The sequence below is a fragment of the Candidatus Aeolococcus gillhamiae genome (assembly GCF_016464765.1).
GTDB classification, from domain to species: Bacteria; Chloroflexota; Dormibacteria; order Aeolococcales; family Aeolococcaceae; genus Aeolococcus; species Aeolococcus gillhamiae.
In genome coordinates this window covers 1-84,527 of the sequence record NZ_JAEKNS010000074.1, presented here as the reverse complement: position 1 = coordinate 84,527, position 84,527 = coordinate 1, and the positions used below count along the sequence as shown (strand labels likewise).

At 70.1% G+C, this 84,527-nt stretch carries 92 protein-coding genes, 1 tRNA gene and 1 pseudogene; 57 read left to right on the top strand and 37 right to left on the bottom strand.

Annotated elements, in window-relative coordinates; all coding sequences use genetic code 11:
- The 12 genes from JF886_RS07110 to JF886_RS07055 form a co-directional block, all read left to right on the top strand.
- A partial coding sequence (locus JF886_RS07110) for a pyridoxal-phosphate dependent enzyme (protein ID WP_337310968.1) occupies positions 1 to 348 on the top strand: 348 nt, incomplete at its 5' end.
- Positions 348 to 1,256 (top strand): homoserine kinase, encoded by a 909-nt coding sequence (gene thrB / locus JF886_RS07105; RefSeq protein WP_337310966.1) that lies wholly within the window; start codon positions 348 to 350, stop codon positions 1,254 to 1,256. The genes JF886_RS07110 and thrB, both read left to right, overlap by 1 nt.
- A complete protein-coding gene (locus tag JF886_RS07100; protein WP_337310964.1) occupies positions 1,253 to 2,467 on the top strand; it encodes an aspartate kinase in 1,215 nt (404 codons plus the stop codon). Before thrB ends, JF886_RS07100 begins: the two co-directional genes overlap by 4 nt.
- 10 nt (positions 2,468 to 2,477) lie before the next feature.
- A complete protein-coding gene (gene ychF, locus JF886_RS07095; RefSeq protein ID WP_337310963.1) occupies positions 2,478 to 3,572 on the top strand; it encodes a redox-regulated ATPase YchF in 1,095 nt (364 codons plus the stop codon).
- Positions 3,573 to 4,017: 445 nt separating this feature from the next.
- On the top strand, positions 4,018 to 4,413 hold the full coding sequence (locus JF886_RS07090; RefSeq protein ID WP_337310961.1) for a hypothetical protein: 396 nt from the start codon (positions 4,018 to 4,020) through the stop codon (positions 4,411 to 4,413).
- A 5-nt stretch (positions 4,414 to 4,418) separates the two neighbouring features.
- Positions 4,419 to 5,591 (top strand): ArsA family ATPase, encoded by a 1,173-nt coding sequence (locus tag JF886_RS07085; protein WP_337310959.1) that lies wholly within the window; start codon positions 4,419 to 4,421, stop codon positions 5,589 to 5,591.
- On the top strand, positions 5,588 to 5,833 hold the full coding sequence (locus JF886_RS07080) for a hypothetical protein (protein WP_337310957.1): 246 nt from the start codon (positions 5,588 to 5,590) through the stop codon (positions 5,831 to 5,833). The genes JF886_RS07085 and JF886_RS07080 overlap by 4 nt, the downstream gene beginning before the upstream one ends.
- Before the next feature lie 41 nt (positions 5,834 to 5,874).
- On the top strand, positions 5,875 to 6,369 hold the full coding sequence (locus JF886_RS07075) for an NUDIX hydrolase (protein ID WP_337310955.1): 495 nt from the start codon (positions 5,875 to 5,877) through the stop codon (positions 6,367 to 6,369).
- Positions 6,366 to 7,355: a sodium:calcium antiporter gene (locus JF886_RS07070; RefSeq protein WP_337310953.1), complete on the top strand. Its 990-nt coding sequence runs from the start codon at positions 6,366 to 6,368 to the stop codon at positions 7,353 to 7,355. Before JF886_RS07075 ends, JF886_RS07070 begins: the two co-directional genes overlap by 4 nt.
- A gap of 67 nt (positions 7,356 to 7,422) precedes the next feature.
- Complete coding sequence (locus JF886_RS07065) at positions 7,423 to 8,325, top strand: SDR family NAD(P)-dependent oxidoreductase (RefSeq protein WP_337310951.1); 903 nt, start codon at positions 7,423 to 7,425, stop codon at positions 8,323 to 8,325.
- 19 nt (positions 8,326 to 8,344) lie between these two features.
- Positions 8,345 to 9,091, top strand: a complete 747-nt coding sequence (locus JF886_RS07060) for a sulfite exporter TauE/SafE family protein (protein ID WP_337310949.1) — start codon at positions 8,345 to 8,347, stop codon at positions 9,089 to 9,091.
- On the top strand, positions 8,982 to 9,914 hold the full coding sequence (locus tag JF886_RS07055) for a deoxyribonuclease IV (protein WP_337310947.1): 933 nt from the start codon (positions 8,982 to 8,984) through the stop codon (positions 9,912 to 9,914). Before JF886_RS07060 ends, JF886_RS07055 begins: the two co-directional genes overlap by 110 nt.
- 3 nt (positions 9,915 to 9,917) lie before the next feature.
- Here JF886_RS07055 and JF886_RS07050 read toward each other — a convergent pair whose 3' ends face one another.
- Together JF886_RS07050 and JF886_RS07045 are read right to left on the bottom strand one after the other, a co-directional pair.
- Positions 9,918 to 10,451 carry a hypothetical protein gene (locus JF886_RS07050; RefSeq protein ID WP_337310945.1) on the bottom strand — a complete coding sequence of 178 codons (534 nt, stop codon included), beginning with the start codon at positions 10,449 to 10,451 and terminating at the stop codon, positions 9,918 to 9,920.
- Positions 10,452 to 10,611: 160 nt separating this feature from the next.
- Entirely contained in the window at positions 10,612 to 10,968 is a 357-nt protein-coding gene (locus JF886_RS07045) for a tRNA-binding protein (protein WP_337310943.1), read from the bottom strand.
- A 41-nt stretch (positions 10,969 to 11,009) separates the two neighbouring features.
- Here JF886_RS07045 and JF886_RS07040 point away from each other — a divergent pair, with 41 nt between their 5' ends.
- The 6 genes from JF886_RS07040 to dnaB are packed head-to-tail and all read left to right on the top strand — an operon-like array spanning position 11,010 to position 17,162.
- Positions 11,010 to 11,702, top strand: coding sequence for an LppX_LprAFG lipoprotein (locus JF886_RS07040; protein ID WP_337310941.1), 693 nt, complete (start codon positions 11,010 to 11,012; stop codon positions 11,700 to 11,702).
- Between the two features lies 1 nt (position 11,703).
- Positions 11,704 to 13,491 (top strand): MFS transporter, encoded by a 1,788-nt coding sequence (locus JF886_RS07035; protein ID WP_337310939.1) that lies wholly within the window; start codon positions 11,704 to 11,706, stop codon positions 13,489 to 13,491.
- Complete coding sequence (locus tag JF886_RS07030) at positions 13,488 to 14,879, top strand: CCA tRNA nucleotidyltransferase (protein WP_337310937.1); 1,392 nt, start codon at positions 13,488 to 13,490, stop codon at positions 14,877 to 14,879. The genes JF886_RS07035 and JF886_RS07030 overlap by 4 nt, the downstream gene beginning before the upstream one ends.
- Before the next feature lie 44 nt (positions 14,880 to 14,923).
- Entirely contained in the window at positions 14,924 to 15,352 is a 429-nt protein-coding gene (locus JF886_RS07025) for a hypothetical protein (protein ID WP_337310935.1), read from the top strand.
- On the top strand, positions 15,349 to 15,795 hold the full coding sequence (rplI, locus tag JF886_RS07020; RefSeq protein WP_337310934.1) for a 50S ribosomal protein L9: 447 nt from the start codon (positions 15,349 to 15,351) through the stop codon (positions 15,793 to 15,795). The genes JF886_RS07025 and rplI overlap by 4 nt, the downstream gene beginning before the upstream one ends.
- A complete protein-coding gene (gene dnaB / locus JF886_RS07015) occupies positions 15,792 to 17,162 on the top strand; it encodes a replicative DNA helicase (RefSeq protein ID WP_337310933.1) in 1,371 nt (456 codons plus the stop codon). Before rplI ends, dnaB begins: the two co-directional genes overlap by 4 nt.
- 39 nt (positions 17,163 to 17,201) lie before the next feature.
- On the opposite strand, the gene JF886_RS07010 is transcribed toward dnaB, so the two are convergent.
- Positions 17,202 to 17,672 carry a GNAT family N-acetyltransferase gene (locus tag JF886_RS07010; protein WP_337310932.1) on the bottom strand — a complete coding sequence of 157 codons (471 nt, stop codon included), beginning with the start codon at positions 17,670 to 17,672 and terminating at the stop codon, positions 17,202 to 17,204.
- Positions 17,673 to 17,766: 94 nt separating this feature from the next.
- Between JF886_RS07010 and JF886_RS07005 the strand changes: the two genes are divergently transcribed.
- The 5 genes from JF886_RS07005 to JF886_RS06985 all read left to right on the top strand — a co-directional run bounded on the left by JF886_RS07005 (position 17,767) and on the right by JF886_RS06985 (position 23,295).
- The gene (locus JF886_RS07005; protein WP_337310931.1) at positions 17,767 to 18,348 is read left to right on the top strand and encodes a DinB family protein; all 582 of its coding nucleotides are present in this window, start codon (positions 17,767 to 17,769) and stop codon (positions 18,346 to 18,348) included.
- A 256-nt stretch (positions 18,349 to 18,604) separates the two neighbouring features.
- Entirely contained in the window at positions 18,605 to 19,678 is a 1,074-nt protein-coding gene (locus JF886_RS07000) for a lysylphosphatidylglycerol synthase transmembrane domain-containing protein (protein WP_337310930.1), read from the top strand.
- Between the two features lie 92 nt (positions 19,679 to 19,770).
- Positions 19,771 to 20,874, top strand: coding sequence for a sensor histidine kinase (locus JF886_RS06995; RefSeq protein ID WP_337310929.1), 1,104 nt, complete (start codon positions 19,771 to 19,773; stop codon positions 20,872 to 20,874).
- 44 nt (positions 20,875 to 20,918) lie between these two features.
- Positions 20,919 to 22,343 carry a class II fumarate hydratase gene (locus tag JF886_RS06990; RefSeq protein ID WP_337310928.1) on the top strand — a complete coding sequence of 475 codons (1,425 nt, stop codon included), beginning with the start codon at positions 20,919 to 20,921 and terminating at the stop codon, positions 22,341 to 22,343.
- A gap of 82 nt (positions 22,344 to 22,425) precedes the next feature.
- Positions 22,426 to 23,295 (top strand): 3-hydroxyacyl-CoA dehydrogenase family protein, encoded by an 870-nt coding sequence (locus JF886_RS06985; protein WP_337310927.1) that lies wholly within the window; start codon positions 22,426 to 22,428, stop codon positions 23,293 to 23,295.
- Here JF886_RS06985 and JF886_RS06980 read toward each other — a convergent pair.
- Genes JF886_RS06980 through JF886_RS06970 form a run of 3 tightly spaced genes read right to left on the bottom strand, consistent with a single transcriptional unit; the run spans position 23,279 to position 25,601 of the window.
- A complete protein-coding gene (locus tag JF886_RS06980; RefSeq protein ID WP_337310925.1) occupies positions 23,279 to 23,722 on the bottom strand; it encodes a Fur family transcriptional regulator in 444 nt (147 codons plus the stop codon). The genes JF886_RS06985 and JF886_RS06980 overlap by 17 nt on opposite strands.
- An 11-nt stretch (positions 23,723 to 23,733) precedes the next feature.
- Positions 23,734 to 24,606: an HAD hydrolase family protein gene (locus JF886_RS06975; protein WP_337310923.1), complete on the bottom strand. Its 873-nt coding sequence runs from the start codon at positions 24,604 to 24,606 to the stop codon at positions 23,734 to 23,736.
- Complete coding sequence (locus JF886_RS06970) at positions 24,603 to 25,601, bottom strand: 2-hydroxyacid dehydrogenase (RefSeq protein WP_337310921.1); 999 nt, start codon at positions 25,599 to 25,601, stop codon at positions 24,603 to 24,605. Before JF886_RS06970 ends, JF886_RS06975 begins: the two co-directional genes overlap by 4 nt.
- A gap of 254 nt (positions 25,602 to 25,855) precedes the next feature.
- Between JF886_RS06970 and JF886_RS06965 the strand changes: the two genes are divergently transcribed.
- The 3 genes from JF886_RS06965 to JF886_RS06955 are packed head-to-tail and all read left to right on the top strand — an operon-like array spanning position 25,856 to position 29,096.
- Positions 25,856 to 26,962 carry a DEAD/DEAH box helicase gene (locus JF886_RS06965; RefSeq protein ID WP_337310920.1) on the top strand — a complete coding sequence of 369 codons (1,107 nt, stop codon included), beginning with the start codon at positions 25,856 to 25,858 and terminating at the stop codon, positions 26,960 to 26,962.
- 33 nt (positions 26,963 to 26,995) lie between these two features.
- A complete protein-coding gene (locus tag JF886_RS06960; protein WP_337310918.1) occupies positions 26,996 to 27,775 on the top strand; it encodes an alpha/beta fold hydrolase in 780 nt (259 codons plus the stop codon).
- The gene (locus tag JF886_RS06955; RefSeq protein ID WP_337310916.1) at positions 27,753 to 29,096 is read left to right on the top strand and encodes an MFS transporter; all 1,344 of its coding nucleotides are present in this window, start codon (positions 27,753 to 27,755) and stop codon (positions 29,094 to 29,096) included. Before JF886_RS06960 ends, JF886_RS06955 begins: the two co-directional genes overlap by 23 nt.
- Here the strand turns inward: JF886_RS06955 and JF886_RS06950 are convergent.
- Entirely contained in the window at positions 29,064 to 30,281 is a 1,218-nt protein-coding gene (locus JF886_RS06950; RefSeq protein WP_337310914.1) for a GNAT family N-acetyltransferase, read from the bottom strand. The genes JF886_RS06955 and JF886_RS06950 overlap by 33 nt on opposite strands.
- Before the next feature lie 41 nt (positions 30,282 to 30,322).
- Positions 30,323 to 31,510, bottom strand: a complete 1,188-nt coding sequence (moeB, locus tag JF886_RS06945; RefSeq protein ID WP_337310913.1) for a molybdopterin-synthase adenylyltransferase MoeB — start codon at positions 31,508 to 31,510, stop codon at positions 30,323 to 30,325.
- 81 nt (positions 31,511 to 31,591) lie between these two features.
- Here moeB and JF886_RS06940 point away from each other — a divergent pair, with 81 nt between their 5' ends.
- Entirely contained in the window at positions 31,592 to 33,097 is a 1,506-nt protein-coding gene (locus JF886_RS06940; protein WP_337310912.1) for a UDP-N-acetylmuramoyl-L-alanyl-D-glutamate--2,6-diaminopimelate ligase, read from the top strand.
- A 101-nt stretch (positions 33,098 to 33,198) separates the two neighbouring features.
- Here the strand turns inward: JF886_RS06940 and JF886_RS06935 are convergent, their stop codons facing one another.
- The 3 genes from JF886_RS06935 to JF886_RS06925 all read right to left on the bottom strand — a co-directional run bounded on the left by JF886_RS06935 (position 33,199) and on the right by JF886_RS06925 (position 37,353).
- On the bottom strand, positions 33,199 to 34,185 hold the full coding sequence (locus tag JF886_RS06935) for a S1C family serine protease (RefSeq protein ID WP_337310910.1): 987 nt from the start codon (positions 34,183 to 34,185) through the stop codon (positions 33,199 to 33,201).
- Between the two features lie 41 nt (positions 34,186 to 34,226).
- Positions 34,227 to 36,572, bottom strand: a complete 2,346-nt coding sequence (locus JF886_RS06930) for a YncE family protein (RefSeq protein ID WP_337310908.1) — start codon at positions 36,570 to 36,572, stop codon at positions 34,227 to 34,229.
- Positions 36,573 to 36,663: 91 nt separating this feature from the next.
- Positions 36,664 to 37,353: an O-methyltransferase gene (locus tag JF886_RS06925; RefSeq protein ID WP_337310906.1), complete on the bottom strand. Its 690-nt coding sequence runs from the start codon at positions 37,351 to 37,353 to the stop codon at positions 36,664 to 36,666.
- Between the two features lie 269 nt (positions 37,354 to 37,622).
- Between JF886_RS06925 and JF886_RS06920 the strand changes: the two are divergent.
- Together JF886_RS06920 and JF886_RS06915 are read left to right on the top strand one after the other, a co-directional pair.
- Positions 37,623 to 38,061, top strand: a pseudogene (locus JF886_RS06920) (GNAT family N-acetyltransferase).
- Positions 38,062 to 38,124: 63 nt separating this feature from the next.
- Positions 38,125 to 38,505 carry a VOC family protein gene (locus JF886_RS06915; protein ID WP_337310905.1) on the top strand — a complete coding sequence of 127 codons (381 nt, stop codon included), beginning with the start codon at positions 38,125 to 38,127 and terminating at the stop codon, positions 38,503 to 38,505.
- A 17-nt stretch (positions 38,506 to 38,522) separates the two neighbouring features.
- Here the strand turns inward: JF886_RS06915 and rsmG are convergent, their stop codons facing one another.
- Positions 38,523 to 39,134, bottom strand: coding sequence for a 16S rRNA (guanine(527)-N(7))-methyltransferase RsmG (gene rsmG / locus JF886_RS06910; protein WP_337310904.1), 612 nt, complete (start codon positions 39,132 to 39,134; stop codon positions 38,523 to 38,525).
- 62 nt (positions 39,135 to 39,196) lie between these two features.
- On the opposite strand from rsmG, the gene JF886_RS06905 reads away from it, so the two are divergent.
- The 3 genes from JF886_RS06905 (at position 39,197) to JF886_RS06895 (ending at position 42,415) form a co-directional block, all read left to right on the top strand.
- Complete coding sequence (locus JF886_RS06905; RefSeq protein ID WP_337310903.1) at positions 39,197 to 39,379, top strand: hypothetical protein; 183 nt, start codon at positions 39,197 to 39,199, stop codon at positions 39,377 to 39,379.
- An 86-nt stretch (positions 39,380 to 39,465) separates the two neighbouring features.
- Positions 39,466 to 40,659, top strand: coding sequence for a glucosaminidase domain-containing protein (locus JF886_RS06900; RefSeq protein WP_337310901.1), 1,194 nt, complete (start codon positions 39,466 to 39,468; stop codon positions 40,657 to 40,659).
- 37 nt (positions 40,660 to 40,696) lie between these two features.
- Positions 40,697 to 42,415: a glycoside hydrolase family 15 protein gene (locus JF886_RS06895; RefSeq protein WP_337310900.1), complete on the top strand. Its 1,719-nt coding sequence runs from the start codon at positions 40,697 to 40,699 to the stop codon at positions 42,413 to 42,415.
- Between the two features lie 8 nt (positions 42,416 to 42,423).
- Here the strand turns inward: JF886_RS06895 and JF886_RS06890 are convergent, their stop codons facing one another.
- The 3 genes from JF886_RS06890 to JF886_RS06880 are packed head-to-tail and all read right to left on the bottom strand — an operon-like array spanning position 42,424 to position 46,406.
- On the bottom strand, positions 42,424 to 43,287 hold the full coding sequence (locus JF886_RS06890) for a Nif3-like dinuclear metal center hexameric protein (RefSeq protein WP_337310898.1): 864 nt from the start codon (positions 43,285 to 43,287) through the stop codon (positions 42,424 to 42,426).
- Between the two features lie 9 nt (positions 43,288 to 43,296).
- Positions 43,297 to 43,992 (bottom strand): hypothetical protein, encoded by a 696-nt coding sequence (locus tag JF886_RS06885; protein WP_337310896.1) that lies wholly within the window; start codon positions 43,990 to 43,992, stop codon positions 43,297 to 43,299.
- Positions 43,989 to 46,406 carry a penicillin acylase family protein gene (locus JF886_RS06880; protein WP_337310894.1) on the bottom strand — a complete coding sequence of 806 codons (2,418 nt, stop codon included), beginning with the start codon at positions 46,404 to 46,406 and terminating at the stop codon, positions 43,989 to 43,991. The genes JF886_RS06885 and JF886_RS06880 overlap by 4 nt, the downstream gene beginning before the upstream one ends.
- A gap of 88 nt (positions 46,407 to 46,494) precedes the next feature.
- On the opposite strand from JF886_RS06880, the gene gcvT reads away from it, so the two are divergent.
- Positions 46,495 to 47,613 carry a glycine cleavage system aminomethyltransferase GcvT gene (gene gcvT / locus JF886_RS06875; protein WP_337310892.1) on the top strand — a complete coding sequence of 373 codons (1,119 nt, stop codon included), beginning with the start codon at positions 46,495 to 46,497 and terminating at the stop codon, positions 47,611 to 47,613.
- Positions 47,614 to 47,988 (top strand): glycine cleavage system protein GcvH, encoded by a 375-nt coding sequence (gcvH, locus tag JF886_RS06870; protein ID WP_337310890.1) that lies wholly within the window; start codon positions 47,614 to 47,616, stop codon positions 47,986 to 47,988.
- Between the two features lie 107 nt (positions 47,989 to 48,095).
- Here gcvH and JF886_RS06865 read toward each other — a convergent pair.
- Positions 48,096 to 48,172 (bottom strand) — tRNA-Val (locus JF886_RS06865).
- Complete coding sequence (gene nicT / locus JF886_RS06860) at positions 48,150 to 49,334, bottom strand: Nickel transporter NicT (protein ID WP_337310888.1); 1,185 nt, start codon at positions 49,332 to 49,334, stop codon at positions 48,150 to 48,152. The genes JF886_RS06865 and nicT overlap by 23 nt, the downstream gene beginning before the upstream one ends.
- Positions 49,335 to 49,553: 219 nt before the next feature.
- Here nicT and rpsF point away from each other — a divergent pair, with 219 nt between their 5' ends.
- The 6 genes from rpsF (at position 49,554) to serA (ending at position 54,780) form a co-directional block, all read left to right on the top strand.
- Positions 49,554 to 50,012 (top strand): 30S ribosomal protein S6, encoded by a 459-nt coding sequence (rpsF, locus tag JF886_RS06855; RefSeq protein ID WP_337310886.1) that lies wholly within the window; start codon positions 49,554 to 49,556, stop codon positions 50,010 to 50,012.
- Entirely contained in the window at positions 50,012 to 50,488 is a 477-nt protein-coding gene (locus tag JF886_RS06850; RefSeq protein ID WP_337310884.1) for a single-stranded DNA-binding protein, read from the top strand. The genes rpsF and JF886_RS06850 overlap by 1 nt, the downstream gene beginning before the upstream one ends.
- Positions 50,489 to 50,719 carry a 30S ribosomal protein S18 gene (gene rpsR, locus JF886_RS06845; RefSeq protein ID WP_337310882.1) on the top strand — a complete coding sequence of 77 codons (231 nt, stop codon included), beginning with the start codon at positions 50,489 to 50,491 and terminating at the stop codon, positions 50,717 to 50,719.
- Between the two features lie 120 nt (positions 50,720 to 50,839).
- Complete coding sequence (locus JF886_RS06840; RefSeq protein ID WP_337310880.1) at positions 50,840 to 51,877, top strand: N-acetylmuramoyl-L-alanine amidase family protein; 1,038 nt, start codon at positions 50,840 to 50,842, stop codon at positions 51,875 to 51,877.
- Between the two features lie 84 nt (positions 51,878 to 51,961).
- On the top strand, positions 51,962 to 53,143 hold the full coding sequence (locus tag JF886_RS06835) for a pyridoxal-phosphate-dependent aminotransferase family protein (RefSeq protein WP_337310878.1): 1,182 nt from the start codon (positions 51,962 to 51,964) through the stop codon (positions 53,141 to 53,143).
- Entirely contained in the window at positions 53,140 to 54,780 is a 1,641-nt protein-coding gene (gene serA / locus JF886_RS06830; protein WP_337310876.1) for a phosphoglycerate dehydrogenase, read from the top strand. Before JF886_RS06835 ends, serA begins: the two co-directional genes overlap by 4 nt.
- A 10-nt stretch (positions 54,781 to 54,790) precedes the next feature.
- Here serA and JF886_RS06825 read toward each other — a convergent pair whose 3' ends face one another.
- Positions 54,791 to 55,750: a glycosyltransferase family 2 protein gene (locus tag JF886_RS06825; RefSeq protein WP_337310874.1), complete on the bottom strand. Its 960-nt coding sequence runs from the start codon at positions 55,748 to 55,750 to the stop codon at positions 54,791 to 54,793.
- Entirely contained in the window at positions 55,747 to 55,917 is a 171-nt protein-coding gene (locus JF886_RS06820; RefSeq protein ID WP_337310872.1) for a hypothetical protein, read from the bottom strand. Before JF886_RS06820 ends, JF886_RS06825 begins: the two co-directional genes overlap by 4 nt.
- Positions 55,918 to 56,315: 398 nt before the next feature.
- Here JF886_RS06820 and JF886_RS06815 point away from each other — a divergent pair, with 398 nt between their 5' ends.
- From JF886_RS06815 to trxA, 4 genes are all read left to right on the top strand, one after another.
- The gene (locus JF886_RS06815; protein WP_337310870.1) at positions 56,316 to 57,590 is read left to right on the top strand and encodes a DUF1015 family protein; all 1,275 of its coding nucleotides are present in this window, start codon (positions 56,316 to 56,318) and stop codon (positions 57,588 to 57,590) included.
- A gap of 43 nt (positions 57,591 to 57,633) precedes the next feature.
- Complete coding sequence (locus JF886_RS06810) at positions 57,634 to 57,888, top strand: ribbon-helix-helix protein, CopG family (RefSeq protein WP_337310868.1); 255 nt, start codon at positions 57,634 to 57,636, stop codon at positions 57,886 to 57,888.
- Positions 57,889 to 57,949: 61 nt separating this feature from the next.
- Positions 57,950 to 58,282 (top strand): FmdB family zinc ribbon protein, encoded by a 333-nt coding sequence (locus JF886_RS06805; RefSeq protein WP_337310866.1) that lies wholly within the window; start codon positions 57,950 to 57,952, stop codon positions 58,280 to 58,282.
- Positions 58,283 to 58,351: 69 nt separating this feature from the next.
- Positions 58,352 to 58,681: a thioredoxin gene (trxA, locus tag JF886_RS06800; protein ID WP_337310864.1), complete on the top strand. Its 330-nt coding sequence runs from the start codon at positions 58,352 to 58,354 to the stop codon at positions 58,679 to 58,681.
- A 130-nt stretch (positions 58,682 to 58,811) separates the two neighbouring features.
- Here trxA and JF886_RS06795 read toward each other — a convergent pair whose 3' ends face one another.
- The 5 genes from JF886_RS06795 to JF886_RS06775 are packed head-to-tail and all read right to left on the bottom strand — an operon-like array spanning position 58,812 to position 62,221.
- Positions 58,812 to 60,113: a bifunctional folylpolyglutamate synthase/dihydrofolate synthase gene (locus JF886_RS06795; RefSeq protein WP_337310863.1), complete on the bottom strand. Its 1,302-nt coding sequence runs from the start codon at positions 60,111 to 60,113 to the stop codon at positions 58,812 to 58,814.
- The gene (locus JF886_RS06790) at positions 60,104 to 60,661 is read right to left on the bottom strand and encodes a hypothetical protein (RefSeq protein ID WP_337310862.1); all 558 of its coding nucleotides are present in this window, start codon (positions 60,659 to 60,661) and stop codon (positions 60,104 to 60,106) included. The genes JF886_RS06795 and JF886_RS06790 overlap by 10 nt, the downstream gene beginning before the upstream one ends.
- Before the next feature lie 7 nt (positions 60,662 to 60,668).
- Positions 60,669 to 61,544, bottom strand: a complete 876-nt coding sequence (locus tag JF886_RS06785; protein ID WP_337310860.1) for a bifunctional 5,10-methylenetetrahydrofolate dehydrogenase/5,10-methenyltetrahydrofolate cyclohydrolase — start codon at positions 61,542 to 61,544, stop codon at positions 60,669 to 60,671.
- Between the two features lie 2 nt (positions 61,545 to 61,546).
- On the bottom strand, positions 61,547 to 61,915 hold the full coding sequence (gene folB / locus JF886_RS06780) for a dihydroneopterin aldolase (protein ID WP_337310858.1): 369 nt from the start codon (positions 61,913 to 61,915) through the stop codon (positions 61,547 to 61,549).
- Between the two features lie 36 nt (positions 61,916 to 61,951).
- On the bottom strand, positions 61,952 to 62,221 hold the full coding sequence (locus JF886_RS06775; protein ID WP_337310857.1) for a helix-turn-helix transcriptional regulator: 270 nt from the start codon (positions 62,219 to 62,221) through the stop codon (positions 61,952 to 61,954).
- A 154-nt stretch (positions 62,222 to 62,375) separates the two neighbouring features.
- Here JF886_RS06775 and JF886_RS06770 point away from each other — a divergent pair, with 154 nt between their 5' ends.
- On the top strand, positions 62,376 to 62,660 hold the full coding sequence (locus JF886_RS06770) for a hypothetical protein (protein WP_337310856.1): 285 nt from the start codon (positions 62,376 to 62,378) through the stop codon (positions 62,658 to 62,660).
- Between the two features lie 11 nt (positions 62,661 to 62,671).
- Here the strand turns inward: JF886_RS06770 and JF886_RS06765 are convergent, their stop codons facing one another.
- Both JF886_RS06765 and JF886_RS06760 read right to left on the bottom strand, forming a co-directional pair.
- Positions 62,672 to 63,955, bottom strand: coding sequence for a D-alanyl-D-alanine carboxypeptidase family protein (locus JF886_RS06765; protein ID WP_337310855.1), 1,284 nt, complete (start codon positions 63,953 to 63,955; stop codon positions 62,672 to 62,674).
- 56 nt (positions 63,956 to 64,011) lie between these two features.
- The gene (locus tag JF886_RS06760) at positions 64,012 to 64,326 is read right to left on the bottom strand and encodes an HU family DNA-binding protein (protein WP_337310853.1); all 315 of its coding nucleotides are present in this window, start codon (positions 64,324 to 64,326) and stop codon (positions 64,012 to 64,014) included.
- Positions 64,327 to 64,468: 142 nt separating this feature from the next.
- On the opposite strand from JF886_RS06760, the gene JF886_RS06755 reads away from it, so the two are divergent.
- Positions 64,469 to 65,509: a lipid II:glycine glycyltransferase FemX gene (locus JF886_RS06755; RefSeq protein WP_337310851.1), complete on the top strand. Its 1,041-nt coding sequence runs from the start codon at positions 64,469 to 64,471 to the stop codon at positions 65,507 to 65,509.
- 16 nt (positions 65,510 to 65,525) lie between these two features.
- Here the strand turns inward: JF886_RS06755 and JF886_RS06750 are convergent, their stop codons facing one another.
- From JF886_RS06750 to glpX, 3 genes are all read right to left on the bottom strand, one after another.
- Positions 65,526 to 65,720, bottom strand: a complete 195-nt coding sequence (locus JF886_RS06750; RefSeq protein ID WP_337310849.1) for a hypothetical protein — start codon at positions 65,718 to 65,720, stop codon at positions 65,526 to 65,528.
- Positions 65,721 to 65,913: 193 nt separating this feature from the next.
- Positions 65,914 to 67,215, bottom strand: a complete 1,302-nt coding sequence (locus JF886_RS06745) for a gluconeogenesis factor YvcK family protein (protein WP_337310847.1) — start codon at positions 67,213 to 67,215, stop codon at positions 65,914 to 65,916.
- A 70-nt stretch (positions 67,216 to 67,285) separates the two neighbouring features.
- Positions 67,286 to 68,359 carry a class II fructose-bisphosphatase gene (gene glpX / locus JF886_RS06740; RefSeq protein ID WP_337310845.1) on the bottom strand — a complete coding sequence of 358 codons (1,074 nt, stop codon included), beginning with the start codon at positions 68,357 to 68,359 and terminating at the stop codon, positions 67,286 to 67,288.
- 86 nt (positions 68,360 to 68,445) lie between these two features.
- Here glpX and JF886_RS06735 point away from each other — a divergent pair, with 86 nt between their 5' ends.
- The 3 genes from JF886_RS06735 to JF886_RS06725 are packed head-to-tail and all read left to right on the top strand — an operon-like array spanning position 68,446 to position 71,897.
- A complete protein-coding gene (locus tag JF886_RS06735; RefSeq protein WP_337310843.1) occupies positions 68,446 to 69,876 on the top strand; it encodes a magnesium transporter in 1,431 nt (476 codons plus the stop codon).
- An 18-nt stretch (positions 69,877 to 69,894) separates the two neighbouring features.
- Entirely contained in the window at positions 69,895 to 71,265 is a 1,371-nt protein-coding gene (locus JF886_RS06730) for an Nramp family divalent metal transporter (protein WP_337310841.1), read from the top strand.
- Positions 71,265 to 71,897, top strand: coding sequence for a maleylpyruvate isomerase N-terminal domain-containing protein (locus JF886_RS06725; RefSeq protein WP_337310839.1), 633 nt, complete (start codon positions 71,265 to 71,267; stop codon positions 71,895 to 71,897). Before JF886_RS06730 ends, JF886_RS06725 begins: the two co-directional genes overlap by 1 nt.
- Here the strand turns inward: JF886_RS06725 and JF886_RS06720 are convergent.
- From JF886_RS06720 to JF886_RS06705, 4 genes are all read right to left on the bottom strand, one after another.
- Positions 71,883 to 72,740: a PfkB family carbohydrate kinase gene (locus JF886_RS06720; RefSeq protein WP_337310837.1), complete on the bottom strand. Its 858-nt coding sequence runs from the start codon at positions 72,738 to 72,740 to the stop codon at positions 71,883 to 71,885. The two genes, JF886_RS06725 and JF886_RS06720, sit on opposite strands and share 15 nt — an antisense overlap.
- Positions 72,741 to 72,752: 12 nt before the next feature.
- On the bottom strand, positions 72,753 to 73,136 hold the full coding sequence (locus JF886_RS06715) for a hypothetical protein (protein WP_337310835.1): 384 nt from the start codon (positions 73,134 to 73,136) through the stop codon (positions 72,753 to 72,755).
- 72 nt (positions 73,137 to 73,208) lie between these two features.
- Positions 73,209 to 73,835, bottom strand: a complete 627-nt coding sequence (locus tag JF886_RS06710) for a hypothetical protein (RefSeq protein ID WP_337310833.1) — start codon at positions 73,833 to 73,835, stop codon at positions 73,209 to 73,211.
- On the bottom strand, positions 73,835 to 74,017 hold the full coding sequence (locus JF886_RS06705; RefSeq protein WP_337310831.1) for a hypothetical protein: 183 nt from the start codon (positions 74,015 to 74,017) through the stop codon (positions 73,835 to 73,837). The genes JF886_RS06710 and JF886_RS06705 overlap by 1 nt, the downstream gene beginning before the upstream one ends.
- Before the next feature lie 37 nt (positions 74,018 to 74,054).
- Between JF886_RS06705 and JF886_RS06700 the strand changes: the two genes are divergently transcribed.
- Positions 74,055 to 74,429, top strand: coding sequence for a response regulator (locus tag JF886_RS06700; protein WP_337310830.1), 375 nt, complete (start codon positions 74,055 to 74,057; stop codon positions 74,427 to 74,429).
- 8 nt (positions 74,430 to 74,437) lie between these two features.
- Here the strand turns inward: JF886_RS06700 and JF886_RS06695 are convergent, their stop codons facing one another.
- Entirely contained in the window at positions 74,438 to 74,974 is a 537-nt protein-coding gene (locus JF886_RS06695) for a hypothetical protein (protein WP_337310828.1), read from the bottom strand.
- 63 nt (positions 74,975 to 75,037) lie between these two features.
- On the opposite strand from JF886_RS06695, the gene JF886_RS06690 reads away from it, so the two are divergent.
- Genes JF886_RS06690 through JF886_RS06675 form a run of 4 tightly spaced genes read left to right on the top strand, consistent with a single transcriptional unit; the run spans position 75,038 to position 79,237 of the window.
- Complete coding sequence (locus JF886_RS06690; protein ID WP_337310827.1) at positions 75,038 to 76,120, top strand: isocitrate/isopropylmalate family dehydrogenase; 1,083 nt, start codon at positions 75,038 to 75,040, stop codon at positions 76,118 to 76,120.
- The gene (locus tag JF886_RS06685; protein ID WP_337310970.1) at positions 76,096 to 77,310 is read left to right on the top strand and encodes a cysteine desulfurase family protein; all 1,215 of its coding nucleotides are present in this window, start codon (positions 76,096 to 76,098) and stop codon (positions 77,308 to 77,310) included. The genes JF886_RS06690 and JF886_RS06685 overlap by 25 nt, the downstream gene beginning before the upstream one ends.
- A 12-nt stretch (positions 77,311 to 77,322) precedes the next feature.
- The gene (locus JF886_RS06680) at positions 77,323 to 78,510 is read left to right on the top strand and encodes a hypothetical protein (RefSeq protein WP_337310825.1); all 1,188 of its coding nucleotides are present in this window, start codon (positions 77,323 to 77,325) and stop codon (positions 78,508 to 78,510) included.
- A gap of 1 nt (position 78,511) precedes the next feature.
- Positions 78,512 to 79,237: a glycosyltransferase family 2 protein gene (locus tag JF886_RS06675; protein WP_337310824.1), complete on the top strand. Its 726-nt coding sequence runs from the start codon at positions 78,512 to 78,514 to the stop codon at positions 79,235 to 79,237.
- Positions 79,238 to 79,328: 91 nt separating this feature from the next.
- Here JF886_RS06675 and JF886_RS06670 read toward each other — a convergent pair whose 3' ends face one another.
- From JF886_RS06670 to JF886_RS06660, 3 genes are read right to left on the bottom strand one after another with little or no spacing between them, the layout of a single operon-like run.
- The gene (locus tag JF886_RS06670; protein WP_337310822.1) at positions 79,329 to 80,573 is read right to left on the bottom strand and encodes an NAD-dependent epimerase/dehydratase family protein; all 1,245 of its coding nucleotides are present in this window, start codon (positions 80,571 to 80,573) and stop codon (positions 79,329 to 79,331) included.
- Positions 80,574 to 80,575: 2 nt separating this feature from the next.
- Positions 80,576 to 81,547: an NAD-dependent epimerase/dehydratase family protein gene (locus tag JF886_RS06665; RefSeq protein ID WP_337310820.1), complete on the bottom strand. Its 972-nt coding sequence runs from the start codon at positions 81,545 to 81,547 to the stop codon at positions 80,576 to 80,578.
- Positions 81,544 to 82,590, bottom strand: coding sequence for a lysylphosphatidylglycerol synthase transmembrane domain-containing protein (locus JF886_RS06660; RefSeq protein WP_337310818.1), 1,047 nt, complete (start codon positions 82,588 to 82,590; stop codon positions 81,544 to 81,546). The genes JF886_RS06665 and JF886_RS06660 overlap by 4 nt, the downstream gene beginning before the upstream one ends.
- Positions 82,591 to 82,661: 71 nt before the next feature.
- Between JF886_RS06660 and JF886_RS06655 the strand changes: the two genes are divergently transcribed.
- The 3 genes from JF886_RS06655 to JF886_RS06645 all read left to right on the top strand — a co-directional run.
- Complete coding sequence (locus tag JF886_RS06655; protein ID WP_337310816.1) at positions 82,662 to 83,210, top strand: RrF2 family transcriptional regulator; 549 nt, start codon at positions 82,662 to 82,664, stop codon at positions 83,208 to 83,210.
- A complete protein-coding gene (gene sufC, locus JF886_RS06650; RefSeq protein WP_337310814.1) occupies positions 83,203 to 84,021 on the top strand; it encodes a Fe-S cluster assembly ATPase SufC in 819 nt (272 codons plus the stop codon). Before JF886_RS06655 ends, sufC begins: the two co-directional genes overlap by 8 nt.
- Positions 84,018 to 84,527: Fe-S cluster assembly protein SufB (locus tag JF886_RS06645; protein ID WP_502711406.1), on the top strand; the 510-nt coding region annotated here is incomplete at its 3' end. The genes sufC and JF886_RS06645, both read left to right, overlap by 4 nt.

Below are 84,527 nucleotides of genomic sequence, written 5' to 3'. Positions count from 1 at the left end.
ACCGTGGCGAGCGCGATCCGGATCGGCAACCCGGCGTCGTGGCAGGGGGCCGTCGAGGCGCGCGACGAGTCCGAGGGCGCCATCCTCGCGGTCGAGGACCATGAGATCCTCGCGGCGCAGCGCGACCTCGCTGACGTCGAGGGGGTGTTCTGTGAGCCGGCGTCGGCGGCCTCGCTGGCGGTTCTTCGCGCCGCCATGCGCGACGGCACGGTCGCGCGCGGCACCACGGTGGTCTGCGTGCTCACCGGCAACGGGCTCAAGGACGCGGCGACCGCGGCGGAGGGATTGCGCGGCCCCACCACGATCGACGGCGACGCGGGGTCGCTCGCGGCGGCGCTCGGTCTGTGATGCGGGCGACGGTCCGCGTCCCGGCAAGCGTGGCCAACCTCGGCCCCGGCTTCGACATGCTCGCGCTGGCGCTGCAGGTGCAGAACGAGGTCGTCGCAACCGCGACCGACAACGGTGCCATCGCCATCGAGCTGGAGGATGTCGGGGGCCTCCCCGAGCTGCTGGACCCTGACTACAACCTGGTCGCCCGGGCCTACATCGAGGCGTGCGCGCGCCTCGACGTCCCCGCTTCCCAACGGGGCGTGCGGCTCCGCTGCGTCAACGCCATCCCGATCGCAGCCGGGATGGGATCGAGCGCTGCGGCGACGCTCAGCGGTGTGCTCGTCGCCGTCGCACTGCACCGCGCCGGGTGGGACGAGCGGGACATCCTCGACTGCGCCGGCGGGTTCGAGGGTCACGCCGACAACCTGGCCGCCGCGCTCATGGGGGGCCTGGTCATCTGCGCCCCGGGCGCAGCCGTCCAGCGCGTCGACGCACCGGACGAGATGCACGCGGTGATCTTCACCCCCGACGAGCGACTCACCACGGCTGAGGCCCGCGCGGTGGTCCCTCGCGAGTTCTCGCGCGAGGACGCGATCTTCAACGCAGCGCGCTGCGCGCTGCTGGTCCGCGCCGTGATGCTGCGCGATTACGGGGCCCTGCGCGAGGCGATGGATGACCGCTGGCACCAGCCGCAGCGAGCCGCACTGCTACCGGCGACGGGTGTCCTGATCGAGGCGGCGTACGACGCCGGCGCGGACGGCGCCTGTCTAGCCGGCGCGGGCCCGTCCGTGCTCGCCTTGTGCTCACGCGATCCGCAAACGGTCAGCGCCGCGATGCAGACAGCCGCGGAGCGGCTGGCGGTGCCCGGAACCGCGCTCACCCTGCGCCCGCGCAACTTCGGGGCACGGGTCGAGGTGCGCGCGTGACCGTCGTCCAGAAGTACGGCGGCAGCAGCGTCGCCGGCATCGACCAGCTGAGCGCTGTCGCTCAGCGCGTCGCGGCCACACGGCGCACCACCGACCGCGTCGTCGTCGTCGTCAGCGCGATGGGCGACACCACCGACGAGCTCACCGCGCTCGCTCACCAGCTCGATGACGATCCGCCGTCGCGCGAGATGGACATGCTGCTCAGCACCGGCGAGACCGTGACCGCTCCGCTCCTCGCCATGGCCCTGCACGCACGCGGCGTCGACGCGGTCTCGCTCACCGGGATGCAGGCGGGCATCCGCACCAGCGGCGCCCACCGCAGCGCGCGCATCACCGACATCGTCCCCGAGCGGGTGATCGAACAGCTCGCCGCCGGCAGGGTGGTCATCGTGGCCGGGTTCCAGGGAGCCACCGACCAGCTCGACATCACCACCCTCGGCCGGGGCGGGTCGGACACGACCGCGGTCGCCCTGGCGGTGGCGCTGCGTGCGCACGAGTGCGAGATATTCACCGACGTGGAAGGAATCCACAGCGCCGACCCGCGTGTGGTGAGCGAAGCGCGCCCCATGGCGGAGATCGGCTACGACGAGATGCTCGAGCTCGCCTCGGCCGGCGCCACGGTCATGCATCCGCGGGCCGTGGAGATCGGCGAGGCATACTCCATGCCGATCCGGGTGCGCTCCGCATTCGTGGACTCACCCGGCACCCTCATCCACAGGCAGCAGGACATGGAAGACCGCCCCAAGGTCCGTGGGATCGCGCACGAAACCGACGTCGCCAAGGTGACGCTGTTGGGCGTCCCCGATCGGCCGGGGATCGCCGCGGCCGTGTTCGGTCCGCTCGGGCAGGCGCACATCAACATCGACATAGTCGTCCAGAACGTCAGCCACTCGGGCCACACCGACCTCTCGTTCACCCTGGCTGAGTCCGAGCTGGCGCGCGCTCAATCGGTCCTGGAGCGCGTCGTCGGCGAAGTGGGCGCCGACGGCTACGACGCCGACCGCGACATTGCCAAGGTGACCGTGGTGGGCTCGGGGATCCTCGGCGCGCCGGGGGTGTTCGCGCGCATCTGCGAAGCGCTCGCCGACCAGTCGATCAATATCCGCATGATCAGCACCGGCGAGATGCGGGTCACCTGCATCATCGACCGCGCCCGCATCGAGGACGCCGTGCGCGCATTGCACCGCGCGTTCGAGCTGGAGCTGCTGTGATCCGGTCGCGATGAGCCTCTCGGTCGGCATCGTCGGCCTGCCCAACGCCGGCAAGTCGACGCTCTTCAACGCGCTGACCAGGGCGGGCGCGGCGGTGGGCAACTATCCCTTCACCACCATCGAGCCGAACACCGGCATGGTCCCCGTCCCAGACACGCGCCTCGATCGCCTCGCCGAACTCTTCCATCCCCCCAAGGTGATCCCGGCGATGGTCACGTTCACCGACATCGCCGGCCTGGTGCGCGGCGCCAGTCGCGGTGAGGGCCTCGGCAACAAGTTCCTCGGCCACATCCGCGAATGCGACGCCATCGCCCTGGTGGTACGCGACTTCGAGGACACCGACATCACCCACGTCGAGGGCAGCGTCGACCCGGTGCGCGACATCGACGTCATCGAGCTCGAGCTGCAGCTCGCCGACCTCGAGACCGTGACCAAGCGCCTCGAGAAGGTGGGGAAGACGGTGCGCCTGCAGAAGGAGAAGGAGCAGGCGACGGAGGCCGTCGCGGTGCTGCAGCGCGTGCGCGACCATCTCGACGGTGGGGCGCCGGTGCGCACCATGCAGCTGGGCGCCGACGAACGAGCCACCCTCCACGACCTCTGGCTGCTCACCGCCAACCCGATGGTCGTGGTGGTCAACGTGGCCGAGGGCGCCGCCATCGCCGAGCCGTCGGCCGCTGTACGCGGTCGCGCCGCACAGGGCGGCGCCGACGTCGTGGTCATCTCCGCGCGCATCGAGGCGGAGCTGGCCGAGCTCGAGCCGGCGGACCGCGGCGCCTTCCTCGCCGACCTCGGCATCGCCGAGCCGGGCCTCGACCTGCTCGCGCGCCACGCCTACGGGCTCCTTGACCTGATCACCTTCTTCACCGCCGGCGAGAAGGAGGTGCGCGCCTGGCAGCTGCGTCGCGGCCTCACCGCGCTCGACGCCGCCGCCACCATCCACACCGACTTCGCCAAGGGCTTCATCCGCGCCGAGGTCAGCGACGCCGAGGACCTGCTCGCGGCCGGCTCGTACAACGCACTCAAAGAGCACGGCAAACAGCGCCTCGAGGGAAAGGACTACGTGATGCGAGACGGCGACGTTGTCCACTTCAGGTTCAATCTGTAGTAGCGAAGGGGGAACTGCGTTCACCTCGGACACCCCCCATGAAGCGGTGTCAACTCCGGCGAAGTGAATTCGCCTGCGCTGACAACATTTGCCGCGACAAGCGAGCGCAGGGAGCCGGCGCGATTCATCGCGCCGAGTGGGGAGTGAGCGCAGCCGGCTCTGCCGGCGGAGCGAGAGGGGCGCATCGCCCCTCTATGAAAAGGAGCGGGGGTCCCCGCGCGGTCACAAGGCCGCGTGGGGAATGGCGCCGGATGGGGTCGGCCTCGACGAAGACGTGAAGCCGGGAGTGGTGCGGGTTCCCGGCGCCTGCTGCCCATGGTTCCCGATGAAGGGGACGAGACACCCCACATCTTGTGGTTCCGGCCGGACAGTACCACATCATGCAGGGTTGCGTGCAAGCGCTGGGGTTGGGCTCGCGCGTGATCCGATACCCTTGGCGCGCGTCATGGCCAAGAAGACCCGCAAGCAGAAGCAGCGCGCCGCTCAGCGGCGCCCAGGCCCCTCCGTGGCGCCGCCGACCGCAACCGCGCCGTCGGGCGTCGCCGTCGAGGCGGAGGACCTCCAGCCTGCCGCGTCGGTGGCTGTCGACCTCGGCGCCGCGGACCCCGGCCGTCGCCGCGTCGAGCGGGTCTCGCCGGCCGCCGCGCCGGTCGGGCGCACCAAGCCGGCACGGGGCCAGAACACCAGCTACATCCAGCCGCTCGACAGCGAGGACGCTGCGATCCCGTTCGATCGCGTCCCCTACGTCCCGGCCGACCTGCGCCGGGTCGCCGTGATCGCGGCGCTGATGATAACCCTCATCGTTATTGCTGACATTGTTGTCAGCAACGTGGTGAAGTAGCGCCGGTGAGGGTCATCCTCTACACCGGCAAAGGGGGGGTCGGCAAGACGACTGTCGCCGCCGCCACGGCGGTCAAGTGCGCCAAGCTCGGGCATCGCACCCTGATCATCTCCACCGACGCAGCGCACTCCCTGGGCGACTCCTTCGACATGGAGCTCGGCGATCACCCCACCAAGGTCACCACCAACCTTTACGCGCAGGAGATCAACGCGCTCCATGAGATGGAGGAGCACTGGGAGCGTGTTCACAACTACCTGATCGCGCTCTTCGCGTCCTGGGGCGTCGACGATTTCGTCGCCGAGGAGATGGCCACGCCGCCGGGGATGGAGGAGGTCGCCAGCCTGATGTGGATCAAGCGCCACAAGGAGGAGGGCAAGTTCGACGTTGTCGTCGTGGACTGCGCGCCCACCGGCGAGACCCTGCAGCTGCTCGCCTTTCCTGACGTGGCGCGCTGGTACCTCACCAAGATCTTCCCGCTGGAGCGGAAGGTGTGGAAGGTGGCTCGACCGATGGTGCAGCCGTTCACCAACATCCCTCTCCCCACCGACGACATCTTCGGCCACGTCAAGGACCTGCTCTTCGACCTCGACGGCATGAAGAACATCCTCGGCGACCCCAAGGTGTGCACCATCCGTCTGGTCCTCAACCTCGAGAAGATGGTGGTCAAGGAGGCACAGCGCGCCTTCACTTACCTCTGCCTGTACGACTACCTCACCGACCTCGTGGTGGTGAACCGCGTGCTCCCCGACGAGGTCACCGACGAGTACTTCGACGCTTGGCACAAGTCGCAGAAGAAGTACGACGCCCTGGTCGACCTCGCGTTCTCGCCGGTGCCGATCCGGCGCACTCCACTGTTCAACCACGAGATCGTCGGCCTCAAGTCGCTGGCGGAGATGGCCGAGGCGATCTTCGGTGACAGCGACCCTACCCAGCACTTCCACACGACCGTCTCGCAGAGCCTCAAGAAGGTGGGCAAGGGCTACGAGCTGCACCTCCAACTTCCCTTCGTGGGCAAGGACGAGGTCGACATCACCCACCGCCCCGGCGAGCTGTTCGTCAGCGTCGGTCCGTACAAGCGCGAGATCAGCCTGCCCCGCGTGCTCAACGGCACCCAGGTCACCAAGGGCAAGCTCGATGAGGGCGTGCTCAGGGTCACCTTCTCGGGTGCGGCGAAATGAGCGCGGACGGAACCGCACCGCCGAAGGTTCTCAGCGACGCCCTCCGACTGCTGGCCAACTCGCTTCACGAGCTGGTGCCACCGGAAGCGCAGCTGCACCTGCTCAACGCGCAGCGCGAGCTGCTGCTCGCGATCGCCGTGATCATCGAGCACAACAGCGGCCGCACCCCGCGCCGGCCCCGGTCGCGCAAGGCGGCCACAACGCCGGCATCGCGGCGACCCAAGCGCGTCGAGCTCGATTGAGTCGGCGCGACCGCCGGGCGCACCGCCCCCCGCATGTGGTGGTGGATGGGGTGGTGTGGCCGGTGCAGGGCGCGCAGGTGGCGATCGTCGACGGCTCGCGCGTGCTGCTGCAGCTGCGCCCCTTCCCGCCGGGCTGGGAGCTGCCCGGCGGTCACGTGGAGGCTGACGAGGACCCTGCGGAGACGGCGGTGCGTGAGACAGAGGAGGAGACCGGCTACCGCGTCAACATCCGCGGCCTGGTAGGCGTGTACTCGTGGAGCGGGCTGCGCAACGCTGCCGACGCCGTGTTCCTGGGCGAGATCGCCGGCGGCCGCGCGCGCTGGAGCGTCGAGGCGATCCGGACGATCTTCGTCAGCGCCGACCGGATCCCGCGGACTGCGTTTCCGTGGTCGCGGCAGCGCGTGTACGACGCCCTGGCGCGGTCGGAGGGAGCTCCACCGGTGCATCGCGTGCAGCCGGTGACCCCGCGCACCGTCGTCGCCTTTGGCACCAGCTGGCTGGGGGCGCCGCTCGATCGCCTGCGAGGCCGTTCGTGAGCGAGGCTCTTCTCTTCGGCGGCGGTCTCATCCTCATCGTCGCCGCGTCGGAGCTGTTCACCAACGCGGTGGAGTGGGCCGGATTCCGCATGAAGCTGGCGAGCGGCGCCACCGGGAGCCTCCTCGCTGCGCTGGGGACGTCGTTGCCCGAGACCGTGGTGCCTGTCATCGCCCTGATTGGAGGCCAGGCGTCCGCCGCGTCCGTCGCCACCGGAGCAGTGCTCGGCTCCGCGTTTCTCCTGCTCGGCGTCGGCACCGCGCTGACCGGCGTCGCGGTGGTCATGCGCAGCCGTCGGCGCCGCCTCGAGCTCGACACCGGCCAGGTGCGCCGTGACCTGGGCCTCTTCATCGGCGCCTTCTCCGTCGTGCTCATCGCCATCGTGCTGCCCCGTCCGGTGCGCATTCCCGTGGGTGCGTGCCTGCTGCTTGCGTACGCGCTCTACGTGCGCGCCACCCTCCGCGGCAGCGCGCCGGCCCACGCCGCGCCGGAGCCCCTCCACATCGTGCGCTGGCACAACCGTGATCCCGCGTCGCTGCTGATCGCGTTGCAGCTGGCCGGGGCTGTGGCCATGCTCATCGTCGGGTCCGACCTCTTCGTCAGCGCCCTCAACCAGGTGGCGCAGTCGCTGCACACCAACCCGCTCACGCTCGCCCTGATCGTGGTTCCGGTCGCCACCGAGCTGCCCGAGACGATCAACAGTGTGCTCTGGATCCGCAGCGGGGATGACAACCTCGCGTTCGGAAACGTGGCCGGGTCGTCGGCATTCCAGGCATGCGTCCTCGGCTTCATCGGACTCAGCTTCACGCCCTGGAGCCCCGACTTCAACGGCGTCCTGAGCGGTCTGCTCACCCTCGGCACCGCCGTCTACCTGTTCGCACTGCTGCGCAGCGGCTCCGCCCATGGGCGCTGGCTGCTCCTCGCAGGCCTCCCATGGGTCGGGTACGTGGTCGCTGAGCTGCTCGCCGGCGGCCGCCTGGGCGGCTGAGAGGCGCACGCGCAGACCGGACCGCGACAATACGGCGCGCTTGCACACACAGCCCGGGGGAGAAGCAGTGGACCTGAACGGAAAAGTCGCCGTCGTCACCGGGAGCGGTCGCGGCATCGGCCGTGCGTATGCCCGTGCGCTGGCCGAGGCCGGGTGCTCGGTGGTCATCAACGACGTCGACGGCGAGGTCGCGGAGCAGACCGTCAAGGAGCTGACCGATGGCGGAGCCAAGGCGGTCGCCGAGGTGGTCGCGGTGGGCAGCACCGACGCCGCGGAGCGCCTCGTGCAGCGCGCGGTCGACAGCTTCGACGGCATCGACATCATGTGCACCAACGCCGGCATCCTCCGCGACCGGGTGCTCTGGAAGATGACCGACGAGGACTTCGACGCGGTCATCGAGACGCACATGCGCGGCACGTTCACGTGCGCGCGAGCCGCGGCAGTGCGCATGCGCGAGCAGGGTCGCGGGGGCCGCATCGTGGTGGTCGGGTCGTGGGCCGGTCAGCGAGGCAACTTCGGTCAGACCAACTACGCGGGCGCCAAGGCCGGCATCGCCGCCTGCGCGCGCACCTGGGCGATGGAGCTGGCCCGCGCCGAGATCACCGTCAACGCGATCGTGCCCAACGCGATCACCCGGATGATCGCGAGCATCCCGGGAATGGCCGAAATGGTGGAGAGCGCTGAGAAGGGCGAACCGTTGCCCGACCTCTTCCGCAAACAGATGGGCATGGGCATGCCCGAGGACGTCGCGCCGCTGCTCGTCTTCCTCTGCTCCGACGCGGCCAAGGAGGTGACCGGCCAGTGCATCGGGCTGGGCGGCGACAAGCTCTCGCTCTGGTCGCACCCGCAGGAGATCAGCGCCGCGTACCGCGACGGTGGCTGGACGGCGGACGCCATCGCCGAGGTGTGGCCGTCGTCGGTGGGGTCGCGGCTCGAGACGTACGGCATCCCCTTCCTCGGCGGCCAGTAACGCAAGCACCGCCAGCGCGATGAGCCTGCGCGACGCCCTGCTGGTCCTAGCCGGCGGGCTGATGGCAGGCACAGCGAACACGGTGGCCGGGGGCGGATCGCTGCTGACCTTTCCCCTGCTCGTCGCCATCGGCCTGCCTCCGCTCGACGCCAACGTCACCAACACCATCGGGATCACACCGGCGGCACTCGGCGGCCTGGTCGGCATGCGACGCGAGTTGCGCGGCCAGAGGTCGCGCCTGCTCCGCCTGCTTCCGTTCTCGATCGTCGGCGCAATCGGCGGCGGCGTTCTGCTGCTGACCACTCCGGCTCAGGCCTTCAACAGGGTGGTGCCATTGCTGATCGTGGTCGCCTGCGTCGTGCTCCTCCTGCAGCGCCGGATCGCCAGCGCGCTCGAGAGCGGCCGCACCCGACGCACGTGGCTGTTGCGCGCCGGGATGCTGCTGACCGCGGTGTACGGCGGCTACTTCGGTGCGGCGGTGAGCGTCATCGTGCTCGCCCTGCTCGCGGTGACCGTTGATGACACGGTGCACCGGCTCAACGCGATCAAGGTGCCGCTCACTGGCATCATGAACCTGGTTTCAGGGATCGTGTTCGCATTCTTCGCCCCCGTGCACTGGGGATTCGCGCTGGTCCTTGCCCCGTCGACGCTGGTGGGTGGCCGCATCGGCGCGGCAGCGGCGCGCCGCATCCCCGACCAGCCGCTGCGCTACGCGGTCATCGTGCTCGGTCTGGTCGCGGCCGCCTGGCTGCAGTTTTCCCACTAACGAAGGGGGAACTGCGTTCGCCCCTCGGACACCCCCAGCTCAGGGGTGGTGGCGCCCACTGCGGCTCGACGAGGCGGTGCGGCAGACCTACCTGGAGAAGTACGCCGCCTCGGGACTGCGCGGGCACTACTTACATGCGGTCTACCTCATCAACCTGGCCACGCCCACGGAGCAGTTGCTGCGGCAGTCGATCGGGTCGCTCGTGCATTACATGCAGCTCGCGGAGCTGCTCAACGCCGACGGAGTCGTGTTCCATCCCGGCTCCCACCTCGGGGCCGGCTTCGACGGCATGCTCGAGCAGATGGCCGGGGCGATGCGGGAGATCCTCGACACCGTGCCCCGCTCTCCCGCCAAGCTGATCGTCGAGAACAGCGCGGGCTCGGGTGGTTGCGTGGGCTGCAACTTCGGGCAGCTGGGTCGCATAGTCGCCGCGGTGGACTCGGACCGCGTCGGCGTGTGCCTCGACACGCAGCAGCACATGTTCGCCAGCGGCTACGACGTGCGCACCCGCGACCAGGTGACCGCGACGCTCGACCGCTTCGGGGAGGACGTCGGCTTCGACCGGCTGGCCCTGGTCCACGCCAACGACTCGCGCAAGCCGCTGGGCAGCAACGTCGATCGCCACGCCAACATCGGTGAGGGGGAGATGGGCATCGACGCCTTCCGGCTGCTCTTCGAGGACGGCCGCCTCAACGGCGTCCCGTGGCTCATCGAGGTGCCGGGCGAGGAGCACCGCGGCCCCGACCTGGACAACATCAACCGGCTGCGTGCATGCGCGGGTCTTCCGGCGCGCGCCGTCGCGGAGTCGGTCGCCGTCCGCTGAGGCTCAGACCGCCGGAGGTTGCGGCGGCGGCCATGGTTGTGGCTCGGCAGCGTGCGCCGGCCCGACTGCGGTGAGTGGAGCGTGAGCCATGCGCAGCCCCGACCCGGCGATCAGTCCCGCGGCGTTGACGACGACGGCCAGCAGCAGGGCGATGAGGATGAGCGTGAAGCCGATGGCGGCATGGATGTTGAAGAAGCTGCCCACCCCGCCGACGCCCTGGAGGCCGAGGCTGGACGAACCGCTCGACCTGTTGGCCAGCTCGGTAATCTTCTCGCTCACCGCGTTGTGCGCGGTGCTGTTGCTGACCACGACCAGGATGGCGGCGGCGAGCGCTGCTGCCAGCGCCGTGGCGTAGCGCAGAGGCGATCGCAGGACGGTGGCGGCGATGCCGAGCACGATGAGTACGAGCACAAGGATCAGCAGCGGCTGCACCCCGACTGTGGGCGTGTCACTCGAGTTCTGCGTTCCAGCCGCCGTGGTCGAGCAGCTCTGCGGAAGTGTCGCCGTACTCGGCGTGCTGCCCGTGGCCAGGTTCACGCCGCTATAGGTGTACAGGTCCGTGCTGGAGATGGCCGACAGGCAGGCCGCGCTCTGGGCATTGCTGGCTGATCCTCCGGGCAGCGAACCGCTGACACCGCTGAGCTGGGGGGTGCCCGAGGGGGGAACGCAGTGCCCCCGTCGCCTAGCCTTCGCCAGCTCAGCCGATTCGGTCTCCGGGCTGGCAGGCGCCGTCCGGGCGCAGCACCGCCACCGCATGGGTGCCGTGCTGGTAGGCGCCGAGCACAAGCACCTCGCTGCGCACCGGCCCGATCTGCCTGGGGGGCAGGTTGACCACCGCGACCACCAGCGTGCCGATCAGCTGCTCCGGCGTGTAGTTGTCGGTGAGCCGTGCCGACGAACGCCGCTCGCCCAACTCGCCGAAGTCGAGGAGCATGCGGTAGGCGGGCTGGCGAGCGCCGGGAAACGTCTCGCATTCGAGGACGCGCCCAACGCGAATGTCGAGGTCGAAGAACTGTCCTGCGGCAACGGTCGGCTGCTCCGGTGTCGTCGTCATCGCTGTCTATACTGCCTCGCAGAACACGAGGGAGGAGTCGCGTGCGTGGCCCCGGCCGTCTGCTCGTCGTCGGAATCGTGCTCACCATGCTCGCCGGGTGCGGATCGAGCACCAACGCCACGCTCGACCCCGCTCAGCTGCTGCGTGACGCCAAGCAGAGCATCGACTCCGCCTCGGCGCTGCATTTCACGCTCACCAGCCAGGGCGCGGTCGGCAACGGCACCCTGATCACGGGCGGCCAGGGTGACGCGCGCCGGCCTGACAGCTTCACAGGCAGCCTCAGCGTCGTCGCCGCGGGCTTCCCGGTCACCGTCAACGTGGTGTCCACCGGCGGGGTGTTCTACGCGCAGACACCCCTGACCCCGCGCTACGAAAGGACCGACCCGAGCGCTTACGGCTTTGGCGACCCGGCACAATTCCTCGATCCCAACCACGGCCTGTCCAGCCTGCTCACGTCCTGCTCGGGAGCCACCAACAAGAGCGCCGACCTGCTCAACGGCGAGCAGCTCGACGAGGTGGGATGCTCCATCCCGGGAGCGCTGGTCGCCAAGCTGCTGACCAGTGCCGACCCCTCGCAAGCTGTGCAGGCGACCGTCGGCGTCGACGCCGGCACCCATCAGCTGCGCCGCGTGTCGCTGGTAGGACCGTTCTTCGACAAGGCCCACGCCAGCACATTCACCGTCGTTCTTGACAAGTTCGGCGAGAACGTGACGATTACGCCACCGGCCGGCTGAGATGGCCGGCGCCGCCGGGCAGGCCCCGCGCGGGGCCCGGCTGCGTCTTGGCTTCGCCGCCGCGGGCGTCCTGCTCGGGGCCGCCGACACGTACGTCGTGGTGATCACGCTGCCCGCGATCATGACCTCCGTCGGCATCGACCTGGCGCACCTTCAGCAGGCAACCCCGATCATCAGCGGGTTCCTTGTCGGCTACGTGGCGGCGCTGCCGCTGCTGGGTCGGCTCTCCGACCTCTACGGCCGGGCGCCGGTGCTCACCGCGTGCCTGCTGCTCTTCGCGGCCGGTTCGCTGCTCACCGCGTCGGCGAACACGCTCGGCGAGGTCGTGGCGGGCCGGGCGCTACAGGGAGCTGGCGGTGGCGGCCTGGTGCCGGTGACGCTGGCACTCGTTGCCGACCTCTGGCCGGCGCGCCGCCGCGGCGTCCCGCTCGGGATGGTGGGAGCGGTGCAGGAATTCGGCAGCGTCGTCGGTCCGCTGTACGGCGCCGCGCTGAGTGCCGCCAGCACGTGGCGGGCCATCTTCTACGTCAACATGCCGCTCGCCGCGATGGTCGCTGCCGGGGTGCGTGCACCGTGGAGTCGCGGACAGCGCGTGTCGACCGCAAGGCGGCCGGACCGTGCGGGTTGGACGCTGGCCGCCGTGTGCGCCGCGACCACGGTGCTGGCCGTGGCGGCACCACCGGCGCTCAAGGACAACATCACCACCGGAGCCGCGTTCACCCCGTTGCTCACCGACACCGGCATCACCTCACCGATTGCCTTGCTGGCGTTGCTGAGCGCACTCGCGTTGCTCGTCCGTGAGCTCACCGTCCCCGCGACCGTGCGACCGCTGCTCCCGATCCGCGACCTGAAGCGCGGCCTGCAGCGACTCGACTGGATCGGCGGAGCGCTGGTGGCGCTGGTGCTGGGCTGCGTGGTGGTGTCCTTCGCCAGCGCCGACCCCCAGCGCGCGGTGGTGGGCGATTCCGCACCCGTGTTGCTGCCGGCCGCGACGGTGCTCACCGCGCTCTTCGTGCTCCGTGAGCTGCGCACCGCGGACCCGCTCGTCGACCTGCGCGCCCTGCGCAATCGCGCGGCGGTGGGCTCGCTGGTCACCAACCTCGCCGTCGGGGCGGCGCTGATGGCCGCGCTGGTCGACGTGCCGGTCTTCGCCCGCGCCACCGTCGACCCGGATTCCCAGGTCGCCGCGGCGCTGGTGCTGGCCCGGCTGCTTGTCGCGGTCCCCTTGGGCGCGGTGCTTGGCGGGCTACTGGTGGGGCGGGCCGGCTACCGCGGGGTCGCCGGCGGCGGCATGGTGCTCGCGGCGCTGATGTTCGTGCTCATGGCTGGTTGGTCCGCGACGGCGCTCAGCGACCCGCTCGCGGGGATCTCCTGGCTGCACGCCACCGACCTCGAGCTGGCGGGCTGCGGTCTCGGCTTCGGCCTGGCGATTGTACCGATCACCGCCGCCATCCTCGGGGTCGTGCCGCAGCGTCTGCACGGCATGGCCGCGTCGCTCACAGTGGCCGCACGGATGGTCGGCATGCTGGCCGGGCTCTCGCTGCTCACCGCCATTGGGCTGCGACGTTTCTACAGTGTGCAGGCGATGCTGCCCGACCCTGCCCGCCTGTGCCCGACCACCCCCCTCAACTGCGTGGCGTACAACAACCTGGTGACCGGGGCTGCGATCGACGAGCTCCATGTCGTGTTCCTCGGCGCCGCCGCCTGCGCCGCGATCGCGGCCCTGACCGCCGTGTCGTTGCTGCGGCGCAGCGGCTCCGCCGTCGTGCTCGGGATGGGCATCGCGTGACCGTCGAGGTCCGCGAGCATCAGCTGCCCCTGACCGACGATCGGCTCATCGAGGCGATCGCTGACGCGGCCGCGGCTGCGCGCATCGAGACATACCTCGTCGGCGGCTTCGTGCGCGACCGTCTGCTGGGCAGGGAGGTCAAGGACATCGACCTGCTCGCCGTGGGTGACGACGGCACACGAGTCCTCGCCGACATCGCCCGCCGTTTCGACTGGGCGCCGCCGCAGCGCTTCGAACGCTTCGGCACGGGGCAGGTCCGCGGTGGCGGGTTCGTGGTCGAGGTGGTGCGGGCGCGCGCCGAGAGCTACGACGCGAGCTCACGCAAGCCGGACGTGCGCCCGGGCACCCTCGCGGAGGACATCTGGCGCCGGGACTTCACCGTCAACGCGCTCTGCCAGACGCTCGACGGCCGCATCATCGACGTCACCGGACGCGGGCTCGACGACCTCCGCCACCACGTGCTGCGCACGCCGCTCGATCCCGAGCAGACCTTCAGCGAGGACCCGCTGCGGATGTTCCGCGCGGCGCGCTTCGCCGCCCAGCTCGGCTTTACCACCGCCCCAGGCCTCACCGCGGCGATGAGCCGGATGGCGCGCCGGTCGGAGATCCTCAGTGCGGAGCGGGTCGCCGAGGAGCTCCGCCGGCTGCTCACGTCCGAGCACCCGCGGGCCGGGCTCGAGGTGCTCCGCGACGGCGGCCTGCTCGCGGTGTGGCTGCCCGAGCTGGAGTCGATGGTCGGCGTCGAGCAGGGCGGCTTCCACATCTACGACGTCTTCGACCACAGCGCCCACACCGTGGCCGGGGTGTCGCCGGACCTGCTGACACGCCTGGCCGCGCTGCTGCATGACGTCGGCAAGCCGCCCACGCACGCCATCGACGAGCACGGCAAGCACACCTTCTACGACCATGCCGGCGTCGGCGCGACCATGGCCACCGACCTGCTCTCGAGGCTGCGCTTCAGCAACGAGGAGATCGCCGCCACCGCGCTGCTGGTGCGCCATCACCTGCGCCCCATCCAGTACCAGCCCAAGGGGTGGGGCGACGCCGCGGTGCGACGGCTGGTGCGCGACATCGGTGACCAGCGCAACCGGCTGCTGGAGCTGGCGCGAGCCGACACTCACGCCTCCTCGTTTCCCGACACCGACGCGATCGACGAGCTCGAGCAGCGCATGGCGCGGCTCGACGCCGGCGGCGCGGTTTCGCACCTGCGCGCACCCGTGGACGGCAACGAGATCGTCCGTCTCGCGGGCGGGCGGAGGCCGGGACCATGGGTGGGACGCGTCCAGCGCGCCGTGGAGGAGGCTGTCATCGACGGCGCGGTTCCCCCCGGCGACGCCGACGCGGCGCGGCGCTGGCTGGAGGAGCACCGCGACCTGTTCGAGGGCTGAAACACTCACGGGTGGCGCGGCGACCGGCCTAGACTACGCGGTCCATGTTGAGCCGACTTCGCTTCCTCAAGCGTCTCGCCGTCGACCTCCCCCGGCAGGCGCGCCTCGCCTACTGCCTGATGCGCGATGCGCGCGTGCCGTTGCACACCAAGATCGCGTTCGGTGCCGGCCTCGCGGTGATCGTCACACCGTTCATCGACCTGCCCGCGGCCATCCCGGTGGTCGGCGAGCTCGACATGGTGGCGCTGTCGTTGCTCGCGCTGCGCCTCTTCATCGCCGCATGTCCGGATGACGTGGTCAACGACGTGGAGCAGCAGGTCCTCGAAGGCCGCAGCGTTTTCGACGAGGACCTGCGCGGTGGAGAGCGAGTTGCCACCATGATCTCGCGTCGCTTCGATCACGGCGACGCGGCCTCGCATCACCAGGCACTTCCCCAAGAGCCGGCCACCGAGCACACGGGGGTGGGCGCGTGAAGGTGTTGTTCGTCAAGGAGGTCCAGGGCACGGCCAAGGCCGGCGACGTCAAGGAGGTCTCGCCCGGCTACGCCCGCAACTACCTTCTCCCCAAGCGGCTCGCGGTGGTCGCCGACGACCGCGCGGTGGAGCAGATCAAGCAGCGTGAGGAGGCGAATCGCCGCCGTGTCGAGAAGGCGCTCACCGAGGCGCGCGAGGCGGCGGCGCGGCTCAAGAAGCTGACCGTGACCATCTACGCGAAGACGGGTGAGGGCGGCCGGCTCTTCGGGTCGGTGACCAACGCCGACATCGCCACCCAGCTGAAGCGCGAGGCCGGCCTCGACATCGACAAACGCAAGATCGAGGTGGAGCCTCCGATCAAGTCGCTGGGTCCGCACGAGGTCACCGTGCAGCTGCATACGGAGGTCACAGAGACACTGCGCGTCGTCGTCGCCGCCCAGTGACCTCGCAACCCGCCTCCGACATCGCGGTCAACGTCACCGGGACGATCACGTCCGGACGCGTGCCCCCCAACGACCTCGGCGCCGAGCGCGCGGTGCTCGGCTCGCTGATGATCGACCAGGCCGCCATCGCCGAGATCCGCGACCTGCTCGAACCCGAGGACTTCTACGCCGAGCGCCACGCGCACATCTATCGCGCCGCGACTGCGCTCGCCGATCGTGGCGACCCGATCGACGAGGTGACACTGCAGTCTCAGCTCGAGCGCGGCCCTGGCATCGGCCGCGCCGGCGGCCTCGACTACATCTCCGAGCTGACCCTGGAGGTGCCGACCGCGGCGTCGGTGCGCCACTGGGCCGAGATCGTCATCAACCACGCGCTGCGCCGCCGCCTCATCGCCGCCGGCGGCGAGGTGGCCCGGCTCGGCTTTGACAACGCGGTCACCGCGGTCGACGCCATCGAGTCCGCCGAGCAGCGCATCTTCGCGATCAGCCAGGCGCGCCGCGGCGGCGAGGCCACGCACATCGCGCGGCTGGTGCATGACACCTGGGAGATGCTCGAGGAGCGGCTCCAGCGCAAGGAGCTGATCAACGGCGTGCGCACCAACTACGCGCGCCTGGACGGGCTCACCCAAGGGCTGCAACCCCAGGAGCTGATCATCCTGGCGGCGCGGCCGTCGGTGGGCAAGACGTCGTTCGCGCTCAACATCGCGCGCAACGCCGCGGTGCTGGCGCGCGTCCCGGTGGCGATCTTCTCGCTCGAGATGAGCCGTCAGGCATTGGCCCAGCGGCTCATCTGCAGCGAAGCGATGGTCAACTCGCACGTGCTGCGCAGCGGCCAGGCGAGCCAGCTCGATTTCCAGCGCATCGCCGCCGCCATGGACAAGCTGACCCAGGCGGAGCTCTGGATCGACGACACGCCGCGGCTCTCCATCGCCACCCTGCGCGCCCGCGCCCGGCGCATGAAATCGCAGCACGGCATCGGCCTGGTGATCATCGACTACCTCCAGCTCATGCAGGGCGGGCGCCAGGAGTCACGCGTCCAGGAGGTGTCGGACATTTCCTCGGGGCTCAAGGCGGTGGCCAAGGAGCTGGAGGTCCCGGTGCTGGCGCTGTCCCAGCTGTCGCGGGCCAGCGAGCAGCGTACCGACAAGCGTCCGCAGCTGTCCGACCTGCGCGACTCCGGCGCCATCGAGCAGGACGCGGACGTCGTGCTCTTCCTCTACCGCGAGGGCATGCACAAGCCGGACATCGACAAGTCGCGGACCGAGCTGATCGTTGCCAAGAACCGCAACGGCCCGACCGACGACATCGAGCTGATCTTCAACGCTGAGCAGACGACATTCAAGGAGCCGTACCTGCACGACGAGTGAGGGACGTCAGTCTCTTATGCCAGCGTCGCGTATCAGCCGTCACAGTTCCTTGCGCATCTGCACTGACGTCTCGCGGTAGCCGAGCCTCGTGTACAGAGACCGCGCCACGGCGTTCTGGCCGAAGACATTCAGCACCAGAGCCGTGAGCCCGCGCCTGCGTGCCTCCTCTTCGGCCGCCTTCATCGCCGCGCGACCGTATCCCCGGCCGCGAAAGGCCTCGTCAATGCTGATGTCGTAGATGAAGCCGACACCTTGCTCGCGTTTCGGTTGCTGGAGCCCGAACCAAAGCCATCCAACGGGTTGGCCGTCGCCCTCGACCCGGAAGATCAGCTGACCGGGCGTGTCGAGCCCGGCGCTCAGCAGCTCCGCGTCCTCGGTTCGCGCTTTCTCCGCGGCGGACCTCCTGCTCATGCTCCCCGAGGCAACCATCTCGTCGATGTACTCCTCGAGCGCGACCCGCGACCAGGCCGCATACTCCGCATCGGTCGGACGGCGGAGCGTGAGGGTCATTGATCAAGAGCTCTGAGCACCGGCATGCGGCGCGATGGTACGCCCCGCACCGCGACAATCAACAGCGCAACCGCCCAGGATGACGAGGTGCCAGGTGAAAGAACGCGACGTATTCATCCTCGCCGAACAGGCATTGGCCGATGTGATTGACCAGATCCGCCCTGAGCAATGGGACCAGCGCAAGCCGGAGTGGTTCCACAGCGGCGGTCAGGGCGACGCGTCGTTGCGCGAGATCGTCAACTACCACGCGTACGACTCGGCATGGGTGCCCGACGTTCTCGCCGGCCGGACCGCCGCCGAGGTTGGTGATGCGTACGAGCACCTCAAAACCGACGCGGACGTCGACTACCGGCGGTACAGCGACGCCGCCGTCACCGCTGCACAGGGATTGGACGACTCGGGCCGCATCGTGCACCTCTCGTACGGCGATTTCGCCGCCGGCGAGTATTTCCGCCATACCACCTCGTTCCGTGGATTCCGCGCCTTCGACATTGCCCGGTGGATCGGCGTCAGTACGGAACTGCCGCCGAACCTCGTCCAGGGAATGTGGGACGAGCTGAGCCCGGACATGGAGGCCTGGCGTGCCATCGGCGTATACCGGGCCGCGGTGGCTGTCCCGGACGATGCGCCGCTGCAGGATCGCCTCATCGGGCTCTCCGGGCGCGACCCCAGCTAGGCGGTCCGCGGCGGCGCTGTTGACACGGCCCCGGGAGCGTCCGGAGGTGCGAGGATCGCTGCAACGACGTTGCTCGATGCGCTTGGTCGCGTTCGCACATCCCGGTAACGCGTGGCGAACGCGCCACAGGCACTTAACGCGTGAATCGACTAGATCTCGCGACGGTGTAATGGTTTGTTGACGGCGCTCGTTAAAGAGGGTGACGGACCACCGACCGTACCGACCCGATCGGTACGGCGGTGTTCCAATGGCTGACGTGAGGAGAGTGATGACCCGCGTGCGCGCCGTGCTCGGCTCGAAGTGGCTGCGAATTGGCGGCACCCTCGTCGGGATCACATTCCTGGTCCACAACGTCGACATGGGGAAGGCGGGCCGCAGCCTCATTGGTGCCGACTGGCGCTGGGCGTCGCTCGCGCTCGTCCTCACCGCGATCGCCTGCCTCGCCTCGGTCTTCGAGTGGGGCGTTCTGCTGCGCAGCAGCGCCGGCCTGGGCGTCCGCAACCCCGTTGACAACGGCGAGCACCGCCAGCATCACCACCTCTTCAGCTGGCCCCGCCTCTTCTCGTCCTACCTGCAGAGCCTCTTCTTCGCCCAGCTGCTCCCCGCGGGTGTCGGCGGCGACGCGATGCGGACCGTCGAGATGGGCAAGGTGGTCGGCCACGGCAAGATCCTTGCCTCGCTGGCCGGCAGCCGGATGGCGGGGACCATGGGCATGGCATTCTGGGGCCTCGCCGCCGCCGTCCTGCTGCGCGGCTGGATCGGCCTCGGCTCGCTCATCGGCGCCTGCATCTTCGCCGCCGTCATGGTGATGGCCTGGATGGCCGCGCTGGCCGCGGACCGCATCGTCGGCCGCCACTTCTTCGAGCGCAGCTCACGGGCCTTCCTGCGCACCCTCAGCTCCTTCGCGCAGACCTTCTCCGGCTACCGCCGCCACCCCCACGCCATCGCGCAGTGCATCGTGGTCGGTGCCGCCGGCTGGGGCGTCAACATCCTGGCGCTCGACATCTTCGCCCGCGCCATCGGCGTCGACGTCAGCTGGACGATCTTCGCGGTCGCAATCCCGGTCACCCTGGTGGCCACGCTCACCCCGTTCTCGGTGAACGGCTTGGGCATCCGCGAGGGCGTGCTGGTCGGCATGCTCACCCACGCCGGCGTCTCCGTCGGCCACGCCGCGGCGATCGCGGTCCTCGTCGACCTCCAGATGCTTCCCTTCGGGATCCTCGGCGCCGGGCTGTGGATGCGCCACCGCAGGCAGCGGGTGGCATCGTCCATCGAGGAGGTCGCCCAGGCGGAATCGGCGGCGGTGCACGAGCTGGCCCACGCCGCCTGACCGAGCTGCCTGACCGCAGGCTGCAACGGACGGCAACGCCTCGTTGACGGCTCGACTGTCCCGAACTCGCAGCCAATACACTCGAACGGCCCATGACCGGTCAGTTCAGCGATTTCCTGGCTGCCCATGCCGAGCGTGTCGCCGACGTCATGCGTCGTGGCAGCGCGGAGCAGGAGAGCCGCTCGTCCAGCGGGGGTGACCGCGGCCCCCGCCAGTTCATCAACGCCGTCCTCGTCGCCCTCACCGCCGACGACCTGCGCCCGCTGAACGCCTTCTTCGACCTCGGGGGTGACAAGCCCGCCGGCATCGACCAGCGCCTCGAAGCCGCGCTGTCGCGGCTCGCCTCCCTGCGCCGCGCCTCGATCGAGGTGGCCGCGGACGAGATGACCGATGACGAACGCCTCTCGCTCGCCGAGGCCGCAGCCGACGAGGTGGGCCAGATCGGCCGTCGCCTCGCCGCCTCCGTCACCGCGCTGCTGGCCGGCCGCCTCAGCACCATGACGACCTCGACCAGCGCCCGGGGCACGTCGATGAGCATCACCATGCACGAGCTCCGCCGGCCGCTGACCATCCTCAATAGCTACGGGCAGCTGCTCTCCACCGGGATGCTCGGCCAGCTCCCCGAGACCGCGATGGTGGCCATCGAGGGGATTACCGCCAGCACGGAGATGATGGTGCGCATGGTCAACGCCATCGCCGAGGTCTCCCGCCTCGAGGACCCTGATGACCAGCTCAACTTCGAGGTCGTCTCCGTCGACGAGATCGTCACCGGCGCCGTCGACCACGTCAGCATGGAAGCCAAGCTGCGTGACACCGTGATCGAGACCGACGTCCAGTCAGGCGTCACCATCCGTGGCGACCGCCGCCGGCTCACGCTGGCGCTGACCAACATGGTCGGCAACGCCGTCAAGCACGGGCCGCCGGGGTCAACGATCGCGGTGCGCGCGTTCGGCGACGACAGCGGCGCCCACTTCGTGGTGCGCGACCAGGGCCAGGGATTCCCCAACGAGGACGCCGCCCACCTGTTCGACAAGTACTTCCGCTCGGTCGCCGAGCGGCAGCGCAAGGTGCCCGGCAGCGGGCTCGGGCTGTTCATCGTGAAGTCCGTGGCCGAACGCCACAATGGCGAGGTGTTCGCCCGCTCCGGACCCGGCGAGGGCGCGGAGTTCGAGATGATCATCCCGATCCACCAATAGGCGGGCGGCGAGCCGGGGGCCGCGCAGCCCGCGGAGCGCCAGCCATGAGCAGCAACGCCGCCGGCCGCACGGAGCGCGACTCGATGGGCGAGTTCGAGGTTCCCGCCGACGCCTACTACGGCGCCACCTCGATGCGCGCGCAGGAGAACTTCCCGATCAGCGAGCTGCGTTTCAACCGCTCCTTCATCCGCGCGCTCGGGCTCATCAAGCAGGCCGCCGCGGCGGTGAACGAGGAGCTCGGCCTGCTCGACCCTTCGCTCGCCGAGGCGATCAAGACCGCGGCGCAGGAGGTGGTCGACGGCCGCTTCGACGACCAGTTCATCATCGACATCTTCCAGACCGGCAGCGGCACCTCCACGAACATGAACGCCAACGAGGTGATCAGCAACCGCGCGATCGAGCTGCTCGGTGGGGAGCGCGGCTCGCGCATCCCGGTGCATCCCAATGACCATGTCAACGCCGGTCAGTCGAGCAACGACGTCATCCCGGCAGCCATCCACGTCGCCGCCGCGGTGGGACTGCACGAGGACCTGCTCCCCGCGCTCAGCGCGCTGGAGAGGTCGCTGCGCGCCAAGTCCGAGGAGTTCTGGCCGATCATCAAGACCGGCCGAACCCACCTTCAGGACGCCACCCCGATCCGCCTCGGCCAGGAGTTCCTCGGCTACGCCGGCCAGGTGGAGCGCAGCCGCCGCCGTGTCTCGCAGGGCCTCTCCGAGCTACGCGAGCTGGCGCTGGGCGGCACCGCGGTCGGCACCGGCGTGGGCACGCATCCCGAGTTCCCCGCGCGGGTGATCGCGCGCCTCGCCGTGGCCACGGGGATCGGTTTCGTCGAGAGCGACAACCACTTCCAGGCGCAGGCGACGCTGGACAGCGTGGTGGCCGCGAGCGGCGCGCTGCGCAGCGTGGCCGTGTCGCTCTACAAGATCGCCTCTGACATCCGCCTGATGGGCTTCGGGCCGCGCGCCGGGCTCGCGGAGATCGAAATCCCAGCGGTGCAGCCGGGCTCCTCGATCATGCCCGGCAAGGTCAACCCGGTCATCCTCGAGTCGGTGACCATGGTCGCCGCCCAGGTGATCGGCAACGACGCCACCGTCGCGTTCGCTGGCGCGGCCGGGTCTCTCCTCGAGCTCAACGTGATGATGCCGGTGGCCGCGTACAACCTCCTGCAGTCGATCTCGCTCCTGGCCAACAGCGCCGGCAACCTGGCCACCCGCTGCGTCGACGGGCTGCGTGCCACCGAGAACGGACCGGCGCTCGTCGAGCGCGGGCTGATGACCACCACCAGCCTGGCGCCGCGTATCGGCTACGACCAGGCGGGGGCCATCGCCAAGGAGGCCTACGCGAGCGGCCGCACCATCCGCGAGGTCGCCCGCGAGCGCACCGGGCTCAGCGAGGACGAGCTGACCACCCTGCTCGACCCCGAAGCTATGACGGCACCCGGCCGCGACTCCGGGGGCGCCGGAGGCTGACGCGCGGGATCGTCCAAACCCTGGGGCGGGGAGGTCCCTCCCAAACAAGGATTGACGTCCGCGTCAACTAGACTGCGCCGCCATGGGTGACGGAACCGGAGTAGGGCCGTTGTGCGTCGTCGGTGCCGGCGCTATGGGTGGGCAGATCGCTCACCAGGCTGCGCTGTATGGCGTCGACGTCCGGCTGTTCAGCCGCAGCCGCGAGCGGCTTGATGGGGCGCAGCAGCAGTGCGCGGGACTGCTGCGCAAGCGCGTTGAGAAGGGCAAGCTCGACGGCGCCGAGTGCGAGGCTGCTCTGCAGCGCGTCTCCACCACCAACGATCTTGCTGAGGCTTTGACGGGCGCCGCCCTCGTCATCGAGTCCGTCGCTGAGGATCGCGAGACCAAGCGCGCTGTGATGGAGGCGATCGGCCGCCACGCGGCCGCGGACGCGATCATCGGCACCAACAGCTCGACGCTGCCGAGCTCGCTGTTCGCTGCGCTGGTGCCCAACGATGAGAGGCTGCTCAACATCCACTTCATGAACCCGGCGTTGGTGATGCCGCTCGTCGAAGTGGTGCGCGGCGCGCACACCAGCGACGCCACCGTGCAGGCGGCCATGAGCTTCGTCCGCGTCATCGGCAAGGCACCGGTGCTGGTGGAGCGCGAGACGTTCGGCTTCGTCGCCAACCGCATCCTCTTCATCGCCATGCAGGAGGCCTTCGCGCTCGTCGAGAACGGCTTCGTCTCGATCAGCGACTGCGACCAGGCGGTGCGGGACGGCCTGGGCTGGCCGATGGGGCCGTTCGCCATCGCCGACCTGGTCGGGCTCGACGTCGTCGAGGCGATCCTCGAGGAGGGTCACGGCCAGACCGGCGAGGAGCGCTGGACACCGCCGGCGCTGCTCCGCGAGCGCGTCGCCCGCGGCGAGCTCGGCCGCAAGCGCGGCCGCGGCTTCACACTCGGGGACTGACTCCGCGGCGGCAGCTGCGGCACTCACCCTCGATGGTGAGGTCGACGCTGCGAATGGTGAAACCGTGCTGACGGGCCATACGGCCGGTGATGTCGGCGAGACCGTCGCTAGGCAGGTTCTCGATGCTCCCGCAGCTGCGGCACACCAGATGGTAATGCCGCTGGGGTGCCCCGGCGATCTCGAAGTGGGCGCTGTCACCGAACCTCGTCTGCTGCACGATGCCCGCGTCGCAGAGCTGCTCAAGCACGCGGTACGCGGTGGAGCGGTTGAAGGACGGATGGCGAGAGGCCGCGGCGCGCCAGATGTCGTCGGCGGTGAGGTGGCGGTGGTCGCCGTCGCCGAGCAGGTCGAGAACGGTCTGCCGTTGCGGCGTCGAGCGCAGCCCGGCGCGGCGGAGCAGCGTGTGGGAATCGGTCGGCGCGGGCATGGCTGTGCCGATCATCGCATCGAAGGCGCGAGTGACAGCGCCGTCCCGGTCAGCCCGAAATGCTCGAGCACGTCGGCGACTCCTGCCTCCGCCGGAACGCCACACGTGGCGTCGGCCGCGGCCAGCACCTCTGGTCGCCCGCCCCGAACTGCCACCCCGCAGCCGGCCGCCTTGAGCATCTCGATGTCGTTGGGCGCGTCGCCCACTGCCACCGCTTCGGACAGCGACAAACCCAGCGTGGAGCAGACCAGCTCGATGGCCAGCGACTTGTTGACCCGCGGGCTGACCACCTCGATGAAGCTGCTCATCGACCGGGTCACCCGGGCACGGTCACCGAGACCCTCGGTGAGCGCCTTCACGCAGGCTTCGACCACGGCGCGGTCCTCGCTGACGCACACCACCTTGGTGCTGCCGTTACGGACCACTTCGTCCAGATCCTCGACGAACTGGATGGGCACCTGGGCGATCGCGGCGTAGAGGTGCGCCTCGGGCCTGTCCTGCTCGCAGTACAGCATGTCGTTGGCGTATGCCTGGCGGTGCCAGTCGTGCTCGCGAGCGATCGCGATCGCGGCCAGCGCGACCGCAGGCGCGAGGCCCTCCTCGAAGATGACCTGCCCGGGTGTGTCGCCGCGCGGCAGCGCGCGCACCAGCGCGCCCTGGTAGCAGACCAGCGGGAGGCTGACCTGGAGCTCGCGCGCCCAGGGCAGGGCGGACGTGTACATCCTGCCGGTGGCGAGGATGATCGGCACCGTGGCGTGGCGCACCGCCGCTGCGGTCCGCGGCTGCAGCACCAGGTCGTCGTCGATGAGTGTGCCGTCGATGTCGAGCACCGCAGCGCGCGGTGTGAAGGTGGTCGGCAGATCCTCGATCGCGCGTGGCGTCACGAAACAGCGGGCGGAGCGCCCCCCTCCCACGCGCTCGGATTCACGCAGTTGGTCGGCACGCGGCCGTCGATGGCGTCGAGCGAGTTCTGCGCGGTGAGCCGTGCCATCGCCGCGCGCGTGGCCACCGTCGCGCTGCCGAGGTGCGGCGAGAGCACGGCGTTGCGGCACTCCACCAAGCCGGGCGCCAGCTGCGGCTCGTTCTCGTACACGTCGAGACCGGCAGCGGCGATCCATCCCTCGCGCAGCGCGCGCACGAGCGCGGTCTCGTCGACAACCGGGCCGCGGGAGGTGTTGACCAGCACGCTGCTCGACCGCATCGAGCGCAGGGCACGCTCGTCGATGAGGTGGTGCGTGGCGTCGGTGAGCGGGACGTGCAGGGAGATGACGTCGGCGGTGCTGAGCAGCTCGGCGATGGGCAGCTCCGTGACGCGCCCCTGGATATCAGCGTCGATGCTGACCTCGACGTCGGTGGAGTAGGCGATGCGCAGGCCGAAGCCGAGCGCGCGCCGCGCCACCGCCTGGCCGATGCGCCCGAAACCAACCACCCCGAGGAGCGCGCCGGTCAGCTCCATGCCGAGCATGTAGTCCGGCTCCCACCCCTGGAACGCGCCGGCGCGGGCCGCCGCGTCGCCCTCGCAGATCCGCCGAGCCGCCGCCAGCAGCAGGGCCAGCGTGCAGTCGGCGGTGGCGTCGGTGAGGACCCCGGGTGTGTTGCTCACCGCGATGTGGCGCTGGGTCGCGGCGTCCACGTCGACGTTGTTGTACCCCACCGCGTACAGCGACACGCAGCGAAGCGTGGGCAGGCCGGCGTCGAGCAGGTCGGCGGTGATCGGATCCCTCAGCTGCGGGCAGAGCACGTCGACGGGGTGTGCGCGCAGTCGCTCGGCCAGCTCCGCGCTGGGAGCGATCCGTCCGAGAACGCTGAGCGACGCCCGCGGGCGAACCATCTCCTCGAAAGGCGCGGGCAGGGGCAGGGTGCAGAGGACCTCGGCCATCGCCGCCGATCTTAGGGCCCGGACGGGAGCAACCTCGCCGGGCCTGCCCAAGCCCTCGGGTGGCGGCCACGGCGGGTGTCGCCGCGCGGTTCTTGGGTACAATCACTGCTGTCTTGCGTTCATCTTTTCGCGCGCGGTCGCACAGGCCGCCGGTCGCAAGGCCCCGTCCCGCCGCGTTCGGCGTCGACGAAGAGGCCGCGACAGAACCGGTTCAACAGTCCGCTCCCTTCGACCGGCTGGGGCTCAGTGCTGCCATGCTGACCACCGTCGGCGAGATGGGCTTCACCATGGCCACGCCCATCCAGGCGGGCGCAATCCCACCCGCGCTGCGCGGTGAGGACGTCATCGGCCAGGCCCACACCGGCAGCGGCAAGACGGCCGCGTTCGGCATCCCCATCATCGAACAACTCGATCCGCGCCGCGGTTCGGTGCAGGCGCTGATCCTCTGCCCAACGCGCGAGCTCGCCGTCCAGGTGCACGAGGAGATCACTGTGCTGGCGGAGCGCCACCAGATCACCTCGGTGGCCATCTACGGCGGCGATTCGATGGCGCGCCAGCTCGACGCGCTCCGTGCCGGCGCCCACATCGTGGTCGCCACCCCCGGGCGGCTCGCCGACCACATCCAGCGCGGCTCGCTGAGCCTCGAGCGGGTGCGCTTCGCCGTCCTCGACGAGGCCGACCGAATGCTCGACATGGGCTTCGCGCCCGACGTCGAGAAGATCCTCCGGCAGTGCCCCACCGACCGCCAGACCATGCTCTTCAGCGCCACCATGCCCGAGTGGGTGCGCCGGCTCGCGCTGCGCCACATGCGCAACCCCGTGACCATCGCGATCAGCGCCCGCCCCGAGATCACCGCCGGGGTGCGCCAGCTCTACGTGCAGACCACGTGGGCCGACAAGGTCGACGTGATGATGCGCATCCTCGACCAGCCCGACGTGGTCATGTCGCTGATCTTCGTGGAGACCAAGCGCACCGCCGACCTGCTCCAGGCGCAGCTGGAGCGGCGTGGCCAGAGCGTCGGAGTCCTTCACGGCGACCTCACCCAGAAGGAGCGCAACGCAGCCATGGCGGCGTTCGTCGCCACCCACGTGAAGCACCTCATCGCCACCAACGTCGCGGCGCGCGGGCTCGACATCGACGACATCTCGCACGTCATCAACTACGACGTCCCCACCACCCCGGACGAGTACCTCCACCGGGTCGGTCGCACGGCCAGGGCAGGGCGCACCGGCGTCGCCATCACGCTGATCACCCCGAGCGAGATCCTCAAGCTGCGCGACGTCGAGAAGCACGCGCGCACCACCATCGAGCAGGCCAGCCTCGAGGACTTCCCGGTCCAGCCGACTACAGCGGCCAGCTGACCCGCGCCCCCCGGGTCGGCTAGTGTCGGCGCGGTGAGCGAGCTGTCCATCCACGACACCGGCGAGGGACCGGCCCTGCTGCTGCTCCACGCGTACCCACTCGACGCCTCGATGTGGGACGCCCAGGTAGCTGCGCTGAGCGGCCGATACCGCTGCCTGCGCCCCGATTTCTGGGGATGCGGAACGTCACCGCCGCCGCCTGGAGGGGTGACCATCGACGGCTACGCGGCTCTCCTGCTGGGCGAGCTCGACGAGCGTGGCATCGCCGACTTTGCGGTGTGCGGTTCGTCGATGGGCGGCTACATGACGCTCGCGCTGCTGCGTGCGGCGAGCCGGCGCGTCCGGGCCGTGGCCCTGGCCGGGACACGGGCCGCTGCCGACGACGACGACGCCCGAGCAGCGCGAATGGAGGTTGCCGACCAGGTGCGCAGCCTCGGCGTCGAGGCCGTCGTCGAGCCCATGACCGAGAAGCTTCTCTGCCCGCGCTGTCGCGGCGAGGTGCACATTGCCGACCCGGTGCGCGGGCGCATCCGTCGCTGTAGCCCGGCGGGCGTCATCGCCGCCATCGAGGCCATCGCCGGACGTCCTGACAGCACCCCAATGCTCGGCAACATCCGCGTGCCGGCCCTGGTCGTCTGCGGCACCGACGACGGAATCGTTCCGCTCGACGAGTCGCGGGGCATGGCCGCAGCCATCCCGCACGCGCAGCTGCACGAGTTCGAGGGCAGCGCTCACCTCCCCAGCCTCGAGCAACCGATGGCCTTCAGCGCGCTGCTCGGCAGCTTCCTCGATGTCGCAACAACGGGGGCCTGAGCCGCGCACCCGGGCCACCCCGGACCCGGTGGTGGATGCAGCGCCACCTTCGCGAGCGCGACGCGCGCTGCGCACGGTGGTGGTCGACGTCTCGCCACTGCGCGAGTCGCGCGATTTCCGGCTTCTCTTCATCGGCCAGGGGGTGTCGTTCGCCGGCACCATGATCACGTATGTCGCCGTCCCGTTCCAGGCGTACGCGCTGACCCGCTCGTCGCTGGTGGTGGGGCTGGTGAGCGTCACCGAGCTGCTGCCCATCCTGCTCGTGTCATTCATCGGGGGCGCGCTCGCCGACGCCGTCGACCGCCGTCGCATGGTGCGGCTGACCGAGGCCGGCCTCTGCGTCGCGACCGGCGTGTTGCTGGTCAACGCGGCGCTGCCCCACCCGCAGCTCTGGGTCCTCTTCGTTGCGGTGGCGCTGGCGGCGGCGATGGACTCACTGCAGCGGCCCTCACTCGACGCCCTGGTGCCGCGGATCGTCCGCGCGGACCGGCTGACTGCCGCGTCGGCGCTGGAGGGGCTGCGCGGCAACCTCGGTCACGTGCTCGGGCCTCCTGTCGCCGGCGTGCTCATCGCCACGGTAGGCTTGCCGGTGACCTTCGGGGTGGACGTCGCCACCTTCATCGCGTCCCTCACAGCGCTCAGCTTCATGAACGCCGTACCGCCGCCACCCGGTGCCGAACGGGTCAGCGTGCAAGGCATGCTCGCGGGTGTCCGCTACGCGGTGCGCCGCCAGGATCTGCTCGGGTCCTATCTCGTCGACATGAACGCGATGTTCTTCGGCATGCCGCTGGCGCTCTTCCCGCAGATCGCCACGAGCTTCGGCGGACCGGCGGTGCTGGGTGTGCTGTACACGGGGCCGGCGGTCGGCTCGCTGCTGGCGAGTCTCACCAGTGGCTGGACCCGGTCGGTCCGCCGTCACGGGGTGGCGATCGGGCTGGCGGCGGCCGCCTGGGGTGTGGCGATCATCGGTTTCGGCTTCGCACCGACGCTCTGGTTGGCGTTCATCACGCTTGTGGCCGCCGGGGCTGCCGACATGGTCAGCGGGATCTTCCGCGGGGCCCTGTGGAACCAGACCATCCCGGACGCGATGCGGGGCCGCCTCGCCGGCATCGAGATGATCAGCTACAGCTCGGGGCCGGCGCTGGGCAACCTCGAGTCCGGCCTGGTCGGCGCGCTCGCGGGGGTACGCGCGTCGGTCGTCAGTGGTGGGGTTCTGTGCGTGGCTGGGACAGCGGTGCTGTGTGCGCTGCTGCCCCGCTTCTGGAGGTACCGGGCGTCCGGCCCGGGCTCAGAACATATGGTTCAGCCAGGGGCGCGGTGACCAGCTGAACATCGCGCTGGCGCGGCGAACCGCTCCCTCACGCTCTTCCTGCACGATGTCCGCGCGCTGCAGCGCCGCGGCGCTGACGTCGCCGAGCAGCATCGACCCGAGCGCGGCGGCGTCGAGCACGACGTCCGCTGTGGCATTGGTCCGCGCCGCGATCGCGCCATCCAGGCCACCTTCGACGCGGTAGCGGCCGGCGACGTCGGCGCACGCGTCGTCGCGCACCTCGATGACCAGCGAGTCCTCGCGCGAATAACGCCGCGCCGACAGCAGGGCCACCACGTCGACCACGCGAAGGTGCAAGTCGTCGCGAGTGCTGACGCGCAGGCGTCGCGGGTCGGCGACCAGCTGCTGGAGGGGATCGTCGAGCCAGAACCGCCACATCTCCACGTGCTCGATGAGGTCCATCTCGAGCACGTGCTGCCAGAGCGCCAGGTGCGCGTCGAGGTTGAGCGCGGTCAGCTCGGTGAGGTGGACGATGCCGTCGCTGAGCCCGTCGGCCCAGCGCAGCTCGACCCGGTAGTTGGCGAAGCCATCGAGCACGCCCGCCGCATCCTCATGGGCAACGACGGTCATCGGCGCGATCTTGCCGTCCGGCGTCTCGTTGCGCGCGATGCCGACGCGCCAGTGGTCCGCGGAGCGGAGGATGCCGCCGGTGCGATCCACCTGGCGGCTCTCGATGTCGCGCCACAAGGGGACGGCGTCGTGCAACGGGACGAAACGCAGCCGACCCGGATCGTGGAAGGAAATGCGCAGCGCGGCGTGCGCGGTGTCGATCGCCGCGCTGCCGATGTGGCTCGCCACGCCGTAGCCGAAGCGACGGTAGATGGAGCTCTCCGACGCGCCCAGGCCCAGCACCGGGATGTCCCGGTCGCGGGCACTGCGCAGGCATCTATCCATCATCGCCCGCAGGGCGCCGCGCCGGCGCGCGGTCGCCGCCACGCCCACCCAGGTGACCCCGTCCATGGCCACCCGCGAACCGCCGGGCAGCGTCAGCGGGAAGTCGATCACCGCAGCAGCACCGATGTCCTCGCCGTCGAGCCGGGCCAGCATGGCGCGCCGGAGCGCGTGGTGCACCTGCTCCATGCCGATCTCCGGTGCCTCGCCCCAGAAACCGTGCGCGGTGAGCACGAAGTGCTCGAAGTCAGAGGGTGCGAGGTCGACGATCTCGATGGCGCTCATGGCCGCGAGATCATAGGTCGGCGCGCGGGAGGTCTCGGCGCTCAGACGCCGGCGGCGACAGCCTCGGTTGCGACGCCGGCGGGCACCATGCAGAAGCCCTCGTAGTCGATCGGCTCGGTGATGGTGGGATTCTCGCCACATACCGGGCAGTCCGGGTCGCGCGGGATGCGGAACTCGCGGAAGCGCATGTCGAGAGCGTCGATGTGGAGCAGGCGACCGGCCAGCGGGTCGCCGATGCCGACGATGAGCTTCACCACCTCGGTGGCCTGGAGTGTGCCGACGATGCCGGGGAGCACGCCGAGAACACCGGCCTCGGCACACGACGGCGCCTCCTCGGGCGGCGGCGGCGACGGATAGCGGCAGCGGTAGCACGGGGACGCGAAGGGCAGGATCGTGGTGACCTGGCCCTCGAAGCGGAAGATGCCGCCGTCGACGAGGGGCTTGCGTGCAAACAAGGCCACGTCGTTGGCCAGGTACCGAGTGGGGAAGTTGTCGCAGCCGTTGACGATGATGTCGTACTGGTCGAAGAGCGCGCGAGCGTTGTCGCCGCTGAGCATCTCGTTGTGGTCGACGACGCGCACGTCACTGTTGAGCGCGTTGATCGCGATGCGCGCCGACTCGGTCTTGCGCATGCCCACGCGGTCACGGGTGTGGATGATCTGGCGCTGCAAGTTGGAGTCGTCGACGACGTCGAAGTCGACGAGCCCGATCGTGCCCACGCCGGCGGCGGCCAGGTAGAGAGCGACCGGGCTGCCTAGGCCGCCGGCGCCGATGAGCAGGACCTTGGCGTCGAGGAGCTTGGCCTGGCCCTCCTCACCGATCTCGGGGATGAGCAGGTGGCGGCTGTAGCGACGTTTCTGGTCGGCGCTGAGCACGTGGGGGATCTCGAAGTCGAAGCCGGCCTGTTTCCAGCCGTTGAAGCCGCCGCTCATCGAGCGGACGTCGCTGTAGCCAAGCTCGTGCAGCGCCTTGGCCGCGAGCAGGGAGCGCACACCGCCGGCGCAGTACAGGGTGATGGGCGTGTCCCTGGCCGGGACGCGATCCTCGATCTGGACCTCGATGAAGCCTTTGCTGAGGTGCTGGGCGCCGGGGATGAAGCCCGCCTCGAACTCGTCGCGCTCGCGAACGTCGATCACCGTGCGCGAGCCGCGTTCCCTGGCGACCTGCTGGGGGGTCACCTCGGGGATGACGCGCCGGGCGTCGTCGAGCAGGTCACGAGAGCTGGGCACGGCCAGATGGTACCCAATACCTGACTAATCCAGTCGTGATTCGGGTCTGAGGACCGGGCACGCGTCCTAGACTGCGCCCACGTGATTGGCTTGCGCGACCTGCTCCGCACCGCTGGGATCGCCTCGGCTGCAGGTGGCGAACCGCCGGACGTAGAGGTGGCCGCGGTGACCAACGATTCCCGTGACGCCGCCCCCGGGTCGCTCTTCGTCGCCATTCCCGGCCGGCGCGAGGACGGCCATGGCCACGCCGGCGACGCGGTGCGGCGGGGCGCCACGGCCGTGGTTGCGGAGCACCTCATCGAGCCGCTGCTCCCTGCCGGCGTGCCGGTGGTGGTGGTCGAGGACTCGCGGCGGGCTCTCAGCGCCCTGGCGGCAGCGTTTCACGGTGATCCCTCGCGCTCGCTCACCGTCGCCGGGGTCACCGGTACCGACGGGAAGACCACCACCGCCACCATGTTGTGGGCGGCGTGGCAGGCCGCCGGGCTGCGCAGCGGTCTCGTCTCCACCGTCGACTTCCGCGACGGCGACATCATCACCCCCAACACCACGCGCATCACGACCATGGAGGCGGTCGAGACCCAGCGCCGCCTCGCCGAGCTCCGCGATGCCGGCTGCACTCGCGTTGCCCTGGAGACGTCGTCGCACGGCCTGGAGATGCACCGCGTCGACGACGTGCGCTACCGCCTCGCCGTGTACACCCGGATCACCTCGGAGCACCTCGACGTCCACGGCGATCGGGAGCGGTATTTCGCGGCCAAGGCGCGCCTGCTCGCGATGGTGGGAGACCGTCCCGACGGCGTCGCCGTGCTCGACCGCGACGATGACTTCGCGTACGCGCGCCTGGCAGCGATGCGGGTCGCGCAGCGGCTCACCTACAGCGTGTCTGGCGCGGATGCCGACCTGGTGGCCGAAGACGTCGCGGCGAGCCCGGAGGGCGTCCGGCTGCGGGCGCGCACTCCGTGGGGCAGCGCCGACCTGCAGCTCCAGCTGGCGGGCCGTTTCAACGCCGCCAACGCGCTGGCGGCGATCGCCGCGGCATGCAGCAGCGGCGCCTCGCTCGACGCCGCGGTCTCCGGCATCAGCGCGCTCGACCGCGTGCACGGCCGCATGGAGCGCGTCGGTGTCGGCCAGCCGTTCAGTGTGGTGATCGACTACGCGCACACCGCCGACTCGCTGGAGAAGGTGCTCACCGAGCTGCGCGCCGCCACCGCCGGCCGCCTCCGGGTCGTGTTCGGCTCAGCGGGCGAGCGCGACGTCGAGAAGCGCCCGGCGATGGGCGAGGTCGCGGCCAGCCTCGCCGACGTCGTCGTGGTCACCGATGAGGATCCGCGCAGTGAGGACCGCGTGGCTATCTGCGAGCAGATCGCCGCGGGCGCGGAGCGAGCCGGGGCGCGCCGCGGCGACACGCTCCACGTCATCCCTGACCGCGCCGAGGCGATCCGATATGCGCTCGCGGGCGCCGAGGCCGGCGACACCGTGCTGTTCGCGGGCAAGGGGCACGAGAGCTCGATCGTCACCGCGGCGGGCAACGTGCCCTGGGATGAGCGCGCGGTGGTTGTCGACGCGCTACGGCGGCTGCGCCCCTGAGCTCTCCGGCACGCTTGCCGGCGACGCGTCGGCGGCGCGGCTGATCGTCGAGGACGGAGTCGACACCGAAGAGGTAGCCGGGTCTCAGCTCCGCGGGTAGTTCAGGCAGGCGGTCCCGCCGACAGCGTGACCGTGGCCTGGTGGGCCTTGCCGGCAGGATCGCTCCAGGCCACCGGCACGGCATCGCCTGGACGGCGGTCGAGCATGATCCTCTCGACGTCTGTGGCGGAGTGCACCTGCGCGCCGGCGACCGCGGTGATCACGTCGCCGTTGGCCATGCCGGCGGTCGCCGCGCCGCCGCCACCGACCACGCTCTTCACCATCGCGCCGGCTGCGGAGTCGGCCAGGTCGGCACCCAGCGTTCCGCTGTGACCGGACTGGATGTACGGCGAGGAGATGTGGTTGACGATCTGGTCGGCGATGCTCATCACGGTGTTGATGGGGATCGCCCCGCCGAACCGGCCCACGTCAGCGGCAGGCTGATTGGGATTGGAGCCGACAGTGTCCATGCCGATGACCTGGCCGGCGGCGTTGAGCAGCGGGCCTCCGGAGTCGCCGGGCTGGATGGCCGCATCGAACTGGATCAGTCCATTCAGCGTCTCGAGGAGCAGACCGTTGTCACCGGCCACCATGAGCGTCTCGTCGAGGGTGGTGACACTGCCTGACGCGGAGACGGGGGCGCCGTTGTGCCCCTCGGCGTTGCCCAACCCGGTGACGCTGTCGCCCGTGTTCACCACGCCGGAGGTGTCCATCGGCACCGTCGGCAGGCCCTTGGCGCCGTCCAGACGGATCACCGCCACGTCGTGGGTGGGATCGACGCCGAGAACGGTGGCCTGATAGACCTTTCCCTGGCCGTCCACCTGAGCAACCAGGTCAGTGGTGCCTGCCACGACGTGGTTGTTGGTGAGCACGAGACCGTCGGAGCGGATGATCATGCCGGTGCCGGCGATCGAGCCGCCGCTGACGTGCCCGTCAATGTTCACCACCGCCGCGGCGACGCCGTTGGCGGCCGCGGAACGCGACGCAGGGTCGGAAGCGCCGCTGTCACCACCGCAGCCGGCGACGGCGACCACGGCCGCACACGCCACGCCGCCCAGGGTGCCAGCGGTAATCCCCCCGCGCGACATGCTCACTGGTGCGACGGAACCACGACGGACTCTGCGTTCGGAGTCACGTCAATGCTCGCCGCCAGCTTGCCGGCGAGCACGTCGATGACGTACAGCTTCTGCGTGGCGCTGTCCAGCACGTAGGCGCGCGAACCGTTCGGCGTCAGCTGAAGATCACCCGGGCGGGTGCCCACCGCGATGGACGAATCGGTCACCAACGTCGCGGTATGAAGCATGAGTACGGCGCCGCCGGTGTTCTCGATGGCGATCAGCGTGTTGTCGTCGGGCGTCGCCACGATGCCCACGATGTTCCCGGTCTCGGCGTGACTGAGGACCACCTTGTTCGTGCCCGGATCGATCTCCTGCAGGCCGCCGCTGGTCATCACGATGACCACCTTGCCCTGGTTGCTCATCACCAGCCTGGGGTTGGGCGCCACCAGGATCGGAGGGCCGAGGCTGAGGTCGTTGGTCTTCACAGGGATCACCGCCGACGACGCGTTGCAGTTGGCGAACAGCGCGGTTCCGTCCGGGGTGAGGACAATCTGAGTCGGGCTACACGGGAGTTGGATGTCCGCATGCACACGCCACAGCCGAAGGTCGACGACGGTCAGCGAGTTGGTCTGGTGGTTGTAGATGTACGCGGTGCCCCCGTCCGGGGCGAGCGTCAGCCCGGCGGGCGCCACACCGACGAGGAGAGGCGTGCCGGCTTTCAACGTCTGGGTGTCCACGGGCGTCAGCGACCCCCGCTGGGTTCCGTCACCAAAGCTCAGCACAAGCAGCGTGCGATGGTCCGGTGTCAGGACCGCCTCGCCGGGCGCGCGCGCGACGTGGACGGCGGGCCCGACCGACTCGCCATTCACGTCGATGCGCTGCACGGAGTCGGACAGGGTGTTGATCGCCCATGCGGTGGTGGAGTCAGCATTCACCACCACGTTGGGTCCGTTGCCGATCTGCAGGGTGCGGCCGAACGTGTTGTGCGCGGTGAGGAATCGGACGTTTCCGGCGGTGCTCTGGAAGAGCACCCACGCCCGCCCGCCCGCCTTCGGCAGCGTTAGGTCCGACGGTGAGGTGGTCAGCGCAACGGTGGCTCCACTGCGATGCGAGCGGAGGTCGACCGACAGCAGGCTGCGGTCGAGGACGTTGGCCACCCATGCAGTTGTTCCGTCGGCCGAGATCTCCACACGCGTGGGACCGGCACCGACGGCGACCGTGGCCACGGCGGCCCTGCGGGTGAGGTCGACGATCGTTAAGGAACGATCGATTGTGTTGGTGACGACCAGCGTGTGACCGTCAGGGCTCATCGCCGCACCGGCGGGGCTGTGGCCGACCGCGATGGGCGCCCCCACCGCGTGGGTGCGAGCGTCGATGGGGACGACCACGCCGGGCTGGTTGCCGACCCCTTCCTCGGTCACCCACACCGTGGCGCCCTCGGGCGTGTAGACGACGTTGGTGGGCGTGTTCCGCCCCACCACCACCCCCGCGGCTGCTCCGGTCGTGGTGTTGTAGAAGACGAGGACGCCCGGCTGACCGGGGCTGCTGTACGCGGCGATCACTGCCGTGGGTCCGCTCGGAGACTTGGTGAAGGAGGCGAGCCCCTGGCCGACCTGCTGGGCCGGCCGCGGGATGTTCGAGGCCGTGTCGATGGGGATCAGCGTCCCGGCGAGGTTGTCGATGACGTAGAGCGTGGTGCCGTCCGGGGAGAGGTCCTCGTCGATGGGGAGCTTGCCGACAGGGATGGGCGTCAGCGCCCTGCCCTGCACCAGGTCGACCGGGATGACCTCGCCATGCGTCGTGTCAAGAAGGAAGGCCTTGGTGCCGTCGTGAGTGGTCACCATGGTGGTCGGGCTACCCGGCAGCGCGATGCTGCGACCTGCCGATCCGCCGGTGAGCGACACCGTGACGAGCATGGCCGGGCCGCTGTGCACCACCGCCACGGCGCCGCCCGGTGGTGCGGCGACGACAGGTGGGGTCACGGCGGAATGCCCACGGAAGAGGGAGACGCCGATCCCGGCGACAACCACTGCGGCGGCGATGCCGATGGCGGCCACCTGCTTGTTGGTCGGGAACCCCGGCGGTGGGGGTGTGGGCTGGGGCCGCGATGGCGATGGCGATGGCGACGGCGGCTGCGGCGGTATGCGGATGGGTGTGGGCAAAAGCGTGTGCACCAGCGCGGCAGGCTGTGTCGGCGCCGGCGCTGGCGGGACATAGGCGCCGGGCGCGAACGTCGGCGGTTCCGGCTGCGCCGGCACGTCCCACGGGTCGAGCTGGCGCGGCCTGGTCTCGCGGACGCCCCAGCCGCGGCCGCCGGCGCGGACGGCCGCGGGCGGCGGGGAGTCGACGGGTGCGCCGGCCTCGGGTTCCTCAGTCACGGCGTCACCGTACGTGGCCCGTCGGAACCTCCCGTTGCGCCCGGGTCACGAACGTGTTCGTTTCCACTTCCTTGGTTGGCACGGAGATGAACTAGCTGGGGGACAGCTGGTCGTTCACCACGGCCAGCGCGAACCCGTCGTACCCCTTGCTCCCCACCGTCTGGATCACGGTCGCGGTGACGCGGGGGTCGGCGCCCATGAGCTCGAGCACAGCCCGCGTCCCGACCACGTCGGGACTGCTGTCCTGCGCGTCGATGATCGTCCCGTGGCGAACGGCGTTGTCGACGATGATCAGGGTGCCGGGGTGGCCAAGCGTGATCCCCCAGCGGAAGTAGTCCGCGCTGTTCTGCTTGTCGGCGTCGATGAACACCAGGTCGAACGACCCGCGCCTCTCCTCCTCCATCTCGCGCAGGCTGTCCAGCGCGCGACCAAGTCGAATCTCCACAACCGCGTCGAGGCCTGCGCGGGCGAGGTTGGCACGCGCCACCTCTGCGTGGTGGGCATCCACCTCGAGGGTGACCAGCCTGCCGTCCGCGGGAAGAGCCCGGGCCAGGCAGATGGTGCTGTAGCCGCCGAGGGTGCCGACCTCGAGGATGGTGCGGGCTCGCGCGAGGTTGGCCAGCAGGAACAGCATCCTGCCCTGCGGCGGTGACACCTGGATCTGTGGGAGGCCGCCGGCCGCGGCGTCGTCGAGTGCCTGCTGCAATACGAGGTCACGACCGAGCACCAGCTCGCCGAGATACGCGTCCACGGCTGTCCATTCCTGTGCGTTGTCATCCACGGGTGGGTTGCCTCCCGAATTCGTCGACTTCGACCCCACATGCTGCCACCATCGACCGGCAGCGGGAGTGTGATGCCGCCCGAGGATGACTTCCGACGCGTTCGCGATCCGCGTCACCGCCGCAACGCCGCGCCTCCGGCCACGTCGTCATCGTCGGTTCCGTCGCGGAACCGGTGCAGGGGGCCCCACAGCCGGTACAGAGCTCGGAACGATCAGCCTCGAGGTGGCGCCAGCTCGGCTGAGGCCGTGCCGCGACTACATTGCGGACCGTGAGCAGCATCGAGGTCCGCAGGCTCGAAGCGCAGGAGGCGCGTGGGCGCGTCGATGCGCTCGCCGACGTGCTCTTCGACTGCGTGAGCGGCGGAGCATCGGTCAGCTACATGGCGCCGTTCTCGCGAGAGCAGGCACGGGCGGCATTCTCGGCCGTCGTCGACGACGTCGAAAACGGCCGACGTTGCCAAGCTTCTGGTGCATCGCTCGGCGCGCGGCAGGGGAGTGGGACGCTTGCTGATGGAGCGCCTCGAGGTCGAGGCGCAGGCGACGGGGAAGACGCTGCTGGTGCTCGACGCCGTCAGCGACGGCGACGCCGCCCGCCTGTACGACCGGCTCGGCTGGACAACAGTGGGAGTGATCCCCGACTACGCGCTCTTCCCCGACGGGCGCTGGTGCGACACAACGGTCTTCTACAAGCACCTCCCGGCCGGCTGAGCGTCACACGATGGGGACTCGGCGGCGGTACGATCGTCCCCCATTTGGACGAGGAGACAGCAGATGCTTGACGGTGCCACGACCCACGCGGTCCTACCGGCGATGGACATGGAGCGGGCGACGCGGTTCTACACGGAGAAGGTTGGCGCGCAACAGCGAGCGGCGGTGGAGGGTGCGACGTTCTTCAGCGTCGGCGACTCGGAGTTCAGCATCTATCCGACAGCGAACTCGAACCGCGGTGGCCACACCCAGATGGGGCTGCGCGTGCCTGATTGCCGTGCGGTGGTGGCGGAGCTACGCTCGCGCGGAGTCGAGTTCGAGGAGTACGACTTCCCAGGGCTGAAGACCGTCGACGGTGTCGCGGACATCGGTGGCGGCGGATCCGCAGCGTGGTTCAAGGACTCCGAGGGCAACATCATCGGCGTCGTGCAAGTCCCCATCTGAGGGTGCCGCCGCGCCGCTCACCCGGCGCTGCCGGCGTCGCCGATCTTCTGCACGGCGAAGATGCCCGGCGCGGGCCGCTCGGCGCGCACCGCCGGGTCACCCTCGAGGACACCCACGGCCGCCGCTGCGTCGGCGGCCGCGACCAGGGCCCAGAGTGTGCCACCCGTCGTCAGCAGGGGCATGGAGAGGACGCACAGCAGCGGCGGCGGCGCGGCTGCCCGTGACAGCACGGCGTCGTAGCGCCCGCGATGTGCCGGGTCGGCTCCCATCTCCTCAGCACGGCGGGCGGCGACGGTGACGTTGCCCAGCCCGAGCAGGCCGCTGACGTGCACCAGGAAGCCTGCCTTGCGCTGGTCCGATTCGATCAGCGTCACCGCCAGGTCGGGTCGCACGATGGCGACGATCACGCCAGGGATGCCCCCTCCGGAACCGAGATCGGCGCAGCGGACACCCTTGCGCAGCCCGGCCGCGTCGAGCAGCGCCAGGGATTCGACGACGTGGCGCTCCCAGGCGACTTCCCGGGGCACCGCCGTAAGGTTGAGCCGCCGGTTCCAGAGGTCCAGCTCGTCGAGGTGGCGGTCGATGGCACGGCGCTGTGGGGGCGTGGGATCGGGCACCTTGGTGGCCACGGTATGTCACATCCCACCGGCGAGTCGCGCTCCGGCGCCCCTCATGCGATGATGTCGTCTCCATGACGACCTTGGACACGTGCCCACGTTGCCGCGCGGAGCGCCTTGCAGTCGTCTACTTCGATGCCAAGGACGAGCCCATCGGCGGCCACATCCAGTGCCCCGACTGCGGCCCGCGCCACTCCGAGGAGTTGAGCTTCGACGCCACCGTCGGCGAGACCCTCCTGGAGCGCAAGGCCTCCTAGCAGGGTGCTGATCGCCGCGCAACGGTCCGATGACGGCGCGGTGACATTCGCCAGGTCGATGTTGCGACGGTCCCACAGTCCAGCGAGTGCACCTTTGCGTTCGTCGCCGCGCGTTCGCCGTCGGCCTGCTGGCGACCGCCCTCACTGCGATCGCGCTGCCGGCGCGCGCGGCCAGCCCGCCGAGCGTGAGCACCGCCCAGCAGAACCTGGCGCAGGCTCAGCAGAAGGCTCACCAGGCCGGCACCGCCCTGGGCGCCGCCCAGCAGCAGCTCGCCGGCGCCCAGGCCCAGCTGGCCGCGGTGCAGGCCCGCGTGGTCAGCCTCGACGCCGCGGTGACCGCGGACACCGCCCGGGTGACCCGGCTCGACGAGCAGGTGCGCGCCGACAAGACTCAGCTGGCCGGCTACGTGCGCAGCGTGTACAAGTCGGGTGGGAGCGAGGGCGCGCTCGCCTACATCATCGGCTCCTCCACCATCGCTGACGTCTTCCAGCGGGCCGCTGAGCTCGACCGTGTCAACCAGGCGGGCAAGGTCCTGCTGGCGCGCATCGCCGCTGCCCAGGCCGCCGCCGCCCAGGCGCTGAGCGAGGCCACCACGGCGCGCCAGCAGGCCCAGGTGGCTGCCCAGCAGGCCGCCACGGCCGAGGCCGTGGTCGCGGTGGAGAACGACCAGCTCCAGGCCGTCGCGATCGCCGCCAGCAGCCAGGTGACGACCGCCCAGCACCAACTCTCCGCCGCCCAGGCAGCCGCAGCAGCGCAGGCCAGGGCAGCAGCCTCAGCCGCAGCCGCCGCGCAGGCGGCGGCCCGGCAGACGGGAGTGGTGTTCACGCCGGTCGCTGGGCCGGCCTTCACCGTCGACACCGACCTGACCAAGCCGTCCGGCGAGACCGCGGCCAAGCTCGACTCTTTCCTCAGCGGCAGCGCGCTGGCCGGGCTCGGCGCCAGCTTCATGAGCGCGGAGACCACGTACCACGTCAGCGCCCGCTACTTCGTGGCCCACGCCATCCTCGAGTCGGCGTGGGCCACCAGCGCCATTGCCCACGACAAGCACAACCTGTTCGGCTACGGCGCGAACGACGCCAACCCGTACGGCGACGCGGTGAGCTTCGCGAGCTTCGAAGCCTGCATCCAGTTCGTCGCGCAGAAGGTGGCGCAGAACTACCTCTCCCCGAGCGGAGCCTTCTACCACGGCGCCACGCTGCGCGGCATGAACGTCGACTACGCGAGCGATCCGCTGTGGGCATCGAAGATCGCGCGCATCGCCGGCACCATCCCCGACTGACCGGGCACCGGGCCGCGCTGCCCTAGACTGCGGCGCCGTGCACCACCCCATCGGCGACCACGCCCTGCTCGCCGACGGACGCGCCGCAGCGCTGGTCGACCCGAATGGCAACGTCGCCTGGCTCTGCTGGCCGCGCATCGACTCGCCGCCGTGCCTGCTCTCCATTCTCGACGACGAGGTCGGTGGCGCATTCGTGGTGGCGCCGCTGCACCCGGGAGCAAACGTGGTCGAGCGCGGCTACATCCCCGGCACGCTCATCCTCCGCACAGTGTGGCGTGCGTCCGGCGGTGAGCTGACCGTTCACGACGCGCTCGCCTGCGACGGCGACGTGCGCCTGGTGCGGAGCATGCGCGCAACCGGCACGGTCGACGTCGGCGTGCGCGTGATGCTGGCGCCCGACGCGGCACGCGGCAGCGGTGAGGTTGTGGTGGACGGTGCGACGCTGCGCGTACGCGGTGGGGGCATCGACGTCGCCGTGCACGCACCGGCACCGTGGACGGTGGACGCTGACGGCGTCGCCGTGTGCCGGTTCACTGCTGACCCAACGGAGCGCGCCGTGGTGCTGTGCGACAGCGCGAACGACGGCGGGACATCACTGGACGGGACGGAGCGCTGGTTCGCCGCTCGCGTGAGCGCAGGATCGACCGCACCGAACCAGCTCGCCGAGCGCTCTCTCGGAGCCGAGGCTGCCCGGCGGCTGCTCACGCACAGTGCGGCGGTCCTCGCCGGCCTGCGGCAGCGTGGTGGCGGGATCGTGGCGGCGCCGACCACCTCGATCCCGCAGTGGCCGGGCAGCTCACGCACCTGGGACTACCGCTACAGCTGGCTGCGCGACACCGCGCTCGCCGGCCTGGCGATGCTGCGCTGCGGACTGACCGTCGACGCGGGCGGCCTCGGCGACTTCATCGGCGCCGCCACGAGCACCTTGCCGCCGTCAGTGCTGCTGCGCGTCGACGGCACCGCTCCGCCACCCGAACGCACCCTCGATGGCCTGCGCGGCTACGGCGGCGCGCGCCCGGTGCGCATCGGCAATGCCGCCTCAGAGCAACCGCAGCTCGACGTCGCCGGTGAAGTGCTCGAGTTCGCCGCCGCGCTGGCCGCGCACGACCAGCTTCCGCAGACCCTGTGCGCGGGTGTGGTGCGCGTCGCCGACTGGACGGCAGAACACTGGACGAAGCCCGACCACGGCATCTGGGAGATCCGCGGCGCGCCGCGCCACTACACGCACTCGCGCGTGATGGCCTGGGCGGGACTGGTGCAGGCGGCCGAGCTCGCCGATCGCGGCGTTGTCACCGGCAGCGCGGAGCGGTGGCGGCGGGCTGCCGATGACATCCGAGCCGCGGTGCTGCGCCGCGGCGGCGCGCTGGCACTGACCGACGTCGGCGGCGGTCCCGACGCCGCGCTCGCCCAGGCGGCCACAGTTGGCTTTCTCGACAGCGGCGACCCGCGCCTTCGCGAAACCCTCAATGGCATCACGACCACGCTCGATCGCGGCGGGCTCGTCGACCGCCACGTGCCCGAGGCGGATGTGAACAGCGATCCCTGCGGTCCATTCCTCTTTGCAACGTTCTGGCTGGCCGAGGCGCTGGAGCGGTGCGGCCGCGACGGCTCCCCGCATTTCGCCGCGGCGGCGGCGGCGCGTGGCTCGGTCGACTTGTTCGGCGAGGTGGCCGACCCCAGGGACCGCACGCCGCTCGGCAACTATCCGCAGGTGCAGAGCCACGCCAGCTTCGTGCTGGTGGCGACGGACATCTGATCTGATCTTTAGCTGGGGGGTGTCCGAGGGGGGAACGCAGTTCCCCCTTCGACTACCCCGCTTGTGCGGACGATCTCGATGCCGCGCTCCTCGAGCCCGGCGATGACGACGTTGATGCCGATGCTGTCGCTGGTCATGTGCCCGGTGACCACCAGGGTGTCGTCGGCGTCCGCGGCGGCGCGCAACCGCTGCAGGTCCTCCTCGTCGATGTGCATCGCAAAGATGGTGTCGACCCCGGCGCGGAAGTACTCGCTGAAGACCGGGAAGCCCCCGTTGGTGCCGCCCGCGATCGCCACGGTCCAACGGCCCAGCGCGTTGCCGGTCGACCCCACCCATGCCTCGGGCCGGGCGTGGCCGTGCGAATACTCCGCGAAGTCGTCGAACCACTCGATGCAGTCGCCCACGGTGGCTCCTTCCCTCTCATGGCGGCGCAGCATCTCGATGATCGCGGTGCGCGTGATGATGTCGCAGGCCAGATGCACGTTGCAGAACGGCATGCCGAAGAGTCGTGCGCTGTCGACGACGGCGTTGATGTTGCTCATGTGGACGCGCCGGGCGAGCGCCTCGAGCCGCGCACTGATCGCGGCCTCGGCGGCGTCACGGCTGATCCCTTCAGCGGTCATCTGCTCGACCTGGCGGCTGCGGATCAGCTCACCGAAGCGTGTCCGCGTACGGTCGCCGGCGGGGTGGTGGGCGATCACCGCGTCGAAGCCGTTCTGCTGCGCCCAGAGAAGCTCAGCCAGGGAGATGTCGACGCCGAAGAGAACCCGGTGCACGTCGGCCGTCGCCTCGACGTACACCTGCGAGTCCAGCGGCACCGAGTCGCAGCCGGCCAGCTGTGCAGACCAGTCGAGGATGTTCTGCAGGTTCACGCGGCGATTCTAGGCTGCGGTCGCAGCCTGTACCGTCTGCGCGCACATCCCTGCGGACGTGCTCACCCCGCGCCGATGGAAGCCGATGTGCACACCGTCGGGTTGCACACTCACGCAGTCCAGCGCGCGCGACAGCGCCTCCAGCGCGGGGTTCGAGGCAAAGAGCGCCGTGAGGTTGAGCGACGCCGATCCCCGCGGGTTGAGCCGGTCGCCGATGAAGCCGGGAATGCCCAGTTGTCCGACAGCGTACTTGTCGGCTTGCGCGGTCACCTGTGGGGCCGCCGCGGGGTTGTTGAACAGCAGCTGATACCAGGCCACGGCGGTGACGCCGAAGGGACCCACACTGGTGTCGGCCGACACCACCACCTCGCCGTTGCGAATCCGCGCCTGCGGGTTGCGAAAGCGGTCGGGTGACGGGTTGCGGGCGCTGGCGATCACGGTGAGGTCACGCTCGCTGACCGTCACCACCGCATGATCGCTGCCGAGCAGTTGCGTCGCCGCGTCGCCGCCCAGCGCCGCGGCGATCACGGCCTCGCTGCTGCCGTGCACCGTCCCACCCGGCGCCGCGCCGAGGTCGGGAGCGGCCAGGGCGCGCGAGCCGACGACGATGCTGCCGGCGATCAGCACCACCAGCAGGATCAGCCCGAAGCAGCACCCGCGCACCAGTCCTGCCTGCGCAGCGTGCGAACGTCTGCGCGCGATCATAGGCGCGACTGCGTGGCGATGAGACCACGCTCGCGAGGCACCAAGCGCAGCCTGCGCCGCCCGGCAAAGGCGGTCTCGCCCCAGCTCAGCGGGAACTGCTGGTTGTGTGCCCAGCGTTTGGAGAGATCGTGGTGATGGCGCGAGAAGCGGTGCCCGGACTGCCCAGGGTAGAGAACACCGGTGCAGCCGTTCTCCCAGTCGCCGACGTCGAACACCTGGCGCCACGATGGTGCGAAGAGTCGCGTGCTGAAATCAGTGCCGGGGCGCGCGCCGGTGGCCATCACCGTGTCGACGCTGCCACCGACGACGATGGCGGGTGCGTTGAGCAGCGGGTGGAGCATGCGTCGCACCGCCAGTGGATGGCGCAGGCGAAGCCGGTGCACCCGCCCCCAGCGCCAGCGGCGCACCCCGCCGAGGCTGCGGCGCAGGTCGGCGACGGCGTCCTCGAGCGCGTCGGCGGCAACCTGGTTCCAGGTGGTGAGCCCGTCAAAGATCGACTCGTCGCCCGCCTCCCAGCGCTCCACCAGCATGGGCGTGGCCCGGCCGGTGAGGTTGGCGGGGTACTCGAACAGCGGATGGGTGACGTCGAACCCTGCGGCGACGCCCCAGGCGTCGCCACACAGCGGCCGGAACGCGTGCTCGGCGAGCCGGCGCATGAACGCTTCGTACACGGTGGGCTCGACACGATCGGGAGCCATCCGGCCATCCCACGCCACCATCCGCAGGCGCATCGCCTCGGCGAGCTCGACGGTGCAGCTCACCCCGCCGAGCAGGCGCGCGACGGTGGTGGCCGGCGGCGAGACCACATCCATCTGCACGGTGCGCATGTACGCGGCGTCCATCTGATCACGCCCGAGCAGCTCCCCGAGGCGGCGGGCGCGGTACCCGGCCATGTAGTCGCTGGCGATGTAGTGGGGAAAGCTGGGGCCGACGATGCGGTTGTTGGCGGTGATCACCACACCCTCGGGCGGATCGAGTGCCTGCGGAACCTCGTCGACGGTGAGGAAGCGCTCCCAGAGCACTCGGCCCTGCCAGCCCGGTGTGGGCAGACCCGATGGCCGCCGCCGGCGCAGCGGGATGCGTCCATTGCAGAAGTAGCCGATGTGGCCGTCGACGTCCGCATACACCGCGTTCTGTGAGGGTGCGTCCAGCGACGCGAAGGCGCTCCGAAAGCTCATCCAGTCGGCGGCGCGTTGCAGCTTGAGCGCGCTGTCTGCCGCGCACGCGGGGGTCAGCGCGGTCCATTGCAGGGCGAGCCCGAGCCAGCGCCCGCCGGCGACGTCATCGCAACGCTCCACCACCGGCCCGTGCCGGGTGATCACGACCTCCTCGACTTCGTCGGGGCGATCTTTGACGCGGATCACCTCGCGGGCGATGCGCGAGCTCTCCCAGCCTGTTTCCGTGCGGAAACGGTTGCCCGACGGGGCGTCGAACTGTTCGACGACCAGGTCCTGGCAGTCGGCCATGGAGTTGGTGTAGCCCCAGGCGATGCGGCGGTTGTGGCCAATGATCGGGAAGGGCTGGCCGGCGAAGGTGACCCCGGTGGACTCGAAGTCGTCACCGGCGCGGACGTGCGCAGCGAACCAGATCGACGGCAGCGTCGGCTCGAGGTGGGGATCGTTGCAGAGCAGGGCGCGCCCGGTGGTGGTCCGACGCGGCGCCACCGCCCATGCGTTGCTGGCGCCGACCGCGCTGGGAAGCCAGCGGGCTGCCTCCTGGTACAGCGCCAGCAGGGATTCGGCGGCGCCGGGGCCGGCGCTGGCTGCGGTGGCCGCGAGGATGGTCGGGTTGGTCTCTGGGTACACCAGCTCGAGGCGGGCCGCGATCTCCGGACCCACCTCCTGCACGAGCCGGAGACGCTGCAGCTCGCTGTCCCAGTTGAGGCTGAGACCGAGGGCGATCAGCTTCGCGCAGGCGATGCTGTCCACCGGTCGCCATGGCTCGGGGCGCATGCGCAGCATGGAGAACTCCATGGGCAGGCGCCGGCCGCCCTCGATGATCGTGTTGATCCCCGCGGCGTAGGCCTCGAGCATCACCCTGGGCTCGCCGTCGAGGAGGTCGGCCTCCTCCTTGGCGACGCGGCGCAGTCCGACGCGGCGGAGGAAGCGGTCGGCAGCCACCCCGTCGAGGCCGGCCATCTCGCTGATCCGGCCGGATGCCACACGCCGGGTGAGGTCGAGCTGCCAGAGCCGCTCCTGGGCGTGAACGACGCCCATCGCGAACGCGGCGTCCTCCATCGAGGCGGCGTCCACGTGGGCGACGCCGAGCCGGTCGCGGACCACGCTGGCGGGTGCGTGCAGTCCGGTGACCGTCAGGGTGCCCCGGGTCGCCGGCCGGCCGCGGCGGAGCAGAAGGGCCGCCGTCGCCAGCGCTGCGATGAGCAGGGCGGCCACGATTGCGGCGGCGACGATCATCGGGCTCCCCCGTCGTGAATCGGCTGGATGGTACCCGCCCGAGGGATGGCTACCAGGCTCATCGCCGGGCCCTACACTCGCACGCCTGATGGGCCGTCGCACGCCACTCTACGACCGCCACGTGGCCGCCGGGGCACGGATGGTCGATTTCGCCGGGTACGACATGCCGCTGCAGTACAGCGGTATCCGCGACGAGCACGTGGCGGTGCGTCAACGCGCCGGCATCTTCGACGTGAGCCACATGGGCGAGGTCACCGTCCGCGGTTCGGGTGCCACGGGTTTCGTGCAGCGGCTGGTGACCAACGACGTCAGCAGGCTGGAGAGCAATCAGCTTCTGTACTCGGTGATGTGCAACGAGCAGGGGGGCATCATCGACGACGTCATCGTCATGCGTGGCGCCGAGGACAACCACTTCGTGATCGTGGTCAATGCCTCGACGCGCGAGAAAGACGTCGCCTGGATGCAGGGCCACGCCGACTCCGGCACGGACGTCGTCGACGCCAGCGACCGCCTCGCGCTCATCGCCGTGCAGGGACCCCGAGCCGTCGACATCCTGGAACCGCTGGCTCGCGTCGACGGAGGAGGCGACCTGCGCGAGCTGCGCCCCTTCTTCGCCAGTGGCCTGTCGCTGGCAGGCGTCACGGATGCGCAGGTCCAGCGCATCTCGCGCACCGGCTACACCGGCGAGGACGGCTTCGAGATCTACATCGATGCCGGCCGCGCCGGCCAGGTCTGGGACGCGATCATCGAGGCCGGAACGGCACACGGCCTGCTGCCGGCCGGCCTGGGCGCGCGCGACACGCTGCGCCTGGAGGCGGGGCTGCGCCTGTACGGTCAGGACATGGACGAGGACACCGATCCGTACAGCTGCGGGCTGGGCTGGACCGTGAAGCTCGACAAGGGCGAGTTCATCGGCGGCGAGGCGCTGCGGGCGCTGCGCGAATCGCCACCGCGTCGGTTTGTCGGCCTGCGTCTCGGTCCGCGCAGCATCGCCCGCCATGGCCACGCCGTGTTCCAGGACGAGGTGGAGATCGGCACCGTTACCAGCGGCACGTTCGGCTTCACTGTCGGCACCGCCGTGGCCATGGCGACGGTCGATCCCGATTTCAAGAAGGGCGGCGAGATCGCCGTCGACATTCGTGGAACGGAGGCGGACGCAGAGGTGGTTCCTCTGCCCTTCTACAAACGACCCAAGGGAGATGGATGAGTGCCTGACCTCAGCGAATACCGCTTCACCGAGAGCCATGAGTGGGTGCACGTCGAGGGCGGCGTGGCCACCATCGGAATCAGCGACCACGCCCAGTCCGAGCTCGGCGACGTCATCTTCGTCGAGCTGCCCGCCGTCGGAACGACGCTCAAGGTGGGCGACAAGTTCGGCACCATCGAATCGGTGAAGGCGGCCAGCGACCTCTACGCACCGATCGGAGGCACCGTCACCGGCGTCAACGACCAGCTCAGCGACGCTCCCGAGCGGGTCAACGCCGACCCCTACGGCGAGGGCTGGATGATCCGGCTCAACAACGTCGATGACAGCGGCGCCAAGCTGCTCGACGAGGCCGCCTACAAGGAGCTAGGGGGCTGAGTTCCGTTCCCCCTGCGCAATCCGTCGGCGCAGGCGACTTCACGTCGCCGGAGCCGACACCGCTGAAAGGGGGGTGCCCGAAGGGGGGACCTGTCCCCCCTTCGAATTGGTGGTCAGCGGGGGATTCGAACCCTCGACCTCACGGATGTGAACCGTGCGCTCTAACCAACTGAGCTAGCTGACCGCGGCTCGGCGGGATCGGAGTCTACCGGAAGGCTCAGGGAGATTCCGCCGGGGAGGGTGAGCACGGGCGGCTGTTCCGGCTCAGCTGCCGCGGGGGTTAGCGCCCAGCGCTCCTCGATTCGGGCGAAGCGCCACACGGCAAGCGCGCCGAGCCAGGTGATCACGAACATGCCGACGATGATGAAACCGACCGTGTTGAGGTTGATGGAGCTAAGGAAGCCCCAGGCACCGCCCTGCAGGTTCAGTGTCTGGCCGAGGATGCTGAGCAGCTCCACGGTCCCCACCATCAGGGCCACAGCGACCGACAGGCCGGTGATGGTGAGGTTGTAGAACACCTTGCGGACCGGCTTGGAGAAGGCCCAGCCGTAGGCGACGTTCATGAACGCGCCATCCGCCGTGTCCATCAACGACATGCCGGCGGTGAACAGGATCGGCAGGCACATGATCGCGTACCACGGCAGCCCGCTCGCCGCGGCACCGCCGCCGATGGCGAGCAGGCCCACCTCGGTGGCGGTGTCGAAGCCGAGGCCGAAGAGCAGGCCGACGGGATACATCTGCCAGCTCGACCGGATCGAGCGCGCGATCGGGCCGAGCAGGCGGTTCATCAGGCCACGCTCGAGCAAGCGCTTCTCGAGCGTCGGCTCGTCGAACTCGCCGCGGCGCATCTGCCGGAAGATGCGCACGATGCCGACCAGGATGACCAGGTTGATGGCGGCGATCGCGTACAGGAAGAACCCACTCACACCGGTGCCGATCAAGCCGCCCACACTGTGCAGGGCGCTGCCCGAGGTGCTCACCTGTGTGGCCACCGCGCCCGCGGCGACGGCGATGATCGCGGTCAGCGCCACGACGATGGTGCTGTGCCCAAGAGAGAAGAAGAAGCCTACCGCCACGGGCCGCTTCCCGTCCGCGATGAGCTTGCGCGTGGTGTTGTCGATCGCCGAGATGTGGTCGGCGTCGAACGCGTGGCGCAGGCCGAAACCGTACGCGGTGAGGCCGATGCCGACTCCGAACACCTTGGCGTCGTACCGCGGTCCGCTGAGCAGCAGGAGGACGCCGAAGCCGACGACGTGGAGCGCGAGCACGGCCGCGTAACAGAGCCCGAGCCGGATCCACTCCGCTCGCGAGAGGGTGCGGCGCATGCGCCCCAACTTGTTGAACATCGGGCTCCCTGGCAGGCCGGGCGGTCCCTTGCGATGCTAGCGCAGCTGCGACCCTGTTGCACTTGAGGATCGGCCGAAGGCGCCCTGCTGGTATGCTCCCGAGCGTCCTCGCGGGACAGATCAGAGAAGCTTTCCTGCATCCGGCGCTGCCTGCCAGCCACCTCGGCACAGCTCCAGGTCCGGATGCCGCGAGCCCACGGGAAAGGAGGTGCGCGCATGGTGCGCGACTACGAACTCATGTACATCGTCCGGCCCGAGCTCGATGAGGAGGGGCTCCAGGCCGCGGGGGACTCCGTCGAGCAGCTGATCACCGGCGCCGGCGGCACCGTGGTGCGCACCACCAACTGGGGGCGGCGCCGCCTCGCCTACGAGGTCGACCACCTCCGCGACGGCCATTACATGCTCTTGCACATCCGCCTCGACGGCGCCCGCGTCCGCGACGTGGAGCGCGCCCTGGCCATCCACGAGACGGTCTTCCGTCACCTGCTGGTGGTCCGCGAAGGGGCCGAGGACGATGCCGAGCCGGAGACGGTCGACGGTGCCGGGACCGGCGCCGAGGCCGCGCCGGCGCGTCAGGCAGTTGTCGCCGCCGAGGCGGACGATGATGATGACGAGGACGACGATGAAGCCGACGACGAGCCTGCCGCGCTGGCCGCCGCCACTGAGGAGGAGAACTGATGTCCGGCTCGCTCAACCGCGTAATGCTGATCGGCCGCCTGACCCGCGACCCTGAGCTTCGCTTCACCCCCAGCGGCACCGCCGTCTGTAACCTGGCGCTGGCCACCAACCGCTATGGGCAGGACGCCAGCGGCGAGCGCCGCGAGTTCACCGACTACCACGACATCGTGGTCTGGAACCAGGGCAATCGCAAGCTCGCCGAGCTCTGCGGTCAGTACCTCCAGAAGGGCCGCATGGTCTACATCGAGGGACGCCTGCAGACCCGCTCGTGGGATGACAAGGACACCGGCGCCAAGCGCTACAAGACCGAGGTCAACGCCAACGACGTGCAGTTCCTCGACAGCCGCCAGGACGGCGAGGGGGGGGGCCGCGGCGGTGACGCCGGCCAGCCTGCCACCGCCGGTGCGGCCGCCGGCACGCCGGCGCTGGGCGTCAACGCCGGCGGCGACGTCGACCCGGACGACATCCCCTTCTAGATGCCTGATTACGATCGCCGCCGCCGTAAGGTCTGCAGCTTCTGCCTGGAGCACGCCGAGGTCATCGACTACAAGGAGGTGGCGCGCCTGCGTCGCTACCTCAGTGACCGGGGCAAGATCCTGCCGAGGCGCATGACCGGAACGTGCGCGCGCCACCAGCGCCGCCTCACGACCGCGCTCAACCGCGCCCGCCACATCGCGCTGCTGCCCTACCAAGCGGAAGTCCGCTAGAGCGAAGGGGGAACTGCGTTCCCCCTCGGGCACCCCCCAGTAGCGGTGTCAGCTCCGGCGACGTGAAGTCGCCTAGCTCACGGGCCAAACGGGCAATAGCGCGATATGCTGCGGGCGGCCATGCGCCATCCGGCGACACGTCTTCTCCACGTCCTGCTCAGCGTCCCGGTCCTCGCCAGCGCGATGGTGATCGCCGCCTCGCCGACCGCGCACGCCCAGGCGGCGGCGCCCACCCCGCTGGTGGTGGTCATCGATCCGGGCCATGGGGGCGCCATCAACCCGGCCCAGCCGGACATGCCGTTCGACCCGGGTGCGATCGCGCCCAGCAATGGCCTCATGGAGAAGGACGTCACCCTGGCGGTGTCGCTGCGGCTCCGCGCTCTGCTCCGGCAGGACGACGTCAACGCCATCCTCACCCGCTCCGACGACCGCTCTCTCGACGTCCAGCAGCGCAGTGCCACCGCCAACAACAACGGCGCCGCCGTCTTCGTCAGCGTTCACTTCAACTCCTTCACCGACGGCGGCCCGAACGGCTCGCTGGTGCTCTACCCGAAGGACACCGACCTCTCGTTCGCGCAGACGATGAGCGACGCGATGGGCGCATACCTCAAGCCGCTCGGCGTCGTCAACGACGGAGTGGTGCTGCGCGACAACTGGTGGATCCACACGGAGATGCCCACCGTCACGGTGGAACCGGCTTTCCTGAGCAACACCCGCGAAGCCTCGCTGATTGCCACGCCGGGCTTCCAGCAGGTGCTGGCGATGTCGATCCGCGACGGCATCGAGAAGTACGCCCCGCAACTGCTCCAGCGCAAGGCCCAGATCGTGGCGTGGAACACGGCGCACCCCGAACACCCGGTGACGCCGGCAACCACAGCTCTCTCTGTCCATGCGGCTGCCCCGGCGTCCGCGGGATGGTTCGGCACCCTGGTCCGCTACACGCTGGTGCTCGCGCTGTTCGCGGCAGTGGTGCGCTGGCCGCGCACCGCCTGGGTGATGGTGCGCGCCGACCTGCGCTTCACCCGCGCCACCATCGACCGGGTGGTGGTGCGTCGCAACGCCAAACGCCGGCGGCGTCGCGCCGTGGCACTGCGCGCGCTCGAGGCGCACGCGCAGCGATTCGCCCGTCCGCATCACGTCTACGACGAGCTGTTCTGAACCGCGCGCCGTCGTCCGGGCAGTCCGGCGAGGGGCGCTTGGTAGACTGCTGCCAGACGTCCAACGTGCACGCTGGGAGCAGACATGGCATTCGCACAACAGCTCCGCGTCCCCGGCCCCACCCCTCTTCCTGAGCGCGTCGTGCGGGCGGCAAGCCGACCCATGATCAACCACCGCGGGCCCGAGTTTGCGGCTCTGTTGCGCGATGTCGAGGAGGGCCTGCGCTGGGCGCTGCGCACCGAGAACGACGTGCTCATCTTCCCCTGCAGCGGGACCGGCGGCCTCGAGGCGGCGGTGGTCAACCTGCTCAGCCCCGGCGAGCAGGCGCTGTTCTGCTCGATGGGTTCCTTCGGCGACCGCTGGGCCGACATCGGTACCGCGTACGGCGCCGACGTGCTCCGCCTCAAGGTCGAGGCCGGTGAACCGATCGACCCCGAGGACGTCGACCGCATCCTTGCCGAGCACCCCGGCGTCACCACCGTGTTCGTCACCCACAACGAGACCAGCACGGGCGTGACCAACGACCTTGCTGCGCTCGCCGCGGTGGTCAAGGGTCGCGGCAAGCTGCTCGCCGTCGACTCGGTGAGCGGCGCCGGCTGCATCCCGTTGGAGACCGACGGATGGCACATCGATGCGCTCATCACCGGCTCGCAGAAGGGATGGATGGCTCCTCCCGGGGTCACCATGCTGGCGGTCAGCGCCGACGGTTTCGCCCGCGCCGAGAAGACCACCACGCCGCGCTGGTATCTCGATTTCGCGCGCGAGCAGAAGTTCCAGAACAAGTCGCAGACGTACAGCACGCCTGCGGTGTCCGTCCTCTACGCCATGCAGGAGGGGCTCGCGATCATGCGAGAGGAGAGCATGGACGGGGTGTGGGCACGCCACGCGCGCGTCGGCGAGATGGTGCGGGCCGGCGTCGACGCGCTCGGGCTCAAATTCCTTGCCGCAGAGGGCTATCGCAGCAACACGGTCACCGCGATGCACAGCCCGGTGGACGGACCTGACGCGCTCAAGGATCTGCTCGCCGCGCTGCGCACCCGCCACGGGCTGGTGCTCGCCGGCGGCCAGGGTGACCTCGCCGGGAAGATCTTCCGCATCGGCCACCTCGGGATGATCGATGAGGGGGACGTGTACAGCATCCTCGCCACCCTCGAGCAGGGCCTGCAGGAGAGCGGGATGCGCAGCCGCGTCGGCCTCGCCGTGCCCGCCGCCCAGGCGGTGGTGCGCAGCGTCCAGGTCAGCGAACAGCCCGCCGGCGTGGGGTGAGCATCCAGACAGAGGCGCCGCTCTCGCAGGAGTCGCCTGCCGAAGGGCAGGAGGTCGACGTGCTGCGCATCCTCGTCGCCGACCCCATCGCCGCCGATGGTGTCGAACGGCTGCGCGCGGCCGCCGAGGTCGACGTCGCCACTGGTCTCGATCCCGCTGAGCTGATCGCGCGCATCGCCGGCTACGACGCGCTGGTGGTGCGCAGCGAGACCAAGGTGACCGCCGAGGTGTTCGCAGCCGCGACGCGGCTGCGCGTTGTCGGGCGCGCCGGGGTCGGCGTCGACAACATCGACATCGAGGCGGCGACGCGCCACGGCGTGCTGGTCCTCAACGCCCCCACGGGCAACACCATCGCCGCCGCTGAGCACGCGATTGCCATGATGCTGGCGCTGGCGCGCAACATTCCCGCCGCCGACGCCTCGCTCCGGGGCGGACGCTGGGAGCGCTCCAAGCTGATGGGCGTGGAGCTGCGCGATCGCACCCTCGGCGTTCTCGGCCTCGGCAAGATCGGCTTCGAGGTGGCTCGGATCGCCGGCGAGGGGCTGCGCATGCGCATCCTCGCCCACGACCCGCTGGTGACCCACGAGCGCGCTGAGCAGGCCGGCGCGGAGCTGGTCGATATGGAGACGCTGCTCGCCGAGAGCGACGTGCTCACCGTCCACGTCCCGCTCACCGAGCACACTCGCGGCTCCATCGGTGCCGCCGAGTTGCGTCGCATGCGTCCGGGCGCTCGGGTCATCAACGTGGCGCGCGGCGGGATCATCGACGAGGCCGCACTCGCGCAAGCCGTGCGCGACGGGGTCATCGCCGGCGCCGCCATCGACGTGTTCACCAAGGAGCCCGTGCCCGAGGGACACCCGCTGATCGGCGTCGACGGCATCGTGGTCACGCCGCACCTCGGGGCCAGCACCGCCGAGGCGCAGGTGAACGTGGCCGCGGACGTCGCCGACCAGATTGTCGAGTACCTCCGCGGCGGTTCACCGCGCTACGCGGTCAACGCGCCGGCGGTCAACCCGGAGGAGCTGGCCCGGCTGCGCCCGTATCTCGAGCTGGGTCGGAAGATGGGCTCGCTCGCGGCGCAGCTCAGCAGTGGCGGCGTGCAGAGGGTGATCTGCAGCTACGCCGGCGAGCTCGCCGCCGTCGACACCACCTTGGTGACCGCCGAGGTGCTGCGCGGCCTGCTCGGCCACTTCACCGACACGCGGCTGAACGCCATCAACGCCAAGACCGTGGCGCGTTCGATGGGCGTCGACGTCGACGAGCACACCACCACCCGAAGCGTCGACCACGCCAACTCCGTGTTCGTCGAGGTGGTCGGCGAGCGCCGCCTGCTCGTGGCCGGCACCCACTTCGACGGGGTACCGCGGATCACCCGCATCGACGACTTCCGCGTCGACATGCAGCCGTCCGGCACGTTCCTGGTGGTGCAGCACGAGGATCGTCCGGGTGTCATCGCAGCGGTCTCCTCACTTCTGGCCAGCAACGACATCAACATCGCGCGCATCGAGCTGGGTCGCGACCATCCCCGCGGCCGCGCGGTGATGCTCATGGAGATCGACGACGCGGTCGACGGCGCGCTCCTCGAGCGCCTCGCCACGGTCGCCAACCTGGAGCAGCTTCGCCAGGTTCGCCTCTAAAAAAGGCGGGCTACGCCGGTCCGCGCCGCCGCGCGCGAAGCCGCTTCACAGGGGTCGCGGCGCGCAGCAGCCGGTTGTCGCCGTAGCGCACGCCGCGGCGGCTGACGCGCAACCAGAGCGCCCCCCACGAGAGCAGCCCACGCTCGCACAGCCAGGCCGGCGCGCACAGCGACGTGTACCAGGGAAAGACGCGGCGCCCGCCCGCCCGCCGCCTGCCGGCCTCGGCGGCGACAACGGACACGACGGCTGCGGCGGCAACCGCCCGCCTGCCTCCCAGCAGAGAAGCAGGGATGATGGCGAGCATCGCCGCGAGCCGGTATGGCTGGGCGAGGTCGTCGTACGCCTGGCGGGGCCGCTGGCCGAGGAAGTGACGCACCGTCGGTGGCCGGCGGGCCACCAAGAGGTCGGGCGCGATGTGGACAGACCCGCCGCTCGCGATGACGGTGCGCACCAGCTCGCAGTTCTCGAAGAGGACGTCGCCGTCGTATCGCGGCGTCGCCGACAGCGCGGTGCGGCGCAGCACCAGCGTGCCCGGCCAGTCGTGCGCGCTGGCGCGGTTGAGCAGGATCCGTCCCGTGTCCCACGCCGCGTGCCAGGTCATCGGCGCGAAGTAGTTGGCGGGCACCAGCACATCGCATCCGCTGAGAGCGGCGGCGGCGCGGGTCAGCGTCTGCGCGTCCCAGCGCACGTCGTCGTCGGCGATGACCACAGTGTCGTGGCGTGCGCGGCGTAGCCCGGTGAGCACGGCCCACGCCTTGCCGTTGGTGCAGCGGTCGCTCGGGTGCGGTGCGACATGGGTGGCGAGATCCGCGAACAGCACCGCGTGGCGCGCGAAGATCGCCGGTGGTGAGCCATCGACAATGAGCACCTCGACGTGCGCGGTCAGCGCCGCGAGGTATCGTGCGAGCTCTCCCTCAGCCCCCTCGGCGACGCGGTCGCGACGCAGGGGCAGCAGGTAGGTGAGCGTCACCGCTGCGCGATCACCTCGATGTCGATGGGCTTGAAGGTGCCGTTGTTGGACTCCTCGGCAGAGCAGGCGGTCACCCCCACGACCAGCGCGATCTCAGCGCGCAGCACCATTCGCGCGCCGGCGGTGGACAGCGGAGGCTGGACGGCGATCTCAGATGTTATAGTCACACTACAAGATTACCGTATATTGCTCAGTGGTGTGTTGGCAGACCTCGGCGCGGCTCGCGGGATGCTGGTGACCAGCTCGACCGGCACGGTGACCCGGTATTTCGTTGATCCCCACTTGGTGCTGGCCGGCGCCTCCGACGGATCACGAGCCGGGGTACCGGGTCGCGCCCGATAGTCCGGCGAGCAAACGCGCCGCTGCGCAGGCAGCGCAAGGAATCGTCCAGAGCGACGTTTCTATCATTGGGTCGGCGGCCGCTTGGCTGTCGAGAGAGCACCTGCCTTTCAGGAAGGGAGACCGAGGCGGGGGGAACCACTCCCTGCGACCTTACGGCTGGCGCCGCCCGACCCACCATCGCTCTCGTGCTGCCGGCGCGGCCTCTTCACGCAGACTCGCCGGCATGGCAGACGTTCGGCCGCTCCGCGGCATCCACTTCAACCCTGACCTGGTGCACCTCGGCGGCGTCCTGGCTCCCCCGTACGACGTCATCGACGACGCCCAGCGCGAGGAGCTGTACGGCCGCGACCTGCGCAACATCGTGCGGATCGACTTCGGGCGGCAACTCCCCGGCGATGAGCCCGGTGTCAGCGACCGCTACACCCGCGCCGCCGAGCACCTTGCAGCGTGGCTCAGCATCGGCGTCCTGGTCCGCGACCCGGAGCCGTCCTTCTATGTCACCGAGCACCGCTTCCCGGCGCCCGACGGCTCCGACCGGGTCCGGCGCGGGCTCATCGCCCGGGTGCGGGCCACCGCCTGGGAGGACAGCGATCTCCGCCCCCACGAGCACACCCTGCGCGGCCCCAAGGAGGACCGCCTCGCGCTGATGCGCGCGACCTCAACCCAGACCAGCCCGGTGTTCGCCGTGTGGCAGGGCGCCGCGGAGATGGACGCGCTCCTTGCCGGCGCGGCCGGCGGTCGCGGCCTACTCGGCGGCCGCATCGACGGCGAGATCGGGTCGGAGAAACATCTCCTCTGGGTCGTCAACGACCCGCCCCAGGTGCACGCCATCGAGGAGGCGCTGCGCGGGGCCCGGCTCTACATCGCCGATGGCCATCACCGCTACGAGACCGCGGCCGCCTACGCCGCCGAGCGGGCCGCGGCCGGCGACGAACCGGACGCCGACTCGCAGTTCGCCCTGGTGTACCTGGCCGACGCGAACGATCCCGGCATCAGCCTTCTGCCCACCCACCGGTTGCTGCTGTCCAGGGCCGGCGCCGCGTTCAGCCTCGACGATCTCTGGATGCGCCTTGACGACGGCTGGGACGTCGCCCCCAGCGATGACCTGGCCGCAGCCGGTGCGGCGGCGGCCGCGCAGCGGGACGGACACCACGCCTTCGCGGTGCGGGCACGCGACGGCGCGGCGGTGCTCTCCCGGCCGCGCAGCTCGGGACGGGGCGCGTGCGCGGCGCTCGACGTGGTGGTGCTCCAGGACCAGGTGCTCGGCCCGGCGGGGGCTGACGGGGCGGCGATCCGCGAGGGCGCGCTCGCCTACACGCGCTCACTGCCCGAGGTGGACCGCGCCGTCGCCGCGGGCGAGGCGGTGCTGGGCTTCGGGGTCAACCCCGCCACCACCGCGGAGATGATCGCCGTCGCCGACGCGGGTGAGGTGATGCCGCAGAAGTCGACATACTTCTATCCAAAGGTGCCCACCGGGTTGGTGCTGTCGCCGCTCTAGTGACGGCGATGCCCGCCACCCCCGGCCGCGTACGATCTGCCGCATGTCCCGCCGCATCGCCATCTCCGTCGACGACGACATCCTCGAGGCGCTCAACGCCCACACCCGCGGCTCACCGCTCAGCCGCAGCGAGCTGATCAACGTGGCCCTGCGGCGTTTCCTGCGCGCCGAGCGGCGCGTCGCCCGTCTCAACGTCAACGGCGCCGAGCAGGCCCGCGGGATCGCCAGCGGCACGGTTCCGTCGCACCGTCTCGAGGGTCACCTGCTCCGGATGCGCCACGGTCCCTGGGAGAATTGACGCCGCGTTTGGTGCGCCCGGCCGTAGGGTAGCTTTCTCAGTGGAGCCATCAGGAGACAGAGTGCCCATCTACGGTTATCGCTGCCAGTCGTGTCAGGGCGAGTTCGAGGTGCAACAGCGCATGAGCGATCCATCGCTGGCGGCCTGTCCGGACTGCGGCGGCGCGGGCACGCGGCTCTTCTACCCGGCCGGCATCCTCTTCAAGGGCAGTGGCTTCTACAAGACGGACAGCCGCTCGACGGCGGCAGCAGCCTCGGCGTCGAGCGACAAGCCCGCCAGTGAAACCGCCGCCGACTCCACCAAGCCGGCGGCCCCCGCCAAGGAGTCACCGGCCCCCGCAGCGACCCCGAAGCCGGCCGAATCAACCAAGCCCGCCAAGGCCGCGACCGACTGAACCCCGCAAGAACGAACCCTTTGCCAGAATGAAGGCGCCCGTCCCCCGGCGCCAAACCAGGAGAGATCGATGTCCCACCCCCTCACGGTCACCGACACCAACTTCAAGCAGGAAGTGCTGGACTCCGACGTGCCCGTGCTCGTCGACTTCTGGGCATCGTGGTGCTCGCCCTGCAAGATGATCGCGCCCATCGTCGAGGAGCTCGCCGGTGAGTACGAGGGCCGCGTCAAGGTCGCCAAGGTGGACGTCGACGCCAACCCGATCACCCCGGGGATGTTCGGGATCATGAGCATTCCCACGCTCATGGTTTTCCGCGGTGGCAAGGCCGAGGAGCGCATCGTCGGCTACCAGCCCAAGCAGTCGCTCAAGGCCAAGCTTGACGCTGTCCTCGTGGCGTAAACAAGAGGTGCCCCTCCCGGGGCGAGGTCACGGGGGATGAGCGCCTTCGGTCAAAGCCGCGCTGAAGACGCGAGGAGCTAACCCGCTTCGCGGGTGGATCTCCTCGCTCGCGGCACATTCCGTGCGGCGCTCATCCCCCGCGCCCCCGCCCCAAGGACCCGACGGCTTGTAGAGCCTCGCCCGCTACGTAGAGCGAGCCTCCGGCCACTACGACGCCTTCGGGTCCTGCCGCGCTTCGCGCGATATCTAGCGCTGATGCAACGTTCTCTGCGACGCGCGCGCCTGTGCCCCATCGCCTCGCCAGGTCTCCGCCAGGCGCTGCGCGCGCGGTGGCGGGTGCGGTGAAGATGACGTCTTTGGTGAGCGGGCGGAGTGCTGCGAGCATGTCGTCGAGCTCCTTGTCGGCCATCGCCCCGAAGACCGCGACCGTGTGATGACCGGCGCACAGCGGGATCGCGGCGGCCACCATCGCCGCCACCGCCTCGGTGTTGTGGCAGCCGTCGATGAGCAGCGGCGGCGATCCGTCGATCCACTGCATCCGTCCCGGCCAGCGAACCGCAACGGCGCCGGCGAGGATCGCCTCCTCGGGAATGCTCGTGCCGCGTCGTCGAAGGACGCGCGCGGTATGCGCGGCGACCGCCAGGTTGCGCCGCTGAAAGCCACCGATGAGCGGGCTGAACAGGTGCAGCACCGGTTCTCCGATGTTGACGGTGATCCCGGCGCGTCCGCGCTCTTCGCCGTCCCAGGGCAGGTCGGTGCCCACCGCCGCCAGTGAATGCGCCCCGCTGCGTTCCGCGGTGGTGCGGATGACGTCAAGCGCGAGGGCGTCGGCACCGGTGACCACGTCGTTGCCGCGCTTGATGATCGCCGCCTTCTCGGCGGCGATGCCGGCGATGTCGTGGCCGAGCTCGGCGGCATGGTCGACGGCGATGCCGGTGATCACGGCGACGCCAAGGTCGAGGACGTTGGTACTGTCCAGCCTGCCGCCCAGCCCCACCTCGCAGATGAGCAGGTCGGGCTGCACCGTGTGCGCGGCGAGGATGCCGGCGGCGGTCACCACCTCGAACACCGTCGGCGAGCCGTGGGCGCCCACCATGCCGGTGGCGGCGTCGAGCACGGTTGCGATGAGGTCTGCGAAGCCCTGCTCCGCAATGGGTTGTCCGTCGACCGCGATGCGTTCGGTCCACGACAGCAGGTGCGGTTTGGTGAGCATCACCGTGCGCAGCCCCGCACAACGCGCCATGGAATCGAGCAGCGCGCACACCGAACCCTTGCCGTTGGTGCCCGCCGCCAGCACGCCGCGGAGTCCCTTGTGAGGGTTGCCCAGTACGGCAAGCAGTGCTTCGATGCGTTCGAGGCCGAGCTTCATGCCGCGCCCCTCGAGCGCTTCCAGCGCCTCCAGCGCGCCCGGATAGTCGAGAGTCAACGCCACGGCCAGGTCGCGGTCATCGCCTCATCCGACGCCGGTCGCACCACCACCCTGCGCAGCCACTGCAACCAGGCACGCCGCCGCGGCGCGCCGTCGTCGATCGCTTCGACGGAGGGGACGCGGAGCAGCCGGCCCGTCTGGTGCACCAGCGCTGCCTGGAACTCCTGGTACTCGAGAAGCGTCGGCGCATCCACCACCGCCTCAGCGGCGCCGTCACCGGCAACCACGAATCCGAAGACGCGGCCGCGCTCGTGGTCGAACGTGGACCGCGGGGTGACGCTGATGGCGTCTGCGGCGGGCAGCAGCGGCGCCAGTCTCTCCAGCCAGGCACGCTGCGGATCGGCCGCGGAGTCGACGCTGTCAAACACGAACAGCTCGCCGCTCAGAGCGGCGACGGCGGCGCCGAACTGGCTCCAGTACAGGAGATCGGAGCCGTTGAGCGCGACGCTGCCGAGGTCGGACCCACTGTCGTCCACGAAGCTGACCATGAAAGGACGGGCGTACGGCTTGCGCGCCTCGTGTTCGGACCAACGCAGGCGTAGGGTGGCCACGAGAGCGTCAGCGCGGCGATGCGGGAACGCCGGCGCCGCGCCGCGCCGCACACAGCGCGACGGTGTTGTGCATGAGCATGGCGATGGTCATGGGACCGACACCGCCGGGTACGGGCGTGAGCCAGCCGGCCACCGGCTCGACCGACTCACGGTCGACGTCACCGCGCAGCTTGCCGTCGACGCGCGAGGTGCCGACGTCGACGACGCACGCGCCCGGCTTGACGTAATCGGCGGTGATCATGCCTGCTCGTCCGATGGCGGCGATGAGGATGTCGGCCTCCCGACACGCGGCGGGCAGATCGACGGTGCGGGAGTGGCACATGGTGACCGTGCAATCCGCGTTGACCAGGAGCATGGCCATGGGCCGACCGACCAGCGCGCTGCGTCCCACCACCACCGCGCGGCTGCCGCGCAGCGGCACGTCGTAGCGACGCAACATCTCCATGCAACCCGCCGGCGTGCATGCCACCACCGGCGGCTTTGCGCCCTGGGCGAGCAGCCCCATATTGAGCGGGTGCAACCCGTCCGCGTCCTTGTCGGGGCGGAGCACGTCGAGCACCGCGTCGGGGTCGATCTGCGAGGGGAGTGGCAGCTGCACCAGGATTCCGTCGATGCCGTCGTCGTCGTTCATCCGTTGCACAACGCTGACGATGTCGGCGGTCGAGCTGTCGCCGGGGGGCGTCTGCTGGTCGACTCGCAAGCCCAGCTCCTCTGCGGCCTTTCCCTTGTTGCGGACGTAGATCTGCGAGGCTGGGTTCTCCCCGCAGAGCACCACCCCGAGCCCCGGGCGGATCCCCGATTCGGTCAGCTCACGAGCGCGAGCGCCGACCTCCTCGCGGACTGCCGCGGCCACAGCCCTGCCGTCGATGATCACCGCGCTCATGGCTACCCGCTGTTCCGGTCGCGTTCGATGACCACGGCGAATCGGTTGAAGATGCCCGCCAGCGGAGGCTGCTTGGCGACACGCACCACCACCGACTGGATGCGGTCATCGGTGAGCAGCGCGGCGGCGACCTCCTCGGCGACGGTCTCGAGCAGGTTGTGCTGGCGCGTCTCGACGACATGGCGGACGGCTTCGTAGCAGCGCACGTAGTCGACGGCGTCGTGGAGCTGGTCGCTGCGGCCGGCGGGGCGAAGGTCACTGCGAATCTCGACATCGACGTCGACGCGTCCCCCGAGCGCCCGCTCCGCCTCCACGTCACCGTGGTGCCCGAAGAACTGCAGGCCCTCGAGGAGAAGGCGATCGCTTGCCATCGCCGCGATTGTAGGGAGCGCGTGGTCCGCGCCCGGTCAGCTCGCCTCCGACGTGCGCTCGGGGCGGAGCACCTGCTCACGCTTGGTGAGCGGGTTGACCATCACCACCACGAAGAGATCCTCGAAGTCGCACTGGAACAGCTGCATCAGCGACTGGCGCAGCTTGGGGCCGGGGTTGCGCGTGCCCGCCTCCAGCGCGGGGATGTAGTTCTGGGTGACCCCGAGGCGGCGCGCCAGCTCGCGCTGGGTGAGGTGGTGCCGATCGCGCATGGCGCGCAAACCGGTGGCACGCACCTCGACGTTCATTGCCCGCCGAGGGTATGACGGAAAGGTAGTTTTGTCAACGCGGAATGGCGGCGATGCGAACTAGAGTCGGGGCATGTGCCGCGTCTGCCTGAAGCGCCCGGAGATCCCCGATGAGCGGTACGGCCGATGCGAGAGCTGTGCCAAGAATGGGCGGGTGGCGTTCCGATTCCGGCTGGGTCGGGATCGGAGCGGCGACGGCCTGGTGGTGCGCGCTGGTGAGCTATCACCGCGGGCGCTCCGCCAGAAGTGGCGCGAGCCGCTCGCCGCGTTCAAGGGCCAGGCCGCGGCCAAGCCCCACCTCGGCCTGCACGAGATGGAGCTCATCACCGCGCGGGACCGCCTCGAGTCGGTTCGGATGGCGCAGGACCTCGCGGCTCATGCCGACGAGGCGCTGGCCGCGCTGCGGGCCGCTGCGGAGCGCACCGACGGGGCCTGGTGACCCAACCCCGGTCAGCCGGAGAGCAGCTTCCACCAGGGTGACGGGCCACGGACCGCGCTGACCGTGGCAAGCGTCCAGGTGCCGACCAGGGCACCCTTGAGCGACACGGTGACCGAGCCGGCGCGGGTGCCTGCTGCGGCGGGCACGGTGATGGGGGTCGCGGAGGTGGCCATCGACAGGGTGTCGCCGCTGCGCAACAGCAGGTACCGGTCAGGCCCGGCGAGCTGGAGTGACGAGTAGCCGCCCCACGGCCCGGACACGCGTCCGCGCACCGGGATCGTTCCCGGCCCGAGGTGCACAGTGGTGAAGTCCTTGTACGCGTTGTCGACCGTGGTGCGGGCGACGTCGAAAGCACCACCAAGCTCGGGGTTGACAAGGTCGACGTTGCCGTTCGGGGCCTGGTCGAGAACGGCCCCGACCATGATGAGCGGCGGCGCGCCGGCGACCAACGTGCGCTTGGCGGCGAAGAGCAGGCAGCCTCCTGCGTTCGGCGTCCAGCCGGTCTTGACGCCCACCCAGCCCGGCTCCTCCCCGAGCAGGATGTTGAGGTTCTGCACCGGGGTGCCGTCGGGGAGCCTGGCGCTGCTCGTGGAGACGATGCTCAGAAGCGCGTCATTCACGACCACCTGCTCACCGAGCAGGACGAGGTCGGCGGCCGTCGAGGCGGTGCGCACGTCGAGGCCGTCGGGGTCGGCGAAGTGCGTGTGGAGCATGCCGAGCGCGACGGCGCGGCGATTGAGGCGCTGCACGAAGGCGGCGACGCTGCCGTCGATCCATCGCGCCGCGGTCAGGGCAAAATTGTTCGCCGACGGGAGCATGAGGCCGATGAGCAGGTCACGCTCGCTGAGGCGCTCGCCGAGCGTCACCGGGGCAAATGACCCGTCGCTGGCCCTGATCGAGACATAGTCGCTGACGTCCTGCTGGGTGACAGTCAGCGACGGTCCCGCCTGGTCTGCCGGGAGCGGATGCGCGTCGAGAATGGCCAGCGCGGTCATGGTCTTGGCGACCGAGGCGATCGGCCGCACCGTCTGCGCATCTGCAGACACGAGTTGCGTCACGCTCTTGTCGAAGACCGCGGCAAGGACAAGGCTCCCCTGTTGCGGTGGGTCGATCGGCACGGACGTGTTCGGGCCGGCGGCCAAGGACGCGGTCGAAACGACTTCTGGTGTCAGCGCAGGGATTTGCGCCTGCACCCGCGTCGCCGCAAGCACGCCGCCGGTGCCGACGGCGGCCAGCGCGATGCCGCTCACCAGGACGAGGGACGCGACGCGGACCGGCCGAGCTACGGCGCGCATCCAAACGCCGCCCAGGGACCCCGGCTCGTCACCGGGGCCCCTGCAGGACTACTCGGTCAGCGACTGCCTCGCTTGGCGCCACGTGCGTTCTTCAGCGCACTGCTGAGAGTTGTGCTGGCTGCAAATCGGACCACTCGGCGGGCCGGCACGCTGACCGCCTCACCGGTGCGCGGGTTGCGGCCCATGCGCGCAGCGCGCTGCGCGGTCTTGAAGGATCCGAAGCCGTGAATGCGCACCTCGTCGCCCTTTTCCAGCGCGCCGGAAATAGTGTCGAAGAACCAGCGGACCTCATCGCGCGCAGCGCTCATGGTGATTTCGGCACGTTGGGCAAGCTTCTCAGCAAGGACGTCACGGGTCACAACATTGGCCATCGTCATTCTCCAGGATGGTCGGCGGGGAAACTCGCGGAAGTGTAAGGAAACGCAAGGGCTATTGCCAACCGATCAATTCGCGTCGAGTCCTCTCGAGGCTGTGCTACGGTGGCGCGGTGTCCGACACGCGCGACGTGAAGCGGTGAGGGCGGCGACGCGCAGCGAGATCGGCCGATGGGACGAGCTGATCGTTGCCAACCCTGACGGCGGACACATTCTTCAGACCAGGGCGTGGGGGGAGTTCAAGCGGTCCTGGGGGTGGCTACCGACCTATTGGATCGCCGCTGCCGGCGGCGCTGAGGTCGCCGTCCTGCTCCTGCGCCGCGCCATTCCCGGGTGCGGTGAGCTGTGGTACGCACCCAAGGGTCCGGGCGTGATCGATGCAAGTGCTGTGGTCGAGGTTCTGGCCGATCGCCTGCCGATGCGTGACGCCTTCCTGGTCAAGGTCGAGCCGGAGATCGAGGAGTCTCGAGCCGATCAACGCGCCTGGCGCGGCGCCGGGCTGCGCAAATCAGCCGCCGACGTGCAGATGAGTCGCGCCACCATCATCGTCGACCTCGAGCGCGACGAGGACGCGATTCTCGCCTCGTTCAAGCCCAAGACCCGCTACAACATCCGGCTGGCCGCACGCCGGGGCGTCGAGGTCGCGCCCGTGGAGATGACCGACGCCAACATCGCCACGATGTACTCGCTCATGGGCGCAACCCGCGAGCGTGCCGGGTTCTTCCTTCGTTCGGAGAAGTACTTCCGCGGTTATTGGGAGCTGCAGGCCGCGAGCGGCCAGGCACAGCTGTTCTTCGCCTCGTGGGATGGTCAGGTGCTCGCCGGTCTCTTCGCCACCTTCCTGGGCAGCCACAGCTGGTACAAGGACGGCGGTTCGATCAAGGCCCACAGCGAGCTGATGGCCCCGCACCTGCTCCAGTGGGAGGTGATGCGCTGGCTGCGGGCCCGCGGTGTGCGCACCTACGACCTGGTGGCGGTACCGCCCTCGTCACAGCTCAACGAGCGCCATCCGTTGTACGGCCTGTACCGCTTCAAGTCAGGGTTCAGCGAGACGATCACCGAGTTCGTCGGCACCTGGGACCTGCCGCTGCGCCCCCGCGCGTACAGCGCCTGGAACCGCTGGGGCGAACGAGCAGCCAACACGCTCAATCGCCGCCTCCGGCACGATCTCCTGTACTGAGCGCTGGGTTTCGCCGTCAGTCCAGGGAGAGCGCCGCCGCCAGAGCGCAGCCCGGGCGGTGCCCAGTCCCCTCCGGTGGCCTCGCCCCGGCGCACTCCGGACACGCTCCGATGGACTTGACCGGCGTCAAGCCGCTCCACTGATGCTTCTCGAGCAGCCGAAGCAACTCGGCCACCTCGGCGCGCAAGCGCGCAACCTCATCCTCACTCACTGAGGCGGATCCTAGGGCTGCGAAGGTGCTTCGTCAGCGAGGTATCAACGAGAGTGGGGAGGGGCGGCATCGCGGAGGGAGCATTGCTCGCAGCGACGGAGACCGACTGGGCGAAGCCCAGGGGCTCCGGAAGCGACCGCGAGCACCAGCGACCGGAGCGATGCCGCCCCTCCCCACGGCTTGTGGCTCTGCGTCAGCGCCATATCCTCTTCATGATCACCCGAGCCAATTTCTCAGGATCATGGTGGCTCGACACCGCCGGCGACACGACGTCGGCGAGGATGTAGTGCACCGGCTTGCGCGATGCCTCGTCGCGGTCGAAGAGGATGCGCGACGTCCCTGCGGCCTGGGCTGACGCGGGCAGCGCCGGGGCCAGATTGCTGTTGACGATCACGTAGTCGAAGAGATTGCCGCCGACGTGGTCCTCGATCGCGCTGAGGTGCTCGCTCACCGTGTAGCCCTGAGTCTCGCCTGGCTGGCTGGCGACGTTGCAGACGTACACCTTGATGGCAGGCGTGGCGCGCAGCACCTCGACCATGCCGTCGACGAGCAGGTTGGGAAGGATCGACGTGTAAAGCGAGCCGGGGCCCACGATGACCAGCTCCGCGTCGAGGATGGCCGCCTCGGCCTCGGGATTGATCGGTGGCGAGTCGGGCTGCAGGAAGACGCGGTCGATGCGGTCCTCGCCGACGCCATGGGGGACGTGCGACTCGCCGACTCGCACCGTGTCACCGGAGGTGGCACACAGCACGACATCCTTCAACGTGCTGGGCACGATGGTGCCGCGCACCGCCAGGACCCGGCCGGACTCGCGCAGGGCGTGCTCGAAGTCGCCGGTTATCTCGGCCATGGCCATGATGAAGAGGTTGCCGAAGGAGTGGCCACCGAGCGAACCCTCGCCGGTGAAGCGGTGCTGGAACAGCTGGGTCATCAACGGCTCGGTCTCCGCCAGGGCGGTGAGGCACTGGCGGAAGTCGCCAGGCGGCAGCACCCGGTATTCCTCGCGCAGTCGCCCGCTCGAGCCGCCGTCGTCAGCCACGGTGACGATCGCGACGATGTTGCCGGTGTACTTCTTGATGCCGCGCAGCAGGGTGCTCAGCCCAGTGCCGCCGCCCAGGGCCACCACCCGCGGGCCCTTGGCGAGCTGGCGGTGGGCGTAAAGGTGCTCGATGAGGTTGCGCCGCTCGCTGGTGTTGCCGGCCCGCAGGAAGGGGCCGAGCAGCGACTGGCCGAGCTTGTAGAAGCAGAGCAGGAGGATGCCGATGCCGGCCGCGGCGAAGAGGACGGCGCGCACCGCACGGGGAAGGAACTGCAGGGTGATCTGCTGGACCCACGAGGGGAATCGGACGTCGCTGCTGTAGATGTCGCGGAGCACATAGCCCACCGCCAGGCTGATCATCACGATGCTGACGAAGAGCAGCAGCAGCCAGCGTTTGATGTACAGCCCCGGGGTGAACCAGCGCATCAGCGAGGGGCTCGGGCGAAACACCTTCATGTGTGGCGCGATTGTCCCACGGGAACCAGGTCGGCCAGCGCGCCTCGAGTCCGAGCGGCGCCGCGGCCGATCAGCCGGGCGCCAGTTCCTCCACCCCTTCGGCCTTGCTGGAGATCAGCGCGCTCACGCCAACCGCCTCGGCCTCCTCGCGGCGCATCCGCAGCTTGGCGAGGCTGTGGTAGGCGTCGATGTAGCGGACCGTGCCCGAGTAGCTGCGCATCACCAGGCTCTGGGTGCGGGCGCGGTCGTCGGCGAGGAACCTGACCCCCTCGAGAAGCTCGCCGTCGGTGATGCCGGTGGCGGCGAAGAAGACGTTGTCGCCGGCGACGAGGTCGTCGAGCTCGAGGACGCGGCCGGCGTCCAGCCCCTCGGCCTCGGCCATGGCACGGTCGCTGTCGCGCAGCCACAGCCTTCCCTGCATCGAGCCGCCGATGCATTTGATGGCGCACGCAGCGAGCACCGCCTCGGGAGCTCCGCCGATTCCCATGAGCACGTCGATGCCGGTGCGGTGCTCCATCACCGCCATCACCCCGGCGGCGACGTCGCCGTCCATGATCAGCTTGACGCGGGCGCCGGCAGAGCGGATCTCCTCGAGCAGGTCCTCGTGGCGCGGCCGATCCAACACCACGACCGTGAGGTCCGCAATGTGGCGGTCGTCGGCTTTGGCGATGCGCTTGAGGTTGTTCTTGACGGTATCGGTGATGTCGATGACCTTGGCCGCCTTGGGCCCGACGATGAGCTTCTCCATGTAGGGGATGTGGGTGAAGAACATCGAGCCGCGCTCGGCGAGCGACACGGTGGCGATGCCTCCCGGCAGCCCGCGCGCCACTAGCCGGGTGCCGTCGATCGGATCCACCGCCACGTCCACCCGCGGCGGGTTGCCGTTGCCCACCTGCTCGCCGATGTAGAGCATCGGGGCCTCGTCCTTCTCGCCCTCCCCGATGACCACGACGCCGTCCATGTCGACGAAGTTGAGGCTGCGCCGCATCGAGTCGACCGCCGCGCCGTCGGCGTCGTTCTTGCGATTGCGGCCCATGTACGGCGCCGCCGACATCGCCGCACCCTCGGTGACGCGGACCAGCTCGAGCGCGATGTTGCGATCGATCGGGGTTCCGAGATCACGCGACAAGTTGGGCGGAGGCATTGGCCGCGATCATACCGGCGCCGCCTTCGCGAAGCGAGAGGACACTCAACGACCAGTCCGTCAGCCGCGAGAGGTGCGGCGCCTTCGTGGGACCGAGGGGGATCGGGGACGTCTCCGCAGCGCAAGTTCTGCAGGCGCCCGAGGCCGAGACGGACGCGAACGCGTTCGGCTCGGCCGCCAATGGCGCCGAAGCCTGTTTGCAGCGCAAGGAGATGTCCCCGATCCCCCTCCCGTCCGCTCTAGGTGGCACCATCCCTCTCGCCGTGATCTTCCTCAGCGACTTCCTGCGCGCCGACGTTGTCGACGTCGATCAGCGGACCGTGGGCTCGGTTCGCGATCTCATCGTGCGCATGGGTGAGCCCTACCCGTCGGTCAGCGCCGTGGCCATCAGGGGACGGAGCAGGCAGCTTCCCGCCACCATCGACTGGGGCGCTGTCCGAGCCGGCGAGAGTGGGGAGCTCAGCCTCGACGTGCCCACCTCCGCGCTGCGCCCACACGTTCGCACCGATGGGGAGATCTGGCTGGCGCGCGACGTGCTCGACAAGCAGATCGTCGACACAGACGGGCGCCGCGTGGTGCGCGTCAACGACCTGCAGCTCCAGCCTCAGGACGGCAAGATGCTGCTCGTCGGGGTCGACATCGGTGCCCGCGGCCTGCTCCGCCGCCTCGGCGTCGAGCGCGCCGGCCGCCGGGTCACGCACCTCGTCGGGCGAGACTTCCCGCAGCGGCTCATCTCCTGGGACGCGGTCGACCCGGTGCACAGCGACGAGCAGAGCGTGCGCCTGAAGATCAGTCACCAGAAGCTGGCCAAGATGCACCCGGCCGACATCGCCGAGATCGTCGAGCAGCTCGGCGGCCGTGACCGCGCCGCCATCTTCGCGTCCCTCGACGACGAGGTGGCCGCCGACGTCGTCGAGGAGTCCTCCGAAGAGGTGCAGGCGCAGATCCTCTCGCGCCTGGACGACGAGCGTGCCGCCGACATCCTCGAGGCGATGTCCCCTGATGAGGCGGCTGACCTGCTCGGCGATCTTCCGGAGGAGCGCCGCGAGCAGCTCATCGCCAAGATGGAGGCGGACGAGGCGGAGGACGTCGAGGAGCTGCTCGGCTACGAGGACGACACCGCCGGCGGCCTCATGACCACCGAGTTCGTGGCGGTTCCGGTGACGCTGACCGCACAGCAGACCATCGACAGGTTGCGCGAGCTCGAGCCCGACGCGGAGTCGATCTACTACGTCTACGTTGTCGACGAGGACGAGAAGCTTCTCGGGGTGCTCTCGCTGCGTGACCTCATCGTGGCCCGGCCGGACACCCCGATCGCGGACCTGATGATCAAGCGCGTCGTCGCCGTGCCGCTCGACGCCAGCCCCGAGGACGTGGCCGCGGTGATCGCCAAGTACAACCTGCTTGCCGTGCCGGTGGTCGACGACGAGGACCGCATGCAGGGGATCGTCACCATTGACGACGCCATGGACGAGGTGATGCCCGCCGGAGTGCGGCGGCGGGCGAGGGCGCTGTGATGGGCGTGCGGAGCGGACGTGAAGACCGCCCGTCAGACCAGCCCGCTGCGCCGCCGGGCCGCACAGGCAGTCGCCCAGCGGCGTGAGCGCCGCCGTGCCCAGCCGCGCCGTTTTGGCGGGCTCTGGCGCTACCTCGCGGTCATCGGCCCGGGGATCATCGTGGCCAACGCCGGCAACGACGCCGGCGGCGTGTTCACGTACAGCAACACGGGCGCCAAGTACGGCAACCACCTGCTCTGGGCATTCCTGCCGATCCTCGTCGCTCTGATCATCACCCAGGAGATGGTGGCGCGCCTCGCCGCGGTCACCGGCAAGGGCTTGATGGATCTGATCCGCGAACGCTTCGGCGTGCGCTGGACCCTCTTTGCGTCCGTGGTGGTGCTCATCGCCAACGGGGGCACCACGCTGGCGGAGTTCGCCGGTGTCGCCGGAGGGCTGGGCCTGCTCGGGGTTCCGCTGCCGGTGGCGGTGATCGGCTCGGCGGTGCTGATCGGCGTCGTGGTGATGCGTGGCAACAGGCGAATCGTCGAGCGCATCTTCCTGGCGCTGGGGCTCACCTTCATCTCGTACATCATCGCCGCGGTCACCGTCGGCCCCCACTGGGGAGAGATCGCCCGCAGCGCGGTGGTGCCGGACCTCAGCCACCCCGCATCGGTACCGTCGGCGTCGTACCTCGTGGACGTCATCGCGCTGATCGGCACCTCGATCACACCGTACATGCAGCTCTTCCTGCAGTCCTCGATCGTCGACAAGGGGACCGGCGAGAAGCACCTCCGCATGGTGCGCGCCGACGTCATCAGCGGCTCCATCTTCGCGGTCATCGTGGCCATGTTCATCGTCATCACCACCTCGGCAACGCTGTTCGGTCCGTCGGCGGCGTACCCGCATGGGCTCGGCGGGGTCGGCGTGTCGTCCGCGCAGCAGGCGGCGTCCGCGCTGGCACCGCTCGCCGGTGTGCATGCGACGCAGCTCTTCGCCGTCGGCCTGGTGGGGGCGTCCCTGCTAGCCGCCGCGGTGCTGCCGCTGAGCACCGCGTTCGTGATCTGCGAAGCCTTCGGCGCTGAACGCAGCGTGCAGAGCAGCTTCGCCGAGGCGCCGCTGTTCTTCACGCTCTTCATCGGCATCCTCGCCATCGGCGCCGGGATCATGCTGATCCCCGGGGTGCCGATCGCGGGAGTCGCCATCGGCACGCAGACGCTCGACGGCATCCTGCTCCCCGTCCTGCTCGTCTTCATCATCCTGCTCGCCAACGACAGACGGCTGCTGGGCGCGCGGCGCAACGGTGTCGCCTACAACGTCATCGCGGTCGCGCTGGCCACGGTTCTGATCCTGCTCACCACAGTGCTGGTGCTCACCACCATCTTTCCCGGCTTGATCGGAGGCCAGTGATGCACGAGACCCGGCTGACATTCCTGGCGGCTGCCGCCGAGGCGCGCACCGCGCTCGTCCACGCCGACGTCGAGGCGCGGTGGGACGCGCCCTCGGCGCTGGCGGAGATGACCATCGGAGAGCTGGCCGCGCACCTCGCCCGCGCGGTCATCACCGTGCAGACGTACCTCCGCAACCCCGTGTCCAAGACCGAGGAGCCGATGTCGGCGGTGTCGTACTACGCCGCCATGGAGGGCCTCTCCGACGTCGCCTCGCCGCTCAACGCGTGCGTCCGCAAACGCGCGGCCGAGGGGGCCAGGGCCGGCTGTCGTGACGTCATCGAGTCGTTCGACGGCTCCCTGGCCGAGCTGCACCACGCGCTCACCACCGAGCCCGACGATCGACTCGTCGAGATGATCGGCAACCGCGTCCTGCCACTCGACGAGTGCCTGCTGAGCCGTGTCCTCGAGCTGACCGTCCACACCGATGACCTGTGGGTCAGCATCGGCCGGCCCACGCCGGTGCTCACCGGCATGCAGCCCACCATCCGGCTTCTCGTCGACATCGCCGAGATGCGCCACGGAGAGCTTGCGGTGCTCCGCGCTCTCAGCCGGCGTGAGCGCGACCCCGGCGACGCCTTACGGGTGCTGTAACCCGGCCAATCCGAACTCCGAGATCGCGTCCGCAGCGCAGCGCAGGCCGGCGTCGAGCGCGGTGATGAAGAAGTCGGCGTCGTCGCGCTCGGCGGCAGCGCAGGCGCCGAGAAACCCGCCGGCGAGGGCATCGCCGGCGCCGGTTGGGTCGACCACCTTCTCGACCTTAGCCGGCGGCCGGGAGATGACCCCGTCATCGGTGACCAGCGCGGCCCCGGTGGGCCCACCCTTGACGACGACCGCGCGCAGACGACCCACCCCGCACATGGCGATCGCCTCCTGGCGCCAGGTGGTCACCGGTGCGCCGGTGAGGCTGGCCAGCTCGCTCCGGTTGAGGAAGAGGACGTCGCAGGCGTGCACGACCTCACGGACGGCATCGCGCTGCGGACCCGTGTACTCGGTCATCGAGTCCGCCCCGATCAGGCGGGCGCCGCTCTGCTCGAGGACCTCGCGCTGGAGGGACGGTCGCAGGCTGGCGAGGAACAGCACCGGCGCGGTGGCCGCCGCCTCGGGAAGGCATGGTCGCCACTCCGGATCGCAGCCCTCGTCGCTGCTGGTGTCGACAGCGACCCAGTGTTCGAAGTCGTGGCGCGCATGCCAGGCAAAGGTGGCGCGGTCGCTGACCACCAGGCCGTCGCGACGGACGCCCGCCTCATCGAGAAGCGCTGCAAAGCCTGCGGCCCTGTCGCCACCGACGATCCCATTGAGGTGGACGATGGCGAACCGCGCGGCGGCGAGCGCGAAGTACACGGCGGAGCCCCCAAGCTGTTCGGGGCTGTGCCCCGCCGGCGTGGTGATCTCGTCGACGTGGACGGTGCCCGCGACCGCGATGTCCCACGCCACAGCGGGTCGCGGTCAGCTGCGGAAGAGGGGGATGATCCGAGCGGTCATGGGAATGCGCTCGTGGCGGGCGCGCTCGAGCAGCAATCCCTGGCTTGAGAAGAGAACGTCGGCGACGTGTCCGGGTTCGCGGTTGATGCCGAGCTCATCGCGCAGAGCGGGATCGAGCGCGCCGACGAAGCGCACCACCGCGCTCCAGAGCTGTGTCGGCAGCAGACGGTCACCGCGCTCGCGACAGCGCTCGATGAGGTCGACGAGCGCGTCGGACTCGCGCAGCAGAAGCCGGGTGCGCCCCACGCGCGGCCGCCGCCACACGGCGTGGCGGTCGATCCGGCGCAGTTCGAGCACGGTGCGCTCGAGCGGGCCTGCGCTGCGGCGCGGAAGCGCTGCGTTCTCCATCCGGGGCATTGTACCCACGGCCACCCGGCCCCACCCCGTCTTTACAGCGCAGCTCGACGTTGTTACAGCGAGCTAGCGACCGGCACCCGCGGTCGGATAACACAGGGACCGCCACCCGCCCTGGAAGGCGACAAGGTGCACGGTGCGGGGGACGCTGGCGCTCCGCGTGCCGTCACCCATCTCGTACAGCACGTCGAGCTCGGCGGCGTGCTCGTGGACCATGCCCGAGTCGGGATCGCGCCAGTTGTCGAGCTGGCGCACCTCGGTGACACGCACGCCGCGCAGCTGCACCAGCGCTCCGATGCGCTGCGCGTCGATGAACGCCTGCAGCGATCCCCAGCTCTGCTGACACTCGGGGCTGAGCAGCGCGTAGGCGCGGCGGTACTGGCGCGCGCGCATCAGCTCGACAAAGACGGCTTCGCTGAACGCCGGGTTGGCACGCGGCCGCGACGAACCGGCGACGCCGCGTTCGTGGTCGGCGACCAGCGTGGCTGCTCGCCGCGTGGGCAGCTCGGGAGCGGCGTCGTCGGCCTCCACGAGGGTGGCGGGAGCGATCGCCCCTCTGCTCCAGAAGGTTCGCGTGTGCGCGTCGACGAGGTGGGGGCGCTCGGCGGCCGGGAGGCGGCCCATGGGTCCCCGCTGGCGCGCCGGCGCGTGGTCGCGGTCGAGCAGCCGCCGCAGCAGACCCGGGCGGCGCATCAGTCGGCGGCGGCGCGGATCACGGCGTTGACGTCGGACAGGCGGATCCGATCCTTCTCCAGGAGGGCTTCGAGCGCGTCGCGTACGCGCACCAGCGCGGGCACGGAGAGCTCGGGGAGTCGGGCCTGCAGCCGGCGCAAGCGCGCCGACGCGGCGGGGATGGCGGGCTCGCTGCGCGGCATCACCAGCAGTGTAACCGGCTCGCTACCATCCGCCCCGATGGGTGACGCCGCGCAGATCCTGCTCGCCGAGGACCAGGCGTCGGTCGCCGCTCCGGTGGTGAGCTGGCTGGTCGAGGCCGGTCATCGGGTGCGCTGGGTGCGCGAGATGCGCGAGCTGCGCCAGGCGATGGAGGATGACCCTCCCGACCTTCTCCTGCTGGACACCACACTCGACACCGACGGGCTCGAGTATTTCCAGGCGGTGCGCTTCGCGCCCGAGCATCCCCGCGCCGGTGTGATCATCCTCACCCCGCCCGGCGATGTGCGCACCAAGGAACGCGCCCAGCAGCTCGGTGCCGCCGCGGTGATGGCCAAGCCGCTCGACGGGGACGCCCTGGTCGCCGTGGTCGGCGACCTACTCTCGATGATCTGAGAAGCGCCTCAGCGCATTGCCTGGATGACGATGAGCGCGGCGCTGCTCGCCGCCCAGAACGCGATCGTGCCGACGACGTAGGCGGGAATCCGGGTTTCACCGACGCTGTACCAGGCGATCACCCGCTGCCCGGTCATGGCGACGATCACCGCGGCATCGACAAGCAGCACCAGGACTGCGCTGAGCGCGCTGATCTGGAGCCCCTGGCCGGGCAGCACGGCGGCGAGCAGCAGAGACACCGCCCCGATCGCGATCGCCGTTCCAAGAGTGACCATCTGGGCGATGCGCACCCAGCGGTGGCGGCGCGTCAGCAGCGTGGCCAGGATGATGAGCAACGCCGCGAATGACGCCGAGGACACCGCCGCTAGGACCTGCTCACCGAGGCCCACGCTGACCAGGCGGCTGCCGACGGTCACCTGGCCGCCGAACGCTGCCAGGGCACCGAGCAGCGCCAGCAACGCGCGCACCATGTCCCAGCTGTATGCGACCAGGATCGCCGCCGGCCTGCGCTCCTCCTCGGCGGCTGTGGGCGCGGGGCTCTGCACGCGCCGATCATAGGCAGGGACGGGGCTGCGACCGGCGGGCGGACGCGGCTACGCTGTGGCGCGATGAGCGCAACCATCGCCGTCCTCGAAGGGGACCAGACCGGCCAGGAGCTGCTCGACGAGGCGCTGCGCGTCATCGCTCCCGAGGTCATCGGCATCGAGTTCGATCTGCGCCGCTTCGACCTCTCCCTGGAGAACAGGCGCGCCACCGACAACGGCGTGGTGCTCGAAGCGGCCGACGCCATGGTGGAGTGCGGTTTCGGCATCAAGGCCGCCACCGTCACGCCCGAGACGGCGGGCGACGTGCGCAGCCCCAACGCCGTGCTGCGCCAGCGGGTCGGCGGCAAGGTGATCCTGCGCACCGGCAGGCGAATCCCCGGCGTGCCCTCGATGGGTGGCGTGAGCGCTCCCATCAGCGTGGTGCGCATGGCGGTCGACGACGCCTACAACGCCACGGAGTGGCGTGAGCAGTCGAACGGCGACGAGGTAGCCTTCCGCACCGAGCACATCTCGCGCGCGACGTGCCGCGCGGTCAGCGAGTTCGCGTTCGCGCAGGCGCGGCGCACCCATGCGCGCGTGTTCGGCGGTCCCAAGTACACCGTCTCACCGGTGTACGAGGGCATGCTCAAGGAGGAGATGGACGCGGCGGCGGCGCGCTACCCCGACGTCGCCTACGAACCCCAGCTCATCGACGCGACCTATGCGCTGCTGCTCACCCATGGCGGTGACGCGCTGGTCATCCCCTCGCTCAACCGCGACGGTGACTGCCTCAGCGACTTCGTGCTCCAGCTGTTCGGGAGCATCGCGGGGGCCGAGTCGCTGCTGCTCGGTTTCACCGAGGACACAACCAAGCCTGACGTGGTCATGGCCGAAGCGCCCCACGGCACCGCGCCCGCGCTGCAGGGGAAGAACATCGCCAACCCGATGGCGATGATCCTCGCCGCGGCCTCATTGCTCGGTTTCATGGCCGACGCGCAGGGCAAGGTGGTGTCGCGGGCCATCTACGAGGCCACCTTCGAGACAGTCCGCGCCGGCACCCGCACCGCCGACCTCGGTGGCCACGCCTTCACCGACGAGTTCACCAACGCGGTCATCGAGGCGGTGCGCAACAAGCTGGAGCTCTGGGGCTCTCTGGGGATGAGCTGATCGCGCCGCACCGCATCTATCTCGACCACGCGGCCACCACCCCGCTGGCACCCGAGGTGGTCGAGGCGATGCTTCCGTTTCTCGTCGAGCACTGGGGCAACCCATCGTCGCCACACGGCCGCGGCCGCAACGCACGCAGCGCCGTGGACGGGGCGCGTGATCGCCTCGCCACCGTCCTGGGATGCATGCCCCGCGAGCTCACCTTCACCAGCGGCGGCACCGAGGCGGACAACTTGGCGGTGCGCGGGGTGCTGCAGCGCTGGGGCGCGGAGCGGGGCCGCCACCTCGTGGTCAGCGCCATCGAGCACGAGGCGGTGCTCACCACCGTGGCCCAGCTCGGCGAGCGCGGCGAGGCCGGCGTCACCGTGGTGCCCTGCGAGGCCGACGGCTGCGTCGACCCGGAACGGATCGCAGCGGCGGTGCGCGACGACACCGTGCTGGTGTCGCTGATGCTCGCCAACAACGAGGTCGGCGCGGTGCAGGACGTGCATGTCGCGGCAGGGCTGGCGCGTGCGCGCAACCCGCGGGTGCTGGTGCACAGCGACGCCGTGCAGGCGCTGGGCAAGGTGCCGATTGACCTCGCCGCGCTCGACGTCGACCTGCTCAGCGTGTCCGCCCACAAATGCTACGGACCCAAGGGCAGCGGCGCGCTGTACGCGCGCTGGGGGACGCACCTGACTGCCCAGCTCGACGGCGGCGGCCAGGAGCGTGGACGGCGCAGCGGCACCGAGAACGTTGCCGCCATCGCGGGCTTCGCCTGTGCGGCCGAGCTGGTCGAGCGCGAGCGCCCCGAGCAGGCGGTGCGCCAGGCGGCCCTGCGCGACGGCCTGGAGACGGCGGTGCTCGAAGGTGCGCCGCACACCCGGGTGGCGGCGCGTTCCGCCGTTCGTCTTCCCAACCTGAGCGCCCTGCTCGTCGACGGCGCGTCGGCGGACTCGCTGGTCGCCGCGCTCGACGTCGCCGGGGTCGAGGTCTCCAGCGGCTCGGCGTGCTCGAGCGGAGCAGCGCAGCCGTCGCACGTGATGGTGGCCATGGGCGAGGACCCCCGCGCCACCGCGCTGATCCGCCTCAGCCTCGGCCGCGATACGTCCGCCGACGAGATGCGCGAGGCGGCGGAGCGGATCATCACGGCTGTCGGCGTGGCCCTCGCGCCCCGCTCGGCGCCGGCCGCAACGTTCCCGCGGCGCTAGCGGCAGCCCAGCGTGAGGCGAGCCCCGGCGCTGCTCGTCGCTGCGGCCGCAGCCGCGTACGCGGTGATCACGGTGACGTACGCGCTGAGCGTTCCGGTGGGCAGCTCCGCCGACGAGCTCGCCCATCTCAACTACGCGCGGCTCATCTCCGACCACGCCGCGCTGCCCGGCGCCACGGTCACCGAACGCCAGCAGCCACCTCTCTACTACCTGGCCGGGGCGGCGCTGCTGCGCCTCGGTGCCGCGCCCGTGGCGCTGCGCTTCCTCTCCATCGTTCTCGGCGTGCTCGCGCTGGCGTGCGTGGCACTCACGGTGCGGCGGCTGGTCCCCAGCCGGCCGTGGCTGGCAGCAGGGACCGGGGCGGCACTGGCGCTCCTCCCCGGCTTCCAGTTCGTCTCCGCGTCGATCACCGACGACAGCCTGGCGACGCTTGCCGGGGCGTTGCTGCTTCTTGTGTCCACGCACGTCGCGTTCGCGCCGGCGCCCACCCGGCGGCTCCTGCTGGCCGTCGGCGGCAGCATCGCGCTGGGGCTGCTCGCCAAGGAGACGGACCTGCCGGTGATCATCGTGCTCGCCGCCGTCGTGGTCTGGCGCTGGCGCCACCTATTCGCACCGGCCGACCTGCTGCCCGTCACGGCGCCGATCGTGGTGATCGCGGGCTGGTGGTACGCGCGCAACCTCGTCTCCTTTCATCGCCCGCTGCCGCCGCTCACGCCGATCGGCGTGCCACCGCACAAGCTGCGCACCGTCGCCGAGCTGCGCGCCTTCCTCACCCAGTCGCTCCACGGCCTCTTCAGCCCGGAGCGCTACCAGGGCTCACCGGTGGTGCTGCCGCCGGCCGGGCGTCTTCTCCTGGCGGCGTTCGCGGTGGTTGTCGCCGGCCTGGTCGTGGCCGGGATGGTGCTGGCTGCGCGATCCTGGGCGCGATGGGAGGCCTCACGCAGGGTCGCTGTGAGTGCCTACGCGCTGGCGGCGCTCGGAGCGGGAGTGTTCTCGATCGGCAACGCGCTGCTTGTCGTCTTCCAACCCCAGGGGCGGTACCTCCTGGTGGCCGTCGCCGGGCCGCTGCTGGCGCTGGTCTGGGCGATCGTGCGCCTGGCCCGCGCCCGGGCCACCATGGTGGCCGTGTCATCGCTCTGCGCGGCCGCGGCCATGACGCTCTCGATCATGGGGCTGACCACCGCGATCGTGGCGGGATGACATGACCGCACGCCTCCCCGAGCTCAGCCTGGTCCTCCCCGCTCACAACGAGGTCGAGAACATCCGCTGGTTGCTGCCGCACCTGGCCACAACTCTGCCGACCCTGGCCGACCGCTTCGAAGTGGTGCTCGTCGACGACGGCAGCACCGACGGCAGCGGCGCCACCGCGACCGAGTTGGCCACGCAGCTGGGCATGGAGCTGCACATCGTGCGCCATGAGCGCAAGAGCGGCTACGGCGCCACCGTCGGCGACGGGCTGCGCGCCGCGAGGCTGTCCCACGTCGCCTTCACCGATGCGGACGGCCAGTTCGAGGTGGCCGATTTGGCGCTTTTGCTGCCGCTGCTCGCCGACGCCGACCTGGTGGGTGGGTGGCGCGAGGAGCGCAACGATGCGGCCATGCGCTCGGTGGTGAGCTGGGTGTTCAACACCCTGGTGCTGCTGCTGTATCGACTGCCCTACCGCGACATCGACTGCGCCATGAAGGTGATGCGCCGCGAGGTGCTCGACTCCATGGAGCTGCACGCCCGCAGCGCGCTGATCAACACCGAGCTCTACTACAAGGCCCGCTACGCGGGCTTCCGCATCGCCCAGCACGCAGTCCCGCACCACCCTCGCCGTGCCGGTCGCCGTTCCGGGGCGCGCCCGCGGGCCATAGCGCGGGCCATCAAGGAGTTGATCGTCTTCCGCTGGACGATGCGACGATCGCTGCCGAACCGCCTGCAGTGACGAAACGAAGGGGGAACTTCGTTCCCCCCTCGGGCACCCCCCATTCAGCGGTGTCACTTCCGGCGACATGAAGTCGCCTGCAGTGACTCTCTCAGAGCGCTGGCGCGGCTACCCGATCGTCGACGGCATCCTCGATTTCGAGTGCTGCAGTGGAGGCTGGCTCGGTCGAGCGGTACACCTCACCGCCCTTGCGCCAGTCGACCGCGGTCACCAGCGTGTGCGGGCGGACCCGCGAGGCATGGCGCTCAACGGTGTGGATGACGTCCTCGATGAGGGTCTCGGCGAGGGCGTGGGGATGCAGGCCGAGGTCGAGCAGGTGCTGGTGCTTGGCGTTGTAGTAGTGACCCTCGAGCTCGACGCGCGGGTTGGGCTGGTGGACGATCTCCGTCTTCAGGCCATGGGCGGCGCGGGCGTCGTGGACGCGGTTGGCAAGGTCGAGGATGCTGAACTGCTCGGTGAACTGGTTGAAGACGCGGAACTCGGCGGCGTCCGGTGGGTTGAGGCAGGCGAGCTCGACGCAGGCCACGGTGTCGCGGATGTCGAGGAAGCCCCGGGTCTGGCCGCCCTTGCCGTGCACGCTGAGTGGCTGGCCGATCGCCGCCTGCACGCAGAAGCGGTTGAGCACCGTTCCCCAGATGCCGTCATAGTCGAAGCGGGTGGCGAGGTCGCGATGCAACGCGGTCTCCGGTGTGCTGGCGCCGTACACCACGCCCTGGTTGAGGTCGGTGGCGCGCAGCCCCCAGATGCGGCAGGTGAAGGCGATGTTGTGGCTGTCGTGCACCTTGCTGAGGTGGTACATCGATCCCGGCTGCTTGGGGAACGGGAGCCGGTCGGTGCGCCCGTTGTGGGTGATGTCGATGAACCCCTCTTCGATGTCGATGTTGGGGGTGCCGTACTCACCCATGGTGCCGAGCTTCACGAGGTGACAGTCCGGTGCATGGTCGCGCAGCGCGAAGAGCAGGTTGAGGGTGCCGACCACGTTGTTCACCTGGGTCTCGACCGCGTGGGCGCGGCTGATCATCGAGTACGGTGCCGAGCGCTGCTCGGCGAAGTGGACGACCGCCTCGGGCGCGGTGCTGCGGATCAGCTGGGTGACCGCGTCGGCGTCGCAGAGGTCGATCTTCCGCCAGTCGATCCGGTGACCGCTCAGCTCCGACCAGCGATCGACGCGCCGCTCCATCGAGGCGATCGGCACCAGGCTGTGGGTGCCGCAGCGGCGATCCCAGCGCCGCCGCACCATGTTGTCGACAGCGACCACGTCGTGGCCTTTGGCACAGAGGTGCAGCGCCGTGGGCCAGCCGAGGTAGCCGTCGGCGCCGAGGACGAGGATCCGCACGTTCAGGGGACTCCCGGGGAAACGGTGGCGGCGACGGCGGGCGCGCGTGACGCGAAGAACTCCGCGGTGCGTGCCAATCCGTCCATCAACGAGGTCTGTGCCCGCCAGCCTAGCCACCGCTGTGCCCGCGACGCATCGAGAGCCGCGCGGCGCACCTCGCCGGGGCGCGACAGCTGGCTCTCGATGCCCGCGGTCGAACCGGTGAGCTCGACCAGTCCGTTGACGATATCTCGCACCGAGGTCTCCCTGCCGGTGCCGACGTTGACCGCGCCGCCGCGCCGGCTGTTCACCGCCGCAACGGTGGCGTCCGCCACGTCCTCGACGTACACGAAGTCACGGGTCTGGAGGCCGTCGCCGTAGATGACCGCCGAACGCCCGGCGAGCAGCCGGGTGGCCGTGATCGCCACGACCCCAGCCTCTCCAGTGCCGTCCTGGCGCGGGCCGTAGACGTTGCCGTAGCGAAGCGCCAAGGTGCGCACTCCCTGCTGGGCGATGGTCGCGAGGTACGTCTCCTCGCAGAGCTTCTCCGCTCCGTAGGCGGAGCGCGGCGCGGGACGCAGCCGCTCCGGGGCGGGGAGCACCCTGGGGTCGCCGTACACGGCACCACCGGAGGAGGCGATGACCACCGACGCGCAGCCGGCCGCCTGCGCCGCAGCGAAGCAGCCGACCGACTCGGCGAGCACGTCCCGGATGTGGCCGGCCGGATGTCGCAGGGCCCGGTTGACCCCGCCCTTGGCGGCGAGGTGGACGAGCGCCTGCGGACGGAAGCGCTCCAAGGCAGCCCTGGCCGCGTCCGAACCGCCGCTGGCCTCTAGCAGCTCCACCGCCGCGGGGAGCGGGACCCCGCAGGGGTGCGAGAGATCGTCGATGACCAACACCGTCAAGCCACCCCGCACCAGCCGCTCGACGACGTGGGTCCCGATGAACCCCGCGCCGCCGACAACGGCGACGCGGCCGGGGCGCCGATCGCTCACGAGGCGGCTGCTCGGGCCGCTCCCCCGCTGCTCAGCCGCAGGTACGCGACGGCCCCGGCGAGTCCCAGCGGGGCAGTGACCGCAAGCCTGGTGAGCAGCGTGATGGCGAGCGCATCTTCCGCGGAGGCCCCCGTGTGCACGAGGAAAGCGAGGAGGACGGCGTCCGCGGGGCCGATGCCGAACGGCAAGCTCGAGACACTCCCAACGACCTGCGCGAGCGCGAATGCCGCGGCTGCGAACCAGAGTGGCAGCGTCACTCCGACCCCGTCCGCGAGGAGCGCGATCTGAAACCCGCTGACTGTCACCACCGCGATGGTCAGTAACGTGAAACGCACCGTCAACCGCCCGTCCCCGCCGAGCCGCCAGAGCTGACCCCCGGCATGCACAAGACGATCGCGCCACCCCCGTGAGGCCGCGAAGCCGCCGGCCTGGGGAGCCGCGCGGCGAACCAGTCGGACCATCAGCCAGGGAAGCGCGAGCAGGACCAGCCCGGCCGCCGCCGCCCCGGCGAGCTCCGGCCCCTCGGCAACGAATGGCGCGGCACAGACCGCCCCGAGGACCACGAGCTGGCCGAAGCTGAAGATGCGCTCGTACAGCACGGTCACAACCCCTGGCGTCAGGGGAACCCCGTCGTGCCGGCGCCACAGGTACGGACGGACGAAGTCACCGGCGGCGACCGGGCTCACCCAGCTCAGCACCTGGCCGGCGAGCTGGGTGGCCGCCATGCGCCGGGGTGGAACCCGGTGGCCGAGAACCGAGAGGACGGTCTGTGATCGAGTGGCACGCAGCCACGTCGCCACGACGTTGACGGCGATCGCCGCGACCAGCGGTGGCCACGGTTCTTCTGTTGCGATGCGGAGGGCGGCGGGGAGGTCGACGCGCCGGAGCAGGATGGCCAGCGCCGCCAGGCTGACCACGATCGAGATGATCCTGGTGATTCGTGCGATGAGCACACGTCGCTGCCTCGAGGTGCCGTCGGTCAGCCCGTCGACCGGCGCGGCGGCGGGGGCGGCAGGGGCAAGGTCGATCAGCGGTGTACTCACAGGGCGGCGGACCTGCCCGCGAGTATGTCGGATGAACCGACCGCCTGAGCCTCCGACGTATAATTCTGACCATGACGGTCGGAATTTCGCCAGCACAGCTTCCCCAGCCATCCGCGACCCGTCGCGACGCCGCCTCGAGCACCTCATTCTCGATGCGGGTCAGCTCCAAGGCGCACTACGGGCTGCGGATGATGACCGAGTTCGCCCGTGCCTACGGCAAGGGCCCACTCAGCATCGCCGAGGTGGCGCGCGTCGAGCACCTGCCGCTCGCCTACCTCGAACAGCTCGCCGCCCAGCTGCGTCGCGCCGCCCTCGTCGAGAGCACCCGCGGGGTGCACGGCGGCTATGCCCTGACCCGGCCACCTGAGCAGATCTCCGTGCTCGAGGTCATCCACTCGGTCGAGGGCGAGGTGTCACCGGTTGAGTGCGTCTCGTCCGAGTACGTCAGCGGCGCGTGCGCGCGCGAAGGCGACTGCGCCTCGCGCGGTCTCTGGCAACGTCTCAAGGAGAGCATCGACGCGGTGCTGCGCCAGACCACGCTCGCCGAGCTTCTCCACGACCAGTCGTTGCTGGCCGCGATGGCCCCCGCCGACGCCCACCCACAGACAGCTGATGCCTGAGAACGCCGCCGCCGCCGCCGCCCTCGTCGTCCGCGGGCTCGCTGTCTCCGTCGAAGAGAAGGAGATCCTGCGCGGCGTCGACCTCTCCGTGCCCGCCGGCGAGATCCACGCGCTGATGGGCCCCAACGGCTCCGGCAAGAGCACGCTCGCGTACACGCTCAGCGGACATCCCAAGTACACGGTCACCTCCGGCAGCGCCACCTTCGGAGGCGAGGACTTGCTGGCGCTCCCCGCGGATGCGCGGGCACGCCTCGGTGTCTTCCTCTGCTTCCAGTACCCGACGGCGATCCCCGGCGTCACCACCGTCAACTTCATGCGCGCGGCGCTTCGCGCCCAGGGCAAGGAGATGCCGGCACGCGAGTTCATCCGCCGCCTCAACGAGGAGATGGCTGCGCTGAAGATCGACGAGAGCTTCCGCGCTCGCTACATCAACGACGGTTTCAGCGGCGGTGAGAAGAAGCGCGCCGAGGTACTCCAGATGGCGATGCTGCGGCCGCGCCTGTCGATCCTCGACGAGACCGACTCGGGGCTCGACGTCGACGCGCTGCGCACCGTGGCCAACGGCGTCAACCGGCTCGCCGGCCCGGACATGAGCGTGCTGGTGATCACCCACTACCCGCGCATCCTCGAGTTCCTCAAGCCCGATCGCGTGCACGTGCTCCACCAGGGTCGGATCGTCACGTCCGGTGGCGCGGAGCTGGCGCGTCAGATCGAGAGCGAGGGGTACGAACCGATCATCGGGCCGGTCGCCGCTCAGGCGGCCGCCTCCCATACGTCACTGACCGGCGTGGTCGCGGAGGCACAGGCATGACCGTCCAGGCACACGAGCTGACCAAGGATTACCAGTACGGCTTCCATGACGTCGACATCTCCGTCTTCCGCACCGAGAAGGGCCTGTCGCCGGAGGTGATCGCGGCCATCTCCGACCACAAGAGCGAGCCCGAGTGGATGCTCAAGTTCCGCCTCAAGGCGTACGACCACTGGATGAAGCGCCCGATGCCGACGTGGGGCGCGGACCTCTCCGGAATCGACTTCGACGACATCTACTACTACGTCAAGCCTGCCGGTGAGCAGGCGCGCTCGTGGGACGACGTCCCCGAGTCGATCAAGAACACCTTCGATCGCCTCGGCATCCCCGAGGCCGAGCGCAAGTTCCTCGCCGGCGTGTCGGCGCAATACGACTCCGAGGTCGTCTACCACAACATCCGCGAGGACCTCGAGAAGCAGGGAGTCATCTTCTGCGACTGCGACACCGGTCTGCGCGAACACCCCGAGATCTTCCGCAAGTACTTCGGCACGGTGATCCCACCCAACGAC

Excerpts from the sequence above, each read along its gene's own strand:
- JF886_RS06850 (WP_337310884.1), top strand. The coding sequence starts at position 50,012 with ATGTCCGGCTCGCTCAACCGCGTAATGCTGATCGGCCGCCTGACCCGC.
- JF886_RS06810 (WP_337310868.1), top strand. The coding sequence starts at position 57,634 with ATGTCCCGCCGCATCGCCATCTCCGTCGACGACGACATCCTCGAGGCG.
- JF886_RS07060 (WP_337310949.1), top strand. The coding sequence starts at position 8,345 with ATGAGCCTGCGCGACGCCCTGCTGGTCCTAGCCGGCGGGCTGATGGCA.
- JF886_RS06710 (WP_337310833.1), bottom strand. The coding sequence starts at position 73,835 with ATGCGCCGCCCGGGTCTGCTGCGGCGGCTGCTCGACCGCGACCACGCG.
- JF886_RS06785 (WP_337310860.1), bottom strand. The coding sequence starts at position 61,544 with ATGAGCGCGGTGATCATCGACGGCAGGGCTGTGGCCGCGGCAGTCCGC.
- JF886_RS06880 (WP_337310894.1), bottom strand. The coding sequence starts at position 46,406 with ATGATCGTCGCCGCCGCAATCGTGGCCGCCCTGCTCATCGCAGCGCTG.
- JF886_RS07090 (WP_337310961.1), top strand. The coding sequence starts at position 4,018 with ATGGCCAAGAAGACCCGCAAGCAGAAGCAGCGCGCCGCTCAGCGGCGC.
- JF886_RS06970 (WP_337310921.1), bottom strand. The coding sequence starts at position 25,601 with ATGGCCGAGGTCCTCTGCACCCTGCCCCTGCCCGCGCCTTTCGAGGAG.
- glpX (WP_337310845.1), bottom strand. The coding sequence starts at position 68,359 with ATGCCTCCGCCCAACTTGTCGCGTGATCTCGGAACCCCGATCGATCGC.
- JF886_RS06840 (WP_337310880.1), top strand. The coding sequence starts at position 50,840 with ATGCGCCATCCGGCGACACGTCTTCTCCACGTCCTGCTCAGCGTCCCG.
- JF886_RS06950 (WP_337310914.1), bottom strand. The coding sequence starts at position 30,281 with ATGAGCGCCATCGAGATCGTCGACCTCGCACCCTCTGACTTCGAGCAC.
- trxA (WP_337310864.1), top strand. The coding sequence starts at position 58,352 with ATGTCCCACCCCCTCACGGTCACCGACACCAACTTCAAGCAGGAAGTG.
- JF886_RS06990 (WP_337310928.1), top strand. The coding sequence starts at position 20,919 with ATGAGCAGCAACGCCGCCGGCCGCACGGAGCGCGACTCGATGGGCGAG.
- JF886_RS07025 (WP_337310935.1), top strand. The coding sequence starts at position 14,924 with ATGTTGAGCCGACTTCGCTTCCTCAAGCGTCTCGCCGTCGACCTCCCC.
- rpsR (WP_337310882.1), top strand. The coding sequence starts at position 50,489 with ATGCCTGATTACGATCGCCGCCGCCGTAAGGTCTGCAGCTTCTGCCTG.
- sufC (WP_337310814.1), top strand. The coding sequence starts at position 83,203 with ATGCCTGAGAACGCCGCCGCCGCCGCCGCCCTCGTCGTCCGCGGGCTC.
- JF886_RS06980 (WP_337310925.1), bottom strand. The coding sequence starts at position 23,722 with ATGCCCGCGCCGACCGATTCCCACACGCTGCTCCGCCGCGCCGGGCTG.
- JF886_RS07045 (WP_337310943.1), bottom strand. The coding sequence starts at position 10,968 with ATGACGACGACACCGGAGCAGCCGACCGTTGCCGCAGGACAGTTCTTC.
- JF886_RS06985 (WP_337310927.1), top strand. The coding sequence starts at position 22,426 with ATGGGTGACGGAACCGGAGTAGGGCCGTTGTGCGTCGTCGGTGCCGGC.
- nicT (WP_337310888.1), bottom strand. The coding sequence starts at position 49,334 with ATGTTCAACAAGTTGGGGCGCATGCGCCGCACCCTCTCGCGAGCGGAG.
- JF886_RS06995 (WP_337310929.1), top strand. The coding sequence starts at position 19,771 with ATGACCGGTCAGTTCAGCGATTTCCTGGCTGCCCATGCCGAGCGTGTC.
- JF886_RS06715 (WP_337310835.1), bottom strand. The coding sequence starts at position 73,136 with ATGGAGAACGCAGCGCTTCCGCGCCGCAGCGCAGGCCCGCTCGAGCGC.
- JF886_RS06765 (WP_337310855.1), bottom strand. The coding sequence starts at position 63,955 with ATGCGCGCCGTAGCTCGGCCGGTCCGCGTCGCGTCCCTCGTCCTGGTG.
- JF886_RS06760 (WP_337310853.1), bottom strand. The coding sequence starts at position 64,326 with ATGGCCAATGTTGTGACCCGTGACGTCCTTGCTGAGAAGCTTGCCCAA.
- gcvT (WP_337310892.1), top strand. The coding sequence starts at position 46,495 with ATGGGCCGTCGCACGCCACTCTACGACCGCCACGTGGCCGCCGGGGCA.
- JF886_RS06700 (WP_337310830.1), top strand. The coding sequence starts at position 74,055 with ATGGGTGACGCCGCGCAGATCCTGCTCGCCGAGGACCAGGCGTCGGTC.
- thrB (WP_337310966.1), top strand. The coding sequence starts at position 348 with ATGCGGGCGACGGTCCGCGTCCCGGCAAGCGTGGCCAACCTCGGCCCC.
- JF886_RS06725 (WP_337310839.1), top strand. The coding sequence starts at position 71,265 with ATGCACGAGACCCGGCTGACATTCCTGGCGGCTGCCGCCGAGGCGCGC.
- JF886_RS06655 (WP_337310816.1), top strand. The coding sequence starts at position 82,662 with ATGACGGTCGGAATTTCGCCAGCACAGCTTCCCCAGCCATCCGCGACC.
- JF886_RS06885 (WP_337310896.1), bottom strand. The coding sequence starts at position 43,992 with ATGATCGCGCGCAGACGTTCGCACGCTGCGCAGGCAGGACTGGTGCGC.
- JF886_RS06915 (WP_337310905.1), top strand. The coding sequence starts at position 38,125 with ATGCTTGACGGTGCCACGACCCACGCGGTCCTACCGGCGATGGACATG.
- JF886_RS07080 (WP_337310957.1), top strand. The coding sequence starts at position 5,588 with ATGAGCGCGGACGGAACCGCACCGCCGAAGGTTCTCAGCGACGCCCTC.
- JF886_RS07035 (WP_337310939.1), top strand. The coding sequence starts at position 11,704 with ATGGCCGGCGCCGCCGGGCAGGCCCCGCGCGGGGCCCGGCTGCGTCTT.
- JF886_RS06675 (WP_337310824.1), top strand. The coding sequence starts at position 78,512 with ATGACCGCACGCCTCCCCGAGCTCAGCCTGGTCCTCCCCGCTCACAAC.
- JF886_RS06705 (WP_337310831.1), bottom strand. The coding sequence starts at position 74,017 with ATGCCGCGCAGCGAGCCCGCCATCCCCGCCGCGTCGGCGCGCTTGCGC.
- JF886_RS06745 (WP_337310847.1), bottom strand. The coding sequence starts at position 67,215 with ATGAAGGTGTTTCGCCCGAGCCCCTCGCTGATGCGCTGGTTCACCCCG.
- JF886_RS06905 (WP_337310903.1), top strand. The coding sequence starts at position 39,197 with ATGACGACCTTGGACACGTGCCCACGTTGCCGCGCGGAGCGCCTTGCA.
- JF886_RS06955 (WP_337310916.1), top strand. The coding sequence starts at position 27,753 with ATGTCGCAACAACGGGGGCCTGAGCCGCGCACCCGGGCCACCCCGGAC.
- JF886_RS06815 (WP_337310870.1), top strand. The coding sequence starts at position 56,316 with ATGGCAGACGTTCGGCCGCTCCGCGGCATCCACTTCAACCCTGACCTG.
- folB (WP_337310858.1), bottom strand. The coding sequence starts at position 61,915 with ATGGCAAGCGATCGCCTTCTCCTCGAGGGCCTGCAGTTCTTCGGGCAC.
- JF886_RS06835 (WP_337310878.1), top strand. The coding sequence starts at position 51,962 with ATGGCATTCGCACAACAGCTCCGCGTCCCCGGCCCCACCCCTCTTCCT.
- JF886_RS07010 (WP_337310932.1), bottom strand. The coding sequence starts at position 17,672 with ATGACCCTCACGCTCCGCCGTCCGACCGATGCGGAGTATGCGGCCTGG.
- ychF (WP_337310963.1), top strand. The coding sequence starts at position 2,478 with ATGAGCCTCTCGGTCGGCATCGTCGGCCTGCCCAACGCCGGCAAGTCG.
- JF886_RS06965 (WP_337310920.1), top strand. The coding sequence starts at position 25,856 with ATGCTGACCACCGTCGGCGAGATGGGCTTCACCATGGCCACGCCCATC.
- JF886_RS06690 (WP_337310827.1), top strand. The coding sequence starts at position 75,038 with ATGAGCGCAACCATCGCCGTCCTCGAAGGGGACCAGACCGGCCAGGAG.
- JF886_RS06775 (WP_337310857.1), bottom strand. The coding sequence starts at position 62,221 with ATGAACGTCGAGGTGCGTGCCACCGGTTTGCGCGCCATGCGCGATCGG.